General features: G+C 63.7%; 88 protein-coding genes, 1 tRNA gene and 1 other RNA gene (1 of these 90 only partly in view). 43 read left to right on the plus strand and 47 right to left on the minus strand.

Annotated elements, in window-relative coordinates; genetic code table 11:
* Together JJ896_10820 and JJ896_10825 are read left to right on the plus strand one after the other, a co-directional pair.
* Positions 1-676 carry the 3' portion of a hypothetical protein gene (locus JJ896_10820; protein MBO6780134.1) on the plus strand. Its footprint begins 263 nt before the window's first position, so 676 of the gene's 939 nt are visible here — the last part of the coding sequence; the start codon falls outside the window, past its left edge; its stop codon occupies positions 674-676.
* A gap of 2 nt (positions 677-678) precedes the next feature.
* Positions 679-2,031, plus strand: a complete 1,353-nt coding sequence (locus tag JJ896_10825) for a tryptophan 7-halogenase (protein ID MBO6780135.1) — start codon at positions 679-681, stop codon at positions 2,029-2,031.
* 15 nt (positions 2,032-2,046) lie between these two features.
* Here the strand turns inward: JJ896_10825 and JJ896_10830 are convergent, their stop codons facing one another.
* Positions 2,047-4,614: a hypothetical protein gene (locus JJ896_10830; protein ID MBO6780136.1), complete on the minus strand. Its 2,568-nt coding sequence runs from the start codon at positions 4,612-4,614 to the stop codon at positions 2,047-2,049.
* A gap of 151 nt (positions 4,615-4,765) precedes the next feature.
* Positions 4,766-5,179 carry a DUF4399 domain-containing protein gene (locus JJ896_10835; protein ID MBO6780137.1) on the minus strand — a complete coding sequence of 138 codons (414 nt, stop codon included), beginning with the start codon at positions 5,177-5,179 and terminating at the stop codon, positions 4,766-4,768.
* A gap of 93 nt (positions 5,180-5,272) precedes the next feature.
* Here JJ896_10835 and JJ896_10840 point away from each other — a divergent pair, with 93 nt between their 5' ends.
* Positions 5,273-5,896, plus strand: coding sequence for an ABC transporter ATP-binding protein (locus JJ896_10840; protein ID MBO6780138.1), 624 nt, complete (start codon positions 5,273-5,275; stop codon positions 5,894-5,896).
* Between the two features lie 718 nt (positions 5,897-6,614).
* Here JJ896_10840 and JJ896_10845 read toward each other — a convergent pair.
* Positions 6,615-7,262 (minus strand): ComF family protein, encoded by a 648-nt coding sequence (locus JJ896_10845; GenBank protein MBO6780139.1) that lies wholly within the window; start codon positions 7,260-7,262, stop codon positions 6,615-6,617.
* Between the two features lie 135 nt (positions 7,263-7,397).
* Here JJ896_10845 and JJ896_10850 point away from each other — a divergent pair, with 135 nt between their 5' ends.
* The 3 genes from JJ896_10850 to JJ896_10860 are packed head-to-tail and all read left to right on the plus strand — an operon-like array spanning position 7,398 to position 11,790.
* Positions 7,398-7,685 (plus strand): hypothetical protein, encoded by a 288-nt coding sequence (locus JJ896_10850; protein MBO6780140.1) that lies wholly within the window; start codon positions 7,398-7,400, stop codon positions 7,683-7,685.
* A gap of 5 nt (positions 7,686-7,690) precedes the next feature.
* Positions 7,691-8,839, plus strand: coding sequence for a DUF3524 domain-containing protein (locus JJ896_10855; GenBank protein MBO6780141.1), 1,149 nt, complete (start codon positions 7,691-7,693; stop codon positions 8,837-8,839).
* Positions 8,836-11,790 (plus strand): VCBS repeat-containing protein, encoded by a 2,955-nt coding sequence (locus JJ896_10860; GenBank protein MBO6780142.1) that lies wholly within the window; start codon positions 8,836-8,838, stop codon positions 11,788-11,790. Before JJ896_10855 ends, JJ896_10860 begins: the two co-directional genes overlap by 4 nt.
* Position 11,791: 1 nt before the next feature.
* On the opposite strand, the gene JJ896_10865 is transcribed toward JJ896_10860, so the two are convergent.
* From JJ896_10865 to JJ896_10890, 6 genes are all read right to left on the minus strand, one after another.
* Complete coding sequence (locus JJ896_10865) at positions 11,792-13,267, minus strand: hypothetical protein (GenBank protein ID MBO6780143.1); 1,476 nt, start codon at positions 13,265-13,267, stop codon at positions 11,792-11,794.
* A 69-nt stretch (positions 13,268-13,336) separates the two neighbouring features.
* Entirely contained in the window at positions 13,337-14,581 is a 1,245-nt protein-coding gene (icd, locus tag JJ896_10870) for an NADP-dependent isocitrate dehydrogenase (GenBank protein ID MBO6780144.1), read from the minus strand.
* Positions 14,582-15,062: 481 nt separating this feature from the next.
* Complete coding sequence (locus JJ896_10875) at positions 15,063-15,884, minus strand: T9SS type A sorting domain-containing protein (protein ID MBO6780145.1); 822 nt, start codon at positions 15,882-15,884, stop codon at positions 15,063-15,065.
* Positions 15,885-15,913: 29 nt separating this feature from the next.
* Positions 15,914-16,654 carry a polyprenol monophosphomannose synthase gene (locus JJ896_10880; protein ID MBO6780146.1) on the minus strand — a complete coding sequence of 247 codons (741 nt, stop codon included), beginning with the start codon at positions 16,652-16,654 and terminating at the stop codon, positions 15,914-15,916.
* A gap of 102 nt (positions 16,655-16,756) precedes the next feature.
* Positions 16,757-17,041, minus strand: a complete 285-nt coding sequence (locus JJ896_10885; GenBank protein ID MBO6780147.1) for a zf-HC2 domain-containing protein — start codon at positions 17,039-17,041, stop codon at positions 16,757-16,759.
* 29 nt (positions 17,042-17,070) lie between these two features.
* On the minus strand, positions 17,071-17,679 hold the full coding sequence (locus tag JJ896_10890) for a sigma-70 family RNA polymerase sigma factor (GenBank protein ID MBO6780148.1): 609 nt from the start codon (positions 17,677-17,679) through the stop codon (positions 17,071-17,073).
* A gap of 219 nt (positions 17,680-17,898) precedes the next feature.
* Here JJ896_10890 and pdhA point away from each other — a divergent pair, with 219 nt between their 5' ends.
* The 4 genes from pdhA to JJ896_10910 are packed head-to-tail and all read left to right on the plus strand — an operon-like array spanning position 17,899 to position 22,223.
* On the plus strand, positions 17,899-19,044 hold the full coding sequence (gene pdhA, locus JJ896_10895) for a pyruvate dehydrogenase (acetyl-transferring) E1 component subunit alpha (protein MBO6780149.1): 1,146 nt from the start codon (positions 17,899-17,901) through the stop codon (positions 19,042-19,044).
* Positions 18,983-20,053: a pyruvate dehydrogenase complex E1 component subunit beta gene (locus tag JJ896_10900; protein MBO6780150.1), complete on the plus strand. Its 1,071-nt coding sequence runs from the start codon at positions 18,983-18,985 to the stop codon at positions 20,051-20,053. Before pdhA ends, JJ896_10900 begins: the two co-directional genes overlap by 62 nt.
* Before the next feature lie 36 nt (positions 20,054-20,089).
* Positions 20,090-21,409: a pyruvate dehydrogenase complex dihydrolipoamide acetyltransferase gene (locus JJ896_10905; protein MBO6780151.1), complete on the plus strand. Its 1,320-nt coding sequence runs from the start codon at positions 20,090-20,092 to the stop codon at positions 21,407-21,409.
* A gap of 7 nt (positions 21,410-21,416) precedes the next feature.
* A complete protein-coding gene (locus tag JJ896_10910) occupies positions 21,417-22,223 on the plus strand; it encodes a metallophosphoesterase (protein MBO6780152.1) in 807 nt (268 codons plus the stop codon).
* Positions 22,224-22,230: 7 nt separating this feature from the next.
* Here the strand turns inward: JJ896_10910 and JJ896_10915 are convergent, their stop codons facing one another.
* A complete protein-coding gene (locus JJ896_10915; GenBank protein ID MBO6780153.1) occupies positions 22,231-29,007 on the minus strand; it encodes a T9SS type A sorting domain-containing protein in 6,777 nt (2,258 codons plus the stop codon).
* Between the two features lie 409 nt (positions 29,008-29,416).
* On the opposite strand from JJ896_10915, the gene JJ896_10920 reads away from it, so the two are divergent.
* The 7 genes from JJ896_10920 (at position 29,417) to JJ896_10950 (ending at position 46,700) form a co-directional block, all read left to right on the plus strand.
* Entirely contained in the window at positions 29,417-36,748 is a 7,332-nt protein-coding gene (locus JJ896_10920; GenBank protein ID MBO6780154.1) for a T9SS type A sorting domain-containing protein, read from the plus strand.
* A gap of 90 nt (positions 36,749-36,838) precedes the next feature.
* Positions 36,839-39,058: a CHRD domain-containing protein gene (locus JJ896_10925; GenBank protein ID MBO6780155.1), complete on the plus strand. Its 2,220-nt coding sequence runs from the start codon at positions 36,839-36,841 to the stop codon at positions 39,056-39,058.
* 184 nt (positions 39,059-39,242) lie between these two features.
* On the plus strand, positions 39,243-41,843 hold the full coding sequence (locus JJ896_10930) for a tandem-95 repeat protein (GenBank protein ID MBO6780156.1): 2,601 nt from the start codon (positions 39,243-39,245) through the stop codon (positions 41,841-41,843).
* Between the two features lie 5 nt (positions 41,844-41,848).
* On the plus strand, positions 41,849-42,694 hold the full coding sequence (locus JJ896_10935; GenBank protein ID MBO6780157.1) for a UbiA prenyltransferase family protein: 846 nt from the start codon (positions 41,849-41,851) through the stop codon (positions 42,692-42,694).
* Between the two features lie 149 nt (positions 42,695-42,843).
* Complete coding sequence (locus tag JJ896_10940; GenBank protein MBO6780158.1) at positions 42,844-44,262, plus strand: GWxTD domain-containing protein; 1,419 nt, start codon at positions 42,844-42,846, stop codon at positions 44,260-44,262.
* A 60-nt stretch (positions 44,263-44,322) separates the two neighbouring features.
* On the plus strand, positions 44,323-45,828 hold the full coding sequence (locus JJ896_10945; GenBank protein ID MBO6780159.1) for an asparagine--tRNA ligase: 1,506 nt from the start codon (positions 44,323-44,325) through the stop codon (positions 45,826-45,828).
* Positions 45,829-45,986: 158 nt separating this feature from the next.
* On the plus strand, positions 45,987-46,700 hold the full coding sequence (locus JJ896_10950; GenBank protein MBO6780160.1) for an SIMPL domain-containing protein: 714 nt from the start codon (positions 45,987-45,989) through the stop codon (positions 46,698-46,700).
* A gap of 44 nt (positions 46,701-46,744) precedes the next feature.
* On the opposite strand, the gene JJ896_10955 is transcribed toward JJ896_10950, so the two are convergent.
* Complete coding sequence (locus JJ896_10955) at positions 46,745-47,587, minus strand: lysophospholipase (GenBank protein MBO6780161.1); 843 nt, start codon at positions 47,585-47,587, stop codon at positions 46,745-46,747.
* Positions 47,588-47,612: 25 nt separating this feature from the next.
* Positions 47,613-47,864 (minus strand): GlsB/YeaQ/YmgE family stress response membrane protein, encoded by a 252-nt coding sequence (locus tag JJ896_10960; GenBank protein MBO6780162.1) that lies wholly within the window; start codon positions 47,862-47,864, stop codon positions 47,613-47,615.
* Positions 47,865-47,962: 98 nt separating this feature from the next.
* Here JJ896_10960 and glmM point away from each other — a divergent pair, with 98 nt between their 5' ends.
* A complete protein-coding gene (gene glmM / locus JJ896_10965) occupies positions 47,963-49,330 on the plus strand; it encodes a phosphoglucosamine mutase (protein MBO6780163.1) in 1,368 nt (455 codons plus the stop codon).
* An 11-nt stretch (positions 49,331-49,341) separates the two neighbouring features.
* On the opposite strand, the gene JJ896_10970 is transcribed toward glmM, so the two are convergent.
* Together JJ896_10970 and folK are read right to left on the minus strand one after the other, a co-directional pair.
* Complete coding sequence (locus JJ896_10970) at positions 49,342-49,629, minus strand: hypothetical protein (GenBank protein ID MBO6780164.1); 288 nt, start codon at positions 49,627-49,629, stop codon at positions 49,342-49,344.
* A complete protein-coding gene (folK, locus tag JJ896_10975; protein ID MBO6780165.1) occupies positions 49,629-50,861 on the minus strand; it encodes a 2-amino-4-hydroxy-6-hydroxymethyldihydropteridine diphosphokinase in 1,233 nt (410 codons plus the stop codon). The genes JJ896_10970 and folK overlap by 1 nt, the downstream gene beginning before the upstream one ends.
* Positions 50,862-50,969: 108 nt before the next feature.
* Between folK and JJ896_10980 the strand changes: the two genes are divergently transcribed.
* Positions 50,970-52,649, plus strand: coding sequence for a PAS domain S-box protein (locus JJ896_10980; protein ID MBO6780166.1), 1,680 nt, complete (start codon positions 50,970-50,972; stop codon positions 52,647-52,649).
* Between the two features lie 2 nt (positions 52,650-52,651).
* Entirely contained in the window at positions 52,652-53,473 is an 822-nt protein-coding gene (locus JJ896_10985; GenBank protein MBO6780167.1) for a DUF1311 domain-containing protein, read from the plus strand.
* A gap of 62 nt (positions 53,474-53,535) precedes the next feature.
* Here JJ896_10985 and JJ896_10990 read toward each other — a convergent pair whose 3' ends face one another.
* The 3 genes from JJ896_10990 to groES form a co-directional block, all read right to left on the minus strand.
* Positions 53,536-53,994 carry a hypothetical protein gene (locus JJ896_10990; GenBank protein ID MBO6780168.1) on the minus strand — a complete coding sequence of 153 codons (459 nt, stop codon included), beginning with the start codon at positions 53,992-53,994 and terminating at the stop codon, positions 53,536-53,538.
* 119 nt (positions 53,995-54,113) lie between these two features.
* On the minus strand, positions 54,114-55,748 hold the full coding sequence (groL, locus tag JJ896_10995; GenBank protein ID MBO6780169.1) for a chaperonin GroEL: 1,635 nt from the start codon (positions 55,746-55,748) through the stop codon (positions 54,114-54,116).
* Positions 55,749-55,804: 56 nt separating this feature from the next.
* Positions 55,805-56,092 (minus strand): co-chaperone GroES, encoded by a 288-nt coding sequence (gene groES, locus JJ896_11000; protein MBO6780170.1) that lies wholly within the window; start codon positions 56,090-56,092, stop codon positions 55,805-55,807.
* A 254-nt stretch (positions 56,093-56,346) separates the two neighbouring features.
* Here groES and JJ896_11005 point away from each other — a divergent pair, with 254 nt between their 5' ends.
* A complete protein-coding gene (locus tag JJ896_11005) occupies positions 56,347-56,841 on the plus strand; it encodes a DUF2085 domain-containing protein (protein MBO6780171.1) in 495 nt (164 codons plus the stop codon).
* Between the two features lie 23 nt (positions 56,842-56,864).
* Positions 56,865-57,365, plus strand: a complete 501-nt coding sequence (locus JJ896_11010; GenBank protein MBO6780172.1) for a DUF4199 family protein — start codon at positions 56,865-56,867, stop codon at positions 57,363-57,365.
* Between the two features lie 65 nt (positions 57,366-57,430).
* Here JJ896_11010 and JJ896_11015 read toward each other — a convergent pair whose 3' ends face one another.
* Genes JJ896_11015 through JJ896_11025 form a run of 3 tightly spaced genes read right to left on the minus strand, consistent with a single transcriptional unit; the run spans position 57,431 to position 59,527 of the window.
* On the minus strand, positions 57,431-58,069 hold the full coding sequence (locus JJ896_11015) for a hypothetical protein (GenBank protein ID MBO6780173.1): 639 nt from the start codon (positions 58,067-58,069) through the stop codon (positions 57,431-57,433).
* Between the two features lie 11 nt (positions 58,070-58,080).
* Positions 58,081-59,148, minus strand: coding sequence for an A/G-specific adenine glycosylase (gene mutY / locus JJ896_11020; GenBank protein ID MBO6780174.1), 1,068 nt, complete (start codon positions 59,146-59,148; stop codon positions 58,081-58,083).
* Between the two features lie 4 nt (positions 59,149-59,152).
* Entirely contained in the window at positions 59,153-59,527 is a 375-nt protein-coding gene (locus JJ896_11025) for a hypothetical protein (protein MBO6780175.1), read from the minus strand.
* A gap of 43 nt (positions 59,528-59,570) precedes the next feature.
* Between JJ896_11025 and JJ896_11030 the strand changes: the two genes are divergently transcribed.
* The 4 genes from JJ896_11030 (at position 59,571) to secG (ending at position 63,678) form a co-directional block, all read left to right on the plus strand.
* Positions 59,571-61,163 (plus strand): BamA/TamA family outer membrane protein, encoded by a 1,593-nt coding sequence (locus JJ896_11030; GenBank protein ID MBO6780176.1) that lies wholly within the window; start codon positions 59,571-59,573, stop codon positions 61,161-61,163.
* The gene (locus JJ896_11035; protein ID MBO6780177.1) at positions 61,160-61,885 is read left to right on the plus strand and encodes a 16S rRNA (uracil(1498)-N(3))-methyltransferase; all 726 of its coding nucleotides are present in this window, start codon (positions 61,160-61,162) and stop codon (positions 61,883-61,885) included. The genes JJ896_11030 and JJ896_11035 overlap by 4 nt, the downstream gene beginning before the upstream one ends.
* Positions 61,878-62,417, plus strand: a complete 540-nt coding sequence (locus JJ896_11040) for an NUDIX hydrolase (protein ID MBO6780178.1) — start codon at positions 61,878-61,880, stop codon at positions 62,415-62,417. The genes JJ896_11035 and JJ896_11040 overlap by 8 nt, the downstream gene beginning before the upstream one ends.
* 892 nt (positions 62,418-63,309) lie before the next feature.
* On the plus strand, positions 63,310-63,678 hold the full coding sequence (gene secG / locus JJ896_11045) for a preprotein translocase subunit SecG (GenBank protein MBO6780179.1): 369 nt from the start codon (positions 63,310-63,312) through the stop codon (positions 63,676-63,678).
* A 270-nt stretch (positions 63,679-63,948) separates the two neighbouring features.
* On the opposite strand, the gene rnpB is transcribed toward secG, so the two are convergent.
* The 7 genes from rnpB to JJ896_11080 all read right to left on the minus strand — a co-directional run bounded on the left by rnpB (position 63,949) and on the right by JJ896_11080 (position 72,541).
* An RNA gene (gene rnpB / locus JJ896_11050) (RNase P RNA component class A) lies at positions 63,949-64,345 on the minus strand.
* A 28-nt stretch (positions 64,346-64,373) separates the two neighbouring features.
* Positions 64,374-65,129 carry a hypothetical protein gene (locus JJ896_11055; protein ID MBO6780180.1) on the minus strand — a complete coding sequence of 252 codons (756 nt, stop codon included), beginning with the start codon at positions 65,127-65,129 and terminating at the stop codon, positions 64,374-64,376.
* A gap of 119 nt (positions 65,130-65,248) precedes the next feature.
* Positions 65,249-66,058 carry a Nif3-like dinuclear metal center hexameric protein gene (locus tag JJ896_11060; GenBank protein ID MBO6780181.1) on the minus strand — a complete coding sequence of 270 codons (810 nt, stop codon included), beginning with the start codon at positions 66,056-66,058 and terminating at the stop codon, positions 65,249-65,251.
* Positions 66,055-67,335: an MFS transporter gene (locus tag JJ896_11065; GenBank protein ID MBO6780182.1), complete on the minus strand. Its 1,281-nt coding sequence runs from the start codon at positions 67,333-67,335 to the stop codon at positions 66,055-66,057. Before JJ896_11065 ends, JJ896_11060 begins: the two co-directional genes overlap by 4 nt.
* Positions 67,336-67,374: 39 nt before the next feature.
* A complete protein-coding gene (locus tag JJ896_11070) occupies positions 67,375-68,547 on the minus strand; it encodes an aminotransferase class V-fold PLP-dependent enzyme (protein MBO6780183.1) in 1,173 nt (390 codons plus the stop codon).
* A complete protein-coding gene (locus tag JJ896_11075; protein MBO6780184.1) occupies positions 68,544-69,845 on the minus strand; it encodes a glycosyltransferase in 1,302 nt (433 codons plus the stop codon). The genes JJ896_11070 and JJ896_11075 overlap by 4 nt, the downstream gene beginning before the upstream one ends.
* Positions 69,842-72,541: a glycosyltransferase gene (locus JJ896_11080; protein ID MBO6780185.1), complete on the minus strand. Its 2,700-nt coding sequence runs from the start codon at positions 72,539-72,541 to the stop codon at positions 69,842-69,844. Before JJ896_11080 ends, JJ896_11075 begins: the two co-directional genes overlap by 4 nt.
* A gap of 60 nt (positions 72,542-72,601) precedes the next feature.
* Between JJ896_11080 and JJ896_11085 the strand changes: the two genes are divergently transcribed.
* A tRNA-Arg gene (locus JJ896_11085) sits at positions 72,602-72,674 on the plus strand.
* Positions 72,675-72,678: 4 nt separating this feature from the next.
* On the opposite strand, the gene JJ896_11090 is transcribed toward JJ896_11085, so the two are convergent.
* The 5 genes from JJ896_11090 to JJ896_11110 form a co-directional block, all read right to left on the minus strand.
* The gene (locus JJ896_11090) at positions 72,679-73,314 is read right to left on the minus strand and encodes a hypothetical protein (protein ID MBO6780186.1); all 636 of its coding nucleotides are present in this window, start codon (positions 73,312-73,314) and stop codon (positions 72,679-72,681) included.
* Between the two features lies 1 nt (position 73,315).
* Positions 73,316-73,519, minus strand: a complete 204-nt coding sequence (locus JJ896_11095) for a hypothetical protein (GenBank protein MBO6780187.1) — start codon at positions 73,517-73,519, stop codon at positions 73,316-73,318.
* Between the two features lie 180 nt (positions 73,520-73,699).
* Positions 73,700-74,968, minus strand: a complete 1,269-nt coding sequence (locus JJ896_11100) for a fatty acid desaturase (GenBank protein ID MBO6780188.1) — start codon at positions 74,966-74,968, stop codon at positions 73,700-73,702.
* Positions 74,969-75,116: 148 nt separating this feature from the next.
* Positions 75,117-76,619: a sodium/proline symporter gene (locus tag JJ896_11105; protein MBO6780189.1), complete on the minus strand. Its 1,503-nt coding sequence runs from the start codon at positions 76,617-76,619 to the stop codon at positions 75,117-75,119.
* 56 nt (positions 76,620-76,675) lie between these two features.
* Positions 76,676-77,140, minus strand: a complete 465-nt coding sequence (locus tag JJ896_11110; GenBank protein ID MBO6780190.1) for a hypothetical protein — start codon at positions 77,138-77,140, stop codon at positions 76,676-76,678.
* Positions 77,141-77,310: 170 nt separating this feature from the next.
* Between JJ896_11110 and JJ896_11115 the strand changes: the two genes are divergently transcribed.
* A complete protein-coding gene (locus JJ896_11115) occupies positions 77,311-77,961 on the plus strand; it encodes a response regulator transcription factor (protein ID MBO6780191.1) in 651 nt (216 codons plus the stop codon).
* Positions 77,962-78,170: 209 nt separating this feature from the next.
* Here the strand turns inward: JJ896_11115 and JJ896_11120 are convergent, their stop codons facing one another.
* Positions 78,171-78,827: a DUF4230 domain-containing protein gene (locus tag JJ896_11120; GenBank protein ID MBO6780192.1), complete on the minus strand. Its 657-nt coding sequence runs from the start codon at positions 78,825-78,827 to the stop codon at positions 78,171-78,173.
* A 39-nt stretch (positions 78,828-78,866) separates the two neighbouring features.
* Between JJ896_11120 and JJ896_11125 the strand changes: the two genes are divergently transcribed.
* Positions 78,867-80,897, plus strand: a complete 2,031-nt coding sequence (locus JJ896_11125) for a ThuA domain-containing protein (protein ID MBO6780193.1) — start codon at positions 78,867-78,869, stop codon at positions 80,895-80,897.
* On the opposite strand, the gene JJ896_11130 is transcribed toward JJ896_11125, so the two are convergent.
* Both JJ896_11130 and JJ896_11135 read right to left on the minus strand, forming a co-directional pair.
* Positions 80,884-81,795: a hypothetical protein gene (locus JJ896_11130; GenBank protein MBO6780194.1), complete on the minus strand. Its 912-nt coding sequence runs from the start codon at positions 81,793-81,795 to the stop codon at positions 80,884-80,886. The genes JJ896_11125 and JJ896_11130 overlap by 14 nt on opposite strands.
* A 70-nt stretch (positions 81,796-81,865) precedes the next feature.
* On the minus strand, positions 81,866-82,555 hold the full coding sequence (locus JJ896_11135; GenBank protein ID MBO6780195.1) for an energy transducer TonB: 690 nt from the start codon (positions 82,553-82,555) through the stop codon (positions 81,866-81,868).
* Between the two features lie 425 nt (positions 82,556-82,980).
* Here JJ896_11135 and carA point away from each other — a divergent pair, with 425 nt between their 5' ends.
* From carA to carB, 4 genes are read left to right on the plus strand one after another with little or no spacing between them, the layout of a single operon-like run.
* Entirely contained in the window at positions 82,981-84,108 is a 1,128-nt protein-coding gene (carA, locus tag JJ896_11140) for a glutamine-hydrolyzing carbamoyl-phosphate synthase small subunit (GenBank protein ID MBO6780196.1), read from the plus strand.
* Positions 84,101-86,494, plus strand: a complete 2,394-nt coding sequence (locus JJ896_11145; GenBank protein MBO6780197.1) for a prolyl oligopeptidase family serine peptidase — start codon at positions 84,101-84,103, stop codon at positions 86,492-86,494. The genes carA and JJ896_11145 overlap by 8 nt, the downstream gene beginning before the upstream one ends.
* Positions 86,478-87,170 (plus strand): hypothetical protein, encoded by a 693-nt coding sequence (locus JJ896_11150; protein MBO6780198.1) that lies wholly within the window; start codon positions 86,478-86,480, stop codon positions 87,168-87,170. Before JJ896_11145 ends, JJ896_11150 begins: the two co-directional genes overlap by 17 nt.
* The gene (gene carB, locus JJ896_11155; protein MBO6780199.1) at positions 87,171-89,999 is read left to right on the plus strand and encodes a carbamoyl-phosphate synthase large subunit; all 2,829 of its coding nucleotides are present in this window, start codon (positions 87,171-87,173) and stop codon (positions 89,997-89,999) included.
* A 3-nt stretch (positions 90,000-90,002) separates the two neighbouring features.
* On the opposite strand, the gene JJ896_11160 is transcribed toward carB, so the two are convergent.
* The 4 genes from JJ896_11160 to JJ896_11175 form a co-directional block, all read right to left on the minus strand.
* Positions 90,003-93,452 carry a helix-turn-helix domain-containing protein gene (locus JJ896_11160; protein ID MBO6780200.1) on the minus strand — a complete coding sequence of 1,150 codons (3,450 nt, stop codon included), beginning with the start codon at positions 93,450-93,452 and terminating at the stop codon, positions 90,003-90,005.
* A gap of 193 nt (positions 93,453-93,645) precedes the next feature.
* Positions 93,646-93,960: a peptidoglycan-binding protein gene (locus JJ896_11165; protein MBO6780201.1), complete on the minus strand. Its 315-nt coding sequence runs from the start codon at positions 93,958-93,960 to the stop codon at positions 93,646-93,648.
* 6 nt (positions 93,961-93,966) lie between these two features.
* On the minus strand, positions 93,967-94,890 hold the full coding sequence (locus JJ896_11170) for a hypothetical protein (GenBank protein MBO6780202.1): 924 nt from the start codon (positions 94,888-94,890) through the stop codon (positions 93,967-93,969).
* 257 nt (positions 94,891-95,147) lie between these two features.
* Positions 95,148-96,503: a S8 family serine peptidase gene (locus JJ896_11175; GenBank protein ID MBO6780203.1), complete on the minus strand. Its 1,356-nt coding sequence runs from the start codon at positions 96,501-96,503 to the stop codon at positions 95,148-95,150.
* 250 nt (positions 96,504-96,753) lie between these two features.
* On the opposite strand from JJ896_11175, the gene JJ896_11180 reads away from it, so the two are divergent.
* From JJ896_11180 to JJ896_11195, 4 genes are all read left to right on the plus strand, one after another.
* A complete protein-coding gene (locus tag JJ896_11180; protein MBO6780204.1) occupies positions 96,754-97,005 on the plus strand; it encodes a hypothetical protein in 252 nt (83 codons plus the stop codon).
* The gene (locus JJ896_11185) at positions 96,995-97,366 is read left to right on the plus strand and encodes a type II toxin-antitoxin system VapC family toxin (GenBank protein ID MBO6780205.1); all 372 of its coding nucleotides are present in this window, start codon (positions 96,995-96,997) and stop codon (positions 97,364-97,366) included. The genes JJ896_11180 and JJ896_11185 overlap by 11 nt, the downstream gene beginning before the upstream one ends.
* Positions 97,367-97,470: 104 nt before the next feature.
* Complete coding sequence (locus JJ896_11190) at positions 97,471-99,012, plus strand: insulinase family protein (GenBank protein ID MBO6780206.1); 1,542 nt, start codon at positions 97,471-97,473, stop codon at positions 99,010-99,012.
* A 2-nt stretch (positions 99,013-99,014) separates the two neighbouring features.
* On the plus strand, positions 99,015-101,111 hold the full coding sequence (locus JJ896_11195) for an insulinase family protein (GenBank protein MBO6780207.1): 2,097 nt from the start codon (positions 99,015-99,017) through the stop codon (positions 101,109-101,111).
* A 564-nt stretch (positions 101,112-101,675) separates the two neighbouring features.
* On the opposite strand, the gene JJ896_11200 is transcribed toward JJ896_11195, so the two are convergent.
* The 7 genes from JJ896_11200 to mtaB all read right to left on the minus strand — a co-directional run bounded on the left by JJ896_11200 (position 101,676) and on the right by mtaB (position 111,076).
* Complete coding sequence (locus tag JJ896_11200; GenBank protein ID MBO6780208.1) at positions 101,676-104,399, minus strand: TonB-dependent receptor; 2,724 nt, start codon at positions 104,397-104,399, stop codon at positions 101,676-101,678.
* Positions 104,372-106,180 (minus strand): hypothetical protein, encoded by a 1,809-nt coding sequence (locus JJ896_11205; protein MBO6780209.1) that lies wholly within the window; start codon positions 106,178-106,180, stop codon positions 104,372-104,374. Before JJ896_11205 ends, JJ896_11200 begins: the two co-directional genes overlap by 28 nt.
* Before the next feature lie 7 nt (positions 106,181-106,187).
* The gene (locus JJ896_11210) at positions 106,188-106,970 is read right to left on the minus strand and encodes a hypothetical protein (GenBank protein ID MBO6780210.1); all 783 of its coding nucleotides are present in this window, start codon (positions 106,968-106,970) and stop codon (positions 106,188-106,190) included.
* Positions 106,971-106,975: 5 nt separating this feature from the next.
* Positions 106,976-108,181: a hypothetical protein gene (locus JJ896_11215; protein ID MBO6780211.1), complete on the minus strand. Its 1,206-nt coding sequence runs from the start codon at positions 108,179-108,181 to the stop codon at positions 106,976-106,978.
* On the minus strand, positions 108,178-109,113 hold the full coding sequence (locus JJ896_11220) for a FecR domain-containing protein (protein ID MBO6780212.1): 936 nt from the start codon (positions 109,111-109,113) through the stop codon (positions 108,178-108,180). Before JJ896_11220 ends, JJ896_11215 begins: the two co-directional genes overlap by 4 nt.
* Positions 109,106-109,690 (minus strand): RNA polymerase sigma factor, encoded by a 585-nt coding sequence (locus JJ896_11225; protein MBO6780213.1) that lies wholly within the window; start codon positions 109,688-109,690, stop codon positions 109,106-109,108. Before JJ896_11225 ends, JJ896_11220 begins: the two co-directional genes overlap by 8 nt.
* 81 nt (positions 109,691-109,771) lie before the next feature.
* Positions 109,772-111,076, minus strand: a complete 1,305-nt coding sequence (gene mtaB / locus JJ896_11230; GenBank protein ID MBO6780214.1) for a tRNA (N(6)-L-threonylcarbamoyladenosine(37)-C(2))-methylthiotransferase MtaB — start codon at positions 111,074-111,076, stop codon at positions 109,772-109,774.
* Between the two features lie 103 nt (positions 111,077-111,179).
* Between mtaB and JJ896_11235 the strand changes: the two genes are divergently transcribed.
* The 4 genes from JJ896_11235 to JJ896_11250 are packed head-to-tail and all read left to right on the plus strand — an operon-like array spanning position 111,180 to position 113,306.
* Positions 111,180-111,878: a phosphatidylserine decarboxylase family protein gene (locus JJ896_11235; protein MBO6780215.1), complete on the plus strand. Its 699-nt coding sequence runs from the start codon at positions 111,180-111,182 to the stop codon at positions 111,876-111,878.
* Positions 111,879-112,727: a CDP-diacylglycerol--serine O-phosphatidyltransferase gene (gene pssA, locus JJ896_11240; GenBank protein ID MBO6780216.1), complete on the plus strand. Its 849-nt coding sequence runs from the start codon at positions 111,879-111,881 to the stop codon at positions 112,725-112,727.
* Between the two features lie 43 nt (positions 112,728-112,770).
* Positions 112,771-113,031, plus strand: coding sequence for a phosphoribosylformylglycinamidine synthase subunit PurS (purS, locus tag JJ896_11245; GenBank protein MBO6780217.1), 261 nt, complete (start codon positions 112,771-112,773; stop codon positions 113,029-113,031).
* Complete coding sequence (locus JJ896_11250; protein MBO6780218.1) at positions 113,028-113,306, plus strand: ATP-dependent Clp protease adaptor ClpS; 279 nt, start codon at positions 113,028-113,030, stop codon at positions 113,304-113,306. Before purS ends, JJ896_11250 begins: the two co-directional genes overlap by 4 nt.
* 46 nt (positions 113,307-113,352) lie before the next feature.
* Here JJ896_11250 and JJ896_11255 read toward each other — a convergent pair whose 3' ends face one another.
* A complete protein-coding gene (locus JJ896_11255; GenBank protein MBO6780219.1) occupies positions 113,353-113,955 on the minus strand; it encodes a hypothetical protein in 603 nt (200 codons plus the stop codon).
* Positions 113,956-114,180: 225 nt separating this feature from the next.
* Here JJ896_11255 and JJ896_11260 point away from each other — a divergent pair, with 225 nt between their 5' ends.
* Together JJ896_11260 and JJ896_11265 are read left to right on the plus strand one after the other, a co-directional pair.
* Complete coding sequence (locus JJ896_11260; GenBank protein MBO6780220.1) at positions 114,181-114,804, plus strand: septal ring lytic transglycosylase RlpA family protein; 624 nt, start codon at positions 114,181-114,183, stop codon at positions 114,802-114,804.
* A 59-nt stretch (positions 114,805-114,863) separates the two neighbouring features.
* Positions 114,864-115,184 (plus strand): SPOR domain-containing protein, encoded by a 321-nt coding sequence (locus tag JJ896_11265; GenBank protein MBO6780221.1) that lies wholly within the window; start codon positions 114,864-114,866, stop codon positions 115,182-115,184.
* The last annotated feature ends 159 nt before the right edge of the window (positions 115,185-115,343 follow it).

Consider the following 115,343-nt stretch of genomic DNA (forward strand, 5'->3'; position numbering starts at 1 on the left):
CGGATTCGACCACATCAAGCTGTACAACGCCGGCAGCTTCTTCGACCGCAAGGCCTTTCCTCCGGAGGATCTGCCGGAGGTGGCACAGGTGCTCGGACGGACCCGCCGCGTCATCGTGGAGAACCACCCGGCTCTGTGCGGAGACGCGGTGTTCGAGTTCGCCGCTCGCATCCACGGCAGGCTGGAGGTCGCGCTGGGCCTCGAGACGGCCCATCCCGGGGTGCTGGAGCGCCTGAACAAGCGCATGACAGTCGCCGACTTTGAGCACGCCGCCAGGCGTCTGCGACGGGGCGGCGTCGACGTTCGCACCTTCGTGCTCGTGCGGCCCCCGTTCATGAATGAGGACGAGGGCATCCACTGGGCGGTGGAGAGTGCACGTGTGGCCTGGCAGGCAGGTGCCCAGGTCGTCACGCTCATCCCGACGCGGGCCGGCAACGGCATCATGGACCAGTTGCAGCGCAACGGGCACTTCACGCCGCCGACGGTGAAGGCGCTCGAGTCGGCCGTCGAGCAGACCCTTGCGCAGACGCCTCCGGGCGTGCGCGTGTTCGGAGATCTATGGGACGTTGATCGCCTGGAAGGGTGTGCCCGATGTGCGCAGAATCGGCAGGCGCGCATCGCTCGAATGAACCGGGATCAGCGCGTGCCGACGCCGGTCCTGTGTGATGCCTGTTGACGGTGCGCGCTGACCTGCTGATCGTCGGAGGCGGATTCGCGGGATCGGCCATGGCCATGGTTGCGGCGCGACTGGGCCTGGATGTGGTGTTGATCGACCGCGGCAGGCACCCGAGGTTTGCCGTCGGTGAGTCCACCACCCCGGCCGGCAACATGGCCCTGGCCGCGATGGGCCGCCGGTACGGCATCCCGCTGTTCACGGCGATGTCGCGCTACGGCACCTGGAAGGAGCAGCTTCCGGAGGTCGACGTCGGGCGCAAGCGGGGTTTCGCGTACTGGTTCCACGGTTCAGCGCACCCGGAGCTGCGGGTAGCGGCGTCTGCGGACGATTTCCACTGCGACACGCACTGGCTCCGCTCAGAGGTAGATGCCAGACTGTTTGAAGAGGCCCGGGCGATGGGTGTCGAGGCGTGGCAGGAGACGGAAATCGTTGGCCTGCATCGAGCGAAACGTTGGAAGGCGCGGCTCTCTTGCGGGCGCCTGGTCCAGGCGCGGGTACTCGTCGACGCTACCGGGTCGGCTGAGTTTGCCGCGCGCTTCCTGGATGCCGGGCGCGGTCCCGACATGCGCATCAGGACGTACGCGGCGTTTTCGCACATGCGTGGTCTGCCTCCGTGGGGCGAGTTCATGGACCTGGACGACGATCCGTTTCCGGCCCATGAGTCAGCGCAGCACCACGTCACAACGGGGGGTTGGATGTGGCAGCTTGGCTTCGATTCCGGCGTCACAAGCGTCGGAATCGTGGGGCCATCACCTCCGGACCTTTCGCACTTCCTGAGTGGAGCGCCTTCTCTGGCTCAGCAGGTGGAGGCCGCCTCCGAAACGCGGCCGTGGGCTTCGACGCCGCGGCTTCAGCGTCGGGTAGTGTGCGCGGGAGGACCAGACTGGTTGCTGCTGCCGGCGTCGGCCGGGTTCGTGGATCCGCTGCATTCGACGGGTATCGCACACGGTCTGTCGGCCGTGGAGCGCGCTGCTGCCGTGCTCGCCGGGGGCGACAGCGATTTCACCGCGCTTGGCGCGCACATCCTGGGCGAACTGGATCACCTGGATCATCTCACGGCGGCTTGCTACGCGACGCTGGGCCGGCCGGCTGATTTTGTGGCGGCCACCATGCTCTACTTCGCGGCAAGCATCCGGTATGAGCAGGACCGCATCGCCCGTGGAAACTCCACCCCCGGGTTTCTCGGCGCCGACGACTCGGCGCTTCGCTCGGTCGTCAAACAGGCGCCGGACCGGGCCACAACAGCCGGCTTTGCCGATTGGGTGCGCGAGGCGATTGCGCCCTGGAATGCCATCGGGCTGATGGACCCGAAGTTCGCGCACCGGTATGCCCACACGGCGCCGCGTGGTTGGTGATTCCGTCTCCCCGGGCTAACGGACCCGTGTCACAGAAGTCGTGGACCGGCGCCCGTCCGGCCCGGTCACCGCGATCACATAGGTCCCCGACGGAGCCGATTCGCCGGAGCGCAGCCCACCATCCCATCGCACAATGGCGCCCGATGCTGTAGGCAGCACCTCTGGAAGCGCCACCACGCGACCAAGCATGTCGTAGACCACCGCCCCGGAAGCCCGGCCCGTCACGTCGATGCGCGTCGCGTTCGAGAAAGGATTCGGGAAGGCCGGCTCGGCCATGAAACGCGGCACCTCGGGCAGGGACTCCGTGGCCACCGGGTCGCCGAGTTGGGTGAGATCCAGGGTGTACATGCCCCTTCCATGCGTACCCGCAATCAGGCGACGCCCGGGGCCGTCCGCCTTGAGATCCGTGATGGTGACGGCCGGCAGATCGCCGTCGAGCGGGCTCCAGGAGCGCCCATCGTCCGCGCTGTAGAACATGCCGATATCGGTGCCCACGAAGACGCGGTCGGTGAAAACCGGATCCACAGCGATCGCATTCACGGGGGCGTCGGGCAGGCCGACTGAAATGTCCTCCCAATCCGTGCCGAGGTTGCGGGTCCGGAAGACGTGAGGCGTGGGATCGCGCCACTTGAGGCCGGAGTACGTCACATACGCGGTGGCCACATCGTCCGGAGCCGGATACACCCGCGTGACCCAGCGATAAGGCAGGCCCTCGGACACACGATTCCAGTTTGTGCCGTAGTCCCAGGTCACCCAGACGTTACCGTCGTCGGTGCCTGCCCAAATGACCCGGCTGTCGAGCGGTGAGACGGCAATCGTCGTCACCGTGCCGAGCTTGGCCACCTCCGTGCCGTTGGTCAGGTCGGGGCTCACGGCCTGCCAGTCTGTCGAGACCGCGTCCTCGGTGCGCCAGATCCGGTACGTGCCGTAGTACAGGATCTCGGAGTCGAACGGATCCATGGCGAGCGGCGTGCCGAAGTTGCGCCTCTCTTCGGAAGGAATGCCTGTGCCCACGGCGATGGGAAACGGGAACGGGTTGTTGCCGAACAGACCGTCTACACGGACCATGTTTCCGTTCTGTGACTCCGCGTAGATGCGGGTCGCGTCGTCAGGAATGGGAAGCACGTAGAATCCGTCGCCTCCGAAGGCCTGGCGCCAGTCATTCGTGGCTCCGGTGCGGGTCCAGACCGTGCCGTTGTCCTGGGTGCCGCCGAACAGCCGTTCGGGGCGTACCGGGTCGAAGGCAATCTCGTAGAACTGCGTAATTGGCAGTGGGCTCAGTCGCTCCCAGGAGCCACCCCGGTCGATGGAAATGGCGACGCCCCCATCGTTCCCTTCAAAGACCGCGTTCGGATTGACCGGGTGGAAGGTCATGGCATGATGGTCCACGTGGGTGCCCGATCGGCGCGTCCAGGTCACGCCCCCGTCTTCAGATCGGAAGATGGAAGCATCCAGCACCCAGACCCGAGCGGGATCCTCTGGATCGACGCGGACCTGGCCGAAAAACCACGAGAATCTGTAATCGCTTGGCCCCAGGTTGTCCAGGATATTCCCGTTGTCTGCCACCGACCAGGAGTCGCCTCCGTCCGTCGAGACGTACAGCCCCAGGTAGCCGCTTCCGCTCGTGTAGTACGCGTACATCACGTCGGGGAAGGAGGGGGAGATGGTCAGGCCGATGCGGCCGATGCGCACCCGGTCGTTGTCGTCGATGTGATCGTCGGGATCGGGAAGGCCTCGGTCCGGGCCGAGCGGTTCCCAGTTGAGGCCGCCGTCCGTCGAGCGCCAGACACCGCTGGATCGCCCGTAGAGGTAGGAGCCTGTGACCCGGCGAACGCGTTGCCAGCTGGTAGCGAACAGCACATCAGGATTGTCCGGGCGCATCACGAGGTCCACGACTCCGGTGGAATCGTTGACGAACAGCGGCTTGCTCCACGTGGCACCGCCGTCCTCGGTCAGATAGACTCCCCGGTGTTCGTCCGGAGAAAAGTAACTACCTGTTCCGGCCACCCAGACCCGGTTGAAGTCCTCGGGGTGCACGATCACCCTTCCGATGCTCACCGTTTCGGCAAGGCCTGTATACGACCAGCTTTCGCCGCCGTCGGTGGACCGAAAAAGGCCACCACCGGCGTAATTGTTGTGTCCGCCGTTGGCTTCACCCGTGCCGACATACATGATCGCCGGGTCGCTGGGAGCGATTGCGATGTCGCCGATGCTCAGGAATGGCTGGTCGTCAAGGATCGGAGTCCAGCTCGCCCCGAGATCGTCCGACCTGAACACGCCGCCGGTTGCCGCGCCGGCGAACAGCCGGTTGGGGTTCTCTGGGTGGATTTCCAGGTCGGAGATGCGGCCTCCTACGTTGCCGGGACCCGCGAACTCCCAGACGGCCTCGGCCGCATGTTTGGATGCGGCCGGCATGGCCCGCTTGGCGGCCAGGGCGTCCTGATACGCAAGCGGGTCCGCCTCAAAGTGAGGAAATGTGCGCTGCAACCAGGCCCGCTCGTCCGGCACCCTCTCCGGTGGCGGCTCGGGGTGCCCGCAGGCGGCGAGCGTAACGAGGAGTGGGAGGGCTAGAAACGGGCGCATGGCGACGGGGCGAAAGCGAAAGATCGCACCGACGTGCGTCCCGCGCGTTCCCGAGCACGTCACCGGTTTCGATGGGCGGACCGGCCGGTTGCGGATTCCCGCGAACGGGGGGACGCACCGCGGTCGCGAGGTCCGCCGCTCCGGCCCGGATTCAGCGGACGGTGATCGTGATCTCGTCTTCCATGCCTTCCAGCGCAATGTGCGCACCGTCAGCGAGCTGCAGGCGCAGCACATGCTCACCCGGAGGCAGGTCGAGCGTAGTGGACGAGGAGCCGTCTCCGTAATGAATGTGCGTGGAGTCCGCAGGAATGACGGAGCCCGGCGCGAGGAATGGCTCGTTCACCAAAATGTGGAAGTGGCCTGAGTTCTCCGTAAACGTTCCGGCCGGCACCACGTCGATGCCCTCAGCCGCCATTTCCACAGAAATGGGTGATTCGAGCTCGGCGCCATCGGCAGGGGAAGCAAAGAACACTCGGGCTGAAGGCTCGGCGGCTTCCGGCTCGGCCTGGGGTTGATCAGAGGTGCATGCCGCCACAAGCAGCAGGAGAGGGAGGTACCGGGCCATGATGCGTCATTGTTGGGTGGGCTGACGGAATCTCGCATTCCGTAATGGTTGTTTCAACAGGCATTGTGCGAGGAATGGTAGTAGCTTTCGGTCGTGAAACAGGTCGAACTCTCCGCGACCGGGCTGGCAAAACGCTTTGGAGCCCGCATTGTCTTTCGGGACATCAGTCTCTCCGTCGCGGGCGGTCAGGCACTGGCAATCACCGGTCACAACGGCTCCGGCAAATCGACCTTGGTCCGGATTCTTGCGGGCGTCTTGCGGCCGACCCGGGGAGAGGTCACCCTGTCCGTCGGTGGGGCCTCCGTGAACCCCTCGGACCGCCCGTTCCGTTGCGGGCTCGCAGCGCCGTACGTGAACCTGTACGACCACTTCAGTGCGGCGGAGAATCTGCGGTTCATCGCGAGGGCCCGCGAGCTGGAGGGGGCTGAAGAGCGCATCGCCCGGGGACTGGAGATGGTCGGGCTGGCGGGGCGGGAGGACGATCTGCTCCGCTCCTACTCGTCGGGCATGCGTCAGCGGGCCCGGCTGGCCGCTGCCGTGCTGCATGATCCCGAGGTATTGCTGCTGGATGAGCCGGGCTCCAACCTGGACGATGCGGGGCGTGGTGTGGTGAGGCGTCTGATTCGGGAATCGCTGGACGCCGGACGCGTGGTGCTGGTGGCCACGAACGATGCGGCCGAGGCGGATCTGTGCGGGTCCCGGGTGACTGTGGGGTAGTGGGGCGGTTGGTGCCCCCCGGGCGGGATCTGGCTCCGGAGGGGTTCGGCGCCGGCGCCTCGGCGGGCTCCGGCTATGGCGCCTCGGCGGGCTCCGGCTATGGCGCCTCGGCGGGCTCCGGCTATGGCGCCTCGGCGGGCTCCGGCTATGGCGCCTCGGCGGGCTCCGGCTATGGCGCCTCGGCGGGCTCCGGCCCCAGCGCCTCGGCCTGGCTCATGCCCCAGTGCCCCCACAAGTAGGATCTCCGAGCCGGATTCCACAAAAAGGCCGTTTTCGGCGGCCCACAGGTCGAATATCGAGGCATGATTCCACGTTAGGGGCGCTTCCGGCGGCCCCCCAAGATGGAATATCGGAGCCGAATTCCACGTTCGGTGCGGCCCCAGACGGCCGCATGTGATCGCCCAGGCGACGCGGCGGGACTCCCGGGCTCCCGGCCGCGCTCCCGCGCTCCCCAAGCGGCGCCCCGGCACGCTCCCTGACTCCCGGGGCTCACACCTCACGCCCCACTAGTAGGATCTCGGGGCCTGATTCCACAAAAAGGCCGTTTCCGGCGGTCCCCAAGTCGAATATCGAGGCATGATTCCACGTTAGGGCCGTTTCCGGCAGCCCCCAAAGATGGAATATCGGGGCCGAATTCCACGTAGGGTGCAGCCCCAGACGGCCGCATGTGATCGCCCAGGGCACCCCGGCCGCCCTCCCGGCCGCGCCCCGACCCCACTCACGGACACCCCGGCCGCCTGGACGCCGCCACCACCAGTCCTCGAACCTCACACGCCCCGGCGGCCACCAGGGCCGCGGCGGCCGTTCGAAGCGTAGATCCGGTCGTGAGCACATCATCGACCAGCAAGACCCGGCAACCCTCAACCGACTCACGGGCCCGAAATGTCCCGGCCTCCAGGTCGCGCCGCCCAGCAGCCGACTTCCGAGTCTGCGAGCCCGAGGGACGAGTGCGGGTGAGTACATCGCGCATGGGCAGGGCCAGGGCCCGGGACACCCCTGTGCCAATCAGCGCGGCCTGATTGAACCCCCGCTCCCTCAGGCGCACTCGGTGAAGCGGAAGGGGAACGATCAGATCGGCCGCCGGGCGGATCGTTTCGCGAACGCTCTCTTCACCCAGCCACGAGGCCAGATCCGGATTGAACCGATACTTGACCCCGTGAACGAGACGGCGCACCGGCGAATCCGGTTCGGTGTACCAGGCCGCCTGCACCCCGACGAGGCCGGGCTCGAAGAGGTCGGCCCGCCCGGCCACGGCCAAAGGGTCCGCAACCGGCAGGGACAGCCGACAGCCACTGCAGAGCCACGGGGTGAGATCGGGCCGCTCCCCGCACCCGAGGCAGCGGTCCGGGAACAGCAGTGCGTTCAAATCACGGGCCGCCCGCGAGAGGAGCGCCTTCGGAGAATCGTTGAAATGCCGACTCATTGCCGAACGCACCCCATCCCGTCCGGCGGCGGCCCTCAAAAACCCCGTATACTTCCGAACCGAGCGCACTGAAATTCTATGGCGACGCGCAAACGCAAGGGCATGTGGATCAAGAACAGTTCCACCAAGCCCGTAGCAATAGAGATGGCAACCCGGAAAGTGTCACTTTCTCCGGGTCAGAAACTCCTGATTTCCGCCGAGGAGGTCCGCGACACCACCTTGCGGGCCAACCTGCAGGTGCGGGCCATTTCCATTGTCCGACCGTCCTCCGACGAGGAGGAGGAGGCACTGCAACGCTACCTGGCGGGTGATGGCCCGGAAGTGGCTGCACCTGAAGAAGACGTCCCCGACCCCGAGGAGCTCTAGCTACTGTGAAGATCCTTGCGCTGGAGCCGTGGTACGGCGGCTCACACAAGAACTTTCTGGATCACCTGGTCCGGCACTCCAGCCATGAGTTCCAGACCGTCACCATGGCGGCGCGTTTCTGGAAGTGGCGCATGCATGGAGGCGCAGTCACCATGGCTCGGAAAGCGGGGCTTCTGTACGATGGCGCCGAGAAGCCCGACCTCATTTTTGCGTCCAGCATGGTGAACGTGCCCGCGTTCATGGCGCTGGCGCGGGCGCGATTCGGCGAGGTGCCCGTGCTGCTTTACATGCACGAGAACCAGCTGACGTATCCGCTGCCGGAGGGCCAGGACCGCGACCATACCTACGGGTATATCAACTACCTGTCCTGCCTGGCCGCGGACCGCATCGTCTTCAACTCGCAGTATCACTACGACGAGTTCATGGAGGCCCTGCCGGTGCTGCTGCGCATGTTTCCCGACTACACGCATCTGCACACGGTGCAGCAGATCCGGGAAAAGTGCAGCGTGCTGCACCTCGGGATGGATCTCGAGGGTCACGATCAATACCAAAGCGCCTACTCCGCGCACCCCTGGGGCCCCGGCATGCGGCCGCCAATTGTGCTGTGGAACCAGCGCTGGGAGCACGACAAGAATCCCGAGGCGTTCTTCCGTCTCATGAACCGGCTGGATGACGCCGGTCACACATTCCGGCTGATCCTTGCCGGAGAACGGTTCAACGAGCAACCCGTGGAGTTCGAGCGGGCCTTTGAGCGCTATGCCGAGCGCATCCTCCACTATGGCTACGCGGAGGACTTCGACGAATACAGTAAACTTCTCCACCGTGCCGATCTCGTGGTGTCGACAGCCATCCATGAGTTCTTCGGCATCTCCATCATGGAGGCCATTTATTGCGGATGCCATCCCCTGCTTCCGAACAAACTGTCCTATCCGGAGCTGATTCCGGAGTCGCTTCACAGTCCGCTGCTTCACGCACCGGTGCTTTACAACGACGAAGAGGAGCTGTTTGCCATCATGAGTCGCATCCTGAAAGGCGAGGAGCGACCCCTGCCCGTATCGACACTGCGCCGGGTGCCGGAGCACCTGGAGTGGAGTCGACACGTGAAGCGCTACGACGAACTGTTCGGGTCCGTGGTGCAGGAGGCCGTCGCTTGACGCGGCTCCTGGCGCTCGTGGCGCTGCTGCTGCCGGTCTGGTCGGCGCTTGGTCAGAGCTTTACGGAACAGACGTTTCTGCTGGACACACGGGTGAGCCTTGTGGCACGCACGGTGCAAGGCGGCTCGATCGTCGACTACAACGGAGACGGGCTGATGGACGTCTACCGGGAAGGGCTGCTGCAGACGCAGCGTCCCTGGGGGCGCTTTGAGAACCTGGTGGGCCCATCCGGCATCAGCGACCTCGCCATACGCACCGAAGGCGGCATCTGGGCCGACTACAACCTGGACGGCCACACGGATCTGCTACTGATCAACGCGGCCGGGTCCCCCAGCCTCTATCGCAACCTCGGTCGATGGTTCTTCGCGCGCACGGACCGATTCAAGGGCCTCGATGAGATCGGGGCCTATCGGGGAGCGGTCTGGATGTCTGCCGACAATGACGGCGAGCCGGATCTGGCATTCACCGGCGAGCGATCGACTCGGGTGATGCTCAACAATCTGGCAGCTCCGTTTCAGCAGCGCACCTGGGCGTTCTTCTCATCAGGCTGTGGCCTCTCCGCCGCCGACTGGGATGGCGACGGAGACCAGGATCTCTACCAAAGCGCCTGCGACGAAGACAACTCGCTGGACCGCTTCCTGCGCAACCAGGGGTTTGGGACCTTCCAGGTGGCGGGCGATGTAATCCCTGCCACGAACGGCCGTCTGGCCGTCGGCGCGGTATTTCTGGACTACGATCGTGACGGCGATCTGGACGTGTTCGCAGCCAATGCCATGGCCGAGCCTCCGGGCGAGCTGAGCACGGCGAGTGACGTCTTGTACCGGAACGATGGCAACGGGCAGTTCAGTTCCGTGCTTTCGGCCGGCGTTGCCGGCGGCACAGCAGACCAGGCCTGGGGCCTTGCCGCCGCCGACTTCGACAACGACGGTTGGGTGGATCTATTGGTGACCAACCGCGATGCCGGGGACCTTTCAGGTCCTTCTGTACACCTCTTGCGCAATGTGGAGGGAACGTTTGTGGACGCCACGGTCGGCTTGCCGGTCGGCGCGCCCTCGCTGAATAGCGTGCCGGTCGTCGGCGACCTGAACGGGGACGGCTGGGTGGACGTGTATCTCGCTTCCGGCGATGGGGACCGCCTGTTTCACAACGACGGGGGCTCCAACAACTGGGTGCGAGTACGGCTGCGCGGATTTACTGCCGATGGACTCCCGAACCAGGGCATTGGCGCATTGGTCACCACGTGGACCGATGGCTCGGCTCAGGCCGGACAGGTCGCTGCAGGAACTGCGCACGCCAGCCAGCATGACGGGCTGGTGGTGCATTTCGGGCTCGGCGCTGCGGCGGCGCCGGATTCGGTGATCGTGCGATGGACTTCGGGGCGCACCGACCGCTACTACTCGGTTCCTGGCGGTCGTGAGGTAGTCCTGGCAGAGGGTGGCTCGATGGGCTTTTCCCCGGGCACGTTCGCGCTCCGCGCGCCGGCAGATGAGCGGCGGATCGAGCTCTCCGAAGGCGATATCCAGTTCTCATGGGATCCGTTGGTCGAGCCCTCCGGCCAATCGGTCACGTATAACCTGTCCATTGCCGGCCCGGGCGTGGACACCCTCATCACCGGGCTGACGGGCACGGCCCACTCCGTGGACCCCTCGTTTCTGTTCCAGCAGCAGACCTACTTCTGGACGGTGACCGCCGAGACGCCCTTTGCGGTGCGCACGGCGACCGAGCGCCGATCCCTGGAGTTCGGAGGTACGTCGGTGGCCGCCCCGCTGAAGCTCAACATGCCGGTCCGCCCACTCCTCTCCGGGCAGCTGGCGCTTGCGGACTATGACGCGGACGGCGATCTGGACCTCGCGATTTCGGGTCGTACTGGCCAGGTGGGCGAAACGCTGATCTATGAGTCGGTCGACAGCTTGTTTGCTGTCGGCGACGTAGACCAGCCGTTCAAATTCCTCAAGCGCATCGACGCCATCCTCCGGGATGTCAGCGAGAGCCACGTTTCCTGGGTGGACTATGACGTGGACGGGGATCTGGACCTCTTCCTGGCCGGATTCTTCCAGGACGTCGACGGCAACCAGGAACTGGTTTCCGAGATCTACGACAACGCGGCAGACATCGTCACACAGAACCGCTTCATTTCCGGAGACTTTCCGGATGTGCAGTTGGGCGATGGCGACTGGGCCGACTTTGACGGCGACGGTGACCCGGATCTCCTGCTGGCCGGCGCGACCAGTCTCGGGGCGCCGTGGTCCTCCATTGCGGCCGTCGTGCGCAACAACTTCCCCAACGGGTTCGAGATCGCGACGGATGCCTTCACGGGTGTTCGCATGGCCGATGTGGCCTGGGTGGACCTCGACTCGGACGGCGACCCGGATGCGGTGGTCTCCGGCCAGACTGACGATGGTGAGGTAGGCGTCTGGGCCTATCGTAATGACGGCGGTGCCTTCACGGAGATTGATCTGGGTCTCCCGGGGCTGCTCTTCGGATCCATGGACTGGGGCGACTACGACGGCGATGGGGATCCCGACCTGGTGATAAACGGTGGCGAGCTGTCGCCTGACCTGTACCGTGGCCGTACGCTTGTGTATCGCAATGATGGCGGGACCATGACCAGCATCGGCGCCGAACGCGATCTCGGTCAGATAGCGTTCGGGTCTTCACGATGGCTGGACTATGACCTGGACGGCGATCTCGACATCCTGTTGTCCGGGGCTGAGAATCCATTCGGTGAACGCTTTGCCCTGGTGTATCGCAACGAGAACAACCTGCGCTTTGCGGAGGAATTCCGCCTGTCGGGCCTTCTGTTCTCGGAGATCGCAGCCGGAGACTACAATGGCGACGGTGACGTGGACCTGATGGTGGTCGGAGAGGACCAGAACGGTGCCGCAGCGCTGATCTTTTTCATCAACCTGGTGGTGCCGGAGAGCATTCCGCCCGGGCTGATCGTGCGATAGGCTAGTCCTGCTCAGGCAGGGGTTGCAGCGCAAGCTCCAACGCCTGCTGCAGGTACGTCTTATGGTTTTGTGCCGTGTACGCCAGGTAGACGTCGGGCTGCGCCGGGTTGCCCTCGAGGATGGATCCGTCCGGCCGAAGTGTGTGTCCGATGGACCAGCCGTATTCCACCACGGGGTCCGAGGTACCCGGCCAGAGCAGGGTCTCATGCCACTCCCACGAGTTGCTGAAGCCCCCGGTCGGCATGCCTACGACACGGCCGAGGCCGTTGTCCGCCACCATGGCGACCAGCTGGTCCACCTGGGAGCCTGCGCGGCTTCCGGAAATGACCACCAGTCCGCCGCGGAACCGCTCGGGTGACGGGGTCACTGTGAGCAGACTGTCCGCTCCGGCGTGTCGCAGCTTGAAGGGCACCGGTCCCACGATTTCGCCGATCGATGCGCCGCCGTAGGACACTTCCAGCCACTCGCTCAGCTCCGCACTCAGGTGGCGAGGACGCACATCCGACACGCGCAGGGTGGACCATGTGGCGATGAACTCGCGACCGGTGAGTCGTCGCAGCAGTTCCACCGACCCGCGTCCGCCGGTGCTCTCGGTCACGTCCAGCACGACCGTGTGGTCAAGCAGGTCCTCATCGCCCGCAAACTCCATCAGGTACTGCAGATCCTCCGGAAACTTGTCGCCGAAGCCCCGCCATTTCAGGATGACCAGCGAGTCCCTGGTCATGAGGTCAAAGCTGGCTCGGGAGAGTTCGGTCAGCGCTCCGGGGTAGTGTCGGGCAGGGTCCTCGCGGCGCAGGGGCTGCTCTGCCAGGCTGTAGGGGACCTGAACGGAGTGTCCCGCCAGGTTCAAGTGCAGTTCGGCAGCCTGTAGTTGAGGAGGGATGGTGCTGGATTGCAGCGTCATCAACTCCGCGATGCGCCACATAAGATTCTCGCGCGTGCTGTGGGCGATGAACGGTGTGACCCGGTTCACGTAGGCGCCGACCGAGTCGTCGAACACCGACAGCACAGAGGTGCCGGGTTTGATGCCAAGACTGTCGTGCGCACTGGCGACAAAGAATGCGGGATTCGGCCAGTTGCTGAAGTCGGGGTGGATCTCCAGAGGAGCAAAGCGCGGGTTCGCATCGGGAGCGCCCGGAGGAACGGCCGGCCTAAGGCCTCCGGGAACGGGACGGACCTGCAGATGCCCATCCCGCCGCACGTTGCTCACGCGCGACAGGGCGTAGAAGAGGTCCTCTTCGGTCTGTGCACCGATGACCGTGTCGCGGAGACGGCCCATGTCATGCTCGACATTGACGGCCAGCGCGGCTTCCTTGGCCGGCGATCGCGCTTCCCGAATGAGGGTCCACGCCGAGACCAGGTCGAAGAGCGCCGCGCGCGTGGCAGGCGAGCCCGCCCGGTCCGAGTGACCAGGGGCCTCACACGTTCCCGACAGGAACGGCAACAGGGCGAGAACCAGAAAAGGGCGAGCCGACATACCGAAGGGATCGGCTGTCGGCTCGCAGAAATAACCCGACCACGGTCTTCGGTGGGTGACCGAACGGGTTTATCCCATGTTCTCGACCAGCGCGTTGCCGAACTCGGAGCACTTCAGCAGCGTGGCGCCCTCCATCAGGCGGTGGAAGTCGTATGTAACCCGCTTCTGGGAGATGGTCTTCTCCATGGCCGCCACGATGAGATTCGCGGCCTCATTCCAGCCCATGAAGCGCAGCATCATCTCGCCGGAGAGAATGACCGAACTCGGGTTCACCTTGTCCTGGCCTGCGTATTTCGGCGCCGTACCGTGCGTGGCTTCGAAGATGGCAAGGCCCGTGTCGTAGTTGATGTTGGCACCTGGCGCGATGCCGATGCCGCCCACCTGTGCCGCCAGCGCATCCGAGATGTAATCGCCGTTCAGGTTCATGGTGGCGATCACGCCGTACTCGCGCGGCCGGGTCAGAATCTGCTGCAGGAAGGCGTCTGCGATCACGTCCTTCACCACGGGGCCGTCCGGGATCTGGCACCAGGGGCCATCGCCAATCACGGTCGCGCCGAATGCCTCCTGAGCCAACTGGTAGCCCCAGTCGCGGAATCCGCCCTCGGTGAACTTCATGATGTTGCCCTTGTGGACCAGCGTGACGCTGTCGGCGCCTGTCTCCATGGCATGCCGGATGGCGGCACGCACGATGCGCCCCGTGCCCTCCTTGGAGACCGGCTTGATGCCGATGCCGCTGGTTTCCGGGAAGCGGATCTTGCCGAAGCGATCCGGGAAGGCTTCTTTCAAGAGCGCCTTGAACTTCTCGGTGTCCTCGGAGCCGTCCTGGAATTCGATGCCAGCGTAGATGTCCTCCGAGTTCTCCCGGAAGATGATCATGTTGACGTCCTGCGGTGCCTTTACTGGAGAGGGCACACCCTCGAACCAGCGTACAGGCCGCACGCAAGCGAAGAGGTCGAGCTTCTGGCGCAGGGCCACGTTCAGGGAGCGGATGCCTCCGCCGACCGGGGTGGTCAGCGGGCCCTTGATGGCGACCAGGTAGTCCTCGACGGCCGTGAGCGTGTCCTGCGGCAGCCATTCGCCGTAGTTGTCCATGGCCTTCTGGCCGGCGAACACCTCAAACCATACGATCTCACGGTCGGACCCGTAGGCCTTCTGCACCGCGCTGTCCAGGACATGCTGGGCCGCTGCCCAGATGTCGGGGCCGATGCCGTCTCCCTCGATGAACGGAATGACGGGGCGGTCCGGGACCTGCAGGCCGCCATCGCCCATGGTAATCTTGTTTCCGTCGGAGGGGGGAGTCAGGTCCTTGTACATCGCTTGGAGACGTGTGATTGCTGCGCGCAAATTAGGCGCATCGTTTCAGCCAAAACGTGGCGGAAGGGTGAAATCGGAGCGGTTCCGGAGGCGCTGGGCTGTGGGGGCGTGGGCCGTGGAGCCGTGGGGCGTGGGCGGTGGGGCCGGGGGCCGCGGATTGGCAAGCGCCCCGGGGCAGCTCATTGCGGCGCGGCCTCCGAATCTGGCGGATTGCGCCAAATCGCGCTCGCCAGGCCGGAAACAGCCTGCTAAAGTTCACAAAGCCCCCCGAATGGAACCTTTTAGGCCGAAAACGGCCTGCTAAAGTTGAGAAAGCCCCCCGAATGGAACCTCTAAGGCCGAAAACGGCCTCCTAAGGTTGAGAAAGCCCCCCCAATGGAACTTTTTAGGCCGAAAACAGCCTAGCGCTGCCTCAGGTCCAACTATTGGGCGGGACCTTTCGTTGGCCTGCCGCCCACGGCGCCCGCCGGGCCGCACACGCCTATCGGCGAATCACGAGGGGCCGGGTGTGCGCACCCGATGAGGAAACCGCCCGGACCAGGTAGACGCCGGACGGGAGGTCCAATTCCAGGGTCAGGTGATCGTCCGCAGGCAGTCCACTTGTCGGGCTGCCAGACCAGACGAGGCGCCCCAAGAGGTCTAGTACCCGAACCGACCACGTTTCGGCGCCTGGTAACCGCACGTTAACTGTGACGTGGCCGGTGGTTGGATTCGGAAACAGGGATACGGCCAGGTCCCGAGGGATTTCCGCCGTCTCCACGGAGACTGGTGTACCCCACCCCAGCTGGCTGCTCCGGAAGTAGACCAGGTCCTGAACCACCACGCCGGCGTCTGCGAACCAGTGGCGGTAGAGCCCGACCTCCTCAGAGAGATACCAGTCGTCGTCAACGCGCGGGTTGCCGGAGAGTCTGCAGATTTGGGCCCTGCGTCCGTTCCACTCACGATCGACCTGGCAGACATGGGAGCCGCGCGTGGAATCCCCCCACACTGGCGCGAGCGCAAACCGCACGCTTTCCGTCTGTTCCGAAGGCGAGTACCGCCAGACGAGGGCCTGAACGGAGTCGACTCGCTCAAAAACGATCCCGCTTCCGCGCCCAGCCTGGCTCCGCCAGTCGTGTCTTATGACGCGATACGTTTGCCCATTGCTGAGGGCAGAGTCACCGATCACCTCGTAGGTCGACAGCGTAGGCGGCATGCCCTGTAGTCCGCCCGAGTATTGCCAGACGGCTCCCAACTCGAGCGGATAGAAACGCAACGCCTCTTCGACCGCCGACTGCCCATTGGCCGGTTGGAAGGTCGCCACGAACGCCGCTGCCAAAATCAGAGCCCGCCTCACTGCGGCAGCGCCTTCATCCGCCCGGTCAGGGAGCGCAGGCGCAGTTCCCAGACCTTCCACATCGCCTCCACCACAATCGCCCGGCTCATCTTCGAATCCCCTTCGGTGCGCTCGATGAAGATGATCGGCACTTCCTTCAGCCGGAATCCGAGTTTCCAGGCCCAGTACTTCATCTCGATCTGGAAGGAGTAGCCGTTCGAGCGCACTTTGTCGAAGGGGATGGCCTCCAGCACCTTGCGGTGATAGCACTTGAAGCCGGCCGTTACGTCTGCGACGGGCAGCCGGGTGATCATACGCGTGTAGATGCCCGCGCCGTAGGAGAGAATGAGGCGGGAGAGGGGCCAGTTGATCACCCTCACACCCTGCACGTAACGCGAGCCGACCACCAGATCCGCGTTTCCGGCCCGGATTGGCGCGATCAGGGACGGCAGGTCCGCAGGCTGGTGGGAGAGGTCGGCGTCCATCTCGCACACATAGGTGTAGCCCTTCTCCAGCGCGAACTCGAAGCCGGCCAAATAGGCTGTGCCGAGGCCTTGCTTGCCCGGCCGCGACAGCACATGAATCCGCTCGGGGGCCCGACTGCGCACAGAAGCCACAATCTCCGCCGTACCGTCCGTCGAGGAGTCGTCCACTACCAGGATGTCGATGCCCGGCAGATCCAGCACCTGGGTCAGCGCCGAAGCGATGTTCTTCGCTTCGTTGTAGGTAGGGATGATGACGACAGCGTCAGCGGTCACGGGCAGTCGAGGGGTTTTGGCCGCGTCCTACGCCGAGCGGCAAGACAGGTGCCGACCGTAGGGACGCCCTCGCGCGCCCCGGGACTCACACGCCCCAAACCCTCAACCCCGATTCGCCCGCAAGAACTCCAGCGTATGCTCCACCAGATCCGGCGGCAACTCCGCATCCCGACACTCCCGCGCCAGATCGATCGTCTGCTGGTACTGATCGAAGTACGCCCCGCAGGGCGGGCATTTCTCCAGATGCTTGCGGTACTTCGTCGCCGTGTCTTCCGGCAGTTCACCCTCCAGATAGTCGGTCAGGAATGTATTCAGCTCCTGGCAACTGGGCGGTCCCATCATGCGGTGCATGATCGGTCCGAAAATCCTCTGAAGCAGCTTGTTCATACCCGTTAGTGCCTCTAGCGCCCGGCCGGTTACTGATCCCGAAGGTGTCGATCCAGAAGTTTGCGCAAAGCCTGTCGCGCGCGATGCAGGCGCACCCGAACCGCCCCGTTCGAAATGTCGAGGATACGCGCGACCTCTTCGGTCTTGATCTCCTCGATGTCCCGCAGCGTAATCACAGTCCGGTAGTCGTCCGGCAATTGGGCGATGGCCTGGTGCACCAGTTCACGCCGCTGTGACAGCTCGGCAAGGCGCTGCGGGTTCCAGGTTTCGACGGGGTCTCTATACATGCCCCCGTTGAATTCCGGCTGCATGCGTTCGACCGCGTCCTCGTCCAGGGGCGACAACCTTCGTGTCTTGCGCAGCGAGGCCCGCGCCAGGTTGATGCCGATGGCGTACAGCCAGGTGGTGAACTTCGACTCCCGACGAAACGTGTGCAGCCGCTGATACGCCTGCAGAAACGTCTCCTGCATCAGGCTGGCCGCCTCGTCTTCGTCATTCACCACCCGATTGATCACGCGAAACAGCCGCGGTGACTCCTGTCGCACCAGCAATTCGAACGCGGCCTCATCGCCCGAAAGAAGGGCTTCGACATCCAGCGGAGAGCCGGGAGGAGGCGCGGCTTTGTCGTGTCGGGACACAGGTCGAGTCAGGGGGTTCGTCACGAGTATACGGCCTTCGCCCAACCCACGAAGCCTGCCGGCGGGCAGGAAGCGCTTCCGGCGATCACGCGCGCCGGGCGGCAGTTAAGAACCGGTAAACACCCCGGAAATGTCGCCTTGAAGGCCTATAATTCCGTGCTGTCCGATGCATCCCTGAGCCCGGGAACGGACAGGCAACCCACCACAGACGACGAGTTAATGGCGGAAACCAAAAAGACCACGACGCGCCGCCGGTCCACGGCCAAGAAAGCCACCAACGGACAGGCCGCAGCAAGTCAGGAGAACTTCCCCGACAAGGCGATCAGCCTCAAGAGCACGTTCAACGCATACCCCGCGGGGAAATACACACACGAGGACGTCGGACTCTCTGCCGACGATGTGCTCGCGATGTATCGCAACATGCTGCTGCAGCGCCGCTTTGAGGAGCGAGCCGCGCAGATGTACGGCAAGCAGAAAATCGCCGGATTCCTGCATCTCTACATCGGCCAGGAGGCGGTCTCCACGGGTACCGCGACGGCTATCGAGATCGGCAAGGATTCCGTGATCACGGCCTACCGCGACCACGGGCACGGTCTGGCGCTGGGCATGAGTGCCAACGAGTGCATGGCCGAGCTCTTCGGCAAGATCGACGGCTGCTCGCGCGGCAAAGGCGGCTCGATGCACTACTTCTCGAAGGAAAAAGGGCTATTCGGCGGTCACGGCATCGTTGGTGCGCACGTACCGCTCGCGGTCGGCATCGGCTTCGGTCACAAGTACCGCGAAACAGGCGGCGTATCCATCGGCTTTTATGGCGATGGCGCCCACGGCCAGGGTGCCGTGCACGAGGCGACGAACCTTGCCGGTCTCTACGACCTGCCCGTCATTCTCGCCGTCGAGAACAACCAGTATGCGATGGGCACCGCGGTGCATCGTGCGTTCTCGGAGACCGAATTCACGCGCTGGGCCGTCGGATACGGCCTGCCGTCCTCCCTGGTCAACGGCATGGATGTGTTCGCCGTCACGAAGGCCATGCAGGACCACGTGGCCATGGCACGCGACTTCAAGCCGTCGTTCCTCGAAATCCGCACCTACCGGTACCGCGGCCACTCCATGTCGGACCCGCAGAAGTATCGCACGAAGGAGGAGCTGGAGGACAAGAAGAACGAAGACCCCATCATTCGCCTGAAGGCCTACCTCATCGAAAAGAAGATGTCCGACGCAGACGCGCTGGACGCGATCGACGAGGACGTCAAGGAAGAAGTGCTCGCGTCCGTCGAGTTCTCGGAGAACAGCCCGTTCCCGGATCTCTCGACGATTTACGAGGACATCTACGAAGAGGACGACTACCCGTACATCGGCCGCTAGCGCGAACCAGAATCAAGAGAGAGTAGCAATGGCAGTTCTTCAGTTCCGCGAAGCCCTCCGCGCCGCCATGGTGGAAGAGATGGAGCGCGACGAGAACATCTTCCTCATGGGCGAGGAAGTGGCGGAATACAACGGAGCCTACAAGGTCTCCGAGGGCATGCTGGACCAGTTCGGTCCCAAGCGTGTCATCGACACCCCGATTTCCGAGAACGGATTCGCAGGACTCGGTATCGGCGCGGCCATGAATGGTCTGCGGCCGATCATCGAGTTCATGACGTTCAACTTCTCGTTCGTCGCGATCGACCAGATCATCAACAACGCGGCCAAGATCCGGTACATGTCTGGTGGTCAGTTCCGCGTGCCGATCGTCTTCCGTGGCCCGAACGGTGCAGCCGGCCAGTTGGCCGCTACGCACAACACGTCCACCGAATCGATCTATGCCACGATTCCGGGCCTGAAAGTGGTGGCACCGTCGAATCCGGATGACGCCAAGGGCCTGCTCAAGGCCGCCATTCGGGACGACAACCCCGTGGTGTTCCTGGAGTCGGAGGTGATGTTCGGCATGAAGGGCGAGGTGTCCGATGAGGAGGACTACGTGATCCCCCTCGGCAAAGCGCGCATCGCCCGTGAAGGGGATGACGTTACCATCATCGGTCACTCCAAGAGCTACCACATCGCCATGAAAGTGGCCGAGCGGCTCGAGGCCGATGGGTACAACGCCGAGGTCATCGACCCGCGCACCATCCGTCCGCTGGACATGGACGCCATTCTGACGTCCATCAAGAAGACCAACCGGTGCGTCATCATCGACGAGTCCAATCCGTACGCCAGCATCTCCAGTGAGATGACGTACCGGATCCAGGAGGCCGCGTTCGACTACCTGGACGCGCCGATCAAGCGCATCACAGCCAAGGACACGCCGGCGCCGTACGCCAAAAACCTCATGGAGTACTATATGCCCCAGGAGGACGATGCGTATGAGGCCTGCAAGGCCGTGATGTACGTCTAGGACCGGCTGAACCCACACCCACTACCCACTACAGCAATGGCAATAGCGGTTGAAATGCCCAAGATGAGCGACACCATGGAAGAGGGTGTGCTCGTGGCATGGCTTGCGGAGGAAGGACAGAAAGTGTCGGCGGGCGATGTGATTGCCCAGGTCGAGACCGACAAAGCCACCATGGACCTGGAGGTCTATGACGACGGCGTACTTCTGAAGCGGGTGATCGAAGAAGGCTCTTCGGTGCCCATCGGCGCGCTGATTGCCGTGCTCGGGAAGGAGGGAGAGGATCCCACTGCCATTCTGTCGAAATACTCGGGCGATGGGGCCGCGGGCCCGGCACCGACCGCGGAGCCTGCTGATGAAGCGCCGGCCGAAGAGGCTGAGGCTGCACCAGAGGCCGCCGCTCCCGCCCCGACTTCCGACAATGGCCGCGTGAAGGCATCGCCGTTGGCGCGGCGCATGGCTGGCGAGCACGGCATCGACCTGGCTGCGCTGGCCGGATCCGGCCCGGACGGACGCGTCATCAAACGCGACGTGGAAGCCGCCATTGCCGGAGACGCGCCCAAAGCCCGCCCCGCCGCAGCTCCGGCTCCCGAGCGCAAGCCCGAGCCGGCACCGGCCCGCAAGCCCGCGCCGGCCCCGGAGCCTGCCGCCTCGAGCGAAGGCGCCTACGACGCCGCGCCCATCAGCCAGATGCGCAAGGCCATCGCCCGCCGGCTGGGCGAGAGCAAGTTCACCAGCCCGCACTTCTACCTCACGGTGGACGTGGACATGGCCAAGGCAGTGAGCTTCCGCAAGCAGCTCAACGCCATCAGTGAGGCGCAGGGCAAGGCCAAGGTGTCGTTCAATGACCTGATCACCAAGTCCTGCGCGCTCGCGCTGCGCCAGCACAAGTGGGTCAATTCGTCCTGGATGGAAGACCAGGGCGAGATCCATCACCACAACGACGTGCATGTCGCGATCGCGGTGGCCATTGACGATGGGCTCATCACGCCGGTCATCCGCCACGCTGACCGCAAGGGACTGGCGCAGATCGCCGCGGAGACGCGCGAACTGGCCGGCCGCGCGCGCGAGAAGCAGCTGCAGCCCGAGGAGTACAGTGGGTCGACCTTCTCGACCTCCAACCTCGGCATGTTCGGCATCGAGGAGTTCACCGCTATCATCAACCCGCCCAATGCGTGCATCATGGCCATCGGAGCCATTCGTGATACGCCGGTCGTGGTCGATGGCGCCGTGGTGCCTGGCAAGCGCATGAAGCTCACGATGTCGTGTGACCACCGCGTGGTGGACGGTGCTACCGGATCCGAATTCCTCGCCACCGTGCGCCAGTACCTGGAAGAGCCGGCGAGCATGCTGCTGTAGGGTCATCTTGACCCGACTTGCGCACATCTCGGACGTTCATTTCGGCAGGATCGCCCACAGGGGCGTGGTCGAGGCGCTGGTGCTGGACGTCGAGGACCGGGAGCCGGATCTCGTGGTCATCAGCGGAGACCTCACGCAGCGCGCGTATTCCTGGCAGTACCGGGACGCCCAGCAGTTCGTGCGGTCGTTCAAGACCCCGGTGCTGGTAGTGCCGGGCAATCACGACGTCTGGCCAATGTGGTGGCCGGGCCGGCGCCTGCGGACTCCGGTCAGCCGGTTTCAGGACGTGATTTCAGATGACCTGGCGCCGCTTGTCAAGATGTCGGAGTGCTGGGTTTTGGGTCTGAACACGGCGCACGGCGCCACCGTCAAGGGTGGCAAGGTGACCCAGCGCCAGATTGCTCTGGTGGACGATGCGTTCGAAGGCGCCCCGGACGTGCGTGTGCTGGTGGCCCACCATCCCCTCGCCCCCATGCCTCACGCACAGAGGTCTGATGTCTGCCGCGGCGGACGGGAATTGCTGGCCGCAGCGGCAAACAGGCGCGTGCAGGTTGTGCTGGGAGGCCACCTGCACGTGGCGCAGAACATCCGTAGCAACGAAGGTCCCATCATGGTACACGCCGGGACAGCGACCTCCACGAGGGGTCGCGGCCCGGACAAGGATGCCAACACCTACAACATCGTAGAACTGGACGGCCAGGCCGTGGTGGTAGAGCGCCGCGACTACGACGGCGTAGACTTCGGTCTGGTACGGCGGGAAACGCTTGCGGTGAGCCCGAACCTGCTCAAGCCGGGGATTGGGATCGGGATGTAGGTCAGCCCTACTTGAGCAGCACCATCCTGCCCGTAGCAGACTCACTCCGGGCTGCTCCCTGAGCAGTCGCCCGATACAGGTATACGGCCGACGGCAGTCGCGCGCCGTCAAACTGGATGGTATGCTGCTCGCCTGCCTGAAGGCTTTCGGACAGCAGCGCCACACGCCTTCCGGTAAGGTCAAACACCTCGATCCGAACGTCCGCCGCATAAGGCAGATCAAATACGAACTGCGTAACAGGGTTGAACGGGTTTGGATAGTTGCCGTGGAGCAGAAAGCGTTCCGGCAGCTCGGACCCGGGGTCGCTGCTCGTGGTCACCTCTCCCAGATCAATGCGCCCGTCCGGATGCACGGCCCAGATCTGTAGGCCAAAGCCAGGAGTCTGGGAAGACGCAGAGCCGGTAAGCACGTATCCAACGGTAGAGCCCGCCAGCGGGGTCTGGTCATATCGATGCGCAACGATCGGCGCACCGCTTCCATCGCGCACGACGACGTCCACCACTCCCGCCAGGAAAGCGCCCGGCACCGCTCCAGAGAAGGCCTCCACGCTGGTCCTGTCTCCGTTGATTTCAAACTCTACATCCGCGGCGTCCGCGGAGGCGTTGACCACCCACGGCTGGATGCGCGCCGGAAAGAGCGCCTCGGCCCGCACGTCCGGCACGGCTATCAGGCGTTCGCCGATCGCGGAGACCAGCACGGTCAGGCGTTCGTCGGTCAGGGGCACGCCGACGCTGCTCTGCGCAGTGGATGCTTCGAAGGCCGAACGATCGCCGGGGTACACGGCCGCTGAGGCCGTCGCCTGCATCCGTCTAAGCTTCGCCGCCGGAAAGCCGGAAACGTCGAATTCCGTATCTCCGCCGCCGAGACGCATGTCGGCATTCACCACCTGAAGGGCTGTGTTCGTGCGCCCCTGGAGCTCGGAAAGCCCGATCGAGAACATGGACCCGGTTTGACTGAGTCCGCCGCTGAGCGAAAACGACTCAGCGGTCAAACGGCCGTCCGCAACGGTGCCGGTGGCGGCGCGAGTTTGGGGAGTCAGCAGCCGCTCCTGACGCAGCAGCACTCCGGAGGCAGAACCATTCAGGTCCGACTCCGGAACGGAAACCGTGACGGTATAGGGCTGCGAGGCCACAAAGTTGACCGAACTCGTCACGCGCCACGTGAATGGAGCCAGATCTACCGCGCCAGTGAATCCAGGCAGCCCCAATGCAGACTGCACCGGATCCTCCGAAAGCTCCGTTCGGAACGTGGATTGAGTCAGGAGCCCGGTCAGGCCGAGGGTTAGCGGCCGATATACCGCACCGCCCAGGTGAAAGGGGTACGAGCCGGAGAAGCCGGCCGGCAGCGTGGTCGACGCCGCCCCCCGGATGAAGCTGGTCGCTCCGGGACCGCGAGCGATTCCGCCGGGGCTGGAGGGGAGTCGGAGCGTCCGGCTCCCTGTGTCAAAGACGCCACGTTCAAGCACCACCGATCCGGTGACCGAAAGGTCGGCGCCTGAAAGCCTGACCACGCCATCGTCCGAATCCTGACTCATGGAGAGCGCGGCCACGGCTTCGGGCCCCGCGTTCAACTCCAGTGATTGATCCGCCCCGGTAAAGAAGAGCGACGTGGAGGAGCCAAGATCGCCGTCTACGATCAGGTCTGATCCGGCCGTCACCGATAGCCCGGAGAAGACTCCTGCCAGGTTTGCCAGTCCGCCGGATTCCAGCGCCACCGACCCGCCCACGGATGCCTCCGCTGCGAGCGTGAATGCTTCACCGCTGCTGAGCTGGGCCAGCGGTCCTGAGGTCACCATCCCGGCCCCCAGCAATTCCAGGGACCGCTCGGTTGTGAGCATGGCTCCGTTCAGGTTGAACGAGTCGTCCGCGCCGTGCAGGGAAATGGTAGCCGCCCCTACCGATCGATCCCCCGCCATGAGAATGCGAGAAGCGGCGCCGGACCCGGCTCGTACGGCAAGCGAGTCCACCGACGCTCCAGCGGGGAAGAGATCCGGAGCCAGTGTCAAGTCCCCAAACGGCGCTGACAGCAGCAGGTTGATGGGCGATGAGGTCGCGTAACCCCCACCGGTGCGCAGAACCGCTCGACTCGTCGCATCCAGCGACGCGGAGATGACGCTTCCGCTGGCGGTGATGGCTCCCCCAAAGTCTGCCGTTCCCGCCCAGACGATCAGCGCGTCCGTGATGCGGAGCGCCGTGATGTTGCGAAACTGAATGCCCGGCGAGGCCAGCACGCTTAGCCGACGCAGTTCGCCAAACCCTGCGGTGATCTCCACGCCGGGACTGAAGGAGCCCGCAACGGCTCCACTGGCACGACCACTGATTGAACCGTCGTGCAGGTCATAGTGCACCTCGTACGCACCCAGGAACTCCGGGCGCCCCGCAAGACCGCCACGACCCTGCATTACGATCATGGCCCCGGCACCAATCTGGAGCTGGCCGTCTGCGGCGGCCAGAAACTGTGACCCTCCGCGCCCGGCCGCCAATCTGTTGGCCACCGTAAGCGTGCGTCCGTTGTTCGGCAGCCGAAGGTTGCCCCGCAGCCGAACGTTGTCGAGGGTCACCGAGGCGCTGAGCGCGACCGTTGCGTTTCCGGCTCCGAGCACCAGTTCGCCGAAATGGTCGTCGTTGAGAGGAAAGAGCGCGGCATCACCCAGGTGGGCGGCCAGTGCGGGGAGCTGCGGTGCAGACGTGCCCACCAACCGCCCACCAGAAGACAGAAAGACATCCGCCGTCGAGCCTTCGAGCACGATGTCGTTGAGGCCGATGTCCAGGACCCCTCGCTCGAGAGAGAATTGCTTGTTGGTGACCACCACTTCGTGCGGACCGTTCACCGAGCGTATGCGCACCACGTCGGTGTCCTGATTTGATCGCACGCGCAGGTTGGCGGACGACACCTCCACCGAATTACCCAACTGGATGTTGGAAGGCCCCTTGAGAATGAGGTCGCCACCCGTGCCCGCGAAATCACCGAAAAAGGCGTCCGCGTCGCCGTCCAATGCCTCGCCATCCGCGTCCAGCAGGGCCGAAGCACCGTCCAGAGTAACGGAGAACCGGTCCATGAAGATGTCGCCGTCCACCACGACCAACTCGTCAGTGATCACCAGGTCCGTTGCCAGGACCACGTCATCCGATGCGGTTTCGCTTTCAGGCGCCACACGGAGGCGGGGCAGGGGAGAGGCGAGGCCGAGAGTGGCGTCGCCGGTCAGGACGACAAAACCGCCGTCTATGATCTCTGGAGGGGTGGTGCCGGCGCCGAGTTGCCAGATGCTTGCCGCATCGGTCGTGAGCGATGCCCCCGCGCGGGCGTACAGCGCGTGATCGGTTCCGATGGTCCAGTTGGATGCCGTGCCGGTCAACGAGGCGCCGGCGGCGAGCTCCACACGGTCAGCGATCGCGATTGCGGCGTCGGTTGCGACAACTGATTCTTCAATCAGCAGGCCGCCGGGACGGCCGCTGGATCCCAGCGTGACCGAGCCCCCGGTGATGGTAAGGTTCGACACGTGCGCCAGCTCCAGCAGCGTACCCGCCCCATCCTCAAGCACCAGCCGTTCCACGCGGCCGTCGGCGTCACACTGCACAGATGTCGCTCCGACCAGACGAATTTCGCCGTTGCCTTCGGTGCGCCCTCCGAGGAAATGCGCGTGTGCTCCCGTGGACCGCAGGGATGCTCCCGACTCCAGACGGACCAGGGCCCCGGTGGTCACCGATAGTGCTCCGGAGATCTCGATGGGAGCACCAAGGCTGAGCCCGAACACGGCCGGGTCGTTGGCCGCGTCGCTCAGGTCCACCGAAAGGTCGCGGATGGGGCCCCAGGTCAACTCGGTTCCGGGTGTGTACAGGCTGGTGACGTCGCCCGACCATGAGAGGTCGAACGGCGTACCGGCGGCATTGACGGTGCCCCCCGCAATGCGCACGCCGTCCGGAGTCCCATTACCCGGCGCTTCGTCGGACACGTTCAACGCCAATCCAGCCGCATTGCCGACAAACTGCAGTGCGCCGCCATTCAGGTTAATGCCGCCGGTTTCCAGGTTCAGCGTGCCAGCCAGGTTCAGGGCTGGGCTCTCCAATACCACATCGCGCGACTCGTCGCCCATGGACAGTGTCAGGTCCCCATAAACGCCATTTCCTCGCAGTCCGAAATCGAGCGCGGCCTGGTCCGTCACCGAAATGCTTCCGGCATACGTGCCTGTAACCGACATCCAGGCACCGGCGTGCTGAATCCGGGCGCTGCCGAGTTCAAGCACGCCCGAGATGTCAGCTGTGCCCAGAAGCCGGAGCACGGAATCTGAGTTTATGCTCACCTGTGCTCCGCGAGCGATGAGGTTGGCCCCCACAACCTGCGGCGGGAGCACCAGCGCTTGCCCTGCCCCTGACAGAACCAACGTGCCGGATTCCATGGACAAAGAAGCGTCGGCCAGGTCGGCTGCGCCCGTCAGATCGAGCGACCCGAGCACCGTGACCTCACCATGGAGTCTCGTTATGCCTTGAACCGTCAGCGCGGTGCCGGCCGGAATGGTCAGGCGACCGGTTGCCTCCTGGTTCAGCAATCCGGACACCGATACGTCCTCAGTAAACTCCAGCGCGCCCCGCACAATCGATGGGGGAAGCGTGGACAGGCCTGATATCCGGGAGGTCCCGCTCCAGACCAGGTCGCCAGCTCCGAGCCAGTCCAGCGTGCCGCCCTCAGACAGAAGATTCGCGTACAGCGTCAGCGTGGATTCCAGCGTCAGGGAGCTCGTGGCCGGAAGCGTCAGCGTTTCGATCAGTTCGAGCGGCTGCGTTAGCGTCACGCTTGCGCCGGTCAGCGAAAGGGACTCGGCCATAATGCCGCCGGACAGCCCGAGCCTGCGGGTCGCGCCAGGTGATGCGACCAGCACCGCGTCCGGAATCTGCCACACGGCCCCATCGCCAAGGAGATCACCGCCGAAACGGATAACGGTCCCGCCCGAGCCTACCAGGCGGCCGGATACGAGGGTAATGTGCGATGCGGCATCCAGCGAAGCGGCCGACTCGAGCTGCAGGGTGCCGCCACTGACCAGCAAATCGCCCGTGCGCAGTTCGGTGCCGACCACATGCTCCCCGGCCGTGACGCTGGTTTGGCCGGACACCGTGAGGCCCTCCGGGGCATCGATGCCTGCACCGGCCAGTTCGAGTGAAGGCCAGGAAGCAAGGCCGCTGACGGATTGCCGGAGCCCTCCGTCGAGGCGAAGCAGGGTGAATCCGGTGGCGGACCCTGAACCCAGCAGGTGGCCGCCGACGAGGAGGGTGTCGGTGCCGGACAGGGTGCCGTCGACTCGGACCAATCCGCGCACATCAAGGGCGGTTGTGGAAGCATCGAGGGTGACCGCGGCGTCGACAACAAGCGAGTCGGTGATGGCGAGTTGGGAGCCGGTCAGCGAGGCGTCTCCCGTAACGAGGAGCGCTGTGGCTTCTGCCGCGTCGAGCCGTGAGCCGGCGCGCAGTTCGGTAGTGCTGGTCGCTCCGCCCCCCGACAGCGAGACCCCATCGCCCAGAACCAGCGGTGCCGACGCAGAGGAGATTGTACCGCTGTTCAGGTACGTGTCCGAGGCGTCGGCCAGGGTCAGTCCATTGTGGAGCAGTGCGCCGGTGTTGTTGAGCGCCGTCGGCAGGTCGGTGCCCGCAAAGTGCACGCTGGACAGCCGTGCGACCTGTGCGTTGGACAGTGCGCCGTCAAACTGAAGCGGCTGCGATCCGCCGGGGCCAAACAGGAGCGAGCCCGTAAGATTGACGATGTCCGCTTTCCATGGCTGCCCGGATGCGATGTCGCGGATCGTCAGGTCACCCGCGTTTTCGATGCGACTGGTTGCGGGCGCGGCGCCTTCGCCCAGTCTCAGGGCACCGATAAAAAGTGTACCGCCCCGGTGGAGGATCGCGGCGGGCGGAGGGAAGGCGCCTGCGATGTGTACCTCCGGCATGTTCGCCAGCCCGGCGAAGTCGGCGGTGCTCCGAATGGGGCTGTCGGAGTTCGTGATGGTCACCCGGTCCTGGAACAGCACCTCTCCCGAGCGCACAAACTCGATGGACCCGCGTGGCAGATCGATGGACTCGGCGACAATCACATCGCCCGAGAAGAGAAGTCTGTGATCACTCAGGTCTGTGGGCAGGCGATACTGCTGGCCGCCGCCGAACTCGACGACCCGTGGGGCCGGCGTGTACTGGATGCTGCCTGTAAGCGTGTTGCCCTGGAAGCGCACGCGTGCCGAATCGGGAGCGACCTTGGAGGAGTTGGCGGGATTCACGCGACCCGGAACGCCGACGGACGCGCCCAGCGTGACGGTCAGTCCGGTGAAGTCGACGATGGACGCATCGAAGTAGACCGAGTGCAGCGCGTTCTCCAGTTCGGGTGCGGTCGGATTGTCCGTGTTCGCGACGCCTGCGCCGAAGACAAGCGCGCTTGCGCTGCCGGGCTCAAAGTCCAGCGTGCCCGAGCCGGAGGCAAAGCGCACAAACTTCTCGGAGAAGCGGACCTCTGTCGCTCCAGCAAAAGCGTCGAGCTGGAAGGTGACTGACTTGCCCGGGATGTCCAGGCTGATTCCGTCCGCATCGTCCCCCACGAAATACTCGCCGGCCGAAACGCACACGCGGCCGCCAGCGGGTGCGTTGCGATAGGCCAGCTCAAACGAGCGGAGGGGAGCCACCCGGGATCCGGGGTTGCCGTCGTCCCCGTCCGACGCGTTTACGAAAATGTCACACGCCTGGCCCGAGGCCGCTGAGGGCACGCAAAGGAGAAAGAAAACGGTTGCCTGGCAGAGGCGACGGAGCATGGAGGCCTGTTTATAACGTGAAGATAGTGTGCTATCGGCCGGTGCAGTTCAATCTGCGGCAGATACGGACGATGTCCACTGCTCGCTATACACCGCAGGAGTTGACAATGACTCATGCCACGCCCCATTTTCGCGTGAATGCCTAATTCGCGCTTCCAAAAAAGGCGAATCAGGCATTGGGTGCGTCGGCTTTTTCCGGTGTATCCCTCCCACAACGGAAGCTCACCCACTTCGAACTTCTACCCCTTTGCTGAGCAATCGCCTACCGCTTAGCGTGTTGGCGACCAGTGCGTCTGATGCTGGTCGCCATTGCTGTTGCTCAACGAATCTGAGCGCTGGACGGCCCCTCGCCTTTCGGTTCTCAACCCTCTAGTCAACAATCCTAATAACTCAAGGAGAGGCTCAGTCCATGGACAGCAAGAAATTGCTACAGCTTCTTGGTTCCTTGGTGATGGTGTTCGTGCTCGCGGCGTTCACTGGACCCCAGGACTCGTCGGCGCAGTCGACCTGGTACGTCAACTCGACGGAAGGGGACGACAACAACGACGGTAGCCAGATTAACAACGCCGGTGCAGGCGTCGGTCCCTTCGCGACCATCGACAAAGGCATCAGCGAAGCCAGCGACGGCGATACGATCGTCATCCTCGCCGGCACCTATAACGAGGACATCGATCCCGAGGCATCCAATGCCGGTATTGAGAACCTCACTTTCCAGGTTCAGGCCTCCGGGGGCAATACGATTGTCTTCATCGAAGACCTGAACATTGACGAAGATCAGAGCCTCTCCGGCGGTAACGGGAAGTTTCGGGTCACGGGTGGCGATGTCCGCCTGACCGACGGCGCCCTTACCGTAGCCTCCGGCATCCTTGAGCTGGCCGCAGGTGTTTCGGTTGAAGTCAATGACGGTTCCGTTTCGGGTAACAACTTTGTTTACCTCGGAGACGGTTCCGTTCGCTATGACCCGACGAACACCGGTGGCAGTCCTGCGACGATCACCACTGGTCTGGAACTGCCTTCCGATGGTGCCCTCGGCGGGGGTACGCTCTCGACCGACGCAGCGTTCGACAGCGGATCGCTGACGGTTGACCAGGCGATTACCGCAGGAGCCGTCGACCTGAACGGTGATGCAGCGGTAACCTTCCAGCAGTCCGTCGGCGGCACCGCCATCGACATCGACGGCGCAGGCGATGTGGCGTTCAACTCCACCGTGAGTGGTGGGGACTTCGACGTCACCGGGGCATCGGATGTAACGGTCACGGGCAACATGACCCTGTCCGCCGACCTGTCCATCGAAGGCACGGCCGATGCCGGTAGCTTCACGGCAAACGGCACCGTTACTGCCCTCTCGATTACGATCGACGGCGACGACGACGTGGACTTCAACGGCGCGGTTTCCGTCACCGGCGGCAACTTCGACCACGATGGATCCGGCGACGTCACCACGGGAGACGTCGACCTGAACGGAAATAACCTCGTTCAGACAGATGGCACGTTCACCATGTCGAGCACGCTGACCGTTGGCGATATCGACGCTGATGGGGTCCGTATCTCCAACGCGGCCGGAGCGTCCATGACGATTGACAACATCGTCCTGGAAAGCATCGACAATACGGGTGAGGACGGAACGGCACTCGATACCGACGAGTCCGTCTACGCGACGATTGACAACAACGGTACGTTCGTAATCAACGGCTCGATCACGGAGCAGACAGTGGTCGACGATGACGACGCCGACGAAGATGTCACGCACGCCCTCGCTATTGACAACGCGGACGACGCACTGTTCACAATCAACGCCACCACGGGCTTCAGTGGTGATGTGACCAACGCGGCCTCGAACTTCAACAACAACACGGGCGATGCCATCCAGGATGAGGGTATCGCAGTAGGCGCGAGCAACACGGTCACCGCTTCCTTCGCCGGCGCATTCACCGACCTCGGCTACTGGGGCGGCGGAACGCTGGCCATTACGGCCGGCACGGCTGCGATCGACGACCTGGAAACGGTCGGCGGACTCACTCTGTCTGCTGCACGTGCCATCACTACCACTGACCTGGTGGCGACCGGCAACGTTGATCTCCAGGCCGACGGCCCCGTAACACACGCTACCGTTCTGGATGTCGGTGGAACCCTGACGGTTTCCGGCGACGACATCACGATCAACGACGGCGCAGGCACGCACGAACTGGACGGCCTCACCGTCACCGGCGACGACTTCACCTACGGTGATGGCGACGACACGATCAACGTGGACGGCAATGCCACAATCTCGGACGCCACGATTGACGGCGCTCTTGATGTGGACAGTGGTAACTTCACCACCGACGGCGGAACGGTCACCGGTGCGCTCGGCGTTGAGGGAACGGCCACCTTCTCTGGTGCCGTCACCCTGGATTCGACCTTCGACGTCGATGGCGCAGCCACGATCAACGCGGGTAGCACGGTTTCGGCCGCTGCATTCGCCGCATCCGACATCGGCGGAGCCTTCACGGTTAACGGCACCTTCGACGGAACCGGTACAGGCACCAGTCTGACGGTAGGAAGCGCGACCATCGCGATTCCGGCCGGCATCCTGGATCTGGACGACGCGGACTTCACGCTTGGCGGTGACTTCACGGGTGGTACGCTCACCGACGCCGGGGATGTGACAATCAACATTCCTTCGGGCGGGGCGACCTTCTCGCCGGGTCCGAACACCACGGTGGACGGCTTCACGGCTGACGGCTCCGGCCGCACCGTTACCGTTTCGGAAGGCTTCACCGTCAGCGACAACGGCGTAGACGTCAATAACGACGCGACACTCGCCTTGGGCGACAACACCGTCACCATCGGTGCCGGTGGCCTGACGCTGGAGGACGAGGCCCAGATTACCACCTCGTCCACCGCAGGCGCTGTTGCGTTTAACGGCGGTGCTCAGGACATCACTGTCACGGGTGCTCCGACTACGGATCCGTCGATTTCAAACATCCGCGTAAACGGAACCGCCACGGTTACCGTGCGGAATGACATCGACATCACCGGCGACCTGGCACTGAACAACGGAACGTTCGTGGTCGACACCGGCGACACGGTCAACATGACCGGTTCGTCGGCTACGATCACGCGCAACCCGTCTACCGGAACCCTGACCGTTAACGGTACGCTCGCCGGTTCCTGGGATGTGGTTTACTTCGGCGCGGCAGGAACGACCTCCGGGGAGTTCTCTGACGGTCAGACCAAGTCCGCGACGGTCAACATGACTTCCGGCGCGACGCTGACCATTGACGACGCTGCGGACCTGTCTGGCAACTTCACCGTCACTGACGGAATCGTCGTCATCGACGCCAACGTCGGCGTTGCGGGCAACTTCTCCCTCAACGCGGCAGCTGATGGCTTCACTGTGAACGGCGGCGACACGTTCGACGTGGACGGAACCTCCACCTTCAGTGACCCGGCCACCATCACCGGAGCCTGGACGCAGGCTGGTGCCTTCACAGTCGCCAGCGGCGTCGTGGTGTCTGGCGCTGGTAGCTTCACCGTTGACGGTGATGCGACCTCCTCGCTCGAAGGCTCTCTGACGGTTGCGACGACCTTCGACTCCAATCACACTGTGAACGGCACGACCGATGACGATGCCGGCGACGCTGTGTTTGGAGCGGTAACGGTTGACAACGACGCAGTGGTCTCGCTCAACGAAATCCAGGAGACCGCAGCGGTCACCGTCACCGACGGTACGCTCAACCTGGATATGGCGGACGACGGCACGAACAACCCGGAAATCGACGGCGCAATCACCGTCACCGAAGGCGCCCTGACGCTCTCCGGCGATGATGAGATTCGCGACATCGATTCCATCGACATCGACGAGGGTGCATCATTGACGCTGAATGGTGTCGATGCAGACTCGGACGGCACGGTCGACGTTGGAGACGGTGGCGCCGGAGCGGCCACTCTTGATCTGGGCGGCCGCACGCTTGAAGTCGGCGGAAACTTCGAGGCCGATGCAGACGCTTCGCTGGGTACTACGGGTACGGTCAACGTGGACGGCGGTGGCGACATCGACGTCAACGGGAACACGATTCCCAACCTGACCCTGACCGGCGTGGACGAGCTGCTGTCGAACGCCACCGTTTCCGGTTTGCTGAACGTTGACGACGCGCTGGACCTCGGCGGATTCACGCTGACGCTTTCCGGCGATGCCCAGTTCGATGCAGACTTCACCAACGGTACGTTCGCCACGACAGGAACGACCCTGACGCTCGAGTCGGATACCGACGTCGACAACTTCACGGTCAACTCCTCGTCCACTACGACGATTGTAACCGACGACACCACTGCGCCGATCACGAACCGCACGTTCACGGTCAACGGTGACTTCACTATGGAGGCAGGTTCGCTTGCAATCGGTGATGAGACCCTTGACATCGCAGGTGGTGACTTTGACTACAACGTCGCTACAGGCGGCGCCATCACGATGGGCGACGGCGAGGTGCACTTCAGCGCGGCTACCGCCTTCGACTCCGATGACGTCAACGTCTCGCTGAAGAACGTCCAGGTGGACGGTCTCATCGACATGACGGTGGATCCGGGCAACGGACTGACCATCACCGGTACTGCGAACCTGGATGTGTCTCCGTCGGTCACTACGGACGATGCCAACGCGGCCACGACCAACTCGACCGTGACCTTCGGTAACGGATCGACGATTATCGTCTCCGCAACAGGCGTGCTTGCTCTGTTCGACGACGCCCCGACCCTGGGAACAGGAATGAAGGTGGAGTACGACGGTGGAGCAGCCACTACGGCCGGAAATGAACTTCCGTCTGCCGTGGCGACCTTCGAGACGGACAACACCGACTTCGCCTTCCTCGACGGAGTCAGCCTTACGGCCGACGCCATCATCCTTGACGGTGGCATCGACATCGATCCGTTCGATGACTCGGATCAGACCTTCACTCTGACGAGTGGCGGTACGATCACCTACGAGAACGATGCAGATGTCGAGGCTGGGGATTCCTTCACCCTTGCCGGTGACTGGAATGTGGTCTTCAACGGCCTCACCCCGCTTACCGACAACGAGTGGCCCAACGCGTATGCAGCTCCATTGACGATGGATGTGAATAGCGCGCTGACCATGCACGAAGCCCGCACGACGGTCGACTTGGCTGTTGACGCTGCATTGACTGTCGCGGGTGGTGGCTCACTTACGGTCACCGGCGACCTCTCCATTGAGGATACCGGCTCGTTCGTGACGAGTGCTACAGAGCTGATCATCATGGCCGGCTCGGCTGCTCAGTCCATCACCGTTGCTGCGGGAGGCACCACGCCTGGCGCGCTCGGGATCAACAACGCCGCCGGCGTTACCATCGATTCCGACCTCGACATGGAAGGTGGTACGCTTGTGCTGACCGATGGCCCGCTGATCACCGGCACCAACACGGTGACACTTGATCACGGTGGCACCGGCGCCCAGGGCTACACCCGTACGGACGGTGTTATCTTCGGCAACGTCCAGAAGGGCATCGAAACGAGCGGCACGAACCCGAACCGCGTTGAGTTTCCTCTCGGTGATGCAGCAGGCAACTACCGCCCGTTCGCAATCACCTTCAACGACCCGGCCAACGACATTGGTGACCTGAATGGCGGCGCCGACGACATCCAGCTGACAGTAGGCTACGTGGCCTCTTCACCTGGTGGCTCGAACGGCTTGCCGATCTCCACCACCGATTCGCAGGGCAACGCGCTCTCGATCGGCCGCTACCCGGATTTCCACTGGAATATTGAGTCCGCTCCGACGGTATCGCCGTCAGTGGACTACGACGTGGAATTCCAGGCCGAAGGCTACTCCGCCTTCGACCAGGAGGATGTCGAGCGCATGCGCGCAATTCGCCGGCAGGACGGCGCGACAACCAACTTCTGGATTGCAGCTGCCCCGACGGCTGGCGACAACGACAACTTCGCGGTGTCGTCTACTGAGCCGGTAGCAGTGGCCAGAAATGCAGTTGGCGCAGTCAACTCCAACGGAGTGCTCTTCACGTTCGGCCTCGAGCAGAACATGGGGGCAACCGACCCGGCCGCACTCACGCTGAATGCTGGCAACAGTGAAACCGTGGACCTCACCACCGTCTTCTTCGGCGGTTCGGAGAGCTACACGTACGCTGTGACCAACAACAACAGCGGTGTAGTGACCGGTGCGGCAGCCGGTGACATTCTCACGGTGACAGGCGTTGCCGCGGGAAGTGGCACCATCACGGTTGTTGCTACGGATGATTTCGGCACCACTGCCACGGCTACGGTGACGGCCACGGTTAATGCTGCGCTCTCCAGTTCAGCGTTGACCAACCTCGACCCGGTCAGCGTTGGCGCCGCCGACGCTACCGTCGACGGTTCGACGGCAATCGCTGGCGGTACGACTCCGTACACCTACACGGTTGCGAGTGACGACACGGCAGTTGCGACGGCGACTGTTGATGCCGCCACCGGCGTGATCACGGTGACGTTTGTCGGTCAGGGTACTGCCACCATCACGCTCACGGCGACCGATGCCGAGGGCGATGCGGTGACCAGCACCTTTACCGTCACGGTCAACCCGGCAGCCTCTGCTGGTGGCACGCTGACTGACCAGGTGGTAACCAACGGAAACACCGTAGACCAGGATGTCTCCGGTGAGTTTGCCGGCGGCACGGGTGGCTTCACCTACACCGCTGCTTCGAGCGACGATGCCATCGCCACGGCGGCTGCATCCGGCTCGACGGTGACGACGACCGGTGTTCAGCCTTACGTGCTGACTGCTGGCTCCGTGACGGCTGACGCCGGCCCGGCGACCATCACGGTCACGGCTACCGATGCCTTGGGCAGCGCAGTGTCTTCGACGTACGATGTCACCGTCAACCCGGTGCTCGGTAACGTCGACGGCTCCGGTGGTGCCAGCCCGGCATCTGCCAGCCTGGCGCTTGATGCCTTCCTGGGTCTCGCGACCCTGACGGCCAAGCAGACGACTGCAGCTGACTACAACACCGATGCGAGTGTCACGCCGTTCGATGCGGCTCTGATCTTCGACGCATGGCTGAACCCGACCCCGGGCGCAGCTTCGAAGAAAGAGTTCGCCGCGAACCCGGCCTCTGACGTCGCCTTCGGCGAGGTAGCCATGCAGGTCACCAAGGTCACGATTCCTGTGACGCTCACCGGCGACAATGCCGCTGCCGTGTCCTTCAACTTCGAAACGCTGATCAACACCGAGCTCGCCACGGTGACTGGTGTGACCGGCGCAGTCGAGGGATGGACCGTCAAGCACATGATCGGTGAGGACGGAACCCTCCGCATCGCAGGCTTCGGCCTCGAGGCCATCCCGAGCGACGGCGTTGTGGCGAACATCAGCATCGAGCTGACGAACGCGGGCAACGAGTTCGCTCTGAAGGGACAGGGTGCCGTCAACAACAACCCGGCAACGGAGCTCGAAGGCATCGACGTAGTCGAACTGCCCGAGGACTTCGCGCTTCTCGGCAACTACCCGAACCCGTTCAACCCGAGCACGAACATCTCCTTCGACCTGCCGGCATCCGCCGAGGTCACCGTTGAGGTGTACGACATGCTGGGTCGTCGCGTGATGGTGCTGCCGGTTCAGACGGTCCAGGCCGGCGCCAAGCGTTCCATTCAGCTGAACGCTTCGCAGCTTGCCTCTGGATCGTACTTCTACCGGGTCATTGCACAGATGGAGAGCAAGACGCAGGTCGACAACGGCCGCATGCTGCTCATCAAATAGTATTGACAGCCGAGGGGAGGGGGCCTCAGGGCTCCCTCCCCGAGGTGTCGATCCCATCTGGCAACACACCCAAGAAGAGCGATATATCCCATGCGAAAGGTTCTCTCAAACTGGCTGCGTTCCGCCGCCCTTGCCATCGCGCTCGTCGCGATGGGCGCCGATGTCTCGCTGGCACAGGTCACTGTGGCAGTCAACGACATCTCTGGGCGCCCCGGTGAGTCGGCAGTCGTAGCTGTGGACCTGAGCGGCGTAGAGGGTGGTGCAGCCATTCAGTCTTACCAGCTGACGGTTGGTAACACGAACGGCAACGTTGCACTTGCTAGCGTGAACTACACTGGCGCTCTCGCCAGTGCCTTCACGAACAACAACAACGGTACTTTTCCGTCCACGGCGGACGTCACCATCGGTGGCTTCTCGACTGGCACGGACATTACCACCTCGGGCACGCTGCTCTTTCTCACATTTAATTTCGTCGCCGCCGGCTCAGACACGATTACGCTGACCGGAACGACGTTCAACGCAGGCAACCCCGCCGTCGCTGCAGGCTCCGACCTCTCCGCCGCCGTGGTTTCCTCTAATCGTTTCCTCAACGCGTCGAACCACAACGTGCTGACGACCGCTCCTGATTTCGTTATCGAGATCACGGCAGAGGACGCCTTCACGGCTGGTGACAACGTCATCTCCTTCAACTTCGATCTGGATTATGATCCCGCAGTCGTCACCCTCGGTGCCGTTTCTGCTGGCGATCTCAACGCTTCCGGCTGGACGTTTAACTCCAGTGGTGGAGGTGCTACCGGCTCGATCACGGTTGGAGCGTTCAACTCCGGTGGCGGCGCCCTCAACGGCGCAGGTGTCATTGCCCGCATCGCTGCTACGGCAGCAGCGGCTGGCACAAGCACCCTGGATCTGAACAGCGTTGTCTTCAATGCCGGCACGCCGGTGTACGCTGATCGCGACGGCTCTGTCACGGTCACCTTCGTGGCTGCAAACGTGCCGCCGGTTGCGAGCGATGCCAGTGCATCGACGAACAACTTCGCCGACGTGGACGTCACGCTGAGCGCAACAGACCCGGACAGCAGTCCTGCTGCCCTTACCTACAGCGTCACTCAGCCGGCCAACGGCTCCGTGACCCTGGCGGGCAACGTGGCGACCTACACGCCGGACTTCCCGTTCACGGGCGACGACACGTTCACCTTTACCGCCAACGATGGTGAGGATGATTCGAATGTCGCAACAGTGACCGTCACCTCGACGGCAACCGCCGAGGCCGTGCTGTCCGGCGTCAATGAAGTACCCTTCGTCGCTTCTCCCGGTTCGGGCGTGGTGAACGTGACCATCGCCAACGGCGTGGCCACGATGACGGGTAACTTTGCCGGTCTTGCCGGCGATTTCGCTGCGTCGCACGTGCACAACGCACCTGTCGGGCAGAACGGCGGTGTGGTGCAAGACCTCACGGCCGGGGTGTCTGTCGACGCTGGAAACCGTAGCGGCACGTTCAACACGGTTGTGGACCTGTCAACCAACGCGGCGCTCGCCGACGCCATCTGGAACAGCGGCGCGTACGTTAATGTGCACTCCGCGGCCTATGGCCCGGGTGAACTGCGTGGTCAGATCCTGCCGGCCCCGAACTCGGCGCCGAACGGAACGGCCGTCCGTGCCCCGTCGGACGTGAAAATCATCGGCAACAGTGGTGATCGCCTCTACTCGGTGTCGTGGCTGCCGGCCAACGACCCGAACGGTGACACGGTCAACTACCTGTACCAGATGTCGATGAACGCGAGCTTCACGGACATCGTATCGTTTGACGACTTCTCCGACGGCAACGGTTTCCGTGTCACGGTGGGCGAAGCGGCCGAACTGTACGACTTCGTGACCGACGCCGACCCCGGCATGGTCAACGTAGGCGGCACGGTCACGCTGTATCACCGCGTGATCACGACGGACGGCTCTCGCTGGACTGCGGGTACCTCTGCCGAGATTACGCTGGAGCGCGGCACGGTGACGTCCAATGAGGGCGAAGCTGACCTGCCGACCGAGTTCGCGCTGAAGGGCAACTACCCGAACCCCTTCAATCCGAGCACGAGCATCCAGTTTGACCTGCCTGAGGCAGCCGACGTGACGGTGACCATCACCGACATGTTGGGCCGCCAGGTGCTGAACGTCCCGACGCAGGCAATGTCTGCCGGGGCCGACCGCGCCATTCAGGTCCAGGCCGGATCGCTGGCCTCAGGTCTCTACCTCTACCGCGTGGTGGCTCGGTCCGCCCAGGCCACCTACGCGAAAGTTGGCACGATGACGCTTATCAAATAAGCGGCTTCGTCCAGACCTTCCGGAGCCCCGGTTCGCCAACGGCGGGCCGGGGCTTCTGGTATATATGCGTGGCCCATATTGGGTAGTGGTCGCGCGTTCTGAGTACTAGGAACAAGAGCGGACCACGAACGATTGCACCCGCGTCGCCCCATCCCGCTCGATTCATTTCAACACTCGCCGGCCTATGCGCTTGCTACGGGGTTCCTCGTCTTTCCTCCGCTGCCTTGCAGCCGCTCTCTTCCTCTCTATTGCCGGCGTTTCCGGGAGCCATGCCCAGGTAACGGTGACCGTTGCCGACGTTTCAACGAGTGTTGGCACCGTAGTCGAAGTGCCGGTTGTTCTGTCCGGCGTCGAGGCGGGCGCAGGCGTCAACTCGTTCCAGTTGACCATCACCAGCTCGGATCCCGCGGTGGTTCCAGATCGAGCCGATGCAGGCTCCCCGAACTTCCACAACAGCAGTGGAACGCTGGTGCAAAACTTTACGGTGTCGTCCAATGATGCGAACGGGCGAATCGGCGGATTCACCTCGTCCAACAACGCCTTTACCGGCAGTGGCACGCTGATTCTGGTTAGACTGAAGGCCACCGCGGCGGTCTCGTCGACGATCACCCTGACGGATTTCAGACTGAACAGCGGCAATCCGGCCCATACACCCGACGTGCCGTCGTTCACGTTTGACGCCACCGGCAGTGGTGGCGGCGGCTCCAACAACGCACCAGTTGCCAGCAACGTCAACGTCACTACCTCTCAGGACACGCCGGTCACGGTCACCTTCTCCGCGACGGACGCAGACGCCGATAACCTCACGTACAGCGTAGTCGCCACCCCGGGAAACGGCACGCTCGGCACGGTCTCCGGCAACACCGTGCAGTACACACCGGGAAGTGGTTTCACCGGCACCGACTCGTTCACCTACAAGGCGAACGACGGTACCGAGGACTCGAACACGGCTACGGTGTCAATCGTCGTCGGCTCGACCGGCGGGGGCAACAACTCGCCCATCGCGAATGACGACTCGTACACAGTAGGCGAAGACGCCGCCTTGAGCGTGCCCGCTCCCGGCGTGCTCACCAACGACACGGACGCCGACGGAAACTCGCTGACTGCCTCCCTGGAAACCAGTCCGGACAACGGGTCGGTGTCGCTGGCTTCCAACGGCTCGTTCGCATACGTGCCCGACGCCGATTTCTCCGGGACGGACACCTTTACCTACGTGGCCAACGACGGCACGATCAACTCCAACACGGGCACCGTCACCATCACCGTGACGGCGGTCAACGACGCTCCAGTCGCCCAGAATCAGTCCGTGACCACGGAATCGAATCAGGCGGTCACCATCACCCTGGTGGCTACGGACGCAGAGAGCGACCCGCTAACCTATACCATAACCGCGACGCCGCTCAAAGGGAGCATCAACCAGAGCGGGAACGTGGTGGTCTACACGCCGAACAACGGCGAGTCAGGAGGGGACAGTTTTGCCTTCAAAGCGAACGATGGCCAGGAGGACTCGAACAACGCGACCGTAACGATCACCATCGGCTCGCTCAACACGGCCCCGACCGCCACCGACGACAGCTATGACGTCGACGAAGACGACTTTCTCGGCGTGCCGGCGCCGGGCGTGCTGGCGAACGACTCGGATCCAAACGGCGACAACCTGACGGCTTCCCTGGTATCCGGCACCAGCAACGGTGACATCAGTCTCCAGGCGGACGGCAGCTTCCTGTACACGCCCGATGCGGACTTCAACGGCACCGACACGTTCGTCTACGAAGCCTCGGACGGGTCTTTGGCCGATCAGGGCACGGTGACCATCACGGTAAACCCAACCGGCACGGCCCGCCTCCAGGTGATCCATAACGCGCCCGACGCCCAGGTTGACCCGGCGGATGTCTACCTCAACGGTGAGCTGTTTCTGCTCAACGCTCCGTACCACACGGCCTCGCCCTTTGTGAGTCGGGCCGACGGCACGCTGGACGTTGTGATGACACCCAACGGCACCGGCATGGGCGGCGCGGTGGCAACGTTTCAGACTACGCTGGATGAGAACGGCACCTACGTCATCATCCTTGGCGGAAGCACCCAGAGCAGCTATGCCCTGAACAGCATTCCCAACGCCAAGGAGTCCACCAGTAACGACCGGTTTGAGGCGTTCTTTTTCCAGGGCGGCTCTGACCTGCCGACGATCGACATCGTCAACCAGTCTGACGACCTCGACAATCCGGGGGAAGTGACAGTACTGGCAGGCGCCACGTTCGGAGACTTTACGCCCTATCTGCCGAATACGCCGAACTCCTACAACTTCGCCCTGCGCACGTCTGGAGGATCTACGATCGACGTATTCCGGCTTGCCCTCACAGACGCTGGAGCTACCTATTCCGTAGTCGTCGGCGGCCTGCTGAATTCGCCAGCCTACCCGATTTCCATGACGGCCTTCGATGCTGCCGGCAATGCCAAGCTCGGCAACGTCGTCACCTCCATCGAGCCGATCGACGAACTCGCGCCGAAGACCTTCCTGCTTCGCGGCAACTACCCCAATCCGTTCAATCCGAATACAAACATCCAGTTTGACCTTCCGGAAGCGGCCGAAGTTGCTGTGCGTGTGACGGACCTCCTCGGACGCGAAATGCTGTCGATTCCTGCGCAGCAATTCTCCGCGGGCACCAACCTGTTTATTCCGGTTGATGCGTCAGAGTTGGCCTCCGGTATCTACATCTACCGCGTAGAAGCGCGCACCGTGCGGACCACGCATGTGGCCACAGGCACGATGACGCTTATCAAATAGGCGCGATGGGCGCCGCATCCCGGCGCACGCATGATTCGGGTCTGACGTCCGCACTCGACGCATCCGGCCTGCCGATCCCGCTGATCGCCGTGGCATTGGTAGCTGCTTCGGCCGTTCTGCTGGGCACCGAGATCCCGGGAAGCGCCTATACACTGGCAGCCGCCGGCTCCTTTGCGATCTATCTCCTGGACCGAGCATGGCCGTTCTCCCCGGAGGATGCAGCCAATCGACCGGAACGCGCGACATGGCACGGCGACCATCGCTGGTATCGGTTTCCAGCGCTGATCCTCGCCATTGGCTTGAGCCTGTGGGCGCTGCTTCAGTTGCCTCGAGCTGTATGGCTCTTTGCCGCAGCGCTGACGGTGCTGGCGGGCCTGCACGCCGTGCCGCTGGGCGGACGAAGGCTCAAGGCGAGCGCCTGGCTCAAACCGTCACTCGTGGCGGCAGCCTGGGCCGCAGGCGCAGTACTCATCGTGCCGTTTGCAACCGGCGGGGAAATCACTCGAGCAGTTGTGCTGCTGCTGGCAGTGCGCGGGCTCACGGTCGCGGCCAATGTGGTCCTGACAGATCTCGCAGATTCCGAGGGTGATGCCGCCGCCGGACTCACCTCTCTTGCCACACGCTCCGGCGAGCGCGCTGTGCGTAGTCTTGCTTCGGCGTTGATCATTGCGGGCGCGGTGCTGTGCCTCGCGCAATTCGTCAGAAGCGGAAATGTGCTCTGGAGTGTCGAAGCCCTTGGACTCGTGCTCTATCTGGCAGTGGTCCAGCGACGGGCAGCACTCCCCGAGCCCATCGTACTGGACCTCCTGGTGGCCTGGCCTGCCGTCACCTGGCTGGTCTCCCGGCTCTGACCGCGCCGCCCATCGCCCGAAGAAGCCACTGACGCGGCGCAGCGCACCGTCCGGGCATCGCAGAATCCACCCATGAAGTCCAGCGTATATCATTCGCTGGGGCGCTCTGAAATGCGCCCGCTTCCTCGACCCCTGTGATCCCGACATCGATGGCCCGAATCCTTTCGGCACTTCTGCTGGCCTCTGCGCTCACCGCCTCGGCCAGCGCCCAGGAACTCCCGATTCAGCTGGATCTGGACCACGCCTCGTTTGCCTATGACGAGTCGTCTTCCATGATCGAGCTCTACCTGGCCTTCGAGGCCGCGACATTGCCCTTCAACCAGCATGAACAGGGCTTTCTTGCCGTTCTGCCCGTTGATCTGAAGGTGCAGCGCGCGAGCGATGCGCTCCTGCCCGGCACGCCGGCCGAGGCCGTTTGGGCGGACTCGCTGGACCTGTCCTTCATGATCGCGGATACGACTTCGCTTCAGCAGGGTCAGCAATTCCTGCATCAGGTCCGCGCGGCGGTGCCGCCGGGTGAGTACGAACTCCAGGTGTCGATCCCCGGGGAGCAGGCGCGCCCGGCCATGATGCTTCGCCGCGATGTCGTGGTACCCAATTTCTCGGATTCGGAGTTCGTGGAGCTGTCCGACCTCACGCTCGCGAGTGAGGTGCGCAGAGCCGACTCCCGCGACGAGGCGTTCTACAAGAACGGCCTGGTGGTCAAGCCCAACGCCAACCAGCTCTTTGGGGCGGGGCTCAGCCAGCTCTACTACTACGGCGAGGCCTACAATCTCGAGCGCCTCTCTACGCAGAGTGACGAGTACACAGTATTCGCTTACATAGCCGAGGCCAACCTGCCGCAGCCCATCGAGGGGCTGCAGCGCAGATCTACGCGTCCGCTCCGCGATCCCGATGTGCTCATCGGCAGCTTCAACCTGGCCACACTGCCGAGCGGATCGTACTTCCTGCGAGTCGCCTTGCTGAACGCAGAGAACGAATCCATCGTCGAGCGCTCCCGCAAGTTCTTCGTTTACAACCCGCACATCGAGCAGGTAGTCACGACGGGCCTGGAAGCGGATTTCGAGACCAGCCAGTATGCGACGATGTCGCTGGAGGAGGTGGACAAGATGTATGAGCACATCACGCCCATCGCCACCGACACCGAGCGCAGCCGCATGCGCAGTATCGAGGATCTGGAGGAGCGCCGGCGCTTCCTGATGCAATTCTGGCAGATGCGTGATCCGAATACGAACACGCCCATCAACGAATTCCAGGAAGAGTTCTACCAGCGCCTACAGTTCGCCAACGACCGCTACACGTCCAGTTTTGACGAGGGTTGGAAGACAGACCGCGGACGTGCGCTGCTGAAGTACGGCCGACCGACGAACATTGAGCCGCACCTCTTTGACCGCGGCTTCCGCCCTTACGAGATCTGGCAGTACAACAACATTCCGGGAGAAGGACAGGCCATCTTTGTCTTTGCCGACCGGGACGGTTACGGCTTCTTCGAGTTGCTGCACTCCACCGTCTCCGGAGAACGAAAACTCGCCAACTGGCAGAACGAGATCCGCGAGGGGTCCAACTAGACTTCGCAGTCCGGCGCGCGCGCGCAGGTTATTTTCTCCGGCAGAACCACCACGACAGGTATGCCGGTAGATCACACCTACATCGACGCCCTCTCATCGCAGGTAGGGCAGGAAGTCACTCTCAAGGGGTGGCTGTACAACAAGCGCGGCGGAAAGGGGATTTTCTTTCTGATTCTCCGTGATGGATCCGGGTTGGCCCAGTGCGTGGTCAGCGAGGAAGACGTGGATGCATCCAGTTGGCAAGCGGCTTCGGATGCCACCCAGGAGAGCGCTGTCGCCGTGACCGGCAATGTGCGGGCTGATGAGCGCCAGATCGGCGGCTTTGAGGTGCAGGCCTCGTCCGTATCGCTGATCAGCAAGGCGGAGGAGTATCCCATCACGCCCAAGGAGCACGGCGTCGAGTTCCTGATGAACCAGCGCCACCTGTGGCTACGCAGCCGCAAGCAGTGGGCCGTCATGAAGGTGCGCAATCGCATCATCTACTCGATGCACCAGTTCTTCCAGGAGCAGGGCTTCGTGCAGATGGATGCGCCGATTCTGACGGGCAATGCGGTCGAGGGCACGTCCACGCTCTTCGAGATCGATTACTTCGGCCGCCCGGCCTATCTGACTCAGAGCGGTCAGTTGCACGGCGAGGCGATGGCGATGGCGATGGGCAAGATCTACACCTTCGGGCCGACCTTTCGCGCCGAGAAGTCCAAGACCCGCCGCCACCTCACCGAGTTCTGGATGATCGAGCCGGAGATGGCGTTCTTCGATCTCGACGACAACATGGAGCTCGCGGAAGGCCTGTTGGTGCGTCTGGTGGGCGATGTGCTCCGCGACTGTCAGACCGAGCTCGAGATCCTGGAGCGTGATCAGGAGCCGCTCAAGCGGGTGCAGGGACCGTTTCCACGCATCTCCTACGACCGCGCCGTGGACATCCTGCACTCGGACGAGACCGCCGACATGATGGACGCGCGCATGGAGAGTCTGCGCGAGGAGGACGCGGCGCTGGATATCGAGCTGGCCGACAACAAGAAGCGCTACGGTCAGGCCAAGAAGTGGGAGAAACGCAAGATGGACGCGCGGGAGATCGAGATCCACAAGCGCAAGGCGGACATCGAGGAGGATCTGCGCAACCTGCCGAACTGGAAGGAATCGGCTCGCACGTTCGAGTGGGGCACGGACTTCGGTGGATCCGACGAAACAGTGATTACCTGGCATTTTGACCGGCCGATCATCGTTCACCGGTTCCCGCACCAGTTCAAGGCGTTCTACATGAAGCGCGATCCCGAGGACGATCGGCTGGCGCTGGGCATGGACGTGCTTGCCCCGGAAGGCTACGGCGAGATCGTCGGCGGGGGAGAGCGGGCAACCGATCTGGAGTTCCTGCAGGCGCAGGTGAAGGCTCACGGGCTGCCGGAGGAGGTATTCGACTGGTACTTCGACCTGCGCAAGTTCGGCAGTGTGCCGCACTCCGGGTTCGGGATAGGCCTGGAGCGCACCGTCTCCTGGATTTGCGGCCTGCACCATTTGCGCGAGGCGATTCCGTTTCCGCGGCTGCTGGATCGCATTCACCCGTAGGTGGGGGCGGGCGGAGCGCTCGCGGGTCCCGGCGCGGCGCGCCCCCCCAGATCGGCGCGGCGTCCCCGAGCGGCGCATCCCCCAGAGCGGCGCGGCCCTCAGCACGGCGCAGCGTTTGCATTCACTCCCGGCAGATCCTCACATCACGCTCAACGACCATGAAATCGAACATTCCGGTCCTGCTCGCCGTGCTGCTGCTGGCGGCGACGGCCACTCCACTGGACACCAATGCACAGAATCGCACGGTGTCAGTGCAGGGCGAGGGCATCGTGCATGTCACGCCGGATTTTGCCGTCGTGCGCTTTGCCGTCGTCACCCATAATGACGACGCCGAGCGCGCCTTCGATGCCAACGAGGCCGCTGCAGCCAGGGCCATGAACGCGGTCCGGGGCCTCGGCATCGAGGAGCGGTTCATCAAGCTTGAAACGCTCCAGCTCCAGCCTCGCCGTGAATACAACCAGCAGACGCGAAACTGGGAGGAGCGCGGGTTCGAAGCCACGCGTCAGGTGTCGGTGGAGATTGATGACATGGAAAAGCTCCCGGCGCTCGTTTCGACCGTAGTCAGCCAGGGTGCGAACCGGCTGGGCGGCATCACCTACGATGTGCGTGACCGCGAAGGTGCCCGGCAGGAGGCTCTGCGCCTGGCCGCCGCAAATGCGCGTGAGAAAGCCGTGCTCTTGACGGAGGCGCTGGGCGCGGGCCTGTCCTTTGTGATGCAGATCACAGAATCCGGAGTCTACTTCCCGACTCCGCAACCGGTGATGCTTCAGGAAGCCGCGATGCGGGCCGACTCGGGTGGCAATCCGGCCGCCTATGCGGCGGGTGAGCTTGAAGTCAGGGCCAACGTGTCCGTCACGTTTGCCATCGAGTAGGAAGCAGGCCGCGAACTCCGACCCGGATTCAGGACTCGCGAGGCTCAGGCTACGGATTCAGTGCCGACATCCTCCGCGAGGTCGGTCATCCAGGTCACGACACCCTCGATAACGCGATCCCGATCCAGGTCATTGAAGGTTTCGTGGTAGGCGCCCTCAAACAGACTCAGCTGCTTGTGATCGGTTGAGGCGCGCGCGTACAGCTCCGCACTTCCGTCCGGGTCGGTGAGTCGGTCTGCCGTGCCGTGGAAGACCAGTAGCGGCATGTCGAGCCGGTGTCCCTCGCGCTCTACCTCGCGCATTCCCCGGATAAACTCGGCACCGGTCCTGGCGGGAATGCGTCCGTGGTAGTTGAGCGGATCGGCATTTGCCTGCTCGACGACATCGGTCTCCCGCGAAATGGCCGAACGGTCCATCTTGATGGTGGGAAGACGAGGTGCGACCTCGCCGATCACGGTCGCGAACCGCTGCAGGATAGCCGCCTCGCTGCTCTTGAGCAGTGGACTGGACAGGATAAGGCCGTCGACTGCACCCGGATTGCGCAGAGCGTAGAGCGTGGCAATCAGTCCTCCCATGCTGTGCCCAAACAGCACCACCGGGACATCCGTCCACGCGGAACGCGCCGCAGTGAGCATGTGGCCCAGGTCCTCAACTAGTCGAGAGATCCGGGCGATGAACGCAGGGCGCCCTGGCGAGCGACCAAACCCCCGGTGGTCGTACAGCAGCACGCCGAACCCGGAGTCGGCCATTGCCCGGGCTACATGCCCGTAGCGTCCTGAGTGTTCGGCATAGCCATGCGAAACCACGACCGCCCCCTGGAGGGCGATGGTGGGTTCAATCAGCCTGAAATGGAGCGGGTTTTCACCCGAACTGGAAGGATCCGCCACGTCGTCTTCCGGCGGATCGCCGGAGTCAGGCCTGGCTGGGCCTGAGTTTGGAGTACACAAACAAGAGCACGATCGCGCCGCCGGTGGCTGTCAGGAAACCCCCGACCATGCTGGTCGCAGCGATGCCAAGAAGGCCGCCGAGGAAGCGACCTACAAACGCGCCCGCAATACCAAGCAGCGTGGTCATGATGAAGCCGCCGCCCTCTTCGCCGGGCATAATGTACTTGGCGGCTGTGCCGGCCAGAAAGCCGACGATGACCGTTAACAGGATGCTCATGATATCCTCGTGGGTGAAGGAAGTGTGACAAGGTAGGCAATGCTACGGGGGCCGTCTATCTTGGGATGCACTCAGGCAGAAAACGGTCAATACGCCCCATGAGCAGGACATTGATGGTCTCCATTTCCGGGATCAGAGGAATTTTCGGAAGTGGGCTCGACCCGGATGTTCTGGTGCGATTCTCGTCGGCGTATGCGGCGTGGGTGAAGGCCGAATCCACCACTGCCAAGGTGGTCATCGGCCGCGATGCTCGGGTCACCGGTGGTCTGTGTGCCCGCATCGTGTCTGCGACGCTGGAGGCGGCCGGCATTGATGTCGTCGACCTTGGATTGGCCACGACGCCCACGGTCGAAATGGCGGTGATCGGACTCGGTGCCGGGGGAGGAATCGTGCTCTCGGCCTCCCACAATCCCGCCGAATGGAACGCGCTGAAGCTGCTCAACAGCAAAGGCGAATTCCTGTCGCCAGAGGAGGGTCAGGAGGTCATCCGGCTTGCTGATGCGGAGGTCGAGCCGACCGTAACCTGGGATCGGATCGGCTCCTACTCGCAGGCTTCGTACCTCGACGAGCACATACAGGCCATCCTGGACCTTGAGTTCATAGATCCGGAGCCCATCGCCCGACGGGATTTCAGGGTAGTGGTAGACGGTATCAACTCTGTCGGAGGCGTTGCCATCCCCGCACTGCTGAGGCGTCTCGGCCTGCGCGACGAGCAGATTGTCTGTCTCAACTGCGAACCGACCGGCCGATTTGCCCATGTGGCAGAGCCGCTTCCGGAGAATCTGGTCGAAACCATCGCGGCAGTCGGGGAATCCGGCGCAGATCTGGGCATTGTGGTCGATCCGGACGCAGACCGGCTCGCGCTCATTCAGGACGGAGGCGTCTATCTGAGCGAGGAGCTCACTCAGGTCGTAGCCGCCGATTTCCTGTGGGGCTTCCGTAACGGGCCGTTTGTGACCAACCTCTCTTCTTCGCGCGCCATCGAGGATGTCGCTGCCCGCCACGGAAACGATGTCTACCGCTCAGCCGTCGGCGAAATCAACGTCGTCAAGAAGATGCAGGCGGTCGATGCGGTACTGGGCGGTGAAGGAAACGGCGGCGTCATCCTGCCTGACCTGCACTACGGCCGTGATGCGCTGGTCGGAACGGCCATGATTCTGCAGCATCTCGCCAATCAAAACGCTTCATTGAGCGACATTCGTGCCGGGCTGCCCACGTACCACATCGTCAAGCAAAAGACCGAAATCGGCGAACTGGACCCGGACGGGCTGCTTGAGCGCATGGCCGAGCGCTACGCCGGAGAGCGCATCTCGACCATCGACGGCGTCAAGATCGATTTCGACGAGGGCTGGGTGCACATGCGCAAGTCCAACACGGAGCCGATCATCAGGGTCTATTCAGAAGCGACGACCGAGGATCAAGCCCGCAGCCTCGGAGAGCGGTTCATGCAGGAGTTGGTGAGCTGACGGGCGATGGCCTACAGATCCTGGAACCGGGCGTCCTCTGCCTCGATCGCACCGCCTGACTGCCCCGCACCCGGCTTGCGGTGCACGGTGACGCGCCCCGCATCGTGCTGCGCGCCTGCGGAAGGCCCCGACGCCGTCTGTCCCGACGCGTACCCCGGCCCGGAGGACTCGGCATACCCCTTCTGAGCGGCGCTCATGACTTCCTCCACATTCTTCATGACCCCGCGCACGAATCGTCCGGCCATGAACATCTTGTAGGCCAGCCAGAGCAGGAGAACAATGAGGGCGATCTTGAACATCAGACGCGCACCGGGTTGAAGTATGTGGTGCCCGCGTAACCGACCTTCGCCACCTGTCGCACGATGGCCTCGAGGTCTTCCTCCGAGTGCACAAAGTCGATCTGCTCGGTATTGACGATCAAAAGCGGGGTCGCGTTGTAGCGGAAAAAGAACTGCTCGTACGCCTGATTCAGCGAATCGATGTAAGCGCGGTCCATATCGCGCTCATACGAGCGCCCGCGGCGCGCGATCATGCGCATGAGCCGGTCCGTTGAGGCCTGCAGGTAGACAACCAGGTCCGGCTTGGGGATGGAAGCCTGCATGATGCCGAACATGGTGTCGTAGAGCTGGAGCTCATCGCCCGAGAGATTGAGCTGTGCAAACAGGCGATCCTTGTCGAACATGTAGTCCGAGATGACCCTTGTGTGGAACAGGTCCGGGCCTCCAAGGGCCTGCTGCTGGCGGAAGCGGCTTGCCAGGAACGCGAACTGCGTCTGGAATGCCCACCTGGGGCGGTCCTCATAGAACCTGGCGAGGAAGGGGTTCTCGTCGAACTCCTCCATCACCTCTCGCGCGCCGAACCGACGAGCCAGCAGCCGCGTCAGCGTGCTCTTGCCCGCTCCGATCACCCCCTCGATAACGACGTAGCGGATTTCAGACGGCAAGCGCTCGCTTACCCGCGCCTGCAACCCCCGACCCTCGCCGGGCCACAGCTCGGCCTGCGGCGCCTCACTGGAGTCCGGAGACAGGACGACGCCTGTCACGCGAGACGCCGAACCCTCGACTCCCTCGAGCAGGCCCGTCACGGTGGCATTCAGGCCTGGCACCCAGAGGTTGGGCGCAAGGTCGGCAAGCGGTCTGAGCACGAACTCCCGCTCTGCGATGCGCGGGTGCGGCACGACCAGACCGGACTCCAGAATCTCCTCGGTGCCGTAGAGGAGCACGTCTATGTCCAGCGTGCGCTGGGTCCACCGCGCGTCGGAGGAGCGTACCCGGTCATTTGCTACCTCAATGTCAAGGCAGCGTCGCAGGAGGCCTGCCGCAGACAGCGTAGTGTGCACGGAAAGCACCGCGTTGAGATAGGGCGGCTGCGCATCGCCCATGGTCACGGCCGCAGATTCGTAGACGGGCGAGCAGGCGATAACCTCGATCCCCTGTGACGATCCGAGGGCGCGCACGGCAGCCTGCAGATAGGCGGCGCGATCTCCCTGGTTGGAGCCGAGTGCTAGGTATGCCGGAGTGTGCTGGGACACGCGTGCGTCTACTCCCCATTTACCCGGAAGATCGCCGGTTTTCCGGCCGGGCTCGATTCACGAAAGAAGCATGTATTTCTTATCCTTAGGGGTTCCACCTCCCCATTTGTGAACCAGGCTCTCGAATCGAAGGGGGACGCTTCCGCGCGTCTTCTGGAGTTGGAGGCAACCAACCGCAGACTGCTCGAAGAGCGCGATGAGGCGCTTCGCGGTGCGCGGGAGTTGAGCCACCAACTTCAGATTGTCAGCGAGGCGGCTCTCCACAACAACAGGCGGTACCGCGCGGTTTTGGACTCGCAGCACGAGTTCATTTCCCGCAGCCTGCCCGATACCACGTTGACCTACGTCAACGAGGCCTATTGTCGGTATTTTGGTTGCACTCGCGACAAGGCCGTCGGAACGAGCTTCCTGAGATTCGTCAATCCTGACCACAGGGAGGCCGCTCGCGGGCATTTCGAAGACCTCGTGGCCAATCCCCGAGTGGTCGAGTACCAGCACGAAGTGGTCCGGCCCGACGGATCGCGAGCATGGAACGAGTGGGTGGACGTGCCGATTCGAGACGAGTCAGGACGCGTGGTTGAGTTTCAGTCGGTGGGCCGGGACATCACGGCCCAGCGCGAGGCGCAGCTGGCCTTCGAGGAATCCAGCAGCCGTCTGGAGGCCATCCGTGCGATTGAGAAGGCCATGTTGGCTGCCAAGGGGTGGCGGGAAGTCGCGGAAATCGCGGTAGGACGCCTGGCCGAAATGGTGCCGCCGGGTCGCGTGACGGTCTATGTGCAGGACGCCTCGGCGGCAGAGTTTCACCTTGCCGCATCGTCCGGCAACGACCATCTCAAGCATCCAGCGCTGCCAGTGGTCGACGTGGAGGAGGTCATTGGACTGCAGCTGTACGGGCTTCTCACGCGCGGGCAGGAAGTGCAGGTGGCCGACATGGACGCCATGGCCACGAATTCGACGTATGTGCAGAGGGTGCGCAGTTTCGGTGCCCGCTCAGGCTTCATCATCCCGCTCATGGCCCGCGGTCAGTTCTTCGGGGCCCTGCTGTTTTCGTTTATCGAGCCGCACGCGTTTACGGACCACCACGTGCGCATCGCCCGTGAACTGAGCAACACGCTCTCACTGGCCATCTGGCAAGCCCGAATCGTTGATCAGCTGCGGGCGACCAACGACAAGCTCCGACTCATGTCACGTGAGTTGGTGGAGACGGAGGAACGCCGGCGTAGATATGTCGCCGCGGAGCTTCACGAGGAGATAGCTCAGATGCTCGCGGCCGCAAAAATGGGTCTTCATGCGGCCCGTTCGGACGCGCCGATTGGCGTCGGTGAGGACCTGGACCATCAGATCAAGCTGGTCGGTGACACGCTGGAGCAGGTGCGCAGCCTGTCGATGTTGTTGCGGCCCAATGTGCTGGAAGAGCAGGGTTTGTTCGATGCGATGAGCTGGCTGGTCGATCGACAGGCTGGACTGGAATCGGTAGAGGTCGACCTGGAACTGCCGGACGAGCGCCCGTCTTTGAGCCCGGCAGCCGAAATCACCTGCTACCGCATCGTGCAGGCGGGCATTGCCGAGGCACTTCGTGCAGAGGGGCTCAGCAGCCTTGCACTGTTGGCGCAGGTCTCCAAGGAGATGCTGGTGCTACATGTGATATTTGACGGGACGGCGCAGCGCACAAGCGGCGAACTCCTCCAGCTTCAGGAGCGCACAGAACTTCTGGGGGGCACGATGCGCCTGAGCCGGCTCCCTGGTGGCAAGAATCGCATCACGGCCGCATTCGTGGCGGGGGACTGACCATGCGCACCGCTTCAGCATTACTAATCGCGTTGTGGCTTGTCACGGTGGGCTGCCAAACTCCGGCTTCGGACGTCGCGCCAGTTCAGTCGCCGGGCCCGGATGCCGGGCTGATTCCTGACGAGTATCCGGAAGCCGAAGTTCTACAGAGCTCTGACCTTCGGATTGTCGTCGCCGGACACTACACCTCGGGCCATGAGGCATACGTATTCCAGCCCTGTGGGGTGGAGGAGGCCTATTGGGTTGACCATGATGCGGGACTCGCATCCTTCCACGCGGAGGTTACCGACGAACCGTACGAGGGCGTGTTTGTCGTAGTCGAGCTGGGCCTCGAACCACCGGCGGATGACGGTTTCGCGGCCGATTACGATGGCGTGGTTTCGTTTACGCGAGCAATTTCGCAATCCCGGCGCAGTGCGGCGGACTGTGGAGCTGCCGAGTCCACGGCGGAGACCCCCGAAAGCGGAACGGCAGAATCCGACGACCACCCCATCGACCGGAGAGCCGAAGCCTGTGCCGAGGCGGAGAATTGGACCACCACGGGCTTCATGATCTGCATGGACAGGGCGGGCACCGAGTGGGATGCCGAGTTGAACGAGCAGTATCAACTCCTGATGAGCCGACTCGAACCGCCGGAACAGGACGCGCTCCGTCAGGCCCAGCGGAACTGGATCACGTTCAGGGACGCAGAGCGTCAGCTGTATAGCGAGATGTACGGCAACCGGGAGGGCACGATGTGGCGCATGGTCAACATTGAGCTGATCGTTGGGCTCACCAGGGATCGGGCGCAGGCACTGGCGCGGATAAACGCGGAGTTTCGGTAGCCACGTCGGGCTCCGACGATCGGTGCGGATTCGAGAGCCCGCCCAGGAACCGAAGGCGGCTGCTACGGGTGGAGTTCTTTCCAGCCCGAGTCCGGATCGTTCCCGAAGCAATCGATCCCCGCCAGCGCTTTCAGGGAATGTCGTGCCAGTGGACCCTGATACAACGGGGGTGCTCCGTCGGGAATCTGAACCTCCTGGGTCCACTCGTACGAGCGCCCGGCCTGAAGCACCTGAGCCTCCGCGATTGCGTACTCCATGCGGAACGTTCGATTGGACGCGGAAACGGTACGCGTGGTACTCGAGTCTCCGGACGCGACTCGCACATTGGGAATCTGCACGTCCTCGGTTCCTTCAATGTGGAGGTAGACACCGCTGCACTGCACGTCCTTGTCGCCTATGACCGCTGTAATGCGAATCGTAAAGGGCGTGTCGTAACTCAGCGGATCGGGCGAAATCGATACCTGCGCGCCCGACCCGGTGAGCGCACTCGTGGCCGACTTGATCCGATCGAGAAGTCCCATGACGCTGACCCGGCTTGTTGACCACAAAATAAGCCCCGTTTCGTAAGGGCAGGGCGCAACAGAAAAGGGCGAGGCCGCAATCGCGACCTCGCCCCTTCCATAAGCCAAAGCGGCGGGACCTAAAAGTCCATGCCACCCATGCCGCCTCCCGGAGGCATGGCCGGGCCGGCAGCCTCTTTCTCGGGCTTGTCGGCGATCACGGACTCGGTGGTCAGCAGCAGGCCGGAGACCGAAGCGGCGTTCTCCAGAGCGGTGCGGGTGACCTTGGTGGGGTCAATCACGCCCTGCTCGAGCAGGTTGCCGTACTCCTCGGTGCGGGCGTTGAAGCCGAAGTCGGCTTTGCCCTCTTTCACCTTCTGCACGATGATCGAGCCTTCGAGACCGGCGTTGGCCGCAATCTGACGAAGGGGCTCCTCGAGCGCACGGCGAATGATCGCGGCGCCGATGTTCTGGTCGTCATTCTCCAGGGAGATGCCGTCCAGAGAGGAGATGGCGCGGATCAGGGCCACACCGCCGCCCGCCACGATGCCTTCTTCGATGGCAGCGCGGGTAGCGTGCAGCGCGTCCTCGACGCGTGCTTTCTTCTCCTTCATCTCGGGCTCGGTCGCGGCACCAATCTTCAGCACTGCGACACCGCCGGCCAGCTTCGCCAGACGCTCCTGGAGCTTCTCGCGATCGTAGTCGCTGGTCGTGGTTTCGATCTGCTGCTTGATCTGGTTGGCGCGGGCCTTGATCTGGGCGCCGTCGCCGGCACCGTCGACCACGGTGGTGTTGTCCTTGTCCATCACCACGCGCTTGGCCTGACCGAGGTAGTCCAGCGTCGTGTTCTCGAGGCGGTAGCCCTTCTCTTCGGAGACGACCGTGCCACCCGTCAGGATGGCGATGTCTTCGAGCATGGCCTTGCGGCGATCGCCGAAGCCCGGAGCCTTGACGGCTGCGACTTTCAGCGTGCCACGGAGCTTGTTCACAACGAGGGTAGCGAGTGCTTCGCCTTCCACGTCTTCGGCAATGATCACGAGCGGGCGACCCATCTGGGCGACCTTCTCGAGGACCGGAAGCAGGTCCTTCATCGCGGAGATCTTCTTGTCATGGATCAGGATGTAAGCATCCTCCATGACCGCCTCCATGTTGTCGGCGTCCGTAACGAAGTACGGGGAGAGGTAGCCGCGGTCGAACTGCATACCCTCGACCACGTCGAGCTGCGTTTCGGTGCCTTTGGCTTCCTCTACGGTGATCACACCCTCCTTGCCAACGCGCTCGAACGCCTCGGCGATCAAGTCGCCGATCGTGGAGTCGTTGTTGGCGGAGATGGCGGCCACCTGGGCAATCTCGCTCTTGCCTTCGATGTCGCGGCTCTGCGAACGCAGGTTCTCCACGATGCTGCCGACAGCGGAGTCGATGCCACGCTTCAGGTCCATCGGGTTGGCACCCGCGGTGACGTTCTTCAGACCGGCCGTCATGATGGCCTGGGCCAGAACGGTGGCCGTGGTGGTGCCGTCACCGGCAACGTCGGAGGTCTTGGAAGCAACTTCCTTGACCATCTGTGCGCCGACGTTCTCGAGCTTGTCCTCGAGTTCGATCTCTTTGGCAACCGTCACACCGTCTTTGGTGACCGTGGGGGCGCCGAATTTCTTCTCGATGATGACGTTGCGGCCCTTGGGACCGAGCGTCACCTTAACTGCGTCCGCGAGGGCATCCACACCGCGCTTGAGCGCGCCGCGAGCCTCGGCATCGAACGTAATCTGCTTTGCCATAGCTGGTTATCTACTGAGTTCTGTTTGACTGGGGCGTTTGACTTCCTGAGCGGAAATCAGCCAACGATTCCGAGGATATCGGACTCGCGCATGATGAGCAGGTCGTCGTTGTCCAGCTCGATCTCGGTGCCCGAGTACTTGCCGTAGAGGACCGTGTCGCCCTCCTTGACCGTCATGTCGATTTTGTTGCCGTTCTCGACGCGGCCGGGGCCGACTGCGACGATGGTGCCCTTCTGGGGCTTCTCCTTTGCGGTGTCGGGGATGAACAGACCGCTGGCCGTCTTCTCCTCCGCCGGGACGGGTTTGACCACCACGCGGTCGCCAAGGGGCTTGATGCTTGCCATTGCAAGAACCTCGCTAGTTGAGATTGATGTGGGAATTTCTGGCACTCTCTCAGAGGGAGTGCTAAATATACGGCGTAGCACTCCCCTGTCGAGAGTGCTAAAACATTCCATTTTCCCCCGGGGTTCCGCGGGTTTACAGCTTTTTGGCCGTCTTGAAGGCTCCTAACGGGCGGTACGGTGCGGGGTTGTGAACGTGGGGACAAGAATTTGCCCTCCGCCGCAACCGGGGCACCTCCGTGTCCGTTTTGAAGAGCATGCGGACCCCCAACGCCGGCTGGTACATGGCCTTCGGGCTGGGAGCCCTCATCGTCACCCTCATGATGCTTCCTCCGTTTGTAGGCGAGAGCGTGCGAGGGTATCTGATGCAGGGCTTCGCGGCTGTGTGCCATCAACTGCCGGGACGATCGCCGCATGTGGATGGCGTGCAGCTTGCCGTGTGCCATCGCTGTTTTGGCATCTACTGGGGCCTGCCGATAGCCGCGGTGGCGTATCTGGCAGTGAAGCGTCAGGTTCGATTCGGAAAGCGGGGCCCCTGGATTCTCGGATTCGCCCTTATCCCCATGCTGATTGACTGGGGTGGCGATGTGCTCGGCGTGTTTTCGAACACTCCAGGCACCCGCATGGCCACCGGGCTGGTATTCGGCCTTGTGGCCGGCCTCTTTCTGGTCCTTGCCTTTGTGGATGTGAGGCCGTCACGATCCGTCGCTGAGCCTCCCGTGGAATCAGAGGGCCGCCCAACCTATCATTAATCAAACCCCCAACACCCTCCCATATGCCGAGTAAACAACAATCGATCATCCTCGGAGGCGCGATCGTCGGCCTCCTCAGCACGTCCTACCTGGGCTTCATCAACATCCTGTGCTGCGCAGGCGTGTTGACTGGAGCCGTAGTTGCCGTCTGGCACTACACGTCGACGCATGAACTCACGCTCTCGGGAGGCCAGGGCGCCGGGATCGGTGTGCAGGCGGCACTGGTGGGCTGGTTGATAGCCTTCGTGCTCAATTTTGTGCTCATGTCTGCGGGCGTGCGCCATGACCTCATGATGGCCGAGTGGTCGCTGGCCAACTTTGGCGACCAGATGCAGCCTGAGCAGCTCGACCAGATCGAGGAACAGATCAACACGCCGTTCGGCGTGGGATCGTATCTCAAGATGACCCTGGCCAGCGTGAACGGAGTCATCGGTATTGTCCTGACGGCTCTCTTCGGTGCCATCGGCGGTGCCATCGGCGCCGCGGCCTTCAAGAAAGGTCCGGAGGAAGAGGCCGCTGCCTGATTCACGGCCCCCGGGGACCCTGTCTCCGGGGGCTGATGTTTTTTTTGGGGCTGGCGCCGTCGGGCCTACCGGCCGCGACCCTGCAGCGCTTTCGGCGGCCCGAGAATCTCGGCCAGGATGATGGCCTTGCGCAGATCGTCCGGCGAGTTCAGCGGCAACGCCTCGGCCGCGGGGGTCGGCGCTAGCCGCTTGGACGGCTCGCGGGCGATGTGGTCGTGCCCCACCAGCGGGTCCCGGAATTCCGAACCCATCGCCTCAAATGCATCTTCTCGGCGGGGGGGCGGCTTCGGCTTCGATGTCGGCCAGCGGAATTCCGGCTTGACCGGCTGTTGGCCCCCCTTCCATTCAGAGCGGGCTCGTTCGAACCGCTCCTCGGAGTCAGGGCGGCCGGTCACGACCCTATGGAATTCGTCGCTGGTGAGCGCCGGTTCCGCACGCGCACGCTCCGGTCCGGCGGTAGCGATGCCTCCACGCTCGACGCGCACCGGCTCGGGAGCACGTTCAGGTGCTCGTTCCGGCGGCCGCCCAGGCCCCGGGAATCCCAGCGCCTCGCCGATTTCGGCCAGGGCACGCTGCAGCTCTTCCGACTGCTGGGGGCCGTCCGCGCCCGGTGCTTCTCCCTGTGGTGGGGCCTTGCGCCGGGCTGCCAGATTGGACACTACCCAGAAGACCAGGAACAGTATGAGGTAGATCACTCCGTCCATGGCGCAAGATACTAGTCGGAGAGGATCTCTATCAGGCGTCGATTGGCACGGGGGAATGCAAAATCGCCGAGCTCGTCTCCCGTGACCCAGCGGAGCGGCTGGTCCAGCCTGGCCTCCGGCGTCCCGGAAAGCAGCAGGCACCGGAACGCCCAGAGGCGAATCCGGAAATGCGAGTACGCGTGGCGGATCACGGCGATCTCATCGACCACACGGACTTCAATGCCCAACTCCTCCCGAAGCTCACGCACACAGGCCTCTTCCGGGGCTTCTGCATCCTCGCATTTCCCGCCGGGAAACTCCCACAGCCCGCCAAGCATGCCTTCTTCCGGCCTGCGCTGAATCAGCATGCGACCCGAGGCGTCCTGCACCACGCCCACAGCCACCCTGTATTCCGGCACGGGCGCCCGGCGCTTTTTGACCGGGAATGCCTCCACCTGATCCAGAGCCAGCGCCGCACATCCGGCCCGCACAGCGCAGTGCTTGCAATTCGGGGTGCGAGGGGTGCACACAGTGGCTCCCAACTCCATGATGGCCTCATTGAAGGCACCAGGATCGTCGGTGTCGAGCAATTCCTGCGCGCGCTGCCGAAGGGCGCGCCGCACCGGACTGCGGGTTACGTCCTCTGCGATGGCGTCGTACCGAGAGAGCACACGAATCACATTCCCGTCCAGCACTGCCTCGGGTACGCCAAACGCAATGGAAGCCACCGCGGAAGCCGTATAGTCTCCAATGCCGGGGAGGCCGGAGAGCCCATCGTACGAATGCGGGAGTTTGCCCCCGTGATCACGAACCACGCTGCGAGCCGCGGCGTGCAGGTTGCGCGCACGCGAGTAGTAGCCCAGGCCTTCCCAATTCAGCAGGACCTCGTCAAGCTCGGCTTCTGCCAGGTCGCGCACCGTCGGGAAGGCCTGCATGAACCGCTCGTAGTAGGGCGTCGCCTGATCCACCCTGGTTTGTTGCAGCATGATCTCCGAGACCCAGATGCGATAGGGATCCCGCGTGCGACGCCAAGGAAGGTCTCTGCGCACCTCATGAAACCACGAAAGCAGGCGCCTGCGGAACTCGGCAGTGCTCAGCACGCGTTCAGTCCGCCGTTGCCACGTAGACCCGAATCATCACCGTGCGGGCCGAGCCGTCCTCCATGCGGGCCCGGAATTCGAACCGATAGTTGCCCTCGGCCGTGTCCGGCGTCCGCCAGAAGAAACTTCGATCCCGCCACCATCCGCGGGCCGGCAGTCTCACCGGTCGATACTCGATCACGGACCGGCCCTCCAGCGTGGTCGGCAAAGTCCGGATGACAATCTCGCCCGCCGAAACCGTGTCTACCAGGGTGGTATCCAGGGCGCCGATCGGTGCCGCCTGCAATGCGGGCGATGGGACCGGAGCCGCGTCCGGCGGCCGCATCGGCAGCAGGAGCGCCAGCCATAGTAGAAAGGCGACCAGGAATCCGGGATGCAACGGGGGGAGGAGGCTGTTCGGAGGGCCCGCAATATATGCGCTTGTGGCCTGCTGGCTCCTGGCTGGCGCTGCGCAGGCCCAGGACTGGCGTGTGCATCTCAAGCCGGATTCGCTGACAACCTGGCCGACCGGGGTCAGCCCTGGAGATCCGGAGGGACTGGCGGCCTGGCTGCGCGGGCAGGGATTCCTGCAGGCCGAGGTGGATTCTCTCGGCGATGCCGTTGCCTACGTGACCCAGGGTCCGCGGTACACCTTTGGCGCATTCGTGGTGGACGGGTCGGAATCAGGACTTTCCGGGAGGCCGCTAAGCGAAGCCATCGCCGACAGCGTAGCGAACTCCGTGCTTGAACGGCTCGAGCGAGCCGGCCGCATTGGGGCTTCCATGAGCATGGATTCCCTCTCCGTGGCTGACGGGCGGTTGCGTACTGTCTGGACGGTGAATCCGGGTCGCCAGGCCCTGTTGCAAGGCCTGCTCATTGGTGGCCGAAGCCAGGCTTCGGAGCGATTCGTGCGACTCGTCTCGCGTCTGGAGCCGGGCATGGTGCTAACGGAGTTCGACATCGCCGAAATCCGGGCGCGGCTGATGCAGACCGGGGTTTTCGCGGATGTGCAGGGCCCCATACTACTCCCGACTTCGGACTCGACGGCCGTCGTACAGCTGGTGCTCGAGGATCGTCCGCCGGGCTCGTTTGACCTGGCGTTGGGGTATCTGCCCGGACCGTCCTCCGGCACCGTAGTCGGCTCAGGCCACTTGCTGCTGCGCAACCTCTTTGGCGGAGGTCGCACGGTGGCGGTCGAACTGGACCGACTGCCGGGGCAATCCAGCAGTTTCGCGGCGCGTTTGCACGACCCGTTCGTGCTGGGCCCGCTTGTCGGAGCCGAACTCGAGTTCGACGGCTACCAGGAGGACTCCACGTTCAGCAGACAGGAGTACCGCGGCCGCCTGCTTGTGCGTCTGGGGCAAGTGACACTCACTGGAACCGCAACACGCACGGCCTCCCGCCCGGGTACGGCAGGAGGCATCGTTCAGAATGGACGGCAGCGCGTGCCCCGCTCCCGGACGCGGGCGGCAGGACTCGGTCTGCGCTTCGATTCCCGCGACGACGCACTCAGCCCGGCGAGCGGTCAACTGGTGGACATTTCAGCTACGCGCGGTACCAAGCGCTCCTCCGGCTTGCGGGTGCAGCAGGGCGACACGGTTCGGGTCTCTGAGGCGCGGCTCCAGGACCGGCTGGAGGCCATCGCCCGTGTGTATGTCCCGGTGGCAAGGCGCATCGTGTTGGCAGGTGGGGCCGACGTGCGGGTGGTTTCCTCGCAGGAGGTGGAGCCGTCCGACCTCTTCCGGCTGGGAGGTGCGACCTCGCTGCGCGGCTACGACGAAAACCGTTTTCGCGGTGAGGCGGTCGGCCGCAGCCTGCTCGAGATTCGGCGACGCCTGGAAGGGGCTGCCTATACCTATGCATTCATTGACCATGGCTTCGTCACTCTGGAAGGGAACACCACTCGCCATACGGGCTTCGGGCTCGGTGCGCAGCTACAGACCGGTGCCGGCCTGCTCAATGTCAGTTATGCCGTGAATCGGGACCATGGGCTGCTAAACGGTCGTGTCCACCTGGGTCTGGCTTTCGGACTGTGATCCCCAAGCACACATTTCATGTTTTCCCTCCGGTAGTCGGGGACCGCGTGGACCTGCCGGAGCGGGAAGCGCAGCATGCGCGACGCGTTCTTCGCCTTCGGCCCGGAGACGGCGTGTGTCTGGTGGACGGACTGGGCAACCGGTTTGTCTGTGCGCTGGATGATGTCACCGCAAAAGCGGTCCGGGCACGCATTGTGGAACGGGAGGCACTGCCGCGGGCCCTTCCTCGGCGCGTGACCATCGGCGCGGCCCTGCTCAAGAACGCCGGTCGTTTCGAGACCATGCTGGAGAAGGTCGCCGAGTTGGGGGGCGATGCGGTGGTGCCCCTGCTCACCGAGCGTGCCGAGCGCACCCGGTTCCGACTGGACCGTGCGGAATCCATCCTGGTCGGGGCCATGAAGCAGAGCGGCTCGGCGTGGTTGACCAGGATCGTGGACCCTGAGCCGCTGTCCCAGTTTATCGGCGGGGCCCCCGAGCATGCGCTAAGGCTGATCTGCCATGAGGCGGCGGACCCCAAGCAGGGGCTGGTGGCCCAGCTCTTGGCCCATCCGGACCAGGATGTGATCGTTGCGGTGGGGCCGGAGGGGGGCTTCTCCGAGGAGGAGATCGGCCTTGCGCAAGAAGCAGGATTCCAGGTCTGCTCGCTTGGGCCCACCAGACTCCGGGCCGAAACTGCCTCGATGGCCGCCATGGCCACCATAGCCCAGGTCAGCCATGCATGAACTGAAAGAAATCACCGAGGCCTCGGAGGACATCTTCCGGGGCAAACTGTTGCATGTGAAGCGGGACGCCGTGCGCATGCCGGATGGCTCAGCGGGCGTGCGGGAATGGATCGACCATCCCGGAGCTGCGGCAATCGTGGCAATGCTTGATGCGGAGCGGGTGGTCATGGTGCGGCAGTATCGCTATGGCCCCGGCAAGACGTTTCTTGAGCTGCCGGCCGGAAAATTTGACGGACCGGAGGCGCCGGAAGCCGTCGCGGCCCGCGAGCTTGAAGAGGAGACCGGGTATCGGGCCGGGCGACTGGAGCACCTGGGCGGACTGTACAATGCTGTCGGATACAGCAACGAGATCATTCACATCTACCTGGCCACCGATCTGGAGCGCACTCACCAGGCGCTCGATGAAGGGGAGGTTCTTGAGGTGGAGATCCACGCGCTGGATGAGGTTGTGGCAATGGCCGGCCGTGGCGAGTTGCAGGACATGAAGACCGTTTCGGGCCTGTTGATGGCGGCGGCGCGTTTGCGCGGCTGAGGGGTCGGCGCACCCGCTCAGTCGCCGGCCGTCGGGGGTTGCTGCGGGGGCTTGGCGGGATCTGGTGCGCGCCCGGCGGGTCTGGGGTGGCAGTGCTGGCCGGGCGGAGGGCTGATGTCCGGCTCGTGCTCGCCGGCTCCGCCGGCCGCCGGCGCGGTGGGAGGCGGTGGTCCGGCTCCGCCGGTCGCGCGCCGGGGGGCAGCTTTCCGGCTCCGCCGGTTGCCGGCGCGGGGGGCAGCTTTCCGGCTCCGCCGGTCGCCGGCCGCGTTGAGGCGGTGGGCCGGCGCTGGTCTGCCTCCGGGGGGCTCGCGCTTCAGCGCAGACATGGAAAATCGCCGCCTGATTCCACTTAGGGGTTGCCGCGAAAATGGCCGACGTGGAATACGGGGCCTGACTACACTTTCGGACCCCCTCGATTGCCCCCGTAGTAGAAAATGGGGCCAGGATTCCACGTAGGCGCCAAACCGACAATGCGCGGCGCATCCGGCGCTCCCGAAGCCACCGTCCCTCAGCATCGGCGCTGCGCCGGAAGCCCCAGCATTGGCACCACGCCGGAAGCCCCGGCGACGGCTTAGGGCCGCAGCGCCGCCAGCCCCCGCGCCGGCAGTCCCCGCGACAGCCTACGGCCGCACCGCTGCCACCACGCGCGACGGTTTGCACCCTGCACCGCCGCCAGCCCCCGCCCCGCCAGCCCCGCGACGGCTTACGGCCGCACCGCTGCCACCACGCGCGACGGTTTGCACCCTGCACCGCCGCCAGCCCCCGCGACGACCTACGCCGCAAACGCTGCCACCACGCGCGGCGGTTTCACGCACCCTGCACCGAGCACGTATTCCGGAAGCCGATCAAAGGCCGTACTTTATCGGGCTGAATCCAGGATCGCATCATCGCAATGACGTTTTTCACCATTCTCATCGTTGTCATCGCCATCATCGGCATCCTGCTGACGTTTTCCGTGCTGCTTCAGAGCGGCAAGGGCGGCGGACTGGCAGGTATCGCAGCCGGCGGTGCAACCACGCAGATTCTCGGCAGCCGCCAGGCTCCCGACTTTCTTGAGAAGGCCACCTGGATTCTGGCAACGGCGTTCATCGTGCTCTGCATCCTGACGAACTTCGCCATCGATTCCGGGACGCGCGAGTCCGTAATCCAGCAGCAGGCCCAGCAGAATCCGCCAGCCGCCACGCTGCCGCCGGCCACCACCGCACCTCCGGCGGATGCCGGGGCCGCCACGCCGCCTCCAGCCGGCAACGACGGCAACTAGCTTCCCGGGAACGGGCGCCCCGCCGCCCCGCACCAGGTCGCCGCGCCGCACAAGCCGCCGCAACCGGCCCGCACCGCCGAGCCGCACCAACTCGCCGCGCCCGGGCCGCCGCACCGCCGCGCGCCACGCCGCCGCGACCGGCCCGCGCCGCACCGCCGCGCCCCACGCCGCCGCGACCGGCCCGCCCCGCCGCGACCGCCCCGCACCGCCACACCCTCCATCGCCCGAAAAAGGAGAGGGGCGCCCCGTCGGAGGCACCCCTCGTGTCGCGGAAGGCGTCGGCCTGTAAGCCGAATTCTGTCCGGAACCGGTTCCGCTGTCCGGCCCTGGACCGCCATCTATCTGGGACTGCCGTCACCGACAGCCTCAAGCGGCCTACCCGCGCTGTTGAACGGGCCGTTCATTCCCGGAGACCGGGAGCCAGCGCTGCTTGGCCTTGCACCCCGTGAGGTTTGCCTGGCCGCACCGGTCGCCCGGCGCGCCGGTGGGCTCTTACCCCACCATTTCACCCGTCGCCTGTGCCCGAGGGCCATCGGCTGGTTTGTTTTCTGTTGCACTTGCTGTCCTGGACCGACGCCCAGGCCTTCCGGTTAGGAAGCACGGTGCCCTATGGTGTTCGGACTTTCCTCACCGCGCGTAAACGCGGCGCGACGGTCCGACCGACGCCATTATCAATCGCGGCCGCGAAGGCCGTGTCAGACGCTGGCCATCGTCTCCCGGAACAGATCGCCGTCCACAATGATGCGGCCGGTGTGCTCACAGACGATGATGCGATTGCGCTGACGAATTTCAAGCTGGCGCTGCGGCGGCACGGCGAATCCGGCTGCGGCGCCACGCTCCAGCGGTACCACGGCGCGACCATCACGAACACGGCTCCGGAGTCGCTTGTACGCCCGCAGATACCGGGCCTCGACAAACTCCTCAGCGCCATCGCGATCCTTCTCCAGGTCTTCCTGCTCGTGGCGGGTGTCTTCCAGCACTTCCTGCAGTTCAGACTGCTTGGATGACAGCAGGGCGTCCACATCGGCCAGCCGCTGCTTGGCTTCCTCGACGGTCTGGGCGTGCTCTGGGCCCGCTGCTTCCAGTTCTTCGATGCGCACCTGGTTGTCGGCGATGCGCTGCTTCTGCGCCTCGATCTCCTTGGTAAGCGCGTCGTACTCGCGGTTGTTGCGCACCTGGAGCTGCTGCTCTTCGTAGCGCTGGATCAGCATCTCGGCTTCCTTGATGTCGACGGCCGCCTGCTTTTTGGCGTCGTCCTGCTCCTTGGCTTCCGCTTCCAGCTTCTCGAGACGCGTAGTCAGGCCGACTTTCTCGTCTTCCATATCCCTGATCTCGTCAGGAAGATCGCCCCGCAGCTTCTTGATCTGGTCGATCTTGCTGTCGATGGCCTGAAGCCGGACAAGGGCCGTCAGCTGCTCCCCGATGGTGGTTTCGTGCGCGGTAGTTGGCATTCCCGAACTGTGTGACTGGATTCGCTTGATGCTAGCCCACGATAACGGCACCCCAGTGTGAAAGTTCGCACAGCTTCTGTGCAGATACGGTGCGGTGAGGCACGCCCCGAGGAGCTACCTCAGACTCGTCGAATCCACGTCTGGATGGGCGATGTGGTCTCTGCCGTGCGATGTACGGGAATGCCGTCCGTCACCCGATCCAGAAAGGCCACCAGCAGTTCCTCGGTCATCGCCTCCGATTCGTAGTGACCCACGTCCACGTAGGCCAGGGCCGGCGTTCCGTCGGGGTTCAGCGCGTCGAAGAACTGGTGGTACTTGACGTCCGCCGTCACGTACGCGTCCGCCGCTGACGCCAGCGCCAACGCCAGGAAGGAACTCCCCGAGCCGCCGCAGACTGCGACCCTCCTGACTCTCATCCCCGGGCTGGAGACGTGCCGCACGCCGTTCACCGCCAGCGCGTCCGCAATCCTCGCCAGAAAGGCCTCGATCGGTATTGGTTCGTCGTATTCGCCGACGGTGCCAAGGCCGGTTTCGGAATCATCTGCGCGCTCCTGCAGGAACTCCAGGTGATTCAGGCCGAGCTTGCGCGCCAACGCAAAGGACACACCCTCGCGAGCCGCGTCCAGGTTGGTGTGGATGGCGTAGTGCGCCAGTCCGGACTCGGCGAGTTGCAGCGCCATCGAACCCACCAACGTCGCCGGAGTGATCTGCTTGATCGGCGAAAAGAACATCGGATGATGGGTGATGACAAGATTGGCGCCCAGTCGGCGGGCCTCCTGAATCACGGCGGGAGTCAAATCGAGAGCCACCACGACACCCGTGACCGTGGTCTCCGGCCGGCCGATCTGAAGCCCTGAGTTGTCCCATGACTCGGCGCTGGCAGCCGGCGCCCACTCCTCAAGCAAGGCGGTCAGTTCGGCGATGGTCATGGGTTATAGGCTTTCGCGGCCGCCATGCCTTCTTTCTCGTTGACCTTGAGCAGCAGAACTGCGCCGAGCACAAAGAAGAAGATCACCACCGACACGCCGGCTCGCTGTCCATACGCGGCCGTCAGGGCACCAAGAGCAATCGGGCCCATGAACGCAGTGAACTTGCCGGAGAAGGCAAAAAAGCCGTAGAACTCGTTCTCCTGTCCGTCCGGAATGAACCGACCCAGCAGGGAGCGGCTCGCGGCCTGGTTTGGTCCGGCCAGCAGGCCGACCAGTATCGCGGAGATCCAGAACAGGGTCACCGATTGCGCGACTACAGCCAGAATGGCGGCAATCACCAGTCCACCGAGGGAGATCAGGATAGTCGTGCGTCCGCCCAGTTTGTCGTCCACAAAACCAAAGGCCCACGCCCCGAGTCCGGCGGCCACGTTCAGGGCGATGCCGAACATGAACATCTCCTCGGTCTCGAAGCCAAAGGTGCCGGTTGCGTAGATGGCACCGAACGCGAAGATGGTGACGATGCCGTCGTTGTAGACCAGCCGCGCAAGCAGCAGCCAGAACAGGTTCTTCAGCTTGCGCACATGCAGGAAGGTGGTCTTCAGCTCACGTGCTGCGTCCCGAAACAGCGTGCCCATCGGAGGACGGTCCGCCTTCACAGGATCAGACACAAAGAGAAACATGGGAATGCTGAATACCGCAAACCACGCCGCGACGAGCAGATTGGTCGCACGAATGTGTTCACCGGCCTCCTTGTCCAGTCCGAACGGGGCCACCTCGGGCTGCACAAACACCAGAAAACCGATCAGGAGCGCCATGAGGCCCCCGAGGTAGCCCAGTGCCCAGCCGTTGCCGGAGACGCGGCCGATGCGGTCCGGAGTGGCAAGGTCCGGCAGATAGGCGTTGTAGAACACGTTGCCCATCTCAAAAGCCACATTGGCGATCACAAACGCGCCGAGCGCAAAAACAATCTGACCCGGCAGCGGGAAGTAGAGCACCACCGTGCCGACTACGCAGGTGATGGTTGCTGCCAGGAGGTAGGGCTTGCGCAGTCCGCCCTTATCGGCCATCGCCCCGAGAAACGGGGAGCAAACCGCAACTATGATGGCCGAAATCGCAACGCCGATTGACCAGAGCGATGTCCCGGTTTCAGGGTCGGGAGCAATCGCCTGCGTGAAGTACGCCGCGTAGATAAACGTGACGATAAGCGTCGTGAATGCCGAATTGGCGAAGTCGTACAGCGACCAGCTGGCGATGGCCCGGCGATTGGAGGTGACCACGGGAGCGAAAGGGTTGGTGGCGCCCCAAGGTAGGTCCGGCTAGGCGACCTGTGCGACAACCTGCTCCACGAAGCGCTCTACCTCATCGTCCGTATTGTAGTAGTGCACGGAAGCGCGCACCATTTCAGGCAGTCCGCGATGATCTGCGTCCAGTCGGGAGGACGATGGGATGGCCAGCGAGGTGTTGAACTTTCTGGTCAGCAAGCCACTCTTGATGCGAGCGGCCGGCACGGATTCGTGAGAGAACGTCACGATACCGCTCCGCTGCACACCCAGGTCGTGCACCCTCACACCGGGCAACGCCTGCAGGCGAGTCCTGAGATCGTCGGCCAGTCGCTGCACCCGCTCCGCGATGGCCGCAAGGCCGACATCCATCGCGTATCGGGCCGCCACGCCGAGGGCAATCTTCCCGGCAACGTTTCCTTCCCAGGTTTCAAACCGCCGGTGATCGCCGTGGGGTTCGTAGTGGCCCGCATCGACCCATTCTGCGGCGTGCAGGTCCAGGAATGGCGGTTCCAGATCCGGAATGAGTCCCCGGCGAACAAAGAGAAATCCCGTTCCGCGCGGACCACGCAAAAACTTTCGGCCCGTGGCGGAGAGCATATCGCACCCGAGCTCGTCCACATTCAGCGGCAATTGCCCTGCAGACTGGCACGCGTCAAGCAGGAACGGCACCCCGTGGCTCCGCGCCACGGCTCCGACATCGGCGGCCGGATTGATGAGGCCCCCGTTCGTCGGGATGTGCGTCAGTGCGATGACCCGAGTCCGCGACGTGATCAGGCCTTCGAGTGCGGCAACGTCCACCTGCCCGGACGAGTCATTCGGCGCCACGTCGATGTGAAGCCCCTGTCGCCGGGCCACCTGAAGCATGGCGATGTAGTTCGAGGCGTAGCTGGCCTGCGCGGTGAGGATGCGATCTCCCTCTCGAAAATCGATGCCGTAGAACGCTGCACCCCAGGCGCGCGTGGCATTCTCGACGATGGCAATCTCGTCTGCGGAAGCGCCGAGCAGATCGGCGACCGCCTGATGCGTGTCCGCGGTCGCGTCGGCTGCTGCGGCAGCGGACTCGTAGCCGCCGATGCGCGCCTCCAATTCCAGGTGGTCGAGTTGGGCCTGCAGTACCGGTCGGGGCATCAGTGCCGCGCCGGCATTGTTGAAATGGACTACGTGCTCGCACCCGGGGGTGTCCGCGCGCAGGGCAGCTACGTTCATGCAGCGAGTTGTTCGATGAGGTCCACGACCCGGGTCGACGCGGCGCCATCGTCCCCGTGATTGAGATCGGGCAACGCTTGTGCCGCGCGTGTCTCGAGCGAGGTTCGGAAGTCGCTGTCTCTCAAAATGCTTCGGATCGCCAGTTCAAGGTCCTGCTCGTTACGAGCCAGACATACACCGTCAGCCTCCCCGTAAAAGGGGGTGAACGCAATCCCGGGATTGTCCAGAAGAATAACTGGAACGCCCAGGATCATCGCTTCCGTCGTGATCGTGGAGACGCGGTCAGGAACGATAACGAGGTCGGCGGCTCGGAACAAGGTTGCCTTTTCGCGCGCAAGGGTGGTGTACGAATAGTCCAGATGGGCCAACTCGATGCCAAAGCCGGCCAGCCATTTCTGAAACGAACTGAGCTCTCGACTTGTGGGGGGTCTGCCCGGATCTTGCCGGGATTCGCCCGGATGTGGTCGCATGGCCAGCAGCGCATCCTTGCATGCCGACCCGAGGGCACGAGCGATCATCGCGTTGTTGCGAATGAGCGACTGGGCGTGGCCTGCGAATGTCAGGATCTGTCCGGTTGCGTAGGATCCAGTGACAAGGACCAGAGGCTGCCCCGCGGGAAGGCCCAGGGAAGCCCGAGCCTCGGCCCGGGAAGGACGCTGGGCCGGGAGGTACAGGTCGTCCCAGTGCGGACCCCCCGTAACGTGCAGGCGACTGTCGGGTAGGCCCCTCATGCGCATGAACTCGGCCCCTCGGGCCCCCAGCGCGGCGTAGTGCCACGGCACCGGCGGAGGACTGACGTCCGGATGATCCGGATTGCCGTGGGACAATTCGATGACGGGGATACCGTGCTTCATTGCCACGGTCGCTATGGTCCTCTGGCCCGCGCTCAGGCAGGATCGCATGACTACCGCGCCGAGTTGGGTGTTGTCCAGCAGCCGCTGCATCATGCGCACCAGGCCAGCCTGGTTTTCTGCCATGTTCAGCACGCGATGGACCAGATCCCGACCTCCGCTGACCAGCAGATTGCCGCGGGTGGAATCAAACCCGTCGGCTACGCCGGGCTCGCCAATCCGCGCTGCAAGGGCATGTGCCACCTGCTCCTTGTATCGCGAGGCGGAGAGCAGGTCGTCCTTGGTCGCGAAGTCGGAGAACGCGCGGGACTGCACGCCGCGTGCTTGCAGGGCCTCACGCATGGGCGGCTGGTTCATGATCGCACCGTATCCACGGTGCACCGCCTGCTCTACGATCCCCAGATATTCTTCGTAGGCAAAGTCGAAAAACAGAACTTCAGGCTTCAAGACTGCACCTCACTCGCGTTCAGAAAGGCCTGGGTGAACTCAGGTACGATTTCCCATTCCATGCACTCTGCCAGATTGACCCCGCCGACCGACAAGAGCTCTTCCCAAAGCGGATGGCGATGCCAATTCCTGGACAGGTTTCGGATTTCGGCAGTGGCGTCTTTCGGACTCAGCCGGGCAGATCGCTCATACCGGCTCAGGGCCTGCAGATAGGTGTCCGCAGGAACGTGCACCGTGGTCGCGCAGGCGTTGCACCGCATGCGACCAACTGGCTGGCCGGCGATGGTCTGTTGCTGGAACGACAGGTTGGCGCGGCAGCCCGGGCATCGTCCGTCAACCTGGGCGTTTATCAACCGGGGCGAAACACGATCGATGGCGGTCATCGCCAATTCCATCACCTCCCGGTCAGGCCGCACGGCCTCGATCAGGGCTCGGATTTGCCGGATCTGTGAGTCAAGCGAGTACTGATCCTGGACAAACTGTCGGTAGGCTGTCGAATCGTACCGCGACTCTGTGATCATGGATACGGCATCGTCCACCGTGTCGAAAAGGACCTCCTCCGGCCACATTTGCGCCGCGAAAGGGAAGTGGTGAACCACGGGCTTGATGCCCTGGGCCATGCCCTCGGCGATCGTGTATCCGAAGCTCTCGTGCAGGCTGGCGGAGAGCACATACTGTTTGTCCTCCAGGAAGCCTGCCACATCCGAAATCCACCCGTGCATCACGACGTGGTCGGTGAGTCCGAGCCTCTCGATTTTGTGATTCCAGAACAGCTTGAGAGCCGGGTCCTGGAATTTTCCCGCCACGTGCAGACGATATCTGCTGTCACGGTCAACCAGCTTGCGCATGATCTCCAGCGCCATCTGCGGGTTCTTCCTGCCGTGCAGGTACCCGATCAGAGCGATCTCAAAGCCTGCTTCCCGCTCCTTGAATGCAAAGCGTTCCAGGTCCACGCCATTCGGAATGTGCCGAATGAGCGTGCGCTTCTCCAGGCCGGGAATTCGCGCCTGAAGGAGGTCAATCAGGTGCTCGGCCACCACGGTCAGGGCATCAACGTTCTCCCAGTGAACCTGCATGGGCATCTCGGTAAACGTCTCGTACCGGTGCAGCCTGCAGATGGTGGCCTTGTTTCTCAGCAAGTCCTGACGGGAGGCCCATACAAGTGGGTCGTTGCACCATTCGAACCAGCACACATCCGCCCAGTCGGCTGCGGCCTGGATTTCGGAGGGCTTGCTGACGACAAATTTCCGGGCGTCAACATGCGGGACGAGCTCGCGAATGACGTCGGTGAGGAACTGATCGAGTCCTTCCGAAACGATGAACGCGACGCGCAAGTCGTCGACATTCGGGGAAGGCTCGAGCCCCGACCTCCGTGCCTCCTCAGGTCCGATCGATGCGATGAGCCGGTTGCGCAGGCGATCGGCTGCGGCCTCTTCTCCTACGGCAAGGGCAACTTGCGCAAGCAGGTGGAGGCACTCGGCGTGTGTGGGATTGTGCACCAGACCGCGGCACAGGGACTTGACGGCAGAGCCATAGGCCTCACATGACCATGCAATCTGGGCCTGGATAGCGTAATAGGCCGCGGGATCGGCCACGTCCTGCTCGCTTGTCTTGCGCAGCGCGGCTGCCGCGCCCTGGACGTCCCCGGCCTGCAGGAGCGAATTCGCCGCCTGTACCGCGTCCGTGGTTGAAAGTGTGGAAGTTCGAACCCCGGCAAGGCGCTGCCTGAGTGTCGCGGCTTCGAGGGGGAGGCGGTCCTGGTTGGTCAGCAGGAAGTCGAAGGCCTCCCGGCCTTCCTGGCTCGTGGGATCGGGCTGATGGCCTGAAAGGAGCGACTCCAGCACGCCCATGGCTTCCAGGCCACCTCCGTAGGCGGTCTGAAGCACCTGGGCCCGCTGCCTCAGCAAGCCGAGCACGGTCGGCTCGTCCAGATCTTCGACCTGTTGCAGCAGCCTCGCACCGACTAGTTGCGCGACCAGGTTGACGACCAGTCTTCCGGAGTCCATGTTGGACCCGTGAGACAGCGAGGCGGCGTGCTTTCTTCGGTAGTAGCCACCGCGGCGGGCTGTCCGGATCACGCCGCCCGGGTTCGAGGCGCACATCCGGCAGATCAGAACAAAGTCTTCCGAGGTTCTGAAGAGCGAACTGGCGAAGTGGGGCAGGGCATCGTGCCGTCTAAGGGCCGTGCCCGCCTGAAGCGCCTTCATCTCCCCACCGAACACCAGCTCTCTGAGTAGCTGTTGTCCGGTCATGCCATCCAGGCTCTGGCGGTCATACTGCACACCCTGAACCACCTCGTCAACAACCAGGTGCAACTGCGGCATGGCCACCATGAGCACGCCGGGGTCCTCGAGAAGCGTGCTCGCCTCCCGAGCGAATTCCGGAAAGCCCATCAGGTAGTCGTCATCACCGCAAAGCGCGAAGAGCGGCGAGTCGAGTCGACTGACACCGAATGCCGCGGCCTGGGCCGGGCCTCCGTTTTCGGGACGGGCCACCATGCTGACGCCGGGGTGCGCCGTCAGGTCGCGAAGCTGCTCCTGCACTGCGGCCGAAGACGCATCGTCGGAGATCAACAGTGGCACGCCTTGCCAGCGTCCGGCGCGGATATCCCGCTGCAGGAACGTGGGACGTTCATACGTGTGCATGACCACCGTGAGGCGTGCCGATGTCTCTGGTCTCTGGGAGGGCGTTTGCATGGCGGATTACAGGCGTCTTTGCATAGCCGGCCCGGCCGGCGAACCTATCTTTGACTCATCGCCCTCGTAGCTCAGGGGAGAGAGCATCGGTTTCCTAAACCGCAGGCCGCAGGTTCGAATCCTGCCGAGGGCACCCGTCATCGCAGCAGCCCCCGAAGCCGCTCCCGGACCCGGCCACCCAGGCCGGCCTCCGCGATGGCTTCCATGAGCACGGGCTCAAGCAGATTGCCTGCGAGCACCTGCACAGGTGTGCCGGCCGATTCCGATCCCAGATCGCGCAGGACGACATCGTTCATCTCGAATGTGCGGTCACCGGCATCACTGTGGAGGATGCCGCGGGTGCCGACCATGCGGAACTCCTGCACGAATACTCGCGGCAGGGCAGTGGTGTCTGCGTCGGCCAGGTAGTCGTCGACCCAACGCTTGACGTCAAGCAGATTGACGTTCCGGCCCCGCTGTTCGATGCGGATTTCGGCATCCCGAACCAGGACCTCCTGCACCACGATAAAGGAACCCATCAGGGTGGAGACATCCACGCGAGCCGTGATTTCGGGGACGTGCACCACGTGCGGCGCCTCATAGGGCTCCTGGGTCAACAGGGTGACGTCGCTCAGGCGGGCGGTGCCGTTGAACGGATTTACCGAGACCCCGCCGGTGGTGAACGGAGCACCTTCGGGAATCGGAATGCTGGTGGCTATGAGGCGCGGCGCAATCATCCAGACGGCGATTGCGACCGCAGCGGCGACAAGCAGGTATGCGAGGGGTTTCTTCAAGTCAGGCTGCCTTCCGGAACCAGGTCCGGGGTCTGGGTGCTGGAATCTCCTCCGGCATGTAAAACACGCGCGGCGGTGTGACCACCTTTGGACCCAGTTGACGTAGCGGCAGATCCTCCAGGAGAGTCCACGCCGGCATGTCGGGCAGATGCCGGGTCAATTGTGCCAGTGAGCGCCAAACCAGAGGGCCTTTGATCAGAAACATGGGAAATACCGGTCGATGGGGGAATATTCGACCGCGCGGAGAGGGGCCTTCGCAGCCTGGCCGGGCTCACGCCAACGTCGTGCCGAATCGACATCGCGGTGCCACCGCGCCGCCGGAGGAAAACAAAAAAAGGGCCGCCCCGACGCATCGGAGCGGCCCTTGAATCAGGTACGCAGCCTGTCAGGCGAAGGCCGGCTCAAGAGAGAGCACTTCCCGGGTCAACACCTGCCATTCATTCCAGTCGGCCTTCAGCTCGTCGCGCTTGGCCTTGAAGGATTCCCGGAGCCGGGCAATCTCTTCGCGGGAGGCCTGGGCCTTGGCCGCGCGGTAGGCGTTGGCGGCCAGTTTGACCTCTTTCACACGTTCGTTGAACGTGGCCGTGGCCTCGTCGATCTGGGCACGCATGCGCTCGATGTTCTCCTCACGGAGCGCCTGCAAACGCTCGAGATTCTCGTTCCCCACCAGCCGCGCGCTTTCGATGTTCTGCATCAGATGCTCGAGGCTCTCATGACCGCGCGCCCTGAGCGCCTCCAGATTGGCCTGGGCCGTCTCGGTGAGGTGCTCCAGCATCAGGTTGCGGTCCGCCAGCACGAGCCGCTTCTTGATGGTCAGCTCATTGACCCGCTTGAGGTTGCTGGTAAGGCCCACCTTGGACAGCAGCCAGATGGCCAGTTTCGACGGGTCGAACTGCCACCAGCGCACACCATTGCGGTAGTCGCCGGCGAACGTGTGGTGGTAGTTGTGATAGCCCTCTCCGTAGGTGATCAGCGAGATAAAGAAGTTGTTCACCGCGCTGTGCTCCGTCGAGTAGGGCTTGGTGCCCCACATGTGTGCCGCCGAGTTGATGAACCATGTGGAATGATGGCCCAGGAACAGGCGCAGCAGGAAGGCAATCACGACGGCGCCCAAAATGTCGCCGACTGCGATGCCGATGCCGAACGTGATGACAACGTTCACCACGATCGCCCAGATGCCGTAGTGCTCGTGCTGGGAACGCAGCAGTGGCTTGGCAAACAGGTCCTTGACGATGGACTCCTTCACCGGCTTCTGTTTCTCAAACAGCCACAGCATGTGGGCATACCAGAATCCGTGCTGAATGCCGTACGGATCCTCATCGCCGTCCACGTGCTTGTGATGCAGGCGGTGATCGAATGACCACTTGATGATGCTTCCCTGAATGGCGGCTGTACCGAAGAACAGCAGCACCCATTCCACAATCGGATGGGCATCATACGTGCGATGGGAATACAGCCGGTGGTAACCCATCGTAATGCTCATCAGGGTCGCCGACAGCAGAACCAGCGTCGCAACGATCAGGGCCAACGATGGCGTGAAGAAGATGAGGTACAGCGGGAGCGCGACGAGCAGGATGAGGTGGTATCCCAGCAGAAAGCCGGTGATGCCCCAGTCAATGTCGCGCTGGCGAAACCAGTCTCGGATGCGAGTCATGTGGGAAGTGCGTATTCCGAAAGGGGGTCCCCTCCAAGGGGGGATGCGGGGCCAACTACACGCTGATGCCAATGATCCGGCGGTCCGTCGGATTGCCCCGATGAGAGCTTTATCCGTTGCAGTACAACAACTTCCGGCATTAACGGCGTTAATCGCGCCGTGCGGCGATGCGGGAGGCGATGACGCCGGCCAGCATGGCGGTGGCAAAGGACGGAGCCATCTCGCCCATCAGCGCAAAAGATTCACCCGCCGCACCGAAAGCCGGGACTGCAAACTTGAAGAACGGAATACTGAGAAAGCCAACCACCATGGACGCCAACACCCCTTCGGCCCGGTACCCCCGCCACGACAGCGTCAGGATGATCACCGGGCAAAACGTGGAGGCGATGCCGGACCACCCAAAAATCACGAACCAGAACACGGTCCGGTCCGGGGAGAGCACGGATACCAGGAGCGCGATGGCCAGGGCGCCCAGCGCCATGCCCAGCGTGGCGGTGCGGGAAAGGCGGGTCATGGCCGCAGGCTCCAGCACGCGGCCTCGTAGCTGCTGCGTGTAGTCACGCGTGATAGCGCTGGATGCCACGACGAGCAGCGAATCGATCGTGGACATAATCGCCGAGAGCACGGCCGCCACAAAAATGCCGACGATAATGGCCGGGAAGAGGTACTCCACGATCGCTGGCAGCACCCCCTCGGCCGCTCCACCGAGGATGCCCTCCACATCGTCCTCGGGACCCACGAGCAGGTAGCGGCCCAGAACGCCGGTAAGAACGGCCCCCGTATCGGTGATCAGCGTGTAGAAGATGGCTACCCATCTACCCTGCCGGAGGGCGTCCACAGATCCGAGCGACATAAACCGCACGAAAACCTGAGGCGAACCGAGAAAACCGAGCCCGATCGCCAGATAGCTGACAATCAGGAGCGCACTGTCCAGCGAGGGGCCTCCCGGACCCCAGAGCGATACCAGGCCGGGATCCACCGACGCCAGCGTGCCCAGCACGGAGCCGCCTTCGGGCACGGCCAGCCAGGCGGCAACCGGTACCAGGACCAGACCGATGGCCATGAGGCTGCCCTGGAAGAGGTCCGACCACGCCACCGCCACGAAGCCCCCGAAAAACGTGTACAGCACGACGATGGCAAACCCGGTCAGTATGCCGGTGTAGTAGTTCCACGAGAGGAAGTCCTCGAAGGCCTTTCCGGTCGCGTCGATCTGCGCCGAAACGTAGATCGTGACGAAAACCGTCAATACCACGGCTGCACAAAGTCGAATCCGTCTGGTCAGTCTGCCGGCACGGGGACTGCCGTCGTCGAAGTGACTCACCAGGAAGTCGGGTACGGTAATGGACTCGTACCGGTCGGTGAGCTGCTTGAACGGCCGAGCCATGAGCAGCCAGGCCCCGGCAACCCCGAGCACCTCACCCAGGACGACCCACAGTCCGCTCAGGCCAACCATGGCCCCAAGTCCGGTCAGGCCCAGCAGCAGCCACGCGGACTCTCCGGTGGCCCGGGCGGAGAAGGCCACCACCCAGTAGCCGAGGCGTTTGCCTCCCACCAGATAGTCCTCCATGCCCTTGATGCGGGTGCGTGCAGCAATCCCGATTCCGAAGAGCACCGCGAAGTACGCGGCCAGTACCAGGTAGAGAGTGGTCAAGTGGGTCGGCGGCTATCCGGGGGGGAAGATAGCCGCCGACCACATCTTGACCCGGGTCAGTCAGTCAGGCCACACCAGAACTGGCCCAGTTGCTGGGCCAGGCGATGGGCCATGCCATTCGTGGGGCGCGTGAAAGCGCCATGCGTGGCAGAGGCCAGCAGCAGGTATCCGCAGGGAGCGGAGGAAGTGCTCGGGACCGGGACCAGCAGCGCAGACTCAAACAGGTCGCCTACGCGGTTGAGAGTGACCGGCTCGTCCGGCGAGCTCAGGTGGCCGATGATGGAGGACAGATATCGACCAATGGCCGCCAGTTGCGACCGCTCATGCTCGAGGGACGCCACAAAATGAAGCCTGGAGGAGCTCATGTACCAGGCTGAGGCGCCCAGAGAGTCCGGCACGAGGTCCAGGGCTTCCCGCAGCACAAAGTCCGCCGCGTTGCGCTGGCGAAAGTCCTGACAGTGCAGGCGACTGCCTGCTACCTCGGAATCAGCGTGTTCGACAAGTGCTTCGACGGGGGGCATGGGATCCCTGCTACTTCACATCGAACATCGGCCGGGTCCATCCGTCACCCAATAAGGTATTCCCCTGGTGACAGGACGGAGAAACCCCGGTCGCGGAAGCCGGTCGTCGATTCTGCTTCCCCGGCCCCGTATTTTTACGTAGTGTCCGCCATCGATTTACAGCCTTGTCCATGCAGTCGAACGTCACCCGCATCGTCCTTGCCGATGATCATGGCATGATGCGCGCCGGCCTTGCCGCGCTCATCAAATCCATGCCGGGCTTTGACGTAGTCGGGGAGGCCGAAAACGGACTCGAGCTGCTGGAGGTCATTGCCGAAGCTGAGCCCGACATCGCCATTCTGGACATCTCCATGCCGAGCATGTCAGGCACGGATGCAGCTGCGCGCATCCGTCGGGACTACCCCAAGGTTCGCACCATCGCACTTTCGATGCATCGTACCGAGGACTGGGTGCTTCGTGCATTGCGTGCAGGCGTGCAGGCCTACGTGACCAAGGACGCGGCCGCCGTCGAGTTGAAGGAGGCGCTCCGGGCCGTCAAGGAGGGCGACATGTTTCTGTCGTCGAAGATCTCCCGCCAGGTGATTTCCCGATTGCTCTCGGAGGGCGAGGCCGGCAGCAAGTACGATCAGCTCTCGGACCGCCAGCGCGAAATACTCACGCTCATCGCCGACGGCAAGACCAACAACCAGATTGCCGAGATCCTGCACCTGAGTCCGAAAACGGTGGAGTGGCACCGCGCACAGATCATGGAACGCCTGGGAATGAAAAGCCTGGCTGAACTGATCCGTTATGTGGTGCGCATTGGGGTCGTCGATCCCTGAGCAACGCCCACGCCGGTCGCCAAACCGCGCCGCAACAAAAAAGGGCTGAAGCACCGTCCCCTGAACAATGCAGTCAGCCCTGGACTCCGGGACCGTTAGGCGCCAGCCCTCGGGGTCAGTCATAGAATCGACTGCCCAGGCCTTCTGCACACCAGGGATTAGTACCAGTCACACCCGGGGGAAACCCGGAAAACCGTGATGCAGGCCGGTCAATCGCCGACAATTACCAGCGGCCGGGGCTCAATACGGAAGACCGGGTTCTCCACCCCCGCAGCCCGAAGTGCGGGCGAAAGGATGCGCTCTACCGCCTGAATGCTGTTTTCGACTGGCCCGTCCGCGGTCACCAGGAACTCCTCCGCCAGCTCACGCATGGCCGGCTGCAGTCCCCTCAGCGCGGCGAGCGCCTGGGCCTGCCCACTGGACCGGTGCATGCGGGCCCATCCCACATCGATCTGTTGCTCGAGCAATTCCAGATCCGGCTCCACGGCGAAGACCTCAAGCGGGGGAAGCCAGACGACTACCGTGTCCCCCTGAAGGCGGATGTCCTCCGCGGTAATCAGGCTTGCGTCAAAGCCGTACGCTGCCCGCCCGGGAGCCCTTACCGTCGCAGACGTGGTCCCCAGATCCAGATTGATGACTCCCGGGAGCAGTGTCTTGTCAGATTCTGAAATCACGGAGGTGGTGAACTCCACCGTGCCGGTGACCACGAAGGTCTCCGGCCGCTCCCGGAGGAACGTGTCGACGACCACAGTCCGCACTTCTGCTTCGGTCAGGCTTGGGCCTGCGAGGGTGAGCGTCAGCGTGATAATCACCGCGGCGATCGCCACGAAGACAATCGTGTAAAGGAGTAGACGGAACGAGCGCATGTGAATTAGATAGGGGGCCCCACGCCCATCTGCAATTCCATGCGCTTCGCAGTTCTCGTTCTGGCCGTTCTCACCGTCGGCTGCTCGAATACACCACCCTCCGTGCTTGTCTTCCACGCCACGGCCGGCTGGGAGCACGCTTCCATTCCCGCAGGGCTGGCCGCCTTTGAGGAAATCGCCGCAGAGGAGGGGTGGATGTTGACCGCCACCGAAGACGCCGCTGTGCTACAGACCCTGCCGGACTATGACGCAGTGGTCTTCCTTCTGACCACTCGGGATGTACTGGACAGGCCTGCCGAACTGGCTCTGCAGCGCTTCATTCAGGCGGGTGGCGGCTTTGTAGGGATCCACTCTGCTTCCGACACCGAGTTTGACTGGCCCTGGTACGGACGCCTCGTCGGCGCCTACTTCACGGGGCACCCGCCGGGCACGCAGGAAGCCGTGATCACCGTGGTGGACACCACCTTTGCAGCCACGGCGCACCTGCCGCAGACCTGGATGCATACCGACGAGTGGTACGATCTGCGCACCACAAACCAGTTCGTAAACGTCGTGCTGACCGTTGACGAGTTCAGTTACAAGACCCCGGAGCAGCGCCCGGTACTTCGCGAGAAGCCCATCGCCTGGTACCATGAGTTCGATGGCGGCCGCGCCTTCTACACGGCGCTGGGTCATACGGTCGAGTCCTACTCCGATCCCCTGTTTCGTACTCACCTCCGCGAAGCGGTGACCTGGGCTGCCGGCGAGCCGGGATCGCTGGACTACGCGCGCGAGACTGTGCGTCCCGAGCCGCAACGTTTTGAGCATACCATACTGGCGGACACGCTGCACGAGCCCATGGAGCTGGCCGCGCTGCCGGACGGCCGCGTGGTATTCGTCGAGCGCCCGGGGCAGGTCCATCTGGTCGATCCGGCAGCCGGCACGGACCTGGTGGTTGCCGAAATACCCGTCTACACTGGTCACGAAAACGGCCTGATCGGCATGGCTGCATCCCCCGATTTCGCCGAGTCAGGGCACCTCTTTCTCTTCCATTCGCCTCCGAACCAGTCGGCGAACCGCGTATCCCGTTTCACGCTCTCGGGCGATGGGCTCGCAGATCCGGTCACGATCATCGACATCCCCCACCAGCGCGAACAGTGCTGCCACAGCGGCGGCTCGCTGGCCTTCGGCCCTGACGGGCTGCTCTTTCTCTCAACGGGAGACGATACCAACCCCTTCGAGTCGGACGGGTATGCGCCGACGGACGAGCGTCCCGGTCGGCAGAATTTTGACGCGCAGCGCACCTCCGCCAACTCGGACGATCTGCGCGGCAAGATCCTGCGCATCCGGCCTCTGCCTGAGGGCGGCTACGAGGTGCCGGAAGGCAATCTCTTCCCGGCGGACGGGTCGCGCGGCCGTCCCGAGATCTATGCGATGGGCCTGCGCAACCCCTTCCGCATCAATGTGGACCAGCGCACCGGCTATCTCTACTGGGGAGACCTTGGTCCGGACGCTCCGGAGCCGGATTCCACGCGTGGACCGGCCGGCCATGATGAAATCAACCAGGCCCGCACGCCCGGGTTCTTCGGTTGGCCCTACTTCGTAGCCGACAACAAGCCGTACGCGGCATACGATTTTGCCGATGGCGTAGCGGGCGAGTTCGCCGTCGGAGCCGCGCCGGCCAACGAGTCGCCGAACAGCACAGGCCGCACATTCCTGCCGCCGGCGCAGGGTGCCTGGCTGTGGTACCCCTACAGCCGCACCGACTTGTTTCCGCTGCTTGGGGAAGGGGGAAGAAGTGCGATGGCCGGACCGGTCTACTATGCCGATCAGTCCACACCTCCCGGCCTGCCAACCTATTACAATGGTCGCCTGTTCATGCACGAGTGGATGCGCAACCGGGTGTACACTGTGGCCATCGACGAATACGGATGGTACGGCCACATGGAGGTCTTCCTGGAGGACACCGAGCTCTCCCGGCCCATGGATCTCGCCTTCGGGCCGGATGGGCGCCTGTTCATGCTCGAATACGGCCAGCAGTGGGGATCGGAGAATCCGGACGCCCGCCTTCGCATGATTACGTTTCGCTGATCAGGAGGCGTTCCCACTCACGGGCGATGGACTCCTGCCCCGACGCGCGGGCATGGTTCGCAGCCAGCTCGACGGCCGGGATCCGCAGCGCGCCTCCCATCGCGCTGGCCACGGAGAGAGCTTGCCTGAGCCGGTCCGTGTCTGTCTGACCCGTGGCCAGTCGGTGGCGAAGGTTGAAAGCAAGCGCGTGAAAGTGATAGACCGTTCCGTCGGCCGGGTGCAGCGACTGCGCCAGCAGATCAGCGCTCCAATTCTCCGGCCGCACGCCCGACAGCTCCTGCGTACCGACCGCCAGCAGCGCAGCCTCTCTGGCCCGGCCAGGGTGCGACGGCCTCAGCAGTCGCCAGAGGCGGGCGCCGTCATTCGGGATGCCCCCGGCCGTGACCGGGATCAGTGTCGCCGCGCCGGTCAGAGTGGATCCAAGGCCGAAGAGAGCAATCAGCGCCCGCACCACGGACTGTGTGCCGCCTGACACGGTCATGGACAGCGCCACCAACACGGCCGTCAGGCCAACGATCAGACTCGCCGCCGGTCCACCGGCCACAACCAGCGCCATTCTGCCAGCCAGGCCTTCCGTTTCCGGGCGATGCGGTACGCTTACGGCCAGACCGGCGAAGGTGGCGAGACTCCGGTTGAGCGAGAGGCCGCTCCGTCTTGCGAATACGATGGGGCCGGCGGCCAGCAGCACAAACCTGAAGCCCGCTGCAAGCCCGCCCGACACGTGTCCGAGTTCATGGACGAGGACGATCAGCCAGAGGACCACGAGACCGCCGACCATCAGCGCACCGGCCTGAGCCAGGGAGAGCCCATCGCCCGGAAAGAGCCGAAGCAGGGCCGGCACAACCGAGTCCGAGAGCAGCCACCAGGCCAGTCCTATGCCCGTCAGCGCGAAGACCAAGGGCAGGAGGGCGGTCGTAGTCCCGCTCGCTGCCCTCAGCTTCGGGAATTCCGCCGGCCGGGGAAAGCCGTCAGGCTCCAAAACTGATGGTCACGAGCGTGAGGGCCGCAACCGTCTGGCCGGATTCCCGCGCTGGCCGGAACTGCCATTGCTGGGCCGCGTCGATCGCGGCGTCCTCGAGCCCGTAGCCGAGCAAGGCGACCTGTTCGCGCTCGCGGTTGTCCCGACCTTTCAGGAGAAACCGGTCGACAATGCGCGCCGACTCCACGCGTCCGCGGCGATCCACCTTCACCTCGACGACCACCTCGGCGCGGACCTTTCGGCGCTGAGCTTCCCTGGGATATTCAGGCTCCACAATGCGGAAGGCGCGCGGGCCGGAATCGGGGCGTGCCGAGCCCCCAGAAACGGGAACGTCTGCGCCGTCCTCCTCGGCGACATTGTCATCACCGAGATCGTTGATGGGCAGATTCTCGGTCAGTTCGATCTCCGGCTCGTCCAGCACCACGTCATCCGGCACGATGACCGGCGTGAGTGGTCTGGGAGGTGGCGGTCGGCGTGCCTGCTGCTGGGTCTGCTGGATATCCTCGACCTGGATGAGCTCCTGAGCGCGAGCGTCATACACGATGTCGGGCACGTCTCCATTGGGTGCAGGCCAAAACCGGAACGCAGCGATCAGGAGCAGCAGACTGAGCACGAGGGTCGCACTGATGCGTACCCCGTAGGCTTCGCGTTCCTGCTCTATGAGTTCGAATCGGCTCATCGGGGGGTTGACACAGACAAGACTGCGAGGTTTCCGGCGATGTGGCCGAGGCGTGACAGGAGGCGGGCCGGCGGCTTGTGCAGGCCGGCGGCGCGTGCAGGCCGTCACCCGGGTCAGGGCTCGCGGCCGGGCGTGGCGGTCACTGGGGCTCGGCCGGGCAGCCCATGCCCGGGTGCCACGCCCCACCCCGAGAGCGATTGTGGAAAACTGCACGTGGAACACACGGAACTGTTGTGCGGGAACCCCGGTTGGTACGCGAAATGTGCCAATTGTCTGGCCGCAAGCCTAACCGAAGCCGAGGCGTGCTCCGCACCCCGCCCGCACCACATACCGCGAGCTGAGTAAACCTTCCCGAGGTTCCGGGAGGGTTTTTTTTTGGCCGTTCGGTTCGGTTTGCCCAGACAACCCACCAGCAAGGCTGCTAGATGCAAGACCTGAAACCCTGCAAACTCGCCCTGGCGGACGGAACGGTCGTCACCGGCGTGTCCATTGGACATGAGGGCGAAACCGGCGGAGAGTTGTGCTTCAACACCTCGATGTCGGGCTATCAGGAGATTCTGACCGATCCGTCCTACCACGGACAGATCATGATGATGACCTATCCCCACATCGGGAATTACGGCGCCATGGACGCCGACATGGAGGCTTCCAGGCCCATGGTGGCCGGACTGGTCGTGCGCGCCTTTACGCACCGGTATTCCAACCAGGGCGCAGACGAATCGCTGGCCTCATTCATGCGGCGGCACAAATTGGTGGGCATCTCGGGCGTCGACACCCGGACGCTGGTTCGTCACATTCGGGCCAAGGGCGTGATGAACGCCGTCATCAGTGCCGTGGATCTGGACCACGACAGCCTGGTCGAAAAGGCGCGAAACTGGCCGTCCATGGAAGGCCTGGAGTTGGCCTCTCGCGTCACTGTTGGGGAGGCGTACGACTTCTCCACGTCAAATGGCCCGCGCATCGCCGTGTTTGACTACGGCGTCAAGCAGAACATCCTGCGCTCCTTCCGTCACCGAGGCTGTGCCGTGCGGGTGTTTCCATCCGGCACTTCGCTGGAGACGGTGCTCGCGTGGAATCCGGACGGTCTCTTCTTCAGCAATGGCCCCGGGGATCCGCGTGCCATGCCTGACCAGATAGACCTGGTCAAGGCCGCTGGTCAGTCCGGCCTGCCCATGTTCGGGATCTGTCTTGGCCACCAACTCATGTCGCTATCGCAGGGACTGGAGGTCTACAAGATGTATGTGGGGCATCGGGGCGCGAATCACCCGGTCAAGAATCTGGAGACCGAAAAGGTGGAGGTCACGACCCAAAACCACGGGTTCGCGGTCTCGCCGGATTCGGTGCAGGAGGCCATCGCCACGCTGACACACCTCAACCTGAACGACAAAACGGTCGAGGGTCTGTCCTACGCGACCATCAACGGGTTTTCGGTCCAGTACCATCCGGAGGCCTCGCCCGGTCCGCACGACTCGGATTATCTGTTCGATCAGTTTGTGGACCTGATGCGTGTTCACCGCGGCGAACCCACCCAGAACGAAAACAAGCATGCGTAAGCTCCTCCCGATCCTCATGCTGCTGGTCGTTGCGCCGGCGGCCGCGCAGACCTCGAGCCTGACGGTCCAGAAAATCATGCAGGACCCGGACACCTGGGTCGGGTCCCAGCCCAATCGGTTCCAGTGGAGTGAGGACGGGGACTGGCTGTACTTCCAGTGGAATCCGCAGGGGGCCTTCGCTTCGGACAGCCTGTTCAAGGTGCCGGCAGAGGGCGGCGAGCCCGTCCAGGTGACGCGCGACGAGCGTCTTGCAGTGCGTCCCACGTTCAGTGGATGGTCTCACGGCGAGCACACCTACGATGCCGACTTTGCCCGCAAGATCTTCTCCGCGGGGGGAGACCTGTACATCCACCATCGTCGTGACAGCGATATGGTTCGCCTGACGGCCACGGGCGACGTAGAGTCCAGCGCACGGTTCACGCCGGACGGACAGGCTGTGGTCTACGTCCGGGACGGCAACGCCTACAGGATGGACCTCGGTTCGCCGCAGGTCACACAGCTCACCAATCTGCAGAGCGGCCGCGACCGGAATGACCGCCCTTCAGACGAGCAGGACCAGTGGCTGGAAGAGCAGCAGACGGACCTGTTCGACGTGATCCGGGAGCGTCAGGAAGCGCGCGACGCCCGCGACGCGGCCCGCGAACTGGATGAGGAGGCCCACGATAACGGTCTGCCGCCCGTCTACCGCTACGGCGACTCCCGTGTGTTCGGTCTCCAGGTCGATCCGTCGGAGCGCTATGCCTCGTTTTCGGTCTTCTCCGGTGGCGGCAACAGCAAGCGTACCATCGTGCAGAACTACGTCACAGAGTCCGGCTACGCCGAGGATCTGAACGCGCGGGCCAAGGTGGGCGTGGATGAAACGCCCCGCACCGTGTTCGTGCAGGATCTGGATTCGGGCGATGTGATCGAGGTGGACCTGACCCAGCTGCCCGGCGCCTACGACGTGAAGCCCATTCATCTGTTGGATGAGGGTGTCGAAGTGGATTCGAGCAAGGCGCGCGTGCTCCAGGCGGGATCGCTGAGCTGGAGTGGCGATGGTGCCTATGCAGTCCTTCAGGTCACCGCCGGCGACAACAAGGACCGGTGGATTGTCCGACTCGATCCGGCAACCGGAGACCTGACCACGCTTGACCGCCAGACCGACGATGCGTGGATCGGCGGTCCGAACGTCGGATGGTTCAGTGGCGGCTCGCTGGGATGGTTGCCGGACAATCGCACCATCTGGTTCCAGAGCGAGGAGTCGGGCTATTCCCACCTGTATTCCATCGACGTGGAGACCGGAGAGAAGCGGCAGTTGACCTCGGGCATGTTCGAGGTGACTTCGGTCTTCCTGACGCAGGACGGTTCGCAATTCCTGCTCGTCACCAGCGAGGCCAGCCCGCATTCCCGACACGTGTATCGCATGTCGACCGCAGGGGGAGAGCGCGAGCAGCTCACCATTGACGTCGGCCAGCAGCAGGTAGCGTTCCATCCGTCAGAGGACCGCGTCGCCATTCGCTACTCGACCAACACCCAGCCCTTCGATCTCTTTCTCCAGGAGTTCGGGCAGGACGCGGAGCGCATCACCCATTCTACCACCTCCGAGTGGGAGGCCTACGACTGGCGCCAGCCGGAGCTCGTGCACATCCCGGCTTCGGACGGCGCTCGCGTGCCCGGCCACCTGTTTGAGCCGGAAAACCCCAACGGGGGCGTAGTCATGTTCGTGCACGGTGCCGGCTACCTGCAGAACGTGCACAACTGGTGGAGCAGTTACTTCCGCGAGTACATGTTCCACAACCTGCTCACGGACCTTGGCTATACGGTGCTGCAGCTGGACTTCCGGGCCTCATCCGGCTACGGAAGGGACTGGCGCACGGCCATCTACCGGCACATGGGCGGCCGCGATCTGCAGGACTACGTGGATGCGTCCCGCTGGATGGAATCCGAGCACGGATTCGATCCGGAGCGCGTGTTCATCTACGGCGGGTCCTACGGCGGCTTCATCACGCTCATGGCCCTGTTCACGGAGCCCGAGCACTTCGGCGGCGGAGCGGCGCTGCGCAGCGTGACCGACTGGGCGCACTACAACCACGGCTACACATCGAACATCCTGAACACACCGGTCAACGACTCGCTGGCCTTCGCCCGCTCCAGCCCGATCAATTTCGCCGATGGCCTCGAGGATCCGTTGTTGATGCCGCACGGCGTGATCGACACCAACGTGCAGTACCAGGACATCATCCGCCTGGCCCAGCGCCTGATCGAACTGGGCAAGGAAGACTGGGAGGTGGCCTCCTACCCGGTTGAGGGGCACGGTTTCACCGAGCCGAGCTCCTGGACGGATGAGTATCGCCGCATCCTGAAGTTGATCGAGGAAACCGTCGGTCCAGATGCGTGCAACTGTTAGCGTGGTGCTTTCCGGACTCATGGTCACTGCCTGCACAACGACGCTGCCCGCTTCGGAGCACATCATGTTTTCGGCACCCTCCACCTCCGCGGACTCGACCGAGATTCGCCGCGTGACCGTGGCGGCGGGACGCACGCTGTTTGCACCCCAAGTGCGGGAGGCCGTTGAATCGGCCGCGTCGGCCGAGGGGGAACGCTTCCTGGGCGGGTACAACCTGTCCCGCACGGGGGTGGCTGTCTCGCGGGATGTTCTGCGCACGCCTGATGTGCACGCATCCGTTCAGTTCGGAGTGCTTGCCCTGGGAGTGGATGTGACAGCCCGCCTTCTGCCGGGCACTTACCTGACGCTGCAGGGCGGTTTCCCGGCAGACGGCACGGCCATCCTTCAGTCACCTATTCGCCTGCCTCTGCCTCGCCGGGCCTGGGTGGCTCCCGGGGTCTTCGTACGCTCGGAATTCTACGGATATGACATCCGGGAGGGCTGTTCGGGGTTCTGCCTGCCGGATCCGTTTGACCCTCACCGCACCCTGCACGCTCGCACGCTCGGCGGGCGCGCGGCCTTCTACTTCGAGGACGCCAAGCAGGGAATCCTGCGCATTGCCGTGGAAGCCGGCTACTCGCCAGAAATCGATGGAGTCCGTCTCCGTCTCGTATTTGCATCAACCGCTCGCAGATAGATGCCCAAGCGCACCGACATCAACAAGATCCTCCTGATCGGCTCCGGCCCCATCGTGATCGGGCAGGCCTGCGAATTCGACTACTCCGGCAGTCAGGCCGCACGCTCCCTGCGTGCGGAGGGCTACGAAGTGGTACTGGTCAATTCGAACCCGGCCACGATCATGACGGACCCGGTCACGGCCGATGTGATCTATCTCCAGGAACTCACCCCGAAGTCCATCAAGGAGATCGTCGAGAAGGAGAAGCCCGATGCGGTCCTGCCGACGATGGGTGGGCAAACGGCCCTGAACCTCGCCGACAAGCTCCACCAGGAGGGCTACTGGGAGAAAGTGGGCGTGGAAGTCATCGGGGTCGACATCGACGCAATCCACATCACCGAGGACCGTCAGCTCTTCCGGGACCTGATGGAGACCATCGGCATCGATCAGGCCCGCAGCCGCACGGCCAAGAGCCTGCTGGAGGCCAAGGAAATCACGCAGGAGCTGGGCGGGCTCCCGGTCGTGATCCGGCCGTCCTTCACGCTGGGAGGATCCGGCGGCGGCATTGTCTGGAGCCAGGACGAGTTCAACCGCAAGATCATGCGTGGGCTCGAGCTCAGCCCCGTGCACCAGATCCTGATTGAGGAGTGCCTGTTCGGCTGGAAGGAGTATGAGCTGGAGCTCCTCCGGGACGCCAACGACAACGTCATCATCATCTGCTCCATCGAAAATGTGGATCCGATGGGCGTGCATACGGGCGATTCGGTCACGGTAGCCCCGCAGCAGACGCTCACGGACAAACAGTATCAGCAGATGCGGGACGCGGCCATCAAGGCCATGCGCTCCATCGGCACGTTTGCTGGCGGCTGCAACATCCAGTTCGCGTTCGATCCGGTGAGCGGTCGCATGATCGTGATCGAGATCAATCCGAGGGTCTCCCGGTCGTCGGCACTGGCGTCCAAGGCCACTGGATATCCCATCGCCAAAGTGGCCGCCCGTTTGGCCATCGGCTACACGCTGGACGAGTTGCCGAATGACGTGACCGGCACCACGAGCGCATGCTTCGAGCCGGCCATCGACTACGTGGTCACGAAGATCCCTCGCTTCAACTTCGACAAGTTCGAGGGCGTGGATGAGGAGTTGACCACGCAGATGAAGGCGGTCGGAGAGGTCATGTCCATCGGTCGCACCTTCCCCGAGTCCCTGCAAAAGGCGTGGCAGAGCCTCGAGAACGGCTACGCCGGACTGGGCGCCGACCGCGACGAGACCTTTCGCGGCGAGATCCGTGACCGCCTGCGCAAACCCTATTGGGACCGCACGCTTCAGATCAGGAATGCCTTCAAGGCGGGCGCCTCTGTCGATGAGATCTCTGACGTCACTCGCGTGGATCCGTGGTTCCTCTACCAGATCCAGGACATGGTGCGGCTGGAGGAGGCCATTCGTGGGCATACGCTCGACCGCATCGACGCCGAGTTCATGCGCCACATCAAGGCGTACGGGTTCTCGGACGTGCAGATAGCCTATCTGGTGATGGACGAGGCTTCCGAGGACCAGGTGCGTGCGTACCGCAAGCGGTTGGGTGTGCTGCCCAGCTACCAGCTCGTGGACACCTGCGCCGGCGAGTTTCCGGCGCAAACGCCGTACTTCTACTCGACGTATGAGTCGTCGTCAGAGAGCGAGGTGTCGGACCGCGAGAAGGTGATCATCCTCGGGTCGGGCCCGAACCGCATCGGGCAGGGCATTGAGTTCGACTACTCGTGCGTGCACGGCGTGCTCGCGGCGAAGGAGGCCGGGTACGAGGCCATCATGATCAACTGTAACCCGGAGACCGTCTCCACGGACTTCGACGTGGCGGACAAGCTCTATTTCGAGCCTGTATTCTGGGAGCGCGTGCTGGACATCATCGAGCTGGAGAAGCCCGTCGGAGTGATCGTGCAATTGGGCGGGCAGACCGCGCTCAAGATTGCGGAGAAGCTCGACGCCGAGGGCATCACCATCATCGGCACCAGCTACGACAACATGGACCTCGCCGAGCATCGAGGCCGGTTCTCGGACATGCTGAAGGAGCTGGAGATTCCGTACCCGCCGTACGGCATTGCCCACACGGTGCACGAGGCCATCGAGAACGCAGAGCGCATCGGCTATCCGCTCCTGGTGCGGCCGAACTACGTGCTTGGCGGACAGGGCATGCGCATCGCCATCAACAAGGAGGAGGTGGAGCTGTACGTCAACAAGATCTGGAAGCTGCTCCCGGACAATCCCATTCTGCTGGACCGTTTCCTCGAGGACGCCACCGAGCTGGATATCGATGTGGTGCGTGACGGCGACGAGACCTGGATTGCCGGAATCATGCAGCACATCGAGCCGGCGGGCGTGCACTCCGGGGATTCGACGGCCGTCTTGCCGCCGTACAGCCTGAGCGAGGAGGTGCTGACCACCGTGCGCCGCTACGCCGAGGAGATCGGAGACCGGCTGGACATCCGGGGCCTGATGAACGTGCAGATGGTGGTCAAGGACAACTTTGTGTACGTCATTGAAGCCAACCCCCGCGCCTCACGCACCGTACCGTTTGTGGCCAAGGCCACCGGGGTGGCGGTTGCAAACGTGGCGACGCACGTGATGCTGGGCGCCAAACTCGCCGACTTCCGCGAGAAGGGGCTTCTTGAGTCCAAACTCGAGGGCTACGCCATCAAGGAGCCCGTTTTCAGCTGGGACAAATTCCCGGAGGTGCCCAAGGAACTGGGACCCGAGATGAAGTCCACCGGAGAGGCGATCGCGTTTATCGACGAGTTGACGGACGACCACTTTGCGCGGCCATTTGCGGTGAAGGATTTGTACCTCAGGCGGTAACGCTCAGCTCAGGTTTCGTGTACGGAATACGCGGGGCGACGAGCGAAAACAGCTGCTGAACGCCCGGTTGAAAGACGAGACACTGTTGAAGCCGACCTCGAAGGCGATCTCCGAGAGGTTTCGGTTCGGATGTTCGATCATGATCTGGGCGGCAAGGCGTGCCCGTTCCTGTCGAATCAGGGCGGCCGGCGTCAGCCCCATTTCCGCTACCGTTCGCCGGGCCAGCTGGCTGTAGGACAGGCCCACGAGTTCGGCAAGCTGGCTTGGTCCGAATTCGGAATCTCTCAGGTGTTTGTGCACGAGCCCCATCACCAGGTGCTGGTTCGAATCGCCCGCGGCACTTTCCTGGTGTTTCCTCGACCGGTCTCTGGCTCGCAGCAGTCCACTCAACCGAATGCCAAGCACCTCCGGGTCGGAATACCGACCCATGACGGCATCCGCCCCGAGTTCCAGCACAGACTTGGCTTCGGTGGAATCTTCCCTGGAGACCAGGGCCACGATGATTGCTCCGGCCGATACGTCCTGGCCGACCCGGTGAATCATGACCGCACCTACATGCCGGGCGGGGCAGACCACTGCGGAGACCGGGTGGAGCCTGGCAAGCTCTGAAGGCTTGCTGACCGGAGACACATCAAACGTGCTGGACAAGAGGGACGCCAGCTTGTCAACCCCCGGCTCCCCTGCGAGCACGAATGCAACAGGGTGTCGGGAGCCGGACTCCTCGGTGGCGGTACCGCCCACGACGGTCCCGGTGTTGTCCCCGTGTTCCGGCAAGAGAACAGTCACGCAGGATCCTATCGGGGCGAAGTCGACCCCGAGGCTTCCCCCGAGGCGTTCGATCATTTGCCGCGACGCGGCTAGACCCAGACCGACGCTGCTGGACGAACCGGGCAGTTCCAAGCGACCCAGCAGATGGGGGTCAAACAGATCCTCCGGCTCGAGATTCTCAAACGGTGGCCCATCATCGAACACGGTGATGAATGCCGATCCATTGCGCGCGCCGCTTTCAACCATGATCTGTCCGTTCGTCCGGCATCGCCGAATCGCAATATCCATGACCTGCTCCAGCACGTGTATCAATACGCTTCGGTTCGTCAGCGCGGTCAGGTCTGGATGATCGGTGTCGTTGTAGCGAGCAACGACCTTGCGCTCCGTCATCCTGCGGGAGTGTTTGTCCAGGATGGAAACCAGCAGCGGCGGGATAAGCACCGTCGAACGCTCGTGCAGCGCCTCTATCTCGGTGGAGTGCACCAGGCCCTGCAGTTCGGTGGCAAGGCGCTGCAGATCCGAGAATTCCTCCCGCGCTATTTCAACGGCACGGGTCTCCGTGTCGTGCTCAAGTGATCCGACTCCAATGCCAATGTGCAGCTTGAGCCGATCCGCCAGCCTGGACAGGAACCGTCGGCGCAAGCTGTCCGCCGCAATCAAGTGAGATGCCTGCTCGACGATGATCTCGTTGTCTCTCTGCGACCGAGTGACCGCGGAAGAGAGCTGTTTGGTGCGCTCCTTGACCTCGCGCTCCAGTCGCTGATTGAGCAACCGTTGGCGTCGACTCCGAGTCCAGTACGCGACTACTCCTGCACCGAAGAGCGACAGGCCCAGCATGGTGCGGAAGAACCACGTTTCCCACCAGAACGGTACTACGTCCACGGTCATGAGAGAGATCGGACCGCGTGCGCCGTCCAGCGTCTGCACTGCCCGCATGTGGAGGGTCGTGTGCCCTGGGCTGGAGAAGGCCACCGGAAGGGAAATCTCGTTCGATGTGGTCCAAGCATCCCGTCCATTCAGCGACCACTCAACCAGCACATTGTCCCTGGACTGAGTAGTCGGGACCACGACCCGGAAAGACGTTTCCCGCGCCCAGGTCGGGATCCTCAGCGGCAGGGGTTCTCCCGCGTGCCAGAGAACGCGGCCGCCCGCCTCGGCGGAATCGAAATAGAGCTGCGGAGCCGGGGGGGCTTCCTCCATTCCGGTATCCACCACGGCAATGCCTGTGGCCATGGCATGCCACAGGTTTCCTTCCTGATCGAGAAAGCTTGTCGATGGCGCCCCCCCGTTGGATTCGAGTTCAGCAAGCCCCTGATCAGTTCCGACAACGAACGGGTGAATCCGTGGTGTTTCGTTTCTGATCCATGCGTCAACCTCGCTGACGCGAAGCGCATAGATCCCGGAGTGAGAGCCAATCCAGACCCGACCCCCCTCTCCGGCATGCACCGAGTTCACAAAGGCGTCTGGAAGACCCTGCTCCGGCGTCAGCTGACTCCAGGCCTCCAGTGGTCCGGCGCATGGACCGACCAGCAGTCCATTGCCATATGAACCAATCCAGCACCTTCCGGACTTGTCGGCCAGAAACCCCCGTGCTTCCAGATTCCAGGAGTCCAGCGGGACCTGCTCCACGCAGGCATCAGGGGTGCATCGCAGCAGGCCCGACCCGATCACCCATACCGCCGACTCTCCGGCCACTTCAAAGCGGTAACGGCCGGGCCGTTCAAGCTGCGCCAGTCGGGTACTGGACGAATCGGTCGTGACCTCGACCCAGGCGCCTGCCGGGTGCCTGGGAGTCTCCGCGCTTCGAATGGTCCAGATCGCGCCGTCGGGCGAGCGGCGAACCCGCCACAGTCGATTCGACGCTGAATGCAGGTCCCACTCCAGCGTGTTGGTATCCAACGAATACAATTCGCGGCCTGTGACCACATGCAAAACGTCGCCGCTCAGGTGTCCGTCGCCGATGCGTTCGATCGGAGCCTCAACCTGAACTCCGTCGACATAGAGCTTCTTGTGTGCATTCACCCAGATCCGTCCCTGGCTGTCGGTAGCCAGAAAGTTGACCGACCCTGGAGAGGCTATCCATCGAGCCCTGGCTCTGGCCACCCTGATCAAACCCGAGGACTGTGTCCCGATCCACAGGCCGCCGGCTTCGTCTGGATCGAGATGCCACCACTCGGGTCGGGTAGGGTAGGCCAGCTCTCCCACCACAATGGAGTCGGCATCGACCCGCCCGCCCGTGGTTTGCATCCAGTCCCGGATCCGTTGCATTCTGCGTCCCTGGCCGATCGGATCAGATGGCGGAACGATGCGAAGCGTGTTGCCATGCTCCAGCAGTTCCAGGTCCCGGCGATTGAAGGGGTCCTGAACGAGCAGATGTCCGGATGGCGCGTAGATCGGTCCGACCACGCGTGCCGTGCCCAGAACGGCAGCGACCTCGGCATCAAATGACCGTGCCCATCGGCCGTCAAAACGGACGAGCCCTGAGTGGCTGGTGGCCCAGACCACTCCGGCCGAGTCCACCGCCACCCCGGTCAGGAAGTTCGAAGACAGCCCCCGGCCGCTCTCCAGGTGGTGGGTGACCACCCAGTCCGAGTTCAGTTCGAACCACGACTCCTGCGCGTTGACCTCCCTGGAGGAGGTTTCCAGTACTGCCAGCAGGAGCAGAAAGCTGGATACATACTTCACATCAAGAAATACAGTCCCCGGCCTGCAGAATGCAACGAATACTGATTCCGGCAAGTCGCCGGGGTTTCGGTCAGGCCGCTTGGGCGATGTAGTCTTCGCTCCAATCGGCCCAAAGTAGGCCGGATTGGGGAGTATCCGGCCTTGACAGGCTCCGGGACTCGGACCTCGCGGTCCGAGTCCCGGGCCGGCGATCCTAATAGTCGATGTTGAGTCGCCTGACGGTTTCAAGCGTCAGGCCACCCGTGACGAGGGAGTTGGCGCGCTGGTACGCCGTGACTCCCCTGGTTGTCTGCGGGCCGTAGATCCCGTCAATGGGGCCGCCGTAGTAGCCTTCCTGTTTCAAGGCCGTCTGAAGCTGGCGAACCGTTGTGCGAGTGAAGTTGACCTCGCATAGCACCGGCAACCATTCGGCCCTTCCTTCGCTGATTACTTCCACCCGACTGACCTCTCCGTACTCGGCTGGAATCGGAATTCTGCGTTCACTGGCGGCGCGTACCAGACGGCGCACCTTGCGCTACTCATACTGTGCCGGGATTTCCCGGGTGATGACTTCCGGCTCGCGCACCATGACCTGCTTGCGCACAGATTCATACTCGGCCGGGATTTCCACGCGTCGGGTAGTTGCTGCGGTCACCAGGACCCGACGTGTGACTTCGCGATATTCGGCGGGCTCCTCAATCAGGCACATGACCGTGCCGGTGTCAGTATCCACGGTCGTGATGAAGTTGCCACTGGCATCGCGCACCACATTCTGGGTAGAGTCCACAAGGGCGGCGCCGTATATGCGTCCTTCGCTTGGTTTCCACACCGTTCGGGCCGGGCGAACCAGAATGCGCTCAACCCGCTCTTCGTACTCGGCAGGCACTTCCTCCAGCCGGAAAGACGCTGGGCGAACCTCAATCTGCTCGGTCTGCCATTCGTAGACGGCCGGCTTGATCTCTACGACTTTTTCGCCGGCTTCCTTGATGAGGACACGCTGGGTGACCGTCTCATACTCGGCAGGGATGGTCTCTATGCGCTCACCGGCTTCACGGATGACCACCTGCTCGGTGACGGTGCGAAGCTCCGGCTCCACGTAGAGTCGTGAATAGCACATTCCAGGCTCTGCATCGGGGGGGAGCAGGTTGATTCCGCCGGCGGTTGCGGAAGGTCCGGACGGCGACTCCGCGGACGGAGGCTCGGCATCGGCTTGCGCCTGAACCTGCTGTTGAAGCCTCGAGAGCTGCTCCCGGGTCTCAAGCTGCGCAGAGGCCGCTGCATCCAGTTCCGCCCGAGCCTCGGCCAACTGGCGTTCCAGTGCGTCAGCACGGGCCTGCTGTTCGCTGGCTTCTGCTTCTGCAGTGACGACGGCGGATTGGGATGTGGTACAACCACCCAGGATGGCCGCGAAAGCAACGAATGTCGCTGCCAGGAGCAGCCGTGAGGGGTTCTGGTTCATGGGTAGAGCGAATGGTTGGGGGATGCATTGTGCCGTGCCGCTATCAGAGCTGCCGGCGTGGCGAAAAACATAGACCCCCGTTTTCCTGCCTTCTGCGCGTTCCTGCGCATGGGATGCGCAGGAATGCGCCAAATGGTGAAATCGCGCGCTCGTCGCCATGGCCTGCAAAAACAGGAGGGGCTCCCGATCGCGCGATCGGGAGCCCCTCCGGAATCCTCGGAATGAATGCGGGAGCCGGCGGGCCCGCTACATCCGTTCTACTGTGATCCGCCCACCCATACCGACTTCGTTGTAGTCGCAGGTGGCGCGCCCACCACAAAGTCCTGGGCGTTCGCGAGCAAGTGCGCCAGCACCTCCTCCGTGGTCGCCGTCGGGTTCTGTGAGACGTAAAGGGCGGCAGCTCCTGCCACGTGCGGGGCCGCCATCGAGGTGCCCGACATGGAGGTCGGCACCAGCGTGCCCGGAGCGAGAGACACAACGCCCTCACCGGGAGCAAGAATGTCGACCTTCGGCCCGTAGTTGGAGAAGGGAGAGAAGAGCCCCAGCGCGTTGTGGGAGCCCACCGTGATGGCGCCCGGTACCTTGGCCGGCGTCACGAAATCCGAGTTGTCGCCCTGGTTGCCCGCCGCGATGACAAAGATCACGCCCGCATCCGTCGACGCCTCAATCGCGTGGTCCAGCGCAGTGAACTCGGGAGTGCCTACGTTCTCACCAAGCGACATGTTGACGATCATGGGCGAGGCCGGGTCGGCCAGCTTGCGCGCCGTCAATTCCTCGACCGCAGCGATGACCACGGACACGTCCGTCGTTCCGTCGTCGCCGAGGACCTTCATATTGTGGATGCGTGCCCCGGGGGCAACGCCTACCAGGCCGTCCGTATCGTCCATCGCGGCGATGATACCTGCCACGTGAGTGCCGTGTCCGTCATAGTCGGACGCATCGTCAAAACCATCCCGCATATCCAGGGACTCGACCATGTTGAGGTCGTTGTCACCTGCCCCGGGCCGGGCCACGCCTGTATCCAATACGTAGACGTCCACATCCACCATGCCGGTGTGGTCACCGGAGGCCGCCCAGCTGGTCTGACCACCGATGGCAGCGACGCTCCACGGCACGGTCTGGCCGGCGCTGCCTATCTCGGCATTCGGATCCGGCGTCGTGACCGAGAAATCGGGCTCGAACCAGGAGATCTCGTCATCCGCAGCCAGCTCCGCCAGGAAATCGTCGTACGCGCTCAGCCCCAGACTGTCGTCAATGGTGATGGCGTATCCGTCGAATACGTTCCCGTACTCATAGCGCTCCACCACGTGGTACCGCTCCAGCACCTTGTATCGTTCAAGCACGGAGAAGCGCTCAACTACCCCGTAGCGCTCAATCAGGCGCTGCTTGTTGATGGAGAACACCAGCTGCAGACTGGACTGATTGCCAAACTTGCCCGCAGCTCCGGGGCGCATGGCCTTCTCCATGAGATGGGAGTTGCGAAACTTGCCACTCTCCGAGATGTGGCGATCGACCAGGAGGTCGGATTCCTGCGGGTCCGTCAGGGAGTCGCCGCAGCCGGTCATCACAATCAGGACGGCCACGAGGCCAAGTAGGGGGAATCGACGGGACATGTGGGGGAAGTAGGGTTAAAGTGCCGTTCGCGGGGTATCGGCAGTTTTCCCAGCTTCTTAAGCCCCGGCGGGATTTTTTCGGGCGATGGGCGGTGCTGCTTTCAGCAGCCGGTGGCCGCCCCGAGAGCCGTCCGCTCCGCCGTCCGAGCGCCCGAATCGCACGTCCGTGGTTACACATCGCCAGCCCCGTTCCTCCAACAGGAAACAAACAGGAAGAAAGTTGGTGCTATCAAAAAGATATCAGAGTGACATGCGCGATGTTCTGATCCGCGGAATCCCGGAAGACACGCACGCCTGGCTGAAGACGGCGGCCGAGGACAACAACCGCAGCATGACCGCGGAAGTACTGGAAATCCTGCACAATGCCCGGCAACGCGCTGAGGCAGCCCGGGGACGACTGGCTCGCGTCGAGGCCTGGAGAAAGAAGTATTTGCCAGACGACGGTTGTGAGCTGGACGAGCTCGTCTCCATTGTCCGACAGGGCCGCACCCATGGTCATTGATGCCAATGTGCTCGCGGCTTATTACCTGGCTCGCGATCCGGCTCTCCGGGTACGGCTGGTCGGTCTCGAATGGTACGCCCCTCCGATCTGGCGGAGCGAGTTCATGAGCACACTTCGTTCCTGGATGGTCAGGCGAAAGCTTTCCCTCGAGGCAGCGGTAGTTGCCCACGGCGAAGCCGAGGTCGAAATCATTCCGGCACCCTCACCTGACGCTGCCCATGTCTTTGCGCTGGCCGAGGCTTCTGGATGCAGCACGTATGACTGCGAATACTTGGCTGCGGCTCAGATGATGGATGTACCCCTGCTGACGTTGGACGCACAGGTCCTTCGAGCCTTCCCACAGGTGGCCCGGACCCCCTGAGCGGGCATTCAGCCCTCTTCTTGCTGCCAATCCCCCGAACGGCCGGAACTAGTAGCACGAGGATGGGAGTTGTACTCCGCCCCACGGAGAAAACAGCTTTCCCAATGAAAGGAACGTCCCTGATGCTGCTGCTGGTTCTGGCAGTGGCGCCGGCGTTTGCTCAGGACCCCGAGTCCTTTGAGCGTGACGTCACCGAATTCACGCTGGACAATGGACTGAAGTTCATCGTCGTGCAGCGTACGGAGGCACCGGTTGTGTCCTTCCACACCTACGCCGACGTCGGCGGTGTGGATGAGCTCAAAGGCATTACCGGCATTGCCCACATGTTCGAGCACATGGCCTTCAAAGGCACCACCGACATCGGAACCACCGATATCGACGCCGAAATGGCCGCCATTCGGCGAGTGGACGAGGTGTACGCCGAGTTGCGGGCAGAGCAGCACAAACGCGGTCTGGCGGACGCCGAGCGCCTCGCGGAGCTCGAAGCAGCTTTTGAGCAGGCCAAGAAAGACGCCCAGGCATTCGCCGCAGGCGACTTTGACGAGGCCATCACCCGGAACGGCGGTGTGGGTCTGAACGCCACCACCTCATCCGACGCTACGCGCTACTTCTACAGCTTGCCGGCCAACAAAATCGAGCTCTGGTTCTCGCTGGAGTCCGCCCGGTTCTTTGATCCGGTGCTCCGGGAGTTCTATGTGGAGCGGGATGTCGTCATGGAGGAGCGCCGCATGCGCACCGAGTCGAATCCCGTCGGCCGGCTCGTGGAGGAATGGCTGGCCACGGCCTTCAAGAGCCACCCCTATGGTGAGCCGGTGGTGGGCCACATGTCGGACCTTCAGTCCTTCACGCGTGAGGAGGCCCAGGACTTCTTTGAGAAGTACTACGGCGCGAGCAACCTGACCATCGCCATTGTCGGTTCGGTGGATGTCGATGAGGTCCGCAGCCTTGCCGAGACGTACTTCGGCCGCCTTCCGGACCGGCCCAAGCCGGATCCGGTGGAGACGGTGGAGCCGCCCCAGATTTCGGAGCGCACGGTGGTGATCACGGAGCAGAGCCAGCCTTTTGTGCTGGTTGGGTATCACAAGCCCAGTTTCCTGCACCCGGACGATGCGGCCTACAATGTGCTTTCCGACATCCTCGGTCGCGGACGGACCAGCCGCATCTACCGCCAGATGGTCGATCAGGACCAGATGGCGCTGCAGGCGGCATCGATCAACAACTTCCCGGGCAACAAGTACCCGAACCTGTTCGCGCTGTTTGCGGTGCCGAACCAGGGGCGTTCTGTGGAAGAAAACCTCGAGGCCATCAACGGCATCATTGAGGACGTGAAGTCCGGCGGGGTCACCGACGAGGAGTTGGCTCGCGCAAAAGCGAACGCCCGGGCTGACCTGGTGCAGCAGCTCCAGTCAAACAGCGGCATCGCCGGCCAGTTGGCTTTCTACCAGGCAGTGACCGGAGACTGGCGCCAGCTGTTCAGTCGCCTGGAGCAAATCGAAGCCGTCACCAACGAAGACATCATGCGGCTGGCGAACGAGACGTTTGTTTCGTCCAACCGCACGGTGGCGATGATCCGTACCGAACCGGCCGAAACAGCACAGACCGCATCGCCCGAAACCGATACCACCAGCCGCGGAGAGGGCCAGTAATCATGAAGCATCTTTTTTCGATTCTGCTCCTGGCGCTTCTGGTCCTGCCGGCCGCGGCCCAGAAGCATCACTCAGCCATCGACTATCCGGAGCTCCCGGATTTTGACACGCCGGAGGCCCAGCGGTTTGAACTGGACAACGGCATGGTGCTTTTCCTCATCGAGGATCGTGCGCTGCCGATGGTAAACGTTGTTGCCCGCGTGGGAACGGGCAGTGTGTATGAGCCGGGCGACAAGGTGGGACTCGCGTCCATCCTGGGTCAGGTCATGCGCTCGGGTGGCACGGAAACCGTTCCGGGCGATACGCTCAACGTCATCCTGGAGAACATCGCGGCCTCGGTGGAGACCTCCGTCGGCGCCACGTCCGGAGGCGGCAGCATGTTTGCGCTGACCGAGCATGCCGGCACCGTATTGCCGCTGTTTGCAGACGTGCTGATGAACCCGGCGCTGCCGCAGGACAAGATTGACCTGGCCAAAACGCAGATCAGCAGCGCGATCTCCCGCCGCAACGATGACCCCGGTCAGATTGCCAGTCGGGAGTTCAACGAGATTCTCTACGGATCCGAAAGCCCATGGGCGCGCGCGCCGGAGTACGCGACCGTCGACGCCATTTCGCGGGACGACCTCGTGGCGTTCCACGAAGCATGGTACCACCCCGGCAACGTGATGATCGGTGCGTGGGGAGACTTTGATGCCGAGGAGATGGCCGCTCGCATCGAAGCTGCGTTTGAAAGCTGGCAGCCGGTCCCGGGATTCCAGCGGCCACCGGCACCGGTGGCTCAGTCCCCGGATCAGGACGGCGTGTTTCTCGTGGACAAGGACGACGTCACGCAGTCAACCGTGTACCTCGGCCATCTCGGAGACATACGGGCGGATCATCCGGATCAGCCCGCGCTCACGATGATGAACCAGGTGCTTAGCGGCGGATTCTCGGGCCGCCTGATGCAGAGCGTTCGCGTGGAGCAGGGGCTGGCCTACGCCGTCGGCGGTGGGTACTCAGCCAACTTCGATCGTCCAGGCACCTTTTTCGCCCAGGTGATGACCAAGTCCGAGTCCACGGTGGACGCGGCCAACGCGGTGCTTGCCGAGATCGACAAGATGCGTGAAGCTCCGCCGGAAGAGGAGGAGGTCGCCCTGGCTCGCGACGGATACCTGAACCGCTTCGTGTTCAACTTTGACACGCGTGGCGAAGTGGTCAACCGAATGATGACGTACGACTGGTACGGCTATCCGATGGACTTCCTGGAGATCCAGAAAAGCGGGCTCGAGGCGGTCACGCCGCAGGACATCCATCGCGTATCGCAGCAGTACCTGAAACCCGAAGACATCCGCATCCTGGTTGTGGGCAAGGCGGAAGAATTCGGTGCGCCGCTCACCGAGCTCGGTCCGGTCACAGAGGTGGACATCAGCATCCCGACTGGCGAGGAGCCGGTTGAGGAGGCGACGGAAGAGTCCGCCGAGGGTGGCGTCGCTCTGCTGATGGCAGCGCGGGAAGCCATGGGCGGCGATCCCGGTTTCGGCACCCTGGAGGCCATCCTGATGGACGGCTCGCAGAAGATCTCCACGCCGGACGGCCAGACGTTTGATCTGGGCCTGAAGATGATCATTGGCATGCCGGACAACGTGCGCCTGGAGCAGCAGACGCCCATGGGCGGGCTTGTGCTCACCAAAATGGGTGACGAGTTCGGCTTCCCAGCCATGATTCCGGAGCAGATGCAGGGCCAGCTGCGGGACCAGATTCGGGTATCCATGTGGCAGTCGCCGGCCTATTTCCTGTCGCGCATCGACGCCCTGGAGGCCCAGCAGCTTGCCGATGGCGAACTGGACGGGCGCGCCGCCAAGGTGGTGCTTGTGTCCCCTCCGGACGGTGTCAATCAGTTCAGGCTGTACCTCGATGCCGGGACGAACCTGCCCATCGGAATTACCTATCAGCAAGGCCCCGTGGCAGTCAGCGAGGTGTACGGGGACTACCGGGACACCGGGGCGCTGCACCTGCCGTACTCCGTGAAGCAGTACCAGGGGGACCAGCTCGGCGGCGAGATTTCCTACAACTCGATTGAGGTGAATCCACCCGTGGACGCCTCGACCTTCCAGCAGTAGGATATCGGGCGGCTCGCATTTGCGGGCCGCCCGGTTTTTTTGTTGGTGGCTGCCGGGCCATTGGGCAGAGGTCGCTCCGCCCGCGCCCGGGGGGAGCGTTGCGGGCGGGGGTCGCCGCTTCGCCGCGGGCCGGGATTCGCGCCGGGCGGGCGTCGCCGCGTCGCCGCGAGCGGGGATTCGGGCAGGGCGGCCGTCGCCGCTTCGCCACAGGCCGGGATTGCGCCGGGCGGCCGTCGCCGCGTCGCCGCGGGCCGGGATTCGCGCCAGGCGGGGGTCGCCGCGTCGCTGCGGGCGGCTTTTCGCACCGGGCGGCCGTCGCCGCTTCGCCACAGGGCCTAAGTCGAAAACCACCCCTGGATTCCACGTTCTGAGCCTCTCAGAGGGTATCCGGGTGTAATCGACCCCCTCAATTCCACATCGGCCCCGGTGACGACGGACCGCCGTGTGGAATCAGGGGCCGACATTCCATGTCCGCGCCACGCTCAGCGCCGCGCCCCAGCGCCGCGCCACGCCCCAGCGCCGCGCCACGCCCCAGCGCCGCGCCGCCCCAGCGCCGCGCCTCGCCTAAAACCGCGCCTTCACCCCCAGCACAACCGTGCGACCAGGCAAATACCTCGGATCCTGGCGCAGTTCGCTCCCGTCGTGCAGCAGCCGCCAGTCGAGCTCGTTGCGCCGGTCCAGCAGATTCTCCACCTCGGCGTAGGCCTCGAGGCTCGCACGCGGTCGCCAGCTCAACGAGACGTCGAGGGACACTCGATCGGGCAAACTGTGGGCGTCGGGATCGCTCAGGTTCCACCTCCCAGCGGTCGCGAGTCTGCGATAGTAGTCGTAGTAGGCCTGCCTGAGACCCCATCGCATGCCGGACTCCCAGGTAAGCCGTGCGCCGGCGCCGACACGATTCCAGGAGGCGTTGTGCGCAAGCGCAAGCGTTCGCGGCACGGACCACGGCGCGCTCGTTGTGCGGCCGCCGAACAGCGCCGCCGAGGTCACGCGATCCCGGGAGAGGCGCAACGTCGCCCGCGTCAGGCCAAGCGGGTTCTCCAGCTCGTTGTCCACCACGATTCCGATGTGTCGCGCGTCCTGTCCGGCGAGGAAACGATGGCCGTCCGGGCGATTGTCCAGCGTGGGAGACCACAGATAGTTGGGCGTGCGCCCGCCGTCGACCCGTTTGGCATATGCCTCCACGCGCGTGCGCAATGCGCCGCGCTGCCATTGGGCAGCCGCCGCGACGTGCACGGCCCGCGGGGGACTGAGCACGCCAGGCACCGGGAGCCAGATGCGTGTGGACGGCACCACCTCGCCCGCATTGACCGTGCTGTAGTCAAACTGCAGCACAAACTGCCGATACAGGCCCGCCGACACTCCCGCGGTCAGGTCGGGAGAAAAACGCCAGCCCAGCCGCATGCGCGGCTCGGCGTACACAGTGGTCCGAGTGGAGTGCCAGGTAAACCGGGCGCCGCCTTCGACTACCAGGCGCTCGCCCTCGAATCGGTCGCTGAGCCAGAAGGTCAACCGTCCCATCTGCTCCCGGGCCGCCTCATTGCGGTACCCCACCACAAAGGCGTAGAGCGTGTCGATCCCGCCACCGCGATCTATCAGAAACCCGCGCGTGGCTCCGGCCGACATATCCGCCGCTCCCAGCGCATAGGCACTGGTGGTGCCGATGGCCTCAAGTCCCATCGACACGAAATGCCGGCCCCTGGCCGCGTCCAGCCGCGCGTCCACCTGCCACTCATCCAGTCGGTTTGAGTTGCTCAGGTCGATGGGCAGGTCGCCCTCCGCCAGGTTTCCCGAGTCCACCTCGGCCGCAAACTGGTCCGCCCGGGGGTTGGCCAGACGGTACCCATGCTGGTACCGGTACCTGCTGAAGCGCATCGAGCCGCTGGCAAACGCCTGTGTGCCCAGCAACGCGCGCACGCCCACCGCACCGGTCGACGTTCGCCACTGATGACGCGCGACGGCGCTGAGGAATGGCTGGGCATCGGCAACGGCTCGTTCGACGCCGTCTGCGCGGCGATCCCCGGACAGGCCCCGACGACCGTGATACGCGGTGCCATGCACGCGCAGCCCGGGTCGGGTCTCGACGCTCCACGCCGCGTTCAGGTCGGAAAACGATGCGGTAGGTGCCAGGTCTGAGAACGAGTACAGCTCGTTGACTCTCGACTCGTTCGCGTTGGCCAGTTCACCGGTAGGGGCAAACAGCAGGAACGGGTCCGTCGTGGACCAGTCTTCCAGCGTGCCAAGCACCGAGGAGGGCCGCGTGCGACTCAGATGGGACGTTCTCCCGGACGCACGAACACGACTGCGCCCCTCCGATACGACCAGCGAACCTTCGGTGGCGTGGGAGTTGGCCTCCGCCACGAACCCAGGCACGCCGCCGAGGGTCTGCCCGAAGTCGACCACGCCGCCCAGCAGGCTGCCGGTCTCCGCTCCGAAGCCGGACTGATACACCCGGATCCGATCCACGGCCTGCGAAGAGAACGGTCCGAAGAGACCCACCAACTGCCGTGGGAAATACACAGGGTGGCCGTCCAGTCGCAGCTGGAGATCACCCGCAGCACTGCCGTGGATCTGCAGGCCACCGGTGAGGTCACTGACGGCCCCAGGCATGCGCACGCGGACCTCGCCGACCTGTCGGCGGGCATCGCGAGCAGTCGGGGGCGATGCGGATTGCTCGATGACAATCGGCGCCGCTTCAATGGGCGCGGTGCGCAGGGGAGCCACGATGCGTGTCGCCGAGCCGGAGACCACATCGACCGAATCCTCCCACGCGCCATAGCCAAGGTGACTGACGGAAATGCGGTAGCGGCCCGGGAGCAGGTCGGCCAGTACAAAGCGTCCGCCGGCGCCGGTCACGGCCCAGCGCGCCTCCGGGCCGACGCGGATGTGCGCCAGCGCCAGGGGATTGCCCGTATCGGCGTCCTCCACCTGACCGGTCACGACGCCGTACGCCGCCGGCAGCGCCAGGGAAGGACCGATTACGTAGGTCCCGGAGGCGCGGCGGAAGTATTCGAGACCCGTGCCGGACAGCAGGCAGGCCAGGTAGACCTCCACATCGCCAGTGGACACGCCGCAGGTCACGCGCACGCCGCGAACCCGATCGGGGTCGTAGGCGACGGCCGTGCCCGTGCGTTCGGCGAATGTGCGGAGTGCGTGGTCGAGATCAGCGCCTCGCACATCGACACTCCACGATTGGGCCGCGGCCGGCACTGCCATTAGCAGGCCGGCCGCAAGCAGCAGACTATGTTTCCAGCCCGAGATCACGGACGGAGCTGAATCCCGAGCCACCAGTCCGTTCGGCGGGTGTCGTACTGGTCGGACCAGCGCGGCGAGATCAGAAGGCGCACATCCACCTGGCTCGAGGGCCGGGCCGTGATGCCCAGGATGGCACCGGTTTCGATGACTGTCCGGAAGCTCGACGGTTCTCGGAAGCTCTCGCCGAACCGGGAGGTCACGCGGGTGACTCCGTTTTCGGTGACCTCCCTGCGATGAATCATGGCGATGGTCTCATCGTCAATCTCGACGTCCTGATGGGTGCGCGTCACGCCGGCCACCAATTGGAAGTGGGAGGACAGATCGTGCCAGAGAAGCACGGGTATCTGCAGGGAGGATCGGCGGGCCCGGTATTCCCATCGCACTTCCTTGTCCTCGATGAGCTCCTGGTCCATGGCGTTGGACTCCACGTAGTCGCCATCGGTCCAGAAGTTGGACCACGCCATGCTCCACCGAGACGTGACGTCTTCCCGGGTATCGAGCGACTCGACGGATCGGGCACCGGCAGCGCCGATCAGCAGGCGGGCCTTGCTCGACACCTGCCAGTCCAGGCCCACGTGCAGTCGCTGCTCATTCCCATCGCCGGTGCCAGTGCCCAGTCGCTCGTCAAAGTTGCTGGACGCGTACCGGTGGTCGTATCGGTAGGACGTGTTCGGGCGATTGGAATAGTTCTCCGATTGGGTGGAGTCATCCACCAGCACGCGCCCGGAGAGATCCAGCGATTGCCACCGCCCGGTCCAACTCACGGACAGCAGCCGGTTTTCGTCGATTTGCTTGCGCAAGAACAAGTTGCCGCGGGTGGCGCCGCCCTCGCGCTGAATGAGGGACTCATTGAGTGAGCCCGAGCTGTGCAAGGAAAACTCCTCGGAAGCGGGAAGGCCCCGCAAGTAGTGGAAGCGGGACGCGCCGTCCTGCCACTGCGTGCCCTTGCCCGAGAGATAGCCCAGCGAACCACCAACCACCACGCGCTCGGAAACCTGCCCGTGCGCGCCGACCGAGAAGTCCAGGTGGTCATACTCCTGATTCCTGGAATCCCACTGGGACGAGAAGTTGATCTCCTGAACGGTCGCCGGGCCCGGATTGTGGAAGTTGCCCACCTCGCCGTTTCGATCGAAGGAGGCCGACGCTATGCGCGCGCCCACGCGCCACGTGTCAGACAACTGGAGAGCCGCGAAGGCCGACGGGAAGTGACCGGTGGTGCGCATCTGGTCTGAGCCGCCCGCCACCTGGGTGACGGGATAGCCCTCGTCTACCGCCGCGTTCGCCATGTCGAGGCCGCGATACAGGTTGTTCGGTACGTCGTAGTACGCCTGCGCATCGGTCGCCAATTGGTAGGTGATGCCCACCGTGAGATCGGGCGTGCGATTCGGCGCGGGGTTGGTGATGAACGCCAGGGACATCACTGGTTCAGCCGGCCGATAGGTCTGAATGTGGTAGCGTGGCCAGTAGCCCACAAAAGACGACAGCGCCGCGTCATAATTGACCCCGTACAGCGGATAGTAGTAGTCATGTCGGGCCGCCTCGCGCGTGCTGCGAAAGTCCACATACGCATACGACGATGAATCCTGCTGCGCCAGGGAAGGCGTCAGGTGCAGGTTCAACAGAGGGTCATTGAGCAGGCCAGGCACGCCGGTGCCGAAGCCTTCCAGGCCGTAAGGGTTGACGAACGCCGGCTTGAAAAAGAAATCGACGTTCTCGAATGCCTTCTGCAGCGCGCGGTTATCCGTGTATTGCGCAGAGGCGGGCACGGCGGCGGCCAGCACGACCACCGCGAAAAGAGAGCAGACGTGTTTCATGGCAGAGTCAGGAATTGGTCGGTTCGACCACCAGGTAGATCCAGTAGTCTTCATCCGGAATGGGTGAGGGGACGGAGCCGGGATAGGGACTGGCGGAGATCATGGTGACGGTGACGCCAAATGCGCTGCCAGTGGGCGAGTCACCATCCAGGTTGCCGCGACGGACTAGTCGCAGTTCATCCACCACGTTGCCACTGATGGCGGACACATTGACCACGATCCGGCCCTCCCAAATACAGTCGGCATTGATGGGACACCGGCTGTCCTCCACGATTTCGGAGAACACCAGCCGCACACCCGCTGCGGCCTGCGCCGCTTCACCAAAGTCGAGTCGGAAGACGTCGGTAGCCGGCGTCAGGTCCACACTCCGGACCTGGTACATGATCTCGTCATCCACCGCATCGGCGAGCCAGTCGATGGAGATCTCGGTCGGATAGCCCAGTTCGGGATGGTACGTGACCGTGAGTTCGTCCGCTTCGCGAGTGGCCTCCTCGATGAGGTCAAAGAGCTCATCGACGGTCGGGATGTACTGCCACCAGGTCTCGTCCACCACCCAGTAGTCTTCCTGCTGCTTGATGGCGGCCAGTGAATCGTCCCGGACAAAAATGTGCAGTTCACCGGAGCCCGCGCAGAAGCAGCCGCGAAACAGCTGCATGTCATAGTCGGCGGACGCGGAAGACTGCCAGCGAGCCCGGGCCTGCTGCAGGTCTGTCAGCTCCGTCACGGTGCCCGGACCAGTCAGCGTGCAGCCCGCAAGCAGCAATGCAGGGAGAAGAAGAAGGTGTTTCATGGCGATTACAGCTGGGCGATGCGGCCCATGAACAGCACGGAGCCCGAAATCCGCTCCCGAATGAAGAGCAGGAAGGGGCGATCCAGCGTGACGCGGAGTGGTCCGCTGCCCGCAGACTCCACAATGATGACGGTGGTGACGGCGGCGGCCTCGGTACCCTCCTCATTCACGTCGAGCACGGCCTGGTGGATCACGTCGTCAATCCACGGTCCGCCTCCCTCAACGAGCCGCGTGAAGTCGGCCGAACCCGGGGCAAACGCAGCCTCCATGCCCATGCTTTTCAGCATGGGAACCAGGCTTTCCTTGTACTCCACCTTGAACCGCGGCATCGACAGTATGACGTCGGTGGGGGATAGCTCGGTGGTCCAGGCTGCCACATCATCCGCCTGCAGTTCCGCAAGCACATCGTCCGTGGTGAACCCGGGCTCGGGCAGCACGACGGTCATCGAATACAGCGAATCACCGTATGGCAGATCCACAGCCGTGTAGTTGGCGTGTCGGAAGGCCGGCAGATCGGCCTGTTGGGCCATCATGGGGACCTGAGCGGTGGTGCCGTCCGCGTTGGCGAAGCTCGCCTCCCGCGTCTCATTGGGGTCGAATTCGTACAGCCACGTGCCCTTGAAATAGATGGCGTTGATCAGGTACATGACCACCGATCCGTCGATCTGCTCGATGACCTTGTCGATGAGGCCTTCGGTCTTTTCGTCGACCCAGCCGTTGATGCGATCCACCGTAGCAGGATCATTGAAGTCCGCCTCGGCCACTTCTGCCGCGAAGTATTCCCGGTTGGTATCCAGGAACTCCGAGCGAACGGGATAGCCGTTCCGATACCAGATGGAATTGGCGATGCGCAGGCGCACCACCGGATCCAGCGTCTCCAGGAACGAGGCCAGATCGCGGTAGGAACTGTTGACCTCCTCCGGGTTCAGGGAGCCCTTGCGGAGCACCGACACCATCTCGTCGTAGGTCTGCCCGTTCGCGCCATTGGCCGTCATGCCCAGGGCAAACGACACCGACGTGGGGCTCATGAACACGTTTCCTTCCTCGCCCTGGACGAGCTCATTGAAGAGCTGCAGCCCGAACGCGTTGTCGGTACGCACCACCTCCTGCACGCGCGCGGGCAATTCGGCCGGCGGATCGACATGCGGTTCGTCCGTAAAAGAGCAGCCGGCCAACAGAATGACCGTCGCAAGCACAGCGAAAACTCTCATTGTGCGGGTTCTATGGTATATCCGCCCAGCACCGGGCGGTAGGTGAGATTGAGTGCGAAGCAGATGGCGTCGAGCACATCCTCGAGTTCACCTGCCGAGGGAGCCACGTAGGTCGTGGGTCGATCCGAAACGGAAGCGGCCGCGCTGAGCGACACGTCAAATCGCCTCTCCAGAGAGGCCAGCGCGTCCCGCAGGGGGAGATCCACCAGCGCGATGCCGCCGGTGCGCCACCCCGACGCCTGTGCCGGTGTGAGTCGCTCTTCACGGGCGATGCGGTCCGCGGCGATGCGCACCGTTTCTCCCGGGACCAGCGTTTCCGCAGATCCGGAGGCTTCCACGCGCACGCCGCCTTCTTCCAGCGAGACCAGCGTTTCCGGCCGCTCGGCTGCGGGCCAGGCGCGCACGTTGAAGCGCGTACCCGTCACCACAACGCGGGCGTTGAAGGTCTCCACCGCAAAGGTGCGCTCGCCGTGCGCGACGCCGAAGAACGCCTCTCCCTGAAGCTGAACTTGCCGCTCGGAGCGGAGCAAGAACGGCTTCCAGGCGATGCGACTTCCGGCGGCCAGTGTGACCCCCGTGCCGTCGGGAAGCGTCACCTGTTCGGTGGCGCCGGCGGCAACCGACACCGTGCGGGTGCGGAACTGGTCAGCGGTGGTTATGAGCAGTGCGAGCGTGGCAACGGCCAGGGCAGGACGAAGCCACGGGAGGGCAGTGCCGCTGGATGCCGTGCCGCGAGCCGCGGAGGCGCGCGAGCCGCGGAGGGCCGAGCGCCGGACCGCGCGAGCGCCGGAGCCCACAAGGGCGGAGTCCGCCGCCGTGCCCAGACCGGCCTCGCGCGCCGCACGCACGGTGCGTTCCGCGAAGTACGGCCCGAAGCTTTCGGCGCGGTCCTCTCGGGCCGCATCGGCAATCAAACGATCCAGATCAGCCATCGATCACCCCTCCGAGCATCTCGCGAAGACGCTTCTGGGCGCGGGACAGGCGAGACATGACCGTGCCCTCGGGGATGCCGAGGATGGCTGCCGTCTCGGCGGTAGAGTGCTCCTGCACCAGTCGCAGAACCGCAACCGACCGGAAGTCGGCCGGCAGCGCGCGAATGGCGGAAGACACCAGGGTGCCCAACTCGGTGCGTTCCAGCGCCTTGTCCGCCGGCAGTTCCGGAGCCTCAAACCGATCCTCTGGCGGACCAAAGAACCATCGCCTCATGCGCTGGCGCCGTTTGATGGCGTTCAGCGAGAGGTTGATGGCTGATCTGGTGAGGTAGGTGGACACGTCGGCGTCGCCGCGGAAGTTGGCTGCGTTTCGGAAGAACCGGATGAAGACCTCCTGGCCGATGTCCTCCGCGTCCGGACCGCGACCGATCATGCCGATCACGGTGGCAGCGACCACACCTTCGTACTGGTCGACAAACGTCTTCCAGGCGTCGGCATCTCCCTGCCTGACCCGGTCCAACAGGGCGGCACCATCCGGATTCGCCCCTGAGGAGGCCATGCGAGCTTCTTCAGCCATGTTCGGTGAGTTAGACAACCGATCTTCCGCGCTCATTCCCGCCGACGACGAAAAAATCTGATGCGGGCCCGGAAAGTCCCGCTAGAGCACCGTGAGGGCCGGAATTCCGGCCTCAACCACCCCGTCTTCAGCCAGACGGTCCAGGTAGGCCTGCTCAATGGCGCCCTCGGTGCCGGGAATCGAGGCCCGGCGCACCCGGACATAGTTGTCGGTGAAGCCGAGCTGGTGCATCTCGCCCTCGCGTTCCCACAGGACTGGACGGGAGGTGCCCACAAAACGCGCATTGAACGCCATGCGCTTCCGGGTGGACAGGAGCCGCAGCGTGCGGTTGCGCTGCGAGCGCACGCCCCGATTCACCACGTCGGTGCCAAAGCGCTCGACCGCCACCGTATCAGGCCGCTCTGAGTACGTGAAGACATGCAGGTAAGAGACGTCCAGGTCTTCCAGGAAAGCGGCCGTGTTGCGGAAGTGCGCATCGGTCTCGGCCGGAAAGCCTACGATCACGTCCACGCCGATGCAGGCGTGCGGCATGTCCCGCCGGATGCGGCCCACGCGGTCCGCATAGACCTGTCGCCGATAGCGCCGCCGCATGGCACCCAGAACCTCATCGTCGCCACTTTGCAGGGGAATGTGGAAGTGGGGCTGGAACGCGCGAGAGCCCGCGACAAACCCGATTATCTCATCCGTCAGCAGGTTCGGTTCGATGGAGGAGATTCGGTACCTGGCGACCCCATCGACTGTATCCAATGCGCGGAATAGGTCCAGCAGACTCTCGCCGGTATCCTGGCCGAACAGGCCAATGTTCACGCCGCTGAGCACGATCTCCGAGAACCCGTCCCGGGCAATGGATCGCGCCTGCGCCACGGCACCGGCGATGGTGTGGCTCCGGCTGGGACCGCGCGCCGCGGGGATGGTGCAGAATGAGCAGGAATAGTCACAGCCGTCCTGCACTTTCAGGAATGCGCGCGAGCGCTCGCCGGCGGCGTGGGAGGGACCGAAGTCGGTCGCCTCGTCGATGCAGGAGACGTGTACCTGCGTCTTCTCCTGTTTGACAAACGCGTCCGCGTACGCAAAGACCTGGGACTTTTCGGCGGTGCCCAGCACCAGATCCACGCCCTCGATCTCCGCGATTTCCTCAGGGCGAAGTTGCGCGTAGCACCCGGTGACGATGACGTAGGTGTCGGGATTCAGGCGCAGTGCGCGCCGGATGGCCTGGCGACACTTGCGCTCGGCCTCCTCGGTCACCGTGCAGGTATTGATCACCGCTACATCCGCTTCGCCGCCCCAGGGCACGGCGTCGAACCCGCGTTCCTCGAACGCCCGACTCATGGAGCCGGTGTCCGCATAGTTGAGCTTGCAGCCCAGGGTATGGAGGGAAACGCGCATAGAGGCAGAATGAAGGCGCGCGTGCAACGAAAAACATAGATTCGTGTTCAGGATTGAGGCCTCAAGGCCCGCCCATCGATCCGTTCCACCACCGAATTCACGCATGTTCGCACGGGAAGGCTACGCGCTGATTGCCGCATCGGCCGTGATTGGCGCCGCCCTGGTGCTGTTGTCGTTTCAGGTCGGTCAGCCCATCGCCGCTGTCGTGGGCACATTGGGCGTCCTGGTGTTCGCGTTCACACTCTGGTTCTTCCGCGATCCGAGTCGCACTCCCCCGGACGATGTGGAGGAGCTTCTCCTGGCACCCGCGGACGGCAAAGTGGTCGAGATCGTGCAGGAGGAAGACCGCCTCTACCTGAAGGGCTCGGTCAAACGCATCTCCATCTTCCTTTCGCCGCTGAATGTGCACGTCAACCGCTCGCCTGCCACCGGCGTCATCGAGTTTGATGAGTACGTGCCGGGCGAGTACCTGGTGGCCTGGCATCCCAAGGCCAGCGAGAAGAACGAGCGCTCACAATTGGGATTGATGCACGCCTCCGGCACCAAGGTGCTGTTCAAGCAGATTGCGGGTGCGGTGGCGCGCCGCATTGTGTACCACGTCGGCGTGGGGGACAGTCTGAAGGCCGGGGAGCGTTTTGGCATCGTCAAATTCGGCTCCCGCATGGATGTGATCGTGCCGCCGCACATTCCTGTGTTCGCCGAAGTGGGGGACCGGGTCGTGGCAGGGGAGACCATCCTGGGGCATCTGATTCCTCAGGGGGCGGAAGCCACCACGAACGCAGAAGCTGCGGAGGCCAGGTAGATGTCTGGCGTAGGCAAGCAGCGGCGCATCCGGCAGCGGCTGGAAACCTACCGCGCCAAGCGCGGCGGACGGGTCCGCCGGCGACTGCCCCCGACCACCGTGCCGTCCTTCTTCACGCTGATGAACCTGTTCAGCGGATTCCTGGCCATCATCCAGGCGTCGGAAGGTCGGTTTGAGAACGCGGCGTGGCTGATTGTGCTGGCGGCGTTCTTCGATCTTCTGGACGGCATGATGGCGCGCCTGACCAACGGGTCGAGCCTGTTCGGTGTCGAGCTGGATTCGCTGTCGGACATTGTCTCCTTTGGCGTGGCACCGGCGTTTCTGGTGCATCAGTACGCCTTGGGCGAGTTCGGCCTGGTCGGCCTGGTGGTGTCGGCCCTGCCCGCCATCTGTGGTGCGGTGCGGCTGGCGCGCTTCAACGTCAACTTCGACGGAGAGAAGAAGCCCTTCTTCGAGGGCATGCCTATCCCGGGGCAGGCCATGTTCATTGTGGCCGTGCTGCTCAATGCCTCCTGGCTGGACTCGCTGCCGGGCATCGACACCACGCAGATCACGTTCCTGGGGCCGATCATTGTACTGATGTCGGTGCTCATGATCTCGCCGATTCGGTTCGAGAGCATGCCCAAACCATCTGCGGAATTCCTGCGGGCGGAGCCGCGCAAGGGGCTGATTTACGTGGGCGCGCTGGTCCTGATGCTGATTGTCCCGCGCGAAGGCGTGCTGATCTGCCTGAGCACCTACGTGTTGGTCTCCATCTGGAGAACATTCTCTGAAGCCGGCCGCGCAGCACTGCGCTCATCGCCCGTAGAAAACGCGGAGAATGCCTCCGGGGACGGGAAGGCTTCCTGAGGGACCGGGGTATATTGCGCCAGAGAAACCGCCTCGAGCCCTGATGCCTTACCACGTATCCGTCGAAATCACCCTGCGCACCTCCATTCTGGACCCGCAGGGCAAGGCCACCCAGCATGCGCTGGATCAGCTGGGTTTCACCGGCATCGAGGACGTGCGCATTGGCAAGTTTGTCGAGTTGACGATCGATGCGGACAGTGCTGAGGCCGCCCGCGAGCGGGCCACCGAGGCATGCCGCAAGCTGCTGGCCAACGAGGTCATGGAGGACTTTACCGTGCGCGTAGAGGAGGCGCAGACCGCATGAGTGAGCAGACGCAGACAGAAGTCCTGGTAGAGGAGGCGGTAGCCGTTGGCGCGCCGTGGCGTGTGATCCTTTTCAATGACGAGATCCACGCTTTTGACGAGGTGGTGATGCAGGTGGTGAAGGCCACCGGTTACAGCGTGCGTCGCTCCACCGAGGTCACGCTCGAGGCGCACCATACCGGCAGCTCGTGCGCCTTTGTGGGCGACATCGAGGAGTGCCTGCGCGTGCAGCGCGTGTTGCGCGAGATCGGTCTGATGACCGAGATGCGGGGCTAACTCCGAGCTCCGGGGCGCAGCGTTGCGCCAACGCCCCCGGAGAAATCTATCGACTGGCGAACCCGGGCCCGCTGGCCTTGGCATCAATGCCCAGCGCCGTGAGTGTCGCGTGCGTGAATCCTTCGCCGTAGAGGCCCTGGTCCCGCTTGAAATACTCCAGGCCGGCCAGGGTAGAGGGGCCGGCGATGCCGTCCACGCTGCCCACGTCATATCCGAACTGGATCAGCGATTCCTGCACCCGCATGATCAGGTGACGGTCCAGGCTGTCTTCGCAGACTGCCGGCAGCCACGCAAACCCTTCGCGTGCGGCGTCTAGCACTTCCGTGCTGACGTATTCAGCGGGGATGACCACGCCGTCCGCGCTGCGCTCGGGGCGCTTGAGGACCTGGATGACTTCCGGGGCCTCCATGTTCGGGGCTTTCACGAAGCAGGTACCCGGGGCTTCCTCGGCCGGGGCATCGGCCTCGGGCTGCGACTGGGGAGCGGGCGCATCATCTGAAGGCATCACGCCCGTCCAGCCGATGGGCGTACGGGAGCCTTTCTCGGCGCGGGCGCCGCCGTTCCAGGTGGAGGATCCGGCGCTGCCGGCGCAACCAGACAGAAGGAGGACGCCAGCGAGGAGGTAAGCGGTTGAGAAGCGTGTCGACATGACTTGAGGAGGGGAAAAGCCTGTACGGGGGCGGAAAAAAGTGCTCCCGAAAAACACGCTTTCGGGCGCATTCACCTACCGGACAAACGCTGTACCCATCGCGCAATCCGGGCGAAGACGCACTCCATGCGCCTCAGGAAGCCCCTTTCCGGTGTAGAAGCGGTCGCGGGCACGGTTCTGGCATCCGCCGTACGCGAGCATTTATCGCCTACAACCCCTCCTGACATGCACCGCAAGCTCTTCGCCCTCATTCTCGGATTCCTGGTCGTGCTCCCGCTGTCGGCCCAGAACTCGGAAACCGGCTACGCAAGCTGGTACAATCGCGGCTTCAACGGTCTGGCCACGGCCAGCGGCGAAGCCTATGACCATGAAGGCCTCACGGCCGCGCACCCCACTCTGCCGTTTGGCTCGATGATCCGGGTCACCCGTGTCGATGACGGCCGCTCGGTGCTGGTCCGTGTCAACGACCGCATGAAGTCCGGCCCTGGTCACGTCATCGATCTCTCGGGTGCCGCCGCGCGCGCCATCGGCATGATGGACTCGGGCGTGGCCCGCGTGCGCCTCGATCAGCAGGCCGGTCAGGCCGTCGCTACCGTTACGCCCGCCTCAGAGACCATCGCCCCGCAGCGCGGAAGCTACACGCTGCAACTGGGCGTTTTCTCGAACCGACCCGCCGCAGAAGCGGAAGCCGGAAAGCACGAAGCCGCCTGGATTCAGACGATCTCGAGTGCCAACGGGACCATGTACCGGGTCTACTACAGCGGATTCGACAATGAGGAGGCCGCCCGTTCGGCCCAGCGTCGCCTCTCATCGCACGGGTTTGACAGCTTTCTCCGCACGCTTCAGTAGGCCCCTCGCTTAAGGTCGGCCGCTTTTGGCTGATCCCGGAAGTGAAAACCCCTCTTTCCGTGAGAAACCTCCTGTTCGTACTTGCTCTGCTGACCGTGCTCCCCGAGAGCCCGGCCTCCGCCGCGGTGTCCGTTCCCCTGACGGACGTCGTGGAGCCGATCGAGTACACCCTGCAGGTGGCCACCTACAGCTCCCGCACCCAGGCCGCGGATGTGCTGAGTGCGCTGCCTGATGCGTGGGTGGAGGAAGTCCGGAAGGACGGCAGCACGCTCTATCGCGTGAACTACAAACGATTCCGCGACCGCAACGCGGCGCTGCGGGCGCAGTGGGATCTGGAAGATTTAGGGTACAAGAGCTTCGTTCAGAGGCTCTATACATAAAGGGAACACAAGCGTCCCCCCGGACTAGGGCGCTCTGCGACGGCAGGGCGCCCTTCTCTAATTCTGGCGTTTTGGCCGATCGGCAAAAAAATCGGCCGACTACCAAGAAATTGGTAGTCATCGCTTAAATCGCGTAGTCGCAGAACCGATATAGGGTTC

The sequence above is a fragment of the Rhodothermales bacterium genome, assembly GCA_017643395.1.
GTDB lineage: Bacteria > Bacteroidota > Rhodothermia > Rhodothermales > UBA10348 > JABDJZ01.

What these genes read in the sequence shown, in the direction of transcription:
- JJ896_10830 (MBO6780136.1), bottom strand. Translation starts at nt 4,614, where the DNA reads ATGCGCCCGTTTCTAGCCCTCCCACTCCTCGTTACGCTCGCCGCCTGC.
- JJ896_10835 (MBO6780137.1), bottom strand. Translation starts at nt 5,179, where the DNA reads ATGGCCCGGTACCTCCCTCTCCTGCTGCTTGTGGCGGCATGCACCTCT.
- JJ896_10850 (MBO6780140.1), top strand. Translation starts at nt 7,398, where the DNA reads ATGGCGACGCGCAAACGCAAGGGCATGTGGATCAAGAACAGTTCCACC.
- JJ896_10865 (MBO6780143.1), bottom strand. Translation starts at nt 13,267, where the DNA reads ATGTCGGCTCGCCCTTTTCTGGTTCTCGCCCTGTTGCCGTTCCTGTCG.
- icd (MBO6780144.1), bottom strand. Translation starts at nt 14,581, where the DNA reads ATGTACAAGGACCTGACTCCCCCCTCCGACGGAAACAAGATTACCATG.
- JJ896_10885 (MBO6780147.1), bottom strand. Translation starts at nt 17,041, where the DNA reads ATGAACAAGCTGCTTCAGAGGATTTTCGGACCGATCATGCACCGCATG.
- pdhA (MBO6780149.1), top strand. Translation starts at nt 17,899, where the DNA reads ATGGCGGAAACCAAAAAGACCACGACGCGCCGCCGGTCCACGGCCAAG.
- JJ896_10905 (MBO6780151.1), top strand. Translation starts at nt 20,090, where the DNA reads ATGGCAATAGCGGTTGAAATGCCCAAGATGAGCGACACCATGGAAGAG.
- JJ896_10915 (MBO6780153.1), bottom strand. Translation starts at nt 29,007, where the DNA reads ATGCTCCGTCGCCTCTGCCAGGCAACCGTTTTCTTTCTCCTTTGCGTG.
- JJ896_10920 (MBO6780154.1), top strand. Translation starts at nt 29,417, where the DNA reads ATGGACAGCAAGAAATTGCTACAGCTTCTTGGTTCCTTGGTGATGGTG.
- JJ896_10925 (MBO6780155.1), top strand. Translation starts at nt 36,839, where the DNA reads ATGCGAAAGGTTCTCTCAAACTGGCTGCGTTCCGCCGCCCTTGCCATC.
- JJ896_10930 (MBO6780156.1), top strand. Translation starts at nt 39,243, where the DNA reads ATGCGCTTGCTACGGGGTTCCTCGTCTTTCCTCCGCTGCCTTGCAGCC.
- JJ896_10935 (MBO6780157.1), top strand. Translation starts at nt 41,849, where the DNA reads ATGGGCGCCGCATCCCGGCGCACGCATGATTCGGGTCTGACGTCCGCA.
- JJ896_10940 (MBO6780158.1), top strand. Translation starts at nt 42,844, where the DNA reads ATGGCCCGAATCCTTTCGGCACTTCTGCTGGCCTCTGCGCTCACCGCC.
- JJ896_10945 (MBO6780159.1), top strand. Translation starts at nt 44,323, where the DNA reads ATGCCGGTAGATCACACCTACATCGACGCCCTCTCATCGCAGGTAGGG.
- JJ896_10950 (MBO6780160.1), top strand. Translation starts at nt 45,987, where the DNA reads ATGAAATCGAACATTCCGGTCCTGCTCGCCGTGCTGCTGCTGGCGGCG.
- JJ896_10960 (MBO6780162.1), bottom strand. Translation starts at nt 47,864, where the DNA reads ATGAGCATCCTGTTAACGGTCATCGTCGGCTTTCTGGCCGGCACAGCC.
- glmM (MBO6780163.1), top strand. Translation starts at nt 47,963, where the DNA reads ATGAGCAGGACATTGATGGTCTCCATTTCCGGGATCAGAGGAATTTTC.
- JJ896_10970 (MBO6780164.1), bottom strand. Translation starts at nt 49,629, where the DNA reads ATGTTCAAGATCGCCCTCATTGTTCTCCTGCTCTGGCTGGCCTACAAG.
- JJ896_10985 (MBO6780167.1), top strand. Translation starts at nt 52,652, where the DNA reads ATGCGCACCGCTTCAGCATTACTAATCGCGTTGTGGCTTGTCACGGTG.
- JJ896_10990 (MBO6780168.1), bottom strand. Translation starts at nt 53,994, where the DNA reads ATGGGACTTCTCGATCGGATCAAGTCGGCCACGAGTGCGCTCACCGGG.
- groL (MBO6780169.1), bottom strand. Translation starts at nt 55,748, where the DNA reads ATGGCAAAGCAGATTACGTTCGATGCCGAGGCTCGCGGCGCGCTCAAG.
- groES (MBO6780170.1), bottom strand. Translation starts at nt 56,092, where the DNA reads ATGGCAAGCATCAAGCCCCTTGGCGACCGCGTGGTGGTCAAACCCGTC.
- JJ896_11005 (MBO6780171.1), top strand. Translation starts at nt 56,347, where the DNA reads ATGCGGACCCCCAACGCCGGCTGGTACATGGCCTTCGGGCTGGGAGCC.
- JJ896_11010 (MBO6780172.1), top strand. Translation starts at nt 56,865, where the DNA reads ATGCCGAGTAAACAACAATCGATCATCCTCGGAGGCGCGATCGTCGGC.
- JJ896_11015 (MBO6780173.1), bottom strand. Translation starts at nt 58,069, where the DNA reads ATGGACGGAGTGATCTACCTCATACTGTTCCTGGTCTTCTGGGTAGTG.
- JJ896_11040 (MBO6780178.1), top strand. Translation starts at nt 61,878, where the DNA reads ATGCATGAACTGAAAGAAATCACCGAGGCCTCGGAGGACATCTTCCGG.
- secG (MBO6780179.1), top strand. Translation starts at nt 63,310, where the DNA reads ATGACGTTTTTCACCATTCTCATCGTTGTCATCGCCATCATCGGCATC.
- JJ896_11055 (MBO6780180.1), bottom strand. Translation starts at nt 65,129, where the DNA reads ATGCCAACTACCGCGCACGAAACCACCATCGGGGAGCAGCTGACGGCC.
- JJ896_11060 (MBO6780181.1), bottom strand. Translation starts at nt 66,058, where the DNA reads ATGACCATCGCCGAACTGACCGCCTTGCTTGAGGAGTGGGCGCCGGCT.
- JJ896_11070 (MBO6780183.1), bottom strand. Translation starts at nt 68,547, where the DNA reads ATGAACGTAGCTGCCCTGCGCGCGGACACCCCCGGGTGCGAGCACGTA.
- JJ896_11080 (MBO6780185.1), bottom strand. Translation starts at nt 72,541, where the DNA reads ATGCAAACGCCCTCCCAGAGACCAGAGACATCGGCACGCCTCACGGTG.
- JJ896_11095 (MBO6780187.1), bottom strand. Translation starts at nt 73,519, where the DNA reads ATGTTTCTGATCAAAGGCCCTCTGGTTTGGCGCTCACTGGCACAATTG.
- JJ896_11100 (MBO6780188.1), bottom strand. Translation starts at nt 74,968, where the DNA reads ATGACTCGCATCCGAGACTGGTTTCGCCAGCGCGACATTGACTGGGGC.
- JJ896_11110 (MBO6780190.1), bottom strand. Translation starts at nt 77,140, where the DNA reads ATGCCCCCCGTCGAAGCACTTGTCGAACACGCTGATTCCGAGGTAGCA.
- JJ896_11115 (MBO6780191.1), top strand. Translation starts at nt 77,311, where the DNA reads ATGCAGTCGAACGTCACCCGCATCGTCCTTGCCGATGATCATGGCATG.
- JJ896_11120 (MBO6780192.1), bottom strand. Translation starts at nt 78,827, where the DNA reads ATGCGCTCGTTCCGTCTACTCCTTTACACGATTGTCTTCGTGGCGATC.
- JJ896_11125 (MBO6780193.1), top strand. Translation starts at nt 78,867, where the DNA reads ATGCGCTTCGCAGTTCTCGTTCTGGCCGTTCTCACCGTCGGCTGCTCG.
- JJ896_11135 (MBO6780195.1), bottom strand. Translation starts at nt 82,555, where the DNA reads ATGAGCCGATTCGAACTCATAGAGCAGGAACGCGAAGCCTACGGGGTA.
- carA (MBO6780196.1), top strand. Translation starts at nt 82,981, where the DNA reads ATGCAAGACCTGAAACCCTGCAAACTCGCCCTGGCGGACGGAACGGTC.
- JJ896_11145 (MBO6780197.1), top strand. Translation starts at nt 84,101, where the DNA reads ATGCGTAAGCTCCTCCCGATCCTCATGCTGCTGGTCGTTGCGCCGGCG.
- JJ896_11150 (MBO6780198.1), top strand. Translation starts at nt 86,478, where the DNA reads ATGCGTGCAACTGTTAGCGTGGTGCTTTCCGGACTCATGGTCACTGCC.
- carB (MBO6780199.1), top strand. Translation starts at nt 87,171, where the DNA reads ATGCCCAAGCGCACCGACATCAACAAGATCCTCCTGATCGGCTCCGGC.
- JJ896_11170 (MBO6780202.1), bottom strand. Translation starts at nt 94,890, where the DNA reads ATGAACCAGAACCCCTCACGGCTGCTCCTGGCAGCGACATTCGTTGCT.
- JJ896_11175 (MBO6780203.1), bottom strand. Translation starts at nt 96,503, where the DNA reads ATGTCCCGTCGATTCCCCCTACTTGGCCTCGTGGCCGTCCTGATTGTG.
- JJ896_11180 (MBO6780204.1), top strand. Translation starts at nt 96,754, where the DNA reads ATGCGCGATGTTCTGATCCGCGGAATCCCGGAAGACACGCACGCCTGG.
- JJ896_11185 (MBO6780205.1), top strand. Translation starts at nt 96,995, where the DNA reads ATGGTCATTGATGCCAATGTGCTCGCGGCTTATTACCTGGCTCGCGAT.
- JJ896_11190 (MBO6780206.1), top strand. Translation starts at nt 97,471, where the DNA reads ATGAAAGGAACGTCCCTGATGCTGCTGCTGGTTCTGGCAGTGGCGCCG.
- JJ896_11195 (MBO6780207.1), top strand. Translation starts at nt 99,015, where the DNA reads ATGAAGCATCTTTTTTCGATTCTGCTCCTGGCGCTTCTGGTCCTGCCG.
- JJ896_11205 (MBO6780209.1), bottom strand. Translation starts at nt 106,180, where the DNA reads ATGAAACACGTCTGCTCTCTTTTCGCGGTGGTCGTGCTGGCCGCCGCC.
- JJ896_11210 (MBO6780210.1), bottom strand. Translation starts at nt 106,970, where the DNA reads ATGAAACACCTTCTTCTTCTCCCTGCATTGCTGCTTGCGGGCTGCACG.
- JJ896_11215 (MBO6780211.1), bottom strand. Translation starts at nt 108,181, where the DNA reads ATGAGAGTTTTCGCTGTGCTTGCGACGGTCATTCTGTTGGCCGGCTGC.
- JJ896_11220 (MBO6780212.1), bottom strand. Translation starts at nt 109,113, where the DNA reads ATGGCTGATCTGGATCGTTTGATTGCCGATGCGGCCCGAGAGGACCGC.
- JJ896_11225 (MBO6780213.1), bottom strand. Translation starts at nt 109,690, where the DNA reads ATGGCTGAAGAAGCTCGCATGGCCTCCTCAGGGGCGAATCCGGATGGT.
- mtaB (MBO6780214.1), bottom strand. Translation starts at nt 111,076, where the DNA reads ATGCGCGTTTCCCTCCATACCCTGGGCTGCAAGCTCAACTATGCGGAC.
- JJ896_11235 (MBO6780215.1), top strand. Translation starts at nt 111,180, where the DNA reads ATGTTCGCACGGGAAGGCTACGCGCTGATTGCCGCATCGGCCGTGATT.
- pssA (MBO6780216.1), top strand. Translation starts at nt 111,879, where the DNA reads ATGTCTGGCGTAGGCAAGCAGCGGCGCATCCGGCAGCGGCTGGAAACC.
- purS (MBO6780217.1), top strand. Translation starts at nt 112,771, where the DNA reads ATGCCTTACCACGTATCCGTCGAAATCACCCTGCGCACCTCCATTCTG.
- JJ896_11250 (MBO6780218.1), top strand. Translation starts at nt 113,028, where the DNA reads ATGAGTGAGCAGACGCAGACAGAAGTCCTGGTAGAGGAGGCGGTAGCC.
- JJ896_11255 (MBO6780219.1), bottom strand. Translation starts at nt 113,955, where the DNA reads ATGTCGACACGCTTCTCAACCGCTTACCTCCTCGCTGGCGTCCTCCTT.
- JJ896_11260 (MBO6780220.1), top strand. Translation starts at nt 114,181, where the DNA reads ATGCACCGCAAGCTCTTCGCCCTCATTCTCGGATTCCTGGTCGTGCTC.